This window comes from Prolixibacter sp. DSM 2831 (assembly GCF_056493735.1).
Map to the genome: position 1 here is coordinate 4,910,415 of NZ_CM151379.1, position 88,935 is coordinate 4,999,349.

Consider the following 88,935-nt stretch of genomic DNA (forward strand, 5'->3'; position numbering starts at 1 on the left):
CGACAAGTCTTTTTTCTCGCTTAAAAACTGAGACCATGTATCCAAATTTAATGAAATAGTTTATTATTTTTTGATGACCACTAGTTAGCTGCTGACTCAGGTTCGGCTCCTTTAATAACCTGCTTCTTCCCCAAACATTCCCTCCCTATTGAGTGTTAAAAAATTACTGGCTGGCGCGCACCGTGTGTCAGCCGCCGATTCATCCGACCGAGCCAAACATCGAATTTCACACCATAAAAACCTGTTAGTATGAAGTCTGAATCACCATATCGATTCGAAAAAGAATTGAAAACCGCCAAAGGCTCCTTCCGGTATTTCAGTTTGCCCGAACTGGAAGCCAAAGGACACAGCATTTCTCACCTGCCGTTTTCCATCCGCATTTTGCTGGAAAACGCCCTCCGTAATTACGACGATTTTGCCGTTACCGGCGAGCACATCGAAACGCTGCTCAACTGGAAGCCGGAACCGTCCGACAAAGACATTCCGTACAAGCCGGCCCGCGTGCTGATGCAGGATTTCACCGGTGTTCCGGCCGTAGTCGACATTGCTTCGCTGCGTGCCGAACTGGCCCGGAAAGGCAAAAACCCGGACAAGTTGAACCCACAAATTCCGGTCGACCTGGTCATCGACCACTCGGTGCAGGTCGACTATTTCGGTACCGAATATGCCTACCGGCGAAACGTGGAAGTGGAGTACGAACGCAACGGCGAGCGCTACCAGTTCCTGAAATGGGCGCAAAAGGCGTTCAAAAATTTCAGCGTGGTGCCACCCGGCATGGGCATTTGCCACCAGGTGAACCTGGAATACCTCGCCCGGGGCGTCATCGAGCGCGATGGAACGGTTTTCCCCGACACGCTGGTGGGTACCGACAGCCACACCCCGATGGTGAACGGAATCGGCGTGGTAGGATGGGGCGTCGGTGGTATCGAAGCCGAAGCGGCGCTGCTGGGTCAACCCATTTATTTCATCATGCCGGAAGTGATCGGACTGAAACTGACCGGCCAGTTACCGCCCGGAACGACGGCGACCGATATGGTACTGACCATCACACAGCTGCTGCGTAACTACGGTGTTGTAGGCAAATTCGTCGAAGTCTTCGGTCCCGGCCTCGACCATCTGACGGTTCCCGACCGGGCGACCATCAGCAACATGTCGCCGGAGTTTGGCTGTACCGTCAGCTACTTCCCCATCGACGATCAAACGCTTGATTACATGCGGAAGACCGGTCGTCCGGAAGAGCAGATCCAACTGGTGAAAGATTACTGCCAAGCCAATAACCTGTGGCGAACCGGTAAAGAAGAAATCACCTACACCGATGTGCTGGAACTCGACCTCTCGACGGTGGAACCAACGGTTGCAGGTCCGAAACGTCCGCAGGACAAGATTTTACTGCGCGAATTCAAGCCGAAGTTTGTCGACCTGTTGCAGGAAAGCTTTGGCCGCAAATACATCGAGCCGGATGACCGCGAAATCGTGCGCTGGTCAGCCGAAGGAGGCAGCCAGCCGGTACACACCTATGCCGGTGGTCAGCGCGAAGTGGAAGTGGAAAGCCAGAACGACAAAGGCCTGAAGATGGTACAGGTAACGCTGGGGCAGGAAAAATTCCAGCTCTCGGATGGTTCGGTGGTCATTGCTGCCATCACCTCGTGCACCAATACCTCCAACCCTTCGGTGATGATTGGCGCTGGACTGGTTGCCCGCAAAGCCCGCAGGCTGGGACTAACTTCCCGTCCGTGGGTGAAAACATCGCTGGCGCCGGGCTCCAAAGTGGTTACCGATTATCTCGAAAAAGCCGGCCTGCTCACCGACCTCGAAGCGCTCCGGTTCCATCTGGTAGGTTACGGCTGTACTTCGTGTATCGGGAACTCCGGTCCGCTCCCTCCACACATCGCACAGGCAGTCGATGACAACGAACTGATTGTTTCTTCGGTCCTTTCGGGAAACCGGAATTTCGAGGCCCGCGTTCACCCGCAGGTAAAAATGAATTTCCTGATGTCGCCCATGCTGGTGGTTGCCTTTGCCATAGCCGGCCGCGTGGACATCGACCTGAATAACGAGCCGGTGGGTTTCGACACCAATCAGCAACCGGTTTACCTGAAAGATATCTGGCCGACGCCGGAAGAGATATACGAAACCATGCAGAACGTGCTGTCGACGGACGATTTCCGCAAGGACTACAGCACGATTACCGATGGAAATGAAATCTGGCAAAACCTGCAGGCACCCGACGAACAGCTTTATTCGTGGGAAGAAGCGTCTACCTACATCAAGGAAGCGCCGTTCTTCACTGAACTTCCGGAAGAACCGGAAAAACTGCAGGAGATTGAAGGTGCCCGGGTACTGCTCTCGCTGGGCGACAGCGTAACCACCGACCACATTTCACCGGCGGGTTCGTTCAAAGTCGATTCTCCTGCCGGAAAATACCTGACCGAACGGGATGTGAAGCAGAAGAACTTCAACTCATACGGTTCGCGTCGTGGAAACGATGAGGTGATGGTACGCGGAACGTTTGCCAATGTGCGAATCAAAAACAAGCTGGCTGAGCAGGAAGGTGGTTTTACAACTTATCTGCCTTCCGGCGAAGAGATGCCGGTTTACGACGCCGCCATGAAATACCACGACGACGGAACGCCTTTGCTGGTGCTGGCCGGGAAAGAGTACGGAAGCGGTTCCTCGCGTGACTGGGCCGCCAAGGGAACTTCTCTGCTCGGCATCAAAGCGGTGCTGGCCGAAAGCTACGAGCGCATTCACCGCAGCAACCTGATTGGCATGGGCGTGCTGCCGCTGCAGTTCAAAGAGGGTGAAAACAGTGAATCGCTGGGCCTGACGGGAAAAGAAACTTTCAGTGTGAAAGGCATCAGCGACGAGATGAAACCGCTGCAGGAGCTGGATGTGGAAGCGCAAAAGGAAAACGGCGAAACCGTTCAGTTCAAAGCTGTCGCCCGTCTCGACTCGCAAATCGAAATCGAGTATTACCGCCACGGCGGCATTTTGCAATACGTGCTGCGGCAATACCTCAACGAAGCATAATCATTTTACTTATAAATACTGACGGAACGGAGCATTCGGGAAACCGGTGCTCCGTTTTTCTTTTCCGGGCTAACCGGGTAAAACAACCGTGAAGGTGGTTCCCATTCCGGGAATGGAATGGAAAGAGAGGGTTCCGCTGTGGCGGTGCACAATCTGCCGCGAGAGGGCCAATCCGATGCCACTTCCCCCTTGCCGGGTAGTGAAAAACGGAACGAAAACCTGGTCGGCATATTCTTCCGGAATGCCCACGCCGTTATCGGCCACCACAATGCGGGTTTCCTGCTCGCCTTTTTGAACGCTCAGGTTGATCTCGGCATGCTCCACTTCCGACACCGCTTCCACGGCATTTTTCAGCAGGTTAATCACGACCTGCGAAATCAGTTTGTCGTCGGCCGTAAATTCCGTGATTCCATTCGATACGTTAACGTTGAACTGAATATTCCGCTGCTGCATTTCCTGATGGTACAATATCCGGAAACGCGACAACCAGTCCTCGATGGCGATGGGTTTCAACACCGGTTCGGGAATCTTATACAATTTCCGGTAGCGCTCAACGAACGACATCATCAAATCGCCCTGCTCCTCGATGGCGCCGGCGCTGTTCCGGATGCGCTCGATATCGATGCCGGACTGGGTACAGATTTCGGAAACTTCCGCGGGCAACGAACGCCCAATCGACTGGGCCAGTGAAGTAATCGGAGCAATGGAATTCATAATTTCGTGCGACATGATGCGGAAGAGCTTTTGCCACGATTCCACTTCGCGCTCTTCCAGCTCCGCCTTGATATTTTGCAGTGCCAGCAAATGATAATGCTTATCGCCGAAAATGAATTCGCTGGCGCGAAGTTGCAACACCACCACCTGCCCGTTGACCGTGAATTTATAGAGCAAAGGCTTGCCCGGCTTCAGTCGCTGCAGTTTCTGATAGAATTCTGGTATGCGATGTTCCAGCGTCTTCACGGAAGTGAGATGATGTAATTCGAGCAATTCCAGCAAGGCCGGATTGGCGATGATCACTTTTCCCTGCTCGTCGTAAGCCAGCAAACCGGTTCCTGAATGGCCAATCAGCTCTGCATAAAACTGTTCCTGGAATCGGTTGTGCACCCGCTCTTTCCGGATAGCACTGCGCAACCGGAGCAACGACTCTTTCAGTTCATCGAATCCCGGGGGAGCTACTCCTTTTTCCAGGTTCAGGGATGAATCCTCGTTCAGCATTCCCTCGAAAAACAGGCTCAAATCGCGGTTGGTTTTCCCAAGGAAGTGATACAACCTCCCGGCTACTATCAGGAACACAAAGGCCGCAATTCCACTCCACAAATATCCTCCGGCGAACCACAAAAAGGCCGCCAGAATGGCCAGGGCTCCCATCACCAGAATAAAGCCGGCGAGTCTCCGGTTGAATCGGTTAAAGCCCATATTTCTTCACTTTATTGTAGAGCGTTTGTCGTGTAATTCCGAGCCGCGTGGCCGCCGAACTCATGTTGCCGCTGCTCTCTTCGAGCGCCTGCTCAATCATGCTGCGCTCCATTTCCTCCAGCGTCGTGGGCGCCTCTTCCTGCTCGATGACCGGACGAAAATGAAAATCTTCGGGCTGCAACACTTCGCCATCAGCCAAAATAACAGCCTTCTCGATGGCATGCCGCAATTCCCGGACATTTCCCGGCCACGAATAACGGCGGATTTTCTCCCGCGTCATCCCCGAAAGGGTGAGATGCTCCTTGTGGTATTTTTCTCCGTAGAATTCCAGAAAATGTTTAGCCAGCAACACGATGTCTTCCTCGCGTTCCCGCAACGGCGGGGCTTCAATGCGAATGGTATTGATGCGGAAGAGTAAGTCTTCCCGGAATTTTCCTTCTTCCACCATGGCCTCCAGGTTGCAGTTGGTGGCACAAATCAGACGAATGTCGACCGGAACGGGCCGGTTGGCTCCTACCGGGACCACCTGCCGGTTTTCCAGCACAGCCAGCAATTTTGCCTGCAAAGGCAACGAGAGATTCCCGATTTCGTCGAGGAAAAGAGTGCCGTTGTTGGCCATCACAATCTTCCCTTCACGGTCAACACGTGCATCAGTAAAGGCGCCTTTTACATGACCGAACAGCTCGCTTTCGAACAGCGTTTCGCTGATGGCGCCCATGTCCACACTCACTAAGGGTTTATTCGCCCGCTCCGAGTGCCGGTGAATGGACTGTGCAACCAGTTCTTTTCCGGTTCCGTTTTCGCCAGTAATCAGGACGTTGGCTTTCGTAGGTGCCACTTTTTCAATCAACCTGAAAACATATTTCATCGCGCTGGACTGCCCCAGCAATTCCACGTTCTCCTCCTTGTGATCGTTCTGTTCGGCTTTACCGGCCGATTTGCCCAGCTTTTCCTGCGATTGCCGTACCCGGACTGCCGATTTCAATGTTTCGATTAACCGGTTGTTATCCCAGGGTTTCAACACAAAATCCGAAGCTCCCATCTTCAACGCTTTCACGGCCAGGTCGACATCTCCAAAAGCCGTTATCATCACAACCGGAATGTCCGGCTTCATCTTTTTAATTTCATTCAACCAGTAGATTCCTTCATTACCGGTGTTCACCCCCGCCACGAAATTCATGTCCAGCAGAATTACATCCACTGTATTCGTCTGAAGGAAAAAGGGTAAGCGATTGGGATTGGAAAGTGTCGATACCGAACCGAACTCCGGCTGAAGCACCAGCTCCAGGGCACGTAATACCGTTCGGTTATCGTCGACGATTAAGATATTTCCGGAAGTCATAGGCACAATTTGATAATCAAAGATAAGTTGCCAATCCCCGACAATCAAGGGGTTGTAAAAACATTTGTCGAACTTGTCAAGAAACTTGACATTTCAGGCACTCTAAGCAGAGAACAGATACACCTATTCATCTGATTATGTATTCATTGCTTCTGTTGGCACAGAATTGGATAAAGAGGTGTGCGAAGCCGGAAAAGTGTACGCTAAAGCGGACAAACAAGGCTTTTTCGGACGAAAAGTACCAATAACTAAATGCTGATTTATAAACACAAGTCGATAACGACTTTCTAATTTTTTGAATTCTTATGTCTGGAATGGATCGCCAAATAGAGAAAAAGAAAGGGTTGAAGAAGAAGCACTTCTGGATGATCGGTGGTGGCCTTGTTTTTCTCGTTTTTCTGATGTCACTGGTTTTTGGGAATCACGCATCAACCATTCGGGTAGACCGGGATAAAGTTTCCATCAGTCCGGTGACCGAGGGACTTTTTAACGACTACATCCGGGTGATTGGAACCGTGGAGCCCATTCGTTTTATTTACCTCGATGCGACCGAAGGCGGACGTGTGGAGCAGATTATCAACGATGAAGGTGCGATGGTGAAAAAGGGAGATATCATCCTGAAACTATCCAATCCCGATTTAAAACTGAATATACTGACCGCTGAAGCCCGTCTGGCTGAGCAAATCAACTTCCTCCGGAACACCCGCATCCAAATGGAACAGGATAAGCTGACCCTTCAGCGCCAAATCCTGCAAATGGATTACGACATTCTGAAAAAGAAGCGGAAGTTTACTCAGAACCAGCGCTTCTACAAAAAAGACATGATTTCGGAAGATGATTATCTCGCTTCTAAAGAAGACTACGAATATGCCATAAAAACCCGCCATATTCTGGGTGAACGGCAAAAAACCGATTCTGCTTTCCGGGCTGTTCAGGTGAAACAAATGGAATACAACCTCGACCGGATGAAAACGAACCTGGATTTGGTAAAAGAGCGCATGGATAATCTGGACGTAAAAGCGCCTATCGACGGTCAAATCGGTCTGCTCGACGCTGAAATCGGACAGTCGATTCCGCAAGGCAGCCGCATTGGCCAGGTGAACGACCTGAGCGCTTTCAAAGTAACAGCACAGATTGATGAGCATTACATCGACCGGGTCCGCAAAGGACTTAAGGCATCATTTACCCGGCAGGACAAAAGCTATGATATGACCGTGAAGAAAGTATATCCCGAAGTTCGCAACGGGACTTTCAAAATCGACATGGTTTTCGATAACGAGGTGCCCAAAAATATTCGCTCGGGACAAACTTATCACGTGGAACTGCAATTGGGGCAAGCGCAAAAATCTGTACTGATTCCTCGTGGAGGCTTCTTTCAATCAACCGGCGGACAGTGGATTTTCGTCCTCAACAAGGATGGCAGCGAAGCGACCCGTCGTAACATCCGGATTGGCCGGCAGAACCCGCAGTACTACGAGGTACTGGAAGGACTGAAACCGGGCGAACAGGTGATTACTTCCGGGTACGACACCTTTGGCGACAACGAGCGAGTGGTTTTTAAATAAACCGGCAGAGAGAGAGAAAGTAAATCACATTTCAAAAACGAGATACCTGAACAACGATGATATTCAAAGGACTTAAAATTGCATTGAAAAGCCTCATGAAGCAGAAGCTGACGACGCTGCTCAACATTCTGGGCCTGACACTGGCTTTCTTCGGTTTCCTGCTCATCATGATTTACCTGCAACATGAATTGAGCTACGACAAATTCAACAAAAATTACGACCGCCTTTACCTGCTAACCGCTAAAATGGATCAGGGAAAGCCGCAGGCCACTCTTCCGGCGGTACTGAAAAAACAAATTGGAAATTCCATCCCGGAAGTAGATGACGTGGTCGTGTTTCATCAAATCCCTCGCCTGGAGAATATTCACCGCGTTGATAAGCCCGGAGATGACTACAATGCGACACCCCTCTATGCCAGCAAAGAGGTTTTCAGTGCCTTCACATTCCCGTTAATTCAGGGAAATCCGGCAACAGCACTGAGCAAACCTTTTACCGCGGTGATTTCCCAGTCACTGGCACACAAAATATTCGGCGACCAAAATCCGGTTGGAAAGCAAATTTTGTATCAAAGAGGAAAGAGCCCGTTCACCATTACCGGGGTGATGAAGGACATTCCATCCAACTCATCCATCAAAACGGATTGTTTCTTATCGTTTGCCACCGAATCGGAAGACCCAAACAACGCGGCCAACCAACGATCAGAGTATAATTTCATTCTCGCGTTTTTGCTAAAACCGGGAGCCAATCCCGATCAAACCGCCCAGAAAATTGAGGCCAATTCGGGTAGTATGAAAGAGGATTTCGAGGGTTTTAAGAAAGCTTTTCACGCCGATCGCGTCCTCTATCTGAAACCGTTCAAAGAGGTTCACTTTACCAGCGATGGCAGCATGGACTATTTGCATCCGGTCAATCCGTTGTTTCTGAAAATATTTGCTTCTGTAGCGCTGCTTATTCTTTTGATGGCCTTTGTGAATTACATCAACCTGATTTCGGTACAAGCCGGAAAACGGATTCATCAGCTGGGAATTCAGCGGGCGTTGGGGGCCACCCGGTTCCAGGTACAACTGCAAATCATTTTCGAAGCCATTGCGCTCGCACTAATCGCATTCTTGCTGGCTACCGTAGTGGTTGAACTTCTGGGAACCGACATGAACGGAGTTCTTCCGTACCAGGATTTACCGATGATGAACCAACTGGATCTGTTGCTTCTTCCAACCGGCCTGGCGATTCTGTTCGGCTTTTTCGCCGGATTGTATCCTGCCTACCTGCTATCGTCCGCCGAGCCGACCAAGATTCTGCATGGCGAGGTTCACTTTTCTGGAAACGGAAAATTCCTCCGGGCTACGTTGACTACATTGCAGCTGGTCATCTCTACGGCACTTATCATCGGGGCTTTCACCATTCATCGCCAGTTGAATTACTGGAAAAATTTCGATACCGGCTTGTCGCCCAACAACGTGATATACCTGCAAACCGATGGGTCTATCACTCAGCATAGTCGCGCTTTTGCTGAGGAATTACTGAAGAATCAACAGATTACCAATTATACGTACACAGGCTTTGTTCCCGGACAGGTGCAAATGTCGTGGGGACGTGATGTCAACGAACAACGTATCAAAGTATGGGCCTGGCCGGTTGATGAGCGGTTCCTTGATTTCTTTCATATTCAGATTGATCAGGGCCGTGCCTTCTCTCAAAACATGGAGGCAGACCGGAATGACCTAATCATCAACGAAAAGGCCGTTCAAAATTTTGGGTGGAAAAATCCGCTGGATGTTACTTTCCCGGCACTGGGCGGAGATGGCCATGTGATTGGTGTAGCGAAAAATGTTACCTACTCGTCGTTGCGTGAACAACTGCAACCCATGGTCTTCTGGCTGACTGACAACCCAGTCTGGCAGCGTTACATTCTGCTGAAAGTACAACCCGGCAACCTGACGCAAACAACTCAGTACATCAAAAATACCTGGGCGAAATTCTCATCGGCTCCGGCACCGTCGATTGGGTTCCTCGATCAGAAATATGCATCGTTGTATAGCCGCGAAAACAAACTGGCCAACTTTATCCAGTTCGGTACATTGATGTCGCTGTTGATTGCCCTGATTGGGATCATCGGTCTGGTAACTTATCTAACGCAGAAACGTTCGAAAGAGATTGCCTTACGCAAAACCAACGGCGCTTCGACCATGCAGATACTGGCGCTGTTGAATCAAAGCTTTATCCGCTGGATTGGAATCGCCGTGGTCATCGCTGTGCCGGTTGCCTGGTATTTCATGCACCAGTGGCTGCAAAACTTTGCTTACCGGACCAATCTTCCCTGGTGGATATTCATTAGTGCCGGACTTATTGTGCTTTCTGTCTGCTTGTTAGTGATTAACTATTTCAGCTACAAGGCCGCCAATACCAACCCGGTTGACAGTTTACGAAACGAATAATTCTGATTAAATTTTCACAAAATATATCGACTACAAAATTTTCACATCATGATACAAACTGAAAATCTGACAAAAGTTTTCCAAACCGAAGAGGTGGAAACAACTGCCCTGAATGAGGTCAACTTCAACGTAAAAAAAGGTGAATTCGTGGCCATTATGGGACCGTCGGGTTGCGGAAAATCGACCCTGCTGAACATCGTTGGGCTGCTCGATAATCCATCGTCGGGTTCCTATATGTTCGACGGTGTTGATGTTTCGCGCATGCGGGAAAAAGACCGGACCCAGTTGCGTAAAGGAAACATCGGCTTTGTCTTCCAGAGTTTTAACCTGATTGACGAGCTGACTGTTTTCGAAAACGTCGAAATGCCGCTCATCTACCTGAAGATGAAAGCATCGGAACGCAAAGAACGCGTCGAGAAAATTTTGGAACGAATGAAAATCAGTCACCGCCGGAAACACTTCCCGCGACAGCTTTCAGGAGGTCAGCAGCAGCGCGTAGCCATTGCGCGGGCCGTGGCAGCCAATCCGGGCCTCATCCTCGCCGATGAGCCCACCGGTAACCTCGACTCCAACAACGGTCTGGAAGTGATGAATTTGCTATCGGAACTGAATGAAGAGGGAACCACCATTGTGATGGTAACTCACTCGCAGCACGACGCCGATTTTGCGCACCGCATCATCAACCTGTTCGACGGTCAGATTATTACAGAAAAGCATAACAGATAGGTTCTTTTTCATCCATAAGACAAACTAGCAGGGATGGTGCAATTTCCGTTTGGATTTTGCCCATCCTCTTTCCCATTTTATCAATTAGCTTACAGTGAACAGCATGTGCTGACAGGAATCGTGAAGAAGGAAAGCTGAACACAAAACCTTGTCCCATGAAGCAACTTCGTTACACCTTCCGCATATTGAAACGGAATCCGTTGCTGGTTTTCGTTACCCTTCCCGGCCTGGCATTCGGACTGGCGGCTTTTCTATTGCTCTCGGTTTATGTTCGCCATGAATTAAGTTACGACCAGCAATTCCCAACCAAAGACCGCGTTGTCAGATTGTATAACTCTATAACACAGCAAAATTCTACTGAATCCTCTCCTCTTTCGCTCCGCAGTGCATACACAGAAATTCCTGCGAAAGTTCCCGGAATCGATGCGGCGGTACAAATCTATCGCGGCTGGAATGTGAATGTGGAAAGGAAAAACAAACGATTTGAGAAGAACAAATTGCTGTATGCCGATCCCGGCTTTTTCGATGTGTTTGGGTTGAATTTGCTGGCCGGAAACAAGAAAACCGCTTTGCGGGATTTGAATTCCGTAGTATTGACTGTACCAGCGGCTAAAAAGTTTTTCGGTACCACGAATTGTGTCGGAAAAACCCTCACCATTTCCGACCAGCCGTTTACCGTAACGGGCGTTATAAAACAGCTGCCCACAACCACCCATTTTCATTTCGATTTGCTGGCCAGTATGTCATCGGTTCACCCGGAAAAATTTGGTGGATTTGAATTCTTCACCTACTTCCTGCTAAACAAAAATGACAACCGGAAGCAGACAGAAGCGAAGATCAATGCGCTGAATGACCAGCTGATGAAGCCGCTGGCCGACATGTTCAATTTGAAAGCAAACTCGGGAATAGAACCGCTAACCCGTATTCATCTGTACACCAAAGCTGATTTCGATTTATCGGAAAAAGGAAGTCTGAGCAGTATCTATCTCATTGCCGGCCTCGCCTTTTTCATCCTGCTCATCGCCATGATCAACTATATTAACCTCTATGTCCTTCACGGTGAAAAAAGAATAAAAGAAATCGCGTCACGAAAGGCACTGGGAGCTGATAAGTGGGCATTGGCCAAGCTGTTTTATAACGAAACGGGAATCATTAGTTTCTTTGCCTTGTTCCTCGCTTTCTGGATTACGGAACTGGCCCGTCCGTGGTTTGCTCACCTGATGCAGCGCTCGCTTCCGGCTTCCGACTTGTTTTCTCCTGCCGGGCTTCTCATCGTCGTAGCTTTTCTCATTTTGCTCATCTTCGTCAGTGGAGCCTATCCTTCATTTCATCTGTCCCGAATCAATCTGGTAACCGGACTGAAAGGTCAACGGGAAAAGCAACGCAAGAAAAGCCCGTTGTCCATCGCTTCGGTGATTGTTCAGTTTTCAGTGGCGGTATTCCTGATTACTTCCTTAATCGTTATCCATTCCCAAATTTCCTACCTGAAAGATATTCCGTTAGGTTTCAATGTTTCCCATGTCATCGAAATCTCTGGCATCAACAAGGATACCAAAGCGCACGCTCATGCCATAAAAGAAGAACTCTGCAAATTTCCATTTGTGGAAAGTGCTGCAGCTTCCATACATCACATGGGAGGAGGCTTCAGTGGTCAGGGCTTAAAACTGTATGCAGATGCATCGGGCAACCTCAAACCGATTAATGAACTCCGAATTCACCCAGGATTCGGGAAAACAATGCAATTGCAGCTCCTTCATGGCCGTTTCTTCGATGACCGGGAAACTGATCGCATGGGCGTTATCCTCAACGAAGCCGCTGTAAAAATGCTCGGCTTGAAAAATCCTGTCGGAAAACTGGTCACCATGTACAAAGACCCGATGAAGATTATCGGAGTCGTTAACAATTTTTACTATGACTACGGCAGCAGCAAAAAAATTGCACCGCTGATGCTGACTAACTATAGCGATAATGTGAACTGCTTTTATCTCAGGGTTCCGGAGAAATTTACCAAAGCCGAGCAAAAGCAGGTGGCCTCCATCTTTCAGCAATACGATCCCAACTTTATCTTCAACACTTACGAAATAACGAGTCGCTACAATGCTAAATTTGCCAATGAAGAGCGGGTGATGCGGTTGGTTTCAGCCGGAACCATGCTCGCCATCATCATCAGTTTCATGGGTATCATGGCGCTGTCGATTTTCACCACAGCTCGCCGGACTAAGGAAATTGGCGTACGCAAAGTGATGGGAAGTTCGGTGCAGGAAATTCTGCGGCTGCTGCTTTTTGATATGCTCATTTGGGTAGTAGCTGCCATGCTGATAGCTTTTGCTGCCGACTATTTTGCATTGAATCATTGGCTCAGCAACTATGCGAACCGGGTTTCGCTGCATCCCGGTTATTTTATCGTTAGCGGATTGTTCGCCCTGCTTGTCGCCACTGCCGCTGTTGGTTGGCAAAGCTGGAAAGCCGCTACCCGCAATCCTGTTGACGCCCTTCGATATGAATAAACATTAATGCATTAAACATACATCATCATGATCAACCTGAAGAAAATCTACAAGTATTACGACAACAAATACGAACGGACATACATCCTGAAAAACGTGAACCTCGATGTAGCGGAAGGCGATTTTGTGTCGGTGATGGGGCCCAGCGGTGCCGGAAAATCGACCTTGCTCAACATCATTGGACTGCTCGATGATCCAAACGAAGGAGAATACTTTTTCCTTGAACAACCGGCTCATCAATTAAATGAAAAGAAGAAAGTCGACTTTCATCGCCATCATGTGGGCTTTATCTTCCAGGCTTTTCACCTGATTGAGGAGATGACCGTTTACGAAAACATTGAAACTCCGCTCTTTTACAAGGGAATGAAAAAGAAAGAGCGCCAGGCAGTAATCGCCGATTTGCTCGACCGCTTCAATATGGTGGCAAAAAAGGATTTATTCCCGCAGCAACTGTCGGGTGGGCAGCAGCAACTGGTTGGCATTGCCCGCGCCATCGCCGGTAAACCCAAACTTCTGTTGGCCGACGAACCTACCGGAAACCTTCATCACGACCAGGGAAAAATGATCATGGACTTGCTGAAAAAACTGAACGAAGAAGGTATGACCATCATTCAGGTAACGCACAACCAGGAATTTGCCAACTATGGGAAACGTATCATTCGACTGACCGACGGAGAAATCGCGGAAGAAATCGCCAACAGTTAAAGTCAGGCGTTCTTGCTATTTTTACTGATATACCAAACTAAACCGACACGAAACCATGCTACGAAACTACCTGTTGGCAGCGATTCGCCATCTACTGAAGAACAAAATGTTCACGGCCATCAATGTCCTTGGACTGGCCATCGGGATGGCGGTTTCGTTGCTGATACTGAACTACGTGAATTTCGAGTTCAGCTATGATAATATGCACCACCTGGCCAATCGCATTTACCGGGTGGAGTCGCGTTTCTATGAAGGCAATACCCTGACCGATGACTGGCCGACTAGCTCGTTTGGTTATGCCCCGGCCATGATGCAACATATTTCCGGAATCGAAGATGCTGTTCGTGTCGATATTCACGAAACAGAACAGATTGTTAGTTACCACGATAAGCGTTTCCGCGAAAGCGATGTCACCGTAACCGAGCCTTCGTTTTTCCGGATTTTCGATTTCCCATTACTGGAAGGCGATCCAAAAACAGCACTGGAAGGCCCTAACAAAGTGGTGATTACCCAAACAGCTGCACACCGTTACTTTGGCGACGAAAATCCTATCGGTAAAATATTGAAGTTCAGCACAACCGGCTCGATTAAAAATTGCGAGGTCACCGGCGTTCTGGCTGATCTGCCGCCCAATTCCCATTTTCATTTCGACTTTTTCATTTCGTGGGAAACACTACCCGAATGGATGAAGAACTTCTGGTACCTGCACGAAGTGTACACGTATGTTTTGCTGCAACCAAATGTGTCGCCGACCAGTATCGAAAATGCCTTCCCCAAAATGGCCGAGCAGTACAAAACCCTGCCGGCACTGAAGAATAAAACCTGGGCTATTCACCTCAACCCGCTGCGGAATATTCATCTCACTCCACAGAAACAATACGAGCGCGAAGCCAAAGGGAACCGAAATGCCGTGAATGCTTTGATGCTGGTGGCACTGGCTATCCTGGTGATTGCCTGGTTCAACTACATCAACCTGACAACCGCCCGGGCTTTGGACCGTGCCCGGGAAGTCAGTGTCCGCAAGGTCTCCGGCGCATCAAAAAGGCATATCGTCATTCAATTCCTGATGGAATCGTTGCTGGTGAACGGCGTAGCTTTGTTGCTCGCCATCGGAGTCATGTTGGTTTCGGTGGGCTGGTTCAATCAACTGACCGGCAAAAATATTCCTTTCCAGCTCTGGGCCGATCCCACTTTCTGGATTCCGATTGTAATCGTTTTCCTGGCCGGAATCTTTATTTCCGGATTCTACCCGGCATCCATACTCGCTTCCATTAAGCCGATTTCCATCCTTCGCGGGAAAAGCAAACAGTCAAAAGGCACCGGCACCATGCGAAAAGGACTCGTCATTGTTCAATTCGTGGCCTCATTCGTTTTAATATTCAGTACGATTGTGGTTTACCACCAGTTGGATTATATGATGAACCAACCCACCGGCGTGGATATCAACCGCGTGATGGCTATTAAATTTCCAGCACAAACCGATGATTTACAGCAGAAAGTGTTGAGCTTCCGCAAGGAAGTAAAAAACTTCACTGCCGTGAAAAATGCCACGATTTCCAGTGCCGTACCCGGAATGGAAGTAGCGTTTTTCGCTTCGAACCACCGGGCCGACGACCCTAATATGCAAAACCGGTTGTACGAAATGCTGGGTGCAGACGACAACTTCACCTCAACTTTTGGGATGAATATCATTGCCGGGCGCGGCTTTTCGGAAGATTTTGGCGACGACCGGAATAAATTGGTGGTGAACGAAGAAGCATTGAAACTACTCGATCTTCCGGATAACGAAGAATCCATCGGCCGTCGGGTAAGCATAGAAGGCGAAGAAGAGCCGTTCGAAATTATCGGTATCATGAAGAATTATCATCAGCAATCGCTGGTGAAGGCTTACACGCCGATTATGATGCTTCGCTACGACCGCATTCCATGGATTCCTCCTCGCTTTATTTCTGTAAAAATGACGGGAAATCCATCGGCGAAAACCATGGCTGACATCCGGAATTTGTGGGAGCGCTTCTTCCCACAATCCACGTTCGATTATTTTTTCGTCGACCGGTTTTACGAACAACAATACCAGTCTGACCAACGCTTTGGTTCCGTATTCGGCTTTTTCTCGGCATTGGCGGTATTCATTGCCTGCCTGGGATTGTGGGCGCTGGCCATGTACTCGGGCGTTATTCGCCGGAAGGAAATTGGCGTTCGCAAAGTAAACGGCGCTTCGGTTGGTTCTATCATGACCATGCTCAACGGCGACATCCTGAAATGGGTGATTTCGGCCTTTATTGTAGGCATTCCCCTTTCATGGTACCTCATGCATAAATGGCTTGAAAATTTCGCCTGGAAAACTGCTTTAAGCTGGTGGATTTTTGCTTCAGCAGCTATGTTCACCCTCGTAATAGCCATAGCTGCTGTAAGCTGGCAAAGCTACAAGGCTGCTAACCGCAACCCGGTGGAGGTTTTAAAAGAAGAATAAAACAAAAAGGGAGGAAATCGAATTCCTCCCTTTTCTTTTGTCGTATCCTGAATAACTATTCCTTTAACAGGAAGTTGAAATTATCTTCATTGCTTAGCTCCAATGGCTTTTGATCCTTTTTGAAAATTCTTGCCGTGAGTTTTCCAATCAGCGAAAGCTTCCCATCGTCGTATTTCAGCATGGTTCCTTCGCGTAAGCCGACCACATATGTATCCGGATTAATTTCCAGAAATTCTTCGATGCGCTGCTCGCGGGTTTCACCGGCATGTCCATCCGGATTCTTATCCTGGTAATGAGGATTGATCTGGAACGGAACCAACTTCAGGCAGTCAAATCCCAGTGGATCAATAATGGGCATATCGTTGGTGGTGCGTAGTGTGGGACAAGCCACATTCGAGCCGGCACTCCAACCAATGTAAGGCATTCCGTTGGCCACTCGTTTGGCAATCGGCTTCATCAGGTTGTTATCGTGCAGCATGCGTACCAACTGCCAGGTGTTTCCACCACCTACAACAATAGCTTCGGCCTCTTCCACGGCTTTTACCGGATCGTCGTAATGATGAATTCCACGCACGTGGTGCCCTATTTCAGCAAAACGCTGCTCTACTTTCGCTTCGTAATCATCGAACGAAAACGTAACCGCCGCGTAAGGAATGAAGAGTGCTTTTAAGGGTTTATCGCCAAGGAATTTCTTGATTTCATGTTTGGGGTAATCGAGGTATGGCTCTCCGGCCATCGTCGAGTTACTGATGAGTAAAAGTTGCATAGCTTTATTGATTCGATTTATTTTTTCCGAAACGCAATTAAGTCAAATTCAGGGAATGAAAAAAGAAGGAATCACAGGATTATGGTCGAATTATTCAGGTAAACCGAACTAAAAACTAACCAGGGTGATGCCCGCCGTAAACGGATAGAGCACCGGGCCGTGACCTTCTTTGAAAAACGGAACCGGTGAATACTCTGCAAACACGTTGAACCATTTATATCCCATCCGAACGGTGTAACTATAACGGTACTCGTTCAGGTACAATTCGTCGCGGAACTTCACCTTTTCACTGATACCTGCCTGATGGTACTTGATTTTCGTGTGACTTCCCAGTTTGTAGCCGAAAACCACACCTCCTGATATGAAAAACCGTCGCTGGAAATGTCCTACGGGAATCTGAAACTCGAGCAGCAGCGGAATCCGGCCATAAAACGTACTGAGTTTGGATTTCCGCATCTCCTCATAATCGGGATAGATAGGCTGAATTACCCCGTTGGCATCCGCTTCGATGGTCACCTCCGGATTGAAACGATAATCGTCGAAACACAACCCCAGGCCGGTCACCAAACCGATAGCATCGTGATAGCGCTGCAAACTGATACTCTTCTGCCAAAAGTTAACCTGGTAGGAAAACGAACGCCAGATTTTCAAATTCATAAATCCATCCTGTGAGGGAGGATACGCTGAATAATCCTTTTGCAGGAATGAGTTAATCCCCAGGTGAAAACCACTCCAGTGACCGGAAAAATTACGATCCCAGAAGCTTTTGTACTCATCCTGGTTTCCCAGAAAATCGTTAATGGAAACAGCGTGGCGAGGCTTGGCCGGTACAATCGTGATCGTATCGTTTTGTTGCGCAAAAACGACCGGCGAAAACAACAATGCTGTTATTGTGACTATCAGGTATTTTCTTGTCATGGACCGAGGTTTGTACAAATTTAACTCAAAAAGCAGCAGAAAAAAAATGGGCCGGAAGCAATCCGGCCCAGAGTCTAAGATGTTTCGATGTCTTTCATTACCAGTTTACCAGCCCCAAACCAATGGTGAAGGGATACATTTCCGGTCCACGTCCACTTTCGTAGAAAGGCGTAAAGTAGTATGTGGCAAACAGGTTAATTCCCTTGTAACCAATTCGGGTTGTTGCCCCGTAACGGAAGGGTGAAATGTTGAAATCATCCCGGTTTTTATCCTTGGTGCCGCCATGCTTTACCTTGGTATGCGAGCCCAGTCTCAATCCACCAATGACTCCTCCGGAAAGGTAAATCCGCTTATAAGATTTGTTCACAGGAATCTGGAATTCCAGCATCAAGGGCGCTTGCAAATACAATGTATTGAGCTTGGTTTTCTGCAGGTTGTCATAGGTCAGATAAACAGGCGCTGTAGTACCGTTGTCATTTACTACGGTGTTTTTGTTGGAAAACCGGTAGTCATTCCAGTTCAGGCCCAGACCGGTGACCAATCCAATGGTGTTTCGCTCCTTTTGTAAACCAATGCTGTACCGCAGGAAGTTAATGTTTACTTCGTACGATTTGTTGTGGTTCAAATCCATCCAGTTGGCATCCGGGAAACCGGCATACGTAACGTTGGCAAATGAATTCACACCCATCTCGAAGAAAGCCCAATGCCCTTTGAATTTAGGGCGGTGTCCGGTCCACTTTTCAAATTCATCGTCGTCCAGGGTATCGAAATCGACATAGGAGCCGCTCCAACCGTCAACAAAAACAATTGTCCTTCGCCCCAGTCGAATTTTCACCGTGTCGTTGTCGAAAGAATTCACATCAACCGAATTATCGCCGACCTGGACGTTGGTTTTACCCATTCCGTCTACCACGGTTACGGCGTTTTTCCCAAGCACTTTAACCCGAACGGTATCCTGTGCCATCATATACTGAGTGCTGAACATGAGCAGCATGAAGCTCAGAAGTATTCTACCAAACATAGCTTTTTGTTTTCGTTTTGTGGGTAGGACGAACCGCTGCCGGATTTTGTTACAGCTTAGCGGTTTTTATTCACCGGAAGGGAGAAAGAAAGCAAACGACTGTGAAAAGAGATAGCCTTTATTTCGCCGTCATTGTCCCGTTTTCCGACCAGCCGATCGCCCGATGCCCTAGCTATCAACTGGAGTCCGCCCAGCGCAATGTTATCGGGCGAAAGCAGTTCCCGGTCGTCACTATGCAACGAGCGTTGGAGTTTCCTGTCGAGCAGGTCTTCCACCGGAATTTCATCCGCCAGTGCTTTTTCAGTGTCCTGATAATCGAGCACCATTACCACTTTTTCGGGCTGCACATCAAACCGGATGACCTTTGCTTTCATGGGTTCCGGGATGTTCATGGCTATCCGAACGGGTTCGGGATGCTCTTTTTTTTGAGGTATCGGTTTCGCTTTCGCAGGAAGAATTTCTACGACCTGCACCGGTTTTTCCCTGACGATCTTTTCTTCGGGTGAATGACCCGGTTTATCAGAAGCATTCACTTTTTCCTTATCGGGAACTGATTTCGCAGGAGTATCCGGAACCAAAGTTTCCGCGACTTGCGGAGTCATTTGCTGCTGAACAGGTGCGTCTTTTTCGGGATAGAAAAGAAAAATGCCCAGTACCAACACGGCAGCGGCAGCAACACTCCACCAGACTGGCAGTACGCGGGTTTTTCTCTTCAGTTTTGTCTTACCGGGAAAAACAATTGCGGAATCCGGTTGCAGTTTCAGCCGGCCAAACTCGTTGACCGTTTCTTCTGCTTCGGGGTGACTTTTTAGCCAGGTTTGAAAAGCTGCTGTTTCTTCTTTGGAGAGGTCACTTTCCGAAAGCGCTATGGCCGCGGTTTCCAGTCCTTCCGGTGTATCGAACAGAGATTTATGCAACGATTTTTTTCCCGACATGGAAAGTTCTTCCGGCTGAAGTACAAACGAAGAAATTCCTTCCTCGTCAGGAGCCAAACGGGGATGCTCCGCGAAGAAAGCTTCCAGCTCCTTCCGCGTTTCCGGATCCAGGTTTCCTTCCAGGTAATCCAGAACAAATTCCTCGTAATTTTCAGTCGTTATCTTCATTACACCACCACATCAATGCTACCGATGTACTTCTTCAAAAAAACACGGGCCCGGTAAATATACACCTTGACCTGTGCTTCGGTTAAACCGGAAATGTCGGCAATTTCCCGGTAGGAATAGCCTTCATAATCACGTAGCAAAACCACGCTGCGTTGTTTTTCCGGTAAACGGGATATTGCTTCATGAAGCACCTCCTGCAAATCGGAAAAACCGTTTCGTTCGTAGCGGATGGCATGTTCCGACGGGTCGCCAATTACCTCGCGGTTGCTTTTCCGTATCCGGTCAATCATGGTATGATAAGCCGTGGTAAAAAGGTAGGTTTTCACCTTCGTTCCGTCAATATTGTTACGATGCCGCCACATCTTTTCGTAACTGTCCTGTACAACGTCCCTTGCGCCGTCTTCGTCGTGCATGCTTTTCACGACAAAGCGGTACACTCTGTCAGCCCATTCATCTACTGCGCTGTTGTATTCATCAAGGGTCATCCGGTCAGGCTACAATTACTTTTTCGGGGTAAGACGATTGTTTCCTGTTAAAGTTACAGCTATGGTCTGTTTTTTTCAATTTCCTTATTCGGAGAAAACAAAAAAGGTTGCCCTGACTAGAGCAACCTTTCTGTATCTGTCTGTTATTGCCATTCCTTAATCCGGCATTTTATTTGATTCAATTACGCTAATAGCCTTTTGTAAGGTGGTATCAATCTCTTTGATGATGGGATAGAAACCTTCTTCACCCAAAATATTCCGGGCTATGTAAGCGTTGAGTTGTGTCTTGATTATTGTTCCTGAAATCTTCAGCCCTTTGCTGTCACGCGGAACACCGTTTTTCGCAGCAAACCGGATGAATTTTGCAAATACATCCTGTTTATTCAGGTAAGCCTCCATCGCTTTCGCATCTTTCATTTTCGAAAGCAACTCGCGATGGGCATCGGCATAATCGAAGGCATAACGGTAAACCAGGCCTTTCGATGTAATCTTTCCATAATAGTCGGAAAAACCGGTTGTATCAGCCGGAACAAACACATCGGGCATGATTCCGCCTCCGCCGTATACTACTCTTCCGAGGCGGGTATGATACTTCAACGAATCATTGAAGTGAATACTATCTCTTTGCTCGAACTCACCGTGCTTAAACCGGCGTGCAATATCCTGGTAGTAGGCTTTGTTACCTTCGTCATACGGTTTCTGGATACATCTGCCGGAAGGCGTGTAATAGCGGGCTACCGTTAATCGCATAGCGGAACCATCGCTGAACGGAATCTGTTCCTGCACCAGTCCTTTTCCGAAGGAACGGCGACCAACAATTAATCCGCGGTCGTTGTCCTGAATGGCTCCGGAGAAAATCTCGCTGGCTGAGGCCGAAAACTCGTCAATCAGCACCACCACTTTTTTGCCCAGCATGCTGCCTTTACCGTCAGCGCGGAACATCTTTTTCGGTTGGTGCAATCCTTTAGTGTACACAATCAATTCTCCCTTATCGAGGAACTCACTCACCATCTTGATGACCGCCGCCAGATAACCGCCCGGGTTACCACGCAGGTCGATGATGACATTCTGAACACTGTCCTGGTTCAATTTGTCAAGCGCCTTCATGAATTCAGCATACGTATTTTCGGCAAACCGACCTACCTTCACATAACCAGTATTTTTATCGATCATGTACGAAACATCGACGCTGTAAAGCGGAATATCGCCACGGGTAATATCGAAGTCGATCAAATTGGGAATCCCCCGGCGGGCAATGGAGACCTTTACGTGTGTTCCTTTTTTGCCGCGCAGTTTCTTGATGACTTTATCGTTGGTAATTCCCACTCCGGCAATGGTGGAATCGTTCACCATCACGATGCGGTCGCCGGCCTGGATACCCAGCTTCTGGGAAGGTCCGCCGGAAATCACATCTACCACGGTAACGGTATCGTTCTGAATGGAAAACTGAACACCGATTCCACCGAAATTACCCGACATTTCCTCGTTCACTTCCTTCATGTCCTTCTTGGGAATGTAGGTTGTATGCGGATCGAGTTGTTTGAGTATATCGGGGATGGCGTTGTTCACCAGTTGTTTTTCGTTCACAGAGTCGACGTAATAGTCGTTGACCAGATTCAAGATGAGATCGATCTTACTATTGCCCGGCGACTTAACGTGGTCGAAAGCAGATTGCTGCCGACGTTGCAGGACGATCCCGATAAAAATTCCAACTATGATGGCAAACGCCAGTAATACCGGGGTCCATGTAATTAACCTTCTGTTCTTCTTATCCATTTTGTTCTATCTGTCTGTTTGATTCCAAATCTATCTGTACAATTTCTATCGAAGCCCTTTTCAACAATTCAATGCCATCGTTCAGCCGGTACGAATCGGAGAAAACCACCCGGCTGATGCCCGCCTGGATAATCAGTTTCGAGCATTCGAGACAAGGTGACGAGGTGACGTACAATGTGGCACGTTCGCTGCTGTTGTTCGACTTGGCCACTTTGGTAATGGCGTTGGCCTCAGCATGCAACACGTACGGTTTGGTTTTGTTCTCCTCGTCCTCGCAGTTGTTTTCAAAGCCTGATGGGGTACCATTGTAACCATCCGAGATGATCATCTTGTCTTTCACCAGCAAAGCTCCTACCTGCCGGCGCTTACAATACGAATTTTCGGCCCAGATTCGAGCCATACGCAGATAGCGATAATCCAGTAACGCTTGTTTGCGACTATTCGTTTTATCCATTCAATGCATTAATTTACTTAATAACTGCACTTAGGTTAGGTCGTCGTAGAAAAAGCACATGAAAAAAAACCGCCTTGAACGAGGCGGTGTACATGGTATCAGTCGTTCAGAGGAAATTCTTTACTTTATCCAGAATATCTTTTGATTTGATGGGTTTGGCCCAGAAGTCGTCACACCCACTCTCTTTAGCCATCTCAACATCTTCGGGCATCACAAATGCGGTTTGGGCAATAACCGGCAGGTCGGGCCGGATTTCCTTAATTTTCCGGGTAGCATCAAACCCATTCATGATAGGCATCTGTAAATCCATCAATACCAGATTTACTGCCGGATTGTTTTTAACCGTTTCAACCGCTTCCTGTCCATTCTTAACCCAAATCATTTCCGCATCAATCTTACGCAATACGGCTTTCAGATACAGATAGTTAGATTCGGCATCTTCAACAACAAGAATAACGGATTTCTTCTCTGGGTTTTCCACGTATGTTCAGCTTTTGGGTCCTGTGAATTTCAAATATATACAAAAATATTTTAGTTAAGCAGCGTAACCTGAAAAATGCACTGAAAGTAAATCAATCCGTTTGCTGACAAATGACTAACAATTCATCGGTTATCCTGACATTTAATTGAACCAATAGGTCATCTTGAAAACCAGCGCCCTGTTCCTTGCCTCCATGTTGCCCGGGAAATAATTATCGGTGTACACCAGGTAAATGTCAGACACAGGTTGATAACGCCACTGCAACCGGGCATTCACATTGATGTTGTCAATCTGTTCGTTGTACTGCACATAAGTGGTGAAGAAAATTTTGTCAGTAAAGGTTACGTCCAGTTTGGGGCCTACCAGCCAGTAATCGACGTTGCCCCAGGGCTGCGGCAACATCAGGTTGTTGTAGCTGAACACCAAAGAAATGTACCCAAACGGCTGAAAGCGATAGTTCAGCAAGCCTTCGGCGTGCCAGCGGTCTCCGTTGTAAAAGCCTCCGTAACCGGAAGATAGCTCGTACTTAAACGTTTTTCGGTTGTCCGACTGATAAATTAGTATCGCATCAAACCAGTTGTAATCGGTTCCTGCCGACAGGAAATGATCTCCCTGGTTGGTGGGATCAAATTCGTTCCGCAGTTTGATGTACCAGAAATTGTTTTTCAGTTCCAGGCGGCTCCGGTTATGAAACTGGAAAAAGTAATCGAGACTCACTTCGCGATCCGTAAGATTCATGTCTTCCGGACGAAAGTATGTGTCCAGCTCGGTAAAGAAACCGTGATATTCAATCCCGCTATTTTCAGGGTAAAACCGGACGGTCGCCCGAGGATTCAGTCGTAAGTAATCGACTCTGGGAACATAACCGGTTTCGGCATTGAAATTTTTCCCTACGTAATATTCAATCATCGACAACTCATACTGCTTCCGCGAATAACTAAGTTCCGCTCCCTGAGAGAACTGCTTTCCGGAATTCAGGCCCGGGGTAAACGAACGTAACCCGAAAAATTCACCGGTCCAGTAATTATTCGAACTGGCCAGGTTGTACTCCAAACCCGCTACCCGGTTGGATTCATTCCCGGTAAAACCGGAAGGAACATTCATGTTTTGCTTATTCACAAAGATGGCCCCGATATTCGAGCGGGAAAAAACCTTCTTCTGGACCGAAGCCACAAAAAAGTTCCGCGCCAGTAAATCGTTGTGTTTTTCCGTCTGCATGTCCATCACCCCAATCCGCCAGTCGTTACCAATTTTGCCACTCAACCGGGCTCCAGCCAAAACTGGCGCGTCGAGTCCGATGCGACGCGAGAAAAACGGACGAATCTGATCCGAACCATAATTGGCAAACAAATCGCTGTTCTCAAGAAAGAACTGTCGCTTTTCAGGATAATACAACTCAAACCGATCGAGATTCGTCACCTGGTCGTCCACTTCTGCCTGCGAAAAATCGGGATTGTAAGTCAAATCCAGATTCAGCGACGACGATAGTCCGAGCTTGGCATCCATCCCAAAATCTTTTCGGTAACGGGTATCGGTGCCCGCTTCAAAGTCGCGCGAAGCACTCCCGAAAATGTACGGAATCAGCGAAAATTGCAGTCCGGATTTGGGCGGCGGCGTTTCCCATTCTAATACTCCGGCATAAGCCAATGAGGCCGTTGGAAATTGACGTGGTACCGGTGCCCAGGCCGATTTTTCGTTCATCTTCAAATCCAAACGAGAGAACTGCACATTCCAATGATCCACACCACTTTGGTAGCGGATGGATTTAAAGGGAATCCGCATCTCTGTCACCCAACGGTCTTTGTAATTTTTGGTCTTCGACTGCCACTTGCAATCCCAAATCAGATTCACATTGTGACCGTCACTCATCGTGCCGTCCCACTTGGCGCCGGCCGCATTGGCTCCGAACGAATAGCCCGTGGTCTGGTCGTTGTAGGTATCGAGAAATAACAGGAAATTATCGTTGTTACCAAAGACAAAATCGCGCCGCAACGATTCTACCGGTCGTTTTCCGGGAATGGTATCGTAAAAAACAATGGCCAGGTAAAAAGCTTTGTCGCCGTAAGTCATCATCACTTCCGATTTCGCAGCAGAATAACCGGTATCGTAAGGCAAAACCATGTAAAAATCGGTTGCTTTCTGTGCCCGCTTCCAGTCCTCCTCATTCAGCACGCCATCGAGTTTGATGGGCCCTGTCCGCTTTTTTACATGCAGAACATAGTCGCTGTTGATGGTATTAATGGTAACGGTGGAATCCTTCCGTGAAAACGAAAAAGTTGAATGAGCCGGGGCATCATTTCCGGAAGCATATACTACTCCAGGCACGAAAACCAGCCCAATGGCCAGCATCGACAAAGCTTTGGTAAGTTTCATAGTTAGTTAGTATGCAGTAATTTGGACACCGTAAGATAAAAAAATCAATCTTACAGTCAAAACAACAATATCACAACCATTTTTCTCAGGAATCGGATGAACCAAAAGGATGGGTACACTCCGAAAAGAAATTATTTAGTATCTTGAATATGAACTAACTTAAACCTCAGTGGAAAATACATTTATTAGTTGCCTGATGCATGTGGTATTTGGAACGATGGGACAGCGAAGTTACCTGTTGCCCGACATACGTTCTCAATTGGTTTCGTACCTTTCGGTCATTGCCAAATCGAGGGGAACCCGGTTGATTACACTGGGCGGAACCGAAAATCATGTGCATTTGTTACTAGCCATTCCTGCAAGACTTTCCATTGAGTCAGCTGTACTTCCACTTAAAGAGGCATCGCAAACCTGGCTGCGCCAACATTTCGACAATTGTAAAGGGTTTACCTGGCAAAAGGGATTCGCTGCGTACTCCATCAGCCGCTCACAACTGGAGAGTACCATGCGCTTCATTCAGAATCATCAGCAACATCATCTGCACAAATCCTTCCGCGAAGAGTACATCGAGTTTCTTCGCTATCACCATATTCCTTTCCGGGAAGAAAAATTATTCGGGGATTAAATCGAAAACCGGGGCATAAAAAAAGCCTTCTCCCTTTTCGGAAGAAGGCTTCAGTACCCGGAGTGGGAATCGAACCCACACTCTGTTGCCAGAACTGGATTTTGAATCCAGCGCGTCTACCAATTCCGCCATCCGGGCAGGTAGACAACCGGTTTTTTCCGGCGCGGCACAAATATAGATCAAAAATTCACTTTCGAAAAATATTTTTCACGGAAAAAACTTAGATTTCCTTTACTTGGCGGGCATCAATGGCTGCCGTCACTTTTCCGTAAATCACCAGCGAGATAGCCGAGACAATCGCGATGCCTACAAACACAAACCAGATGTAGTGCGCATGATCGTATGCATGAAGCTTTTCGGCATCTGTTAAAGTCAGCGGATCGGGACAATATTTTCCAAGCAGGTAGCCTGACAAGCCAAACCCAACCAGCGACGAGATGAAGGAATGAAGGTGACTGAATCCAAGATAAAGTCCCTCCTCACCTCTTGGCGCCTGCAACGAAAAGTATTCGAGGAAGCGGGGTGAAATGAACGATTCGGCAACTCCCTGAAAAACGATTCCGACCACCATCATAAATGCTACGGGGTGCATACCCAGAATCGGTTCCTGAGCAATCATGTTGCCGGACGCCATCGCTAATGCGGAAAACGGCATGATGAACATTCCCACAGTCATGGAAGTAACCGCCTTCTTTTTGCGCATCAGCTGTGTGACCAAACCAACCGTCAGTACCACGACCAATGGATTGACGTTGGCATACCACGACGGGGAAGCTCCTTCACCGGCCATACGTAACACGTATTTCGGCATAGTGGCATACAACTGGTGCTGCACCATCCAAAATCCGGTGATGATCAGAATCAGAACAATCAACCGTACATTGGAAACCACGCGGATAAGTGCCTGCCAGATTTCCTTCAACGATTTTCCCTGCCCTTCGTGATGTGACGATTTAAACAGGAAGAAAACGACGATAAACCCAAGCAAGGTTGCTCCGGCCGAAAAGTAATTCAGGGTAATCAAACCTTCGTTTCCCAACGCTTCCCGCAAGGGCTTTACAATAGTTTTTCCCGAAAAAGCGCCAATATTCACCATGGCATAAAATATCGAAAAGCCGCGGGCCCGGTTCTGCTCGGTGGTCTCTTTGGATACGGTTCCGGAAATCACCGATTTGATGAAGGAACCACCAATGATGATGAGTGCCATTACCGGCAGAATACCCCACTTGGCTGCACTTTCGCGCAAGCCGTTGAACTCAGTCATGTGCCCGTAATGCACCAAACCGGCTGATTGAAGGGTGGTTGGTAAAAGTGCCAGTCCAAGGTAACCGATGGAAAGCAAGCCGAAAGCCAGCAATAGACCGCTGCGAAATCCAATTTTATCGGCAATTGCGCCACTGAACGTTGGCAAAAAGTAGAGCAAGGCAGAAAAGGTTCCGGAAATGAATCCGGCCTGAACATCTGAAAAGCCTAATATTCTTGAAAGGTAAAGGGTAATAACAATGAAAACTCCGTAATAGGCCGCCCGTTCCAGCAGTTCAACGGTATTGGCCACCCAAAACGCGCGCGAAAAACGCCAGGTACTTTCTCTCTCCGTCATGTCAAATGTCAAATTAGTAGTTTGGTATATTTTCCGAAAAGCCTCAAAGATAAAAATTTGCAGGAAAGTTTCTGTACCCCTAATTCGTCATAACCTGGACACCATCTCCTTTCCAATAATTTTACCGTTGCTCATTGATTGTGCCTCTTTTTCATTAAATTAAAGCATCAATTAAAAATTATGCCTCTTAACATAAGGGTCTTTTGATGATGAACTGTCATTATACTATTATATTGATGGGGCGATGCAAAAATCTCAAATGATACAAGACGAGGACAACAGAAGACTTCTGGCTATCCGCGAAGGCGATAAACAAGCTTTTGAAGCGCTCTTTCATGAGTGTTATCGCCCAATGGTAGCTTATGCTTTCCGGTTTCTGGGCGAAATGGAGCCGTCGGAAAGTGTTGTGCAGGATGTCTTTCTCAAATTCTGGCAAAAGCGAAAGGAACTGATGATTACCTCTTCCCTTCGCAGTTATTTGTTTCGGGCTGTCCGGAATCTCAGCCTCAACTATCTCGAGCACCGGAAAATCATGTCGGGTTATGCCAACATGGTCATGGAACGGGAATCAGACCGCCACGACTACAGCGATTTTTATGTGGAGGTAGGTTTGAGAGAGAAAATCGATGCGGCTGTTTCGGCTTTGCCGGAAAAACGACAGGAAATTTTTCGACTGGCACGTGAAGAAGGTTTGAAGTACCGGGAAATTGCCGAGCAATTAAACATCTCGGTGAAAACGGTTGAAACACAAATGACACTGGCCTTAAAACAATTACGAACACTGTTGAAAGATTACCGCCACCTCGTACTCTTCTTCCTGGGAACAGGGAAAAACAAAACGAAAGAAAAATTACCATATCGTTCCATTTCCGTTAAGGGTAAAAAGCTGATTAACTGTCTTCCATACAGATTATGAAAAGCCAGAAGAACATATCGAAACTGACGCCGGAAGAATGGACTGCTTTCCTGAACGGTGAAAGAGGTGCGGAGACGTTTTCGGGAGAGGAAACCTCTGAGATGAGAGAGATGAGAGAAGCATGGGAAATGAGTGGTACGGTTTTCAGCCATTCGGCTGCTGACCCGGACAAAGCCTGGGCTAAATTAAATAAACAACTGGATAAAACTCCTCAACCGGCAGAACAACCAACCCGTCGCCTGTTCCGGCGCGTTATGCAATATGCCGCTACCATACTGGTACTTGTCGCACTTGGCGTTACCGGTTATTGGCTCACCCGGCCTGAGCAGCCCGTCACATCGCAATGGGTTGTTCAACAAACTGTGTTGCAACCGGCAGTCATCAAAGAGGTGACCTTGCCCGATGGAACTCTAGTGAGCCTGAACGCCAACTCCCGTATTGAGTATCCGGAAAGTTTTACCGGCAAGAAAAGAACTGTAAAACTGGTTGGTGAAGCCTTTTTCGATGTTCACCACGATGCACTTCACCCGTTTATCATCGAAACCGAAGGAGCGCAAATTGAAGTGCTGGGAACTTCGTTCAATGTATCGGCTTATCCCGGTAAGGAGAAAGTGGAAGTGAATGTACGCACCGGTACTGTCCGTCTGGTTTCGACGCTCAAAAAAGGCAAGCAAGCCGAAGAAATCCTTCCGGCCGGACAGCGGGGATGGGTGAATTTAAGCGATGGTTCTACCTCCAGCCAACTGGGAGTGGCTCCCAATTACCTTTCGTGGGTGAACAAAGACATCCGGTTTAAGAATACGCCTCTTTCGGAAGTATTCAGCGTACTCGAAAATACGTACCACATTAAAGTGGAAGGGGCCAACGCGCACATCGATACTCTGCGATATACCGCCGACTTTGAAAAACAGAATCTTGATTTCATCGTCGATGTGATTGGTCGCACTCTGAATCTGAAAGTATCGAAAACAGACGACGGTATTGTGTTTGCCATGAAGAAATAACCACAGGAAAGGAGGCCGTTACATGAAACGGCAAAAAGGAAAACGTATCATTGTTGCTTTCAGCCTGATGCTGATTTTCCTTTTTACACTTCCCTGCCCGCATACAAAAGCACAGGAAGCTATCCTGCAACAGAAAATATCGCTCCGGGCAAAGGAGCAACCGCTCATTGACATTATTCATCACATAAGTGATACCCTTGGGTTGCAATTAACCTATAATGCCAATGCAGATGCGAATCAGCTGGTCAGTTTCAGGTGTGAGAACCAGGCGGCGGGAGATGTGCTAAAGGAATTACTGAATCGTTACCGGCTTGACTTCATGGTATCGAACAGGCATCTCATTGTCCACGATCTGTTTAACAATGACCTGAACAGTCAGTTCCAAACGGAATCCACCGGAACATCATCCCACCGATCGTTTGTCTTCAACCGTCCCGAACGGAAATTCGTTGCCATCCCTTTCATTGATGCCAGTAATCTTATCATTGTCCCGGTGCGCATCAATAGCTCACAAAGCCTGAATTTTATTCTCGATACGGGAGTAAAAGTACCTACTATTACCGAACTCCCCGATTCCAGTCAACTCAATCTGAAATTTTTGCACCCACTCAAACTTACCGGACTCGGCGAACTGAAAAAAGTAAACGCTTACGCTTCGTTCAATAACAAAATCGAATTTCCGGGACTAACCGGGTATAACCAAACCATCCATGTGTTAGATAACCCCGACTTCAGGATATCACCTTTAATCGGCATACCGGTCCACGGAGTAATCGGATTTAACCTGTTTAAAGATTATGTCGTAAAAATCGATTATGCCCGAAAGATAATTTACCTTTATCAACCGGAGCGTTTCAACATGAAACGGGCTTTGCGGAAATCGGAAACGGTCAGTCTCGAGCTCACCGCCTCCAAACCGCTGATGAAAGCCACTGTAACCATGGAAAATGATGAAATCGTTCCGGTAAAACTGATGGTCGACTTGGGATTCAGTGATGCCGTTTGGTTATCTCCGGTTTCTGATAGCCGGCTTCAGCCGCCAGGAAACAGTATCCAAACGTTCCTAGGACGAGGAATGGCAGGTAACCTCTACGGGAAGAAAGGCCGGATACAGGCTATCCGGATTGGCAATATAGAATTTGCCGAACCGATAGCTTCGTTCCCAGATACCAGCCACATTGGAGGAACGCTCGGAAAAGACCGAAACGGAAGTGTTGGAGGCGAGATTTTGCGACGTTTTACGGTTGTTATCGATTATCAAAATCAACGGATGCTGTTGCAACCGGGACGACATATTCACGAACCGTTCAATGATAACATGAGCGGAATCGATATTGTGAATCCGATGCCGGGCTTGCCGTATTACAAAATCATCAACGTCCGGGAGGGATCTCCCGGCGATTTGGCAGGATTGTTGCCCAATGATGTAATAGTATACATTAACCATACAGCGGCCAAAGACATTTCGTTGAGCGAGATCAACCAACTCCTGATGAGTCGGGAGAACCGAAATATAAAAATGCTGGTGAAAAGAGACGGACAGTTGATAAGAGCCGATTTTCGCCTGCAAAAAGTTTTCTAAACCTATGTTTAAAAAGTATGGAATTCTATTGTGGCTGGTGTGCCTTCTTGTGCCCGGAGTATATGCTCAGGAGGCTATTTCCGTACTACAACGTCCTATCACAATTTCCATCGACAGTTCTTCGGTTGAGGATATCATCGACCAATTAGTGCTCGAAAACGACCTCTACTTTTCTTACAATCCGCAGATTCTGCCCCAGGGGCTTTATTCCTGTCATACCGATAAAAAGCCGTTGAATAGTGTTTTGCGTCAGCTTCTTCCGGTTGTCGACTACCAGATTGAGGTTATCGATAATCAAATCATTATCAAACGCATCGAAAAGGCGCCATTGCGTGTTTCGGCCCAAATTATCGATCGCGACAATCATGAACCGGTTCCTTACGCATCTGTCACCATCGACGGTCAGAGCATTGGTACCATCACCAACTCCGACGGCCGCTTTGATTTGGTTATCCCGCAACGATTGCTCGATCATGATGTCCTTATCGGCTGCCTGGGCTACGTAGAATATCGCATTACTCCCGATAGCCTGAAAAACGTCAGTCAAATCGATCTTAAGCCTGTTTCGTACCGCTTGCGCGAAGTGAGGGTCAAACCGGTTGAACCGGAAGAAATTATTGCCCGGTTTAGATCGCATATTGTCGACAATTACACCCTGACTCCCCAGCTCATGACCACATTCTACCGCGAAACCGTCAGACAAGACGGCAAATACATGGGGATGTGGGAAGCCGTGATGGAGATGCTAAAAAGTCCGTACAGAGGAGTTGGAAGTGATAAGGTCCGGTTTATCAAAGGTCGAAAAAGTGAATTTAACCGCTCCTATAAAGACGTGAAGCTGAAAATTCAGGGAGGCCCCTACTACATCACCAAACTCGATGTGGTGAAAAACCTCGAAAGTTTTCTCGACCCACAATACGAACAGATTTACCGCTACAAATTCGAACAACCGATTGTATATAACGGCCGGGTGGCCTGGGTTATCCGCTTTTCGCGAAAGGAGCGGGTGGATTATCCGTGTTTCAACGGTTACTTCCTTATCGATGCCGAGTCGTATGCCCTTATTATGGCCGATTTTTCACTTGACAACAAGAGCTTAAAAATTCTGGGCGAATCGTTTATCAAGAAACAGCCCCATAACGTTAAAACACAGCCCATCAGGGCCGAATATAAAATCACCTACCGGGAATTAAACGGAAAGTGGAGTTTCTACATGGCGCGTACCGATGTTCAATTCCGGGTACGCAATAAAGAAAACCATCAGCGCTCTATTTTCCGGAGTGTTTCCGACATGGTGGTGACCCAGCAATACCGGTTCCCGCGAAGGGCCAGATTTGGTCCCTCAGGAATTTTCCGGTCGAACGACATTTTCACCGACTTTATCGGTGACTATGATCCGCAATTCTGGGAAAACTACAACGTGATTAAACCAGATGAAGATCTGCGTAATGCGTTAAAACAAAATGTCGATTCTACTGAAAATAAAAATCAATAATAACACCATTGCTATGAAATCAATTGTCCGCCTTGTTCTTTCGGGGATTTTCCTGTTCGCCGGATGGCTGCACGCCCAGGATACAGAAAAGCCTCATCTGATTGATCAACTGACCAATCAATTAAATAATTACCGCTTGCAAACTGTAAATCAGGAAGTGTATGTTTCAACCGACAAGTCACTTTACCGGCCCGGTGAAAGTCTTTGGTTTAAAGGCTATGTAACCGATGTGCTCACACATCTTCCGTCGTTGAAAAGCCTGGAGTTGGATGTCAGGTTGGTTAGCAACAACGGTGATGAAATCAGAAGCGACCGATTCAAGCTTCAAAACGGGATTACCAACGGTGATTTCAAGATTCCGGAATCTGTGAAGCAGGGCAACTATTACCTGATCGCCTACACTCCGGAAATGACTTTCAGACCCGTGAACCAGGTTTTTTACAAACGCATTATCATTAAAAGCCCCGAACAGCACAATCTGCACTACAACATGGTGTTCGACAAACCAAATTATCAGGCGGGCGAAACGGTGACAGCCAAACTATTTGTTACGGATCTTAGCCGGAAACCGGAATCGAACGTGCGGGTAAAATACACGGTACAATCGGGCGACAACACTTTTGCTTCGGGCAAAGTAAAAACCGAAAAGAACGGCAGTGCTTTCATCACGTTCAACGCTCCCAATCAACAATTGAAAAAGCCCTTGATGCTGGATGTCAATTTCAATGAAAATAAAGAAGACTATCGTTTCAGCAACCATGTGCCGCTTGCCAATGAACCGCTGACCATTCACTTTTTCCCGGAAGGAGGAAACCTGGTACCGGCAACAGCCCAAATGGTGGCATTCCGTGCTTCCGATGCATTCGGCAATCCAATTGTAGTCAATGGTAATGTAGTGGATCACAACGGCAAACTGCTGGCCAAAGCAGGAACCATTGCTCCCGGTTTAGGAATTTTTAGTCTGGTATCGCAGAATGACAGCCAGTTGAAGCTGGTCGTCACCAGTGAGCCCGGTAAAGGCCAGGAATTTCCGCTGCCAAAACCCGATGCACAGGCTGTTTCCATTAACTCCAACCAGAGTAATGCCGATACGCTTTGGATCACGTTAAAAAGACCGGCCGGCAGTGAAAAAAATAAATACTCCATGCTGGCTGTCAACCGTGGTGAAGTAGTCTGGGCTTCGGAATTCCAAATCGGGGCAGCCGGTAAAATTCCGGTTAACCTGAGCAGTTTTCGTCAGGGTGTTACGCTCTTCTCCGTTTTCGACGATATGGGAAAACTTCGGGCACAGAGCCTTATCAATATCAACAAAGAAAAATCAGTCGCTGTAAAAACGCAATTCCCTGAATCGATGGGCACGGATCAGGCTGGGAAAATCCATATAAAACTAACCGACGAGAACGGAAAACCGGTAAAAGGAGAAGTGGCCGTGTCGGTAACAGATGTGCGGGCAGATATTCCGAAAGCCAGTGGAATCGCCCAATTGAACTGCGGCACTTCCCTGCCCATTCCTCTCTCGAACCCGGAAGCGCAGAAAAACGCTACATCGTTTAAATTTTACTTGATGGCCAACCATCTGCAGAATTTTGATTGGGACGAAGTCCGCACATATAAAGACTCAACCACTGAGGCACCTGAACAACTAGATATCGGCCTCTCCGGAATGGTTTTCAACCGCAAGGATGAGCCCGTAGCCAATGCAAAAATCAACATCGTTAACTCCAGTATGCAGATGTTCAACACCACCAGCGACGAGAATGGGCACTTTTCCATCGATTCGCCGCTCCTTTCGAACCCCGGCAACCTGACCATTACCGCTACCGACGATTCCGGCAAGAAAGATCTCACGGTAAAACTAGACAAAAGCTTTGCGGAAAAAGTGGTTGATTACATCAACAGCAAACCGGTAGCCGATCCGTGGAAATCAGAAATGGGACTCCTCCAGGCATCGTATTTTGACAACAATCCCGATCTGTTCGCTTCTGTTCCTGATAAGGTAATCGAGCCCAACAAAAGAAAAGACGATTTCTGGAAAGCATACCTCGATCAATCGACTAATCTGCTCGATATCATCAACATGATTAAACCCTTTGATTTGATGGGGGAACGAATTGTTTTCAAAGGTTCTCACAACAGTTTGATGAACCAGGGCGGTGCGTTAATCGTGGTTGACGGACAGCAATTGGGAACCTCCGCATCGACACTGAGTGCGATTCCGCCGCTGACCGTGGAAGATATCAACGTGTCAACCAAACTTTCGGATGTAGCGAAGTACACCGGTTTAAATTCGGTCGGTGTTATCGAAATTACCACCAAGAAGGGGGAACGCATACAACCGAAAAAAGAAACGGGTCCGGAATACGAGAAAGGTTTGCGAGTGTCAAGAAATTTTTCACCTCAGCCTTTTGGGAAAGCCAAGTATAATTTACAATCGACATTGCTGTGGGCTCCGGTCGTTTTTATCAGAGACAATGGAGAGATTGTTCTCAACTTCAAAACCAGTAAGCTTAAGTCGACTTACAACGTACATGTGGAAGGAATCAACCTCGACGGCACCTGGTTCAGCAAGGATGCCGAGTTAAAAGTTAAATAGAGCAAATATTTTGACAGATCATAAAAAGCCCCGGTAGTTTCATACTTTCCGGGGCCTTGTCTAATATTTTAACGCTCGAACAGATTGTCCAGAATGGAGCTATCGCCTTTTCCCTGATTTTTACCTGCCGGGGCTAATGCCTTAATCAGTTTACTAACCGGCATCGACTGCAGCCATACTTTTCCTGTTCCCCGTAAAGTTGCCAGAAAAATTCCTTCACCGCCAAAAATCATAGAACGCAAGCCTCCTGCCGATTCAATTGAGAAATCGATGGATGGCTCAAATGCGACAATACAACCGGTGTCTACCCGCAATGTTTCATTGTTCAGTTGCCGCTCCACAACTGTTCCACCGGCATGAACAAATACTTTACCATCACCGTCGAAACGCTGAAGAATAAAACCTTCGCCACCAAAAAATCCGGCGCCCAGCTTTCTGTTCAACGCCACTCCCACTTTTGTCCCGTAGGCGGCACACAAAAAGGCGTCTTTCTGAGCCAAAATAGAACCTCCGTGGTTGGGCAGGTCAATCGGAAGAATTGTTCCCGGATAAGGTGCCGCAAAAGCCACGTGTCCTTTTCCCAATCCCCGGTGGGTAAAATGGGTCAGAAAAAGTGACTCGCCGGTAAGCAACCGACCTCCGGCTGATAATAATTTTCCCAATATACTCTGGTTGGCTTCGGAACCATCCCCCATTCGGGTTTCAAAACTCACCGAATCTTCCATGTACATCATCGCTCCGGCTTCCGCAATTACGGTCTCTCCTGGATCGAGTTCCACCTCCACAAACTGAAGGTCTCCGCCAACAATACGATAATCAATTTCATGTGAACGCATAAGCAAATATTTACAATGGATAAATGAATTCGCGATAGGTAAAACCAATCACCTATTCTTTTGTTAATGATGGAAAACCCTCTAAAGTTAGCGGATTTCATTTAAGAGCACAATGCATGCTTTTTCGAACCTCTTTCATGTGATATACAACATATTTATTTATTCATATTTTTCAATACTTTAGAGGCTTATTTATCAGGGAAATTTTACATAAAAACACCCTGTTAGCTCATTGAACGACTGTAAAAATTTTATTCAAATAGTTAGTTAAAAACTCTAACAACCAGCATTAAATGAAAATTCACGAATACCAGGCAAAGCAGATATTTGCCGATTATGAGATCCCTGTCTCGGATGAGATTCTCTGTCACTCAGTTGAAGACGTGGAAAAAGCCGCTGACAAACTGGGATTGCCCGTTGTGGTAAAAGCCCAGGTTCTCGCCGGAGGACGCGGTAAAGCCGGAGGTGTAAAACTCGCTAAAACCAAAGAAGAACTGGTCGATGCAGCCAATCAGATCCTCGGCATGGACATTAAAGGTTACACTGTCGAGAAAGTATTGGCCGCCAAAGCCATTTCGTTTACCGACGAATTCTACGTAGGTCTGACCATCGACCGGAACACCAAGTCGGTTGTGTTTATGGCCAGCGCTGAAGGTGGTGTCGAAATTGAAGAGGTTGCCAAGGACAACCCCGATGCCATTCACAAGTTCGTCATTGACGCCGAAATCGGGTTGATGCCTTTCCAGGCACGGCAGATTGCTTTTAAACTTTTCGACGACATCAAGCTGGTTCGCCAGGGGGCCGATTTGTTCGAAAAACTCTATCGTGTGTTCATGGATACCGATGCTTCACTGGCCGAAATCAATCCGCTGGTGATTACTGCTGACGGTAACCTGATGGCACTCGACGGTAAGATGAACTTCGATGACAACGCCCTGTTCCGTCAAGCGGAAATTCTGGAAATGCGTGAGCCTACCGAAGACGAGAAGACAGAGATCGAAGCAAAGGAAAAAGGATTAAGTTTCATCAAACTCGATGGTAACATTGGTTGTATGGTGAACGGCGCCGGCTTGGCCATGGCAACCATGGACATTATCAAGATTTACGGTGGCGAACCCGCCAACTTCCTCGATATTGGTGGTAGCTCGAACCCGCAGAAGGTAATTGACGCCATGAACCTGCTGCTGGCCGACAAAAACGTGAAAGCCGTGATGATTAATATCTTCGGTGGTATCACTCGTTGCGATGATGTAGCCAAAGGTATTATCAGCGCACTGGACCAGATGAATATCAACATCCCGATTGTGGTTCGCCTGTCGGGTACCAATGCCGCTGAAGGTTTGGAGATTTTGAAGAAAACCAACCTGGTAACAGTTGCTTCCATGGGCGAAGCTGCTGAAAAAGCCATCGAAATGGCCAGCCAGACTGTTTAATTCACGTTTTCTGAAATTAATTAACTGATTTACCCTTTGTTTCAATTTTTAATTCAAATCAAATGAGCATTCTAATCAACTCAGATACCCGCCTCATTGTACAGGGAATTACCGGTCGTGACGGTAGTTTCCACGCACAAAAAATGAAAGAATACGGAACCAACGTGGTTGGCGGGGTTTCACCGGGTAAAGCCGGACAAAAAGTCGGTGATATTCCGGTTTTCAATACGGTTAAAGACGCCGTAGCAGCAACCAAGGCCAATGCATCCATCATTTTTGTTCCACCGAAATTTGCCGCTGATGCTGTTTATGAAGCATCTGAAGCAGGCGTAGAGCTGGTGATTACCATCACCGAAGGTCTTCCCACACTGGATATGGTGAAACTAATGCCCTACCTGAAAAAGAACGGCACCAAACTGATTGGTCCCAACTGTCCGGGACTGGTTACTCCCGGCGAAGCGCTGGTTGGTATCCTTCCGGGAAGCATTTTCAAAAAAGGAAATGTAGGTTTGATGAGCCGGAGTGGTACGCTTACCTACGAGATGGTGAACCAGTTGACCACAAACGGTCTCGGACAAAGTACCTGCGTAGGAATTGGTGGTGACCCGGTTGCCGGACTCTACTATGAAGAATTGCTGGAAATGTTCCAGAACGACCCGCAAACCGAAGCCATTGTCTTGATTGGTGAAATTGGTGGTGATGCCGAAGAGCGCGCCGCCCAATACATCAAAGAAAAGGTGACCAAACCAGTTGTTGCTTTTATCGCCGGACAAACCGCACCTCCCGGAAAACGGATGGGACACGCCGGTGCCATTATTTCCAGCGGAAGCGGTACAGCTGCAGAAAAAATTAAAGCGTTCGAGGAAGCCGGAGTTCCGGTTGCCCGTAAGCCAGCCGAAATCCCGGTGCTTATTCAGGAACGCTTAGGAAAGTAAATGTTTTTCAAGTCCATACAATGTTCAAAAGTGGCGATGCCTTCGGGTGTCGCCACTTTTTTCCTTAAAACTCAATCATTACACCGATGGTAGGAAGTACAGTGCCGCTTTCCGGACTGATGGTTTTCAACTCATAACGACTCGGGTCATTCGGGTCGATAACCGGATTTCCGTTGGCATCCTCCACCAAAACCAGGTCGGCCGGTTGATCGGCCTTGAAGTTGTAAGCATTTTGCACATCCACATAAAGCATCAGCGACCACTTCTTGAAATAATACGATTTATCCACCCGGAAATCGAGCTGATGAAAAGCTTTCAGCCGGAGTTGGTTATACCGGCTGTAATCGAGGTAACCACGCCCCTGTGCATCCCAGGCGGTTCGAAGCGAGGATGTTTTCATATCCCACGGGGTGTATGGAGCGCCGCCTACGTAGCGCCACTTGAAACCAACGTCCCAGTTTTTCTTCAGGCTTCTGCTGGCCGTAATGTTGAAAATATGCCGGTTGTCCCAGGACGCCGGAATGTATTTCCCATCGCCTTCGCGGAATTCGCTTCGAACATAGGTGTAAGAAAACACCGTGTTGAAGCCCAGAATATCCTTGTCGCGCCCCAGAATTTCGAAACCGTAGGCCCGTCCGTTACTGATGGGCAAAACTTCTTCATCGCCGTAAACTCCGTAATCGGCTCCTTTGCTGGCCAGCGAAACCGAATCGGCAACCGAAAACGGATAATCGTTGTAGCCTTTGTAAAAGCCTTCTACCGAGAATTGCCGATCAGGCTGCGGCTGCCAGGTTATTCCGGCTACGTAATGATTCACCGAGATGTATTTCAATCCATTTTGCCGGTTGACCAAAGAGCCCGAATTGTTGCGGTAGCCCATGGTAGTGTATGACGGCAGCTGATAATACCGGCCCGTATTCATACTGACCGAAAAAGACGGAGTGAAGTTATAGCTGGCCGAAAAACGGGGCGAAAGCTGCTGTAACAGGTTATTCATTTGTGCTGAATAATTGTTGGCATCAGCGCGCAATCCCAATGATAATACCAGCCTTTCGTCTAAAAAGTGCTGGCTCGCCTGTCCAAAGAAAGAATACTTCCAGAACGACAAATCCGTCCGGTAGTTCAGGTCGGTTAATTGCCCGTTGATGAAATTCTTCCGGTAGGTACGGTTAAAATATTCGGCATATTGCATGCCTGAGCCGTAATTCAGCCGGAATCCGTTGGATGATGTGTAGTTATGCTCATAGCGGAATCTTGTCTCCCGCTCATACGAATCGTAATCGAGTAGCAGGTTTTCCGGCTTTTCGATGTTGTCCTGGTATTTGTACTGAATGTTGTTGAGCCGGTTCTGACTCAGCACCCAGGTGTCGTACCCTTTTTCACGGTAGTGTTTGTATACAACACCGCCCGCATAACTCCACTGTTTATTCACCGGCAAATAGCCCAGAATGTAACGCTGCTCTTCGGTATTATTCGCATCGGTATTCAGTTTGAACTGATCGAGGGCGCCAATTCCTGTAAAGTACACCTCGTTTTTGTCGTCAATTTTGGTGCGAACCTTAAACTGGAAATCGTTGTAGGTGGGCAGAAAAGGCAATCCCAGCGCACTAAATAAAAACTGGAGGTACGAACGCCGGGCCGAGAAAATCGCTGTCGTTTTCTTTGACAAAGGCCCGTCGAGGGTAAGCGCCAAATCGGAAGCGCCCAGTGTGGCCCGGTATTTCATCTTATCGCTGTTTCCATTCTTCTGTTTGAACTCGAGCACCGAACTCAGAGCATTTCCCCGGTCGGCCGGAAAAGCACCGGAATAGAAATCCACATTGCGAATAAAATCGACATTGATTATCCCAACCGGACCTCCCGAAGCACCTTGCGTGGCAAAGTGGTTGAGGTTTGGAATTTCCACGTCGTCAAGAAAGAAGCGGTTCTCCGAAGGACCACCGCCCCGGACAATCACATCATTCCGGTAGGCAGGCGTGGACGATACGCCCGGATAACTCTGAATAACTTTGGAAATATCGCGGTTGCCGCCCGGATTCTTTTCGATTTCATCGATGCCAATGCTCCGCAACGAAACCGGACTTTCTTCCCGTTTCCGGAATTGGGAAGGTTTCACGGTGACGGCATCCAGATTGACCGTCGATTCCTCCATCGGAATATTAATCTCGGCTACGCTGGCGTTGGTCACCCGGAAGGATTCAGTGATATTTATCTGAAAACCGACTGATGAAACCTGCAACTTGATAAAGCCCGGCGTCAATCCGGTTAGCTTAAAGTTTCCGTTGATGTCGGCGATCGTTCCGGTATTGGTGCCAAATACCACCACATTGGCAAAGGGAACCGGCTGGTTATTGCTGGCATTGAAAACGCGCCCCTTCACCACGCCGTTATTCTCCTGCTGGCTGAACACGGGGCACGAAATAAGTAAGGTTACAATCAGGAATAGTATTTTCTTCATTTTGTTGGTTTTGTCTGAAATAAAACACCAAGATAAATATTTTTGTTTAATATTTTCACCTAATGATTAAACATCTTGATTTTAACTTCAATATGAGGGAGAAAAGAGGGCATAATCCCAAAATTGAATCATAACAACGAAATTATAATCATACATTTTCATATCTACATAAAATGATGTTTTGAAACATTTGATTTATCATAACTCAAACGGATAAAATGCTTCCAATTCGCCTGCTGAAAAAGAAGAAATGTGTTAATTTGCACGGATGAACCAGACCCAGCTTTACCATTTCTCCAACAGTCGTAAATTGTCCTATTCCCTTTCGGGAGAAGGTGAGTTACTGGTTTTGCTTCACGGGTACCTGGAATCATCGGATATTTTCGATGACCTTCTGCCGGAACTTTCCCGGCATTTTCAGATTCTGACAGTCGATTTCCCCGGTCACGGCCATTCCGAGCTTCCGCCGGAAGGCTATACTTTTATCGATTTTGCGAAAGAATTGCACAGTCTTCTGGAAGAAATCGGCCATACAGGTCAATTGACACTGGCAGGACATTCGATGGGAGGATATAATGCACTGGCTTTTGCCGGCCTCTTCCCCAAAAGGGTAAAACGGTTGGCTTTGTTACATGCATCAGCCGACAAAGCATCGGAAAGTCATCTGAACCTGCGACGCCGCGAAATGGGTTTGATTGAGAAAGGACGGCTGGAGTTGATTATTCGCAATTCGTTGCACAACAACTTTGCGCCTTGTAACCTCAATCGATTCCCGGAGTTGCATGACCGGTTGCGCGAAATGGCTTCCCGGGTATCGCCGGAAGCGGCCGTTCGGGCAATCCGAGCCATTATGGGAAGGCCGTCGTACCTCGAATTTCTGAACACTGCTTTTTTTCCGGTACTGATAATTGCCGGAGAAGAAGACAAGATACTGGCAGCTGCCAAACAATGGAACGAAGCGCATCACATCCGAAATGCAACTTTTGTCGGATTGGAAAAATGCGGACATGTGGGCTTCATCGAAGAGAAAAGTTTATTTTTAGAGAAATTTTTGAATTTTTCGGTTGAACAGCCGGAAAATAGTAGGATTGATGGCCAAAACAGATAATTTCTGCGGAATAATAGAAACAGTATAAATTATTTGGTTTACCTCTGGTTATGTTGTTTAGCATATGGTCATCGTCTACATTTGTGATGATTTTTTTGCAACACAAATCATACATGGAATAATTTACTTAAAACAAGGACTTATGAGCAGTTTCATGAAAGCCTCGATTGGGCGGAAGTTTTTTATGAGCTTAACAGGACTTTTTCTGATTGTTTTCCTGTTTGTTCACCTTACACTGAACCTGCTCCTGACGTTTGACGACTCGGGAGTTTTGTTCAATGAGGCCGCGCATTTCATGGCTACAAATCCAATTATTAAAATAATGGAACCGATCCTGGCACTTGGTTTCATTATCCACATTATTTGGTCGGGATGGATTACCCTCGAAAACATGAAGGCGAGACCGAAGGGATATCAGGCCGGCGACAACTTATTGAAATGGTATGCACCGGCAAAGAACATGTTTATTCTGGGAGGCATGGTTCTTATCTTCCTGATCATCCACCTTTTCAATTTTTACGTAAAGATGCGTTTCACCGGCGACCCGCTGCTGAATCAACCGGGACCGGGACTGGAAGACGGCGTTCATAACTCATACGCACTCGTAGCCAACCTATTTATTCATTATCCGGTTTACGACATCATTTACATCCTGGGAGGTATTCTGGTCGGACTCCACATTTCTCACGGTTTCTGGAGCGCTTTCCAAACCATTGGCCTGAATAACAGCAAATGGATGATTCGTCTGAAGTTTCTGGCTCACCTGGTGGCTTTCCTCATCGGTGCCGGATTTGCTTACATCCCGCTGTATTTCCTCATTAAGTTTTAATTGAACCTTAAAGACATTTAAGACATGAGCAACATAGATTCCAAAATACCTGAAGGCCCGTTGGCCGAAAAGTGGTCTCGTCATAAAGCTGCTATCCGCGTAGTAAGTCCTGCCAATAAACGAAAACTTGATATCATCGTTGTGGGAACCGGACTGGCCGGAGCTTCGGCTGCCGCATCGCTGGGCGAACTGGGATACAATGTGAAAGCATTCTGTTACCAGGATAGTCCGCGCCGCGCCCACTCCATTGCCGCACAGGGCGGTATTAACGCTGCAAAAAACTACCAGAACGATAATGACTCGGTTTATCGTCTGTTTTACGATACAATTAAAGGAGGTGACTATCGTGCCCGCGAAGCGAACACTTATCGTTTGGCCGAAGTTTCTCCCAACATTATTGACCAGTGTGTTGCACAAGGTGTTCCGTTTGCCCGTGAATACGGAGGAACGCTGGCCAACCGCTCATTCGGTGGTGTACTGGTCAGCCGTACATTTTACGCTCGCGGACAGACCGGACAGCAGTTATTGCTGGGTGCTTACTCTGCCCTCAACCGCCAGATTGATGCCGGCAGCGTAGAAATGTACGCCCGTCACGAAATGCTCGACGTTGTACTTGTCGACGGAAAAGCCCGCGGAATTATTGTCCGCGACCTGACAAACGGCGAAATCAAACGTTTTGGTGCGCACGCTGTGGTAATGGCAACCGGAGGTTACGGAAACGTATTCTTCCTGTCGACCAACGCGATGGGTTCTAACGGTTCTGCCGCATGGCAGGCCTACAAAAAGGGCGCTTACTTCTCCAATCCTTGTTATGTACAGATTCACCCAACCTGTATTCCCGTTCACGGTTCACAACAGTCGAAACTGACGTTGATGTCCGAATCGCTGCGTAACGACGGACGGGTTTGGGTGCCGAAGAAAAAAGAAGATGCTGAACGTCTTCGCAAAGGCGAAATCAGTGCTGTCGATATCAAAGATGAGGACCGTGACTTTTACCTCGAACGTCGTTATCCGTCATACGGTAACCTCGTTCCCCGCGACGTTGCATCACGTGCCGCCAAAGAGCGCTGCGATGCAGGTTTCGGTGTAAATGCTGAAGGTAAAGCGGTATTCCTCGATTTCAAATACGCCATTGAGCGTCTGGGTCGCGATACGATTGAAAAACGCTATGGTAACCTTTTCCAGATGTACGAAAAGATTACCGATGTTGATCCGTACACGCACCCGATGCAGATTTATCCGGCTATCCACTATGCTATGGGTGGTACATGGGTTGATTACAACCTGATGACTTCGATTCCCGGATTGTATGCCATTGGCGAAGCTAACTTCTCTGATCACGGTGCCAACCGCCTCGGAGCTTCTGCATTGATGCAGGGTCTGGCCGACGGTTATTTCATCCTGCCTTACACCATTGGTGATTACCTGGCTGGCGAAATCATGGTACCAAAGATTGACACCAATACACCCGAATTTGATGAGGCTGAAAAGAATGTAACCGGACGGTTGGAAAAACTCTACAACATCAAAGGAGATCAGCCGGTGGATTACTTCCACAAAAAACTGGGTCACATCATGTGGGAATATGTGGGTATGTCGCGTAACGAAGAGGGCCTGAAAAAAGCCATCGAAGAGATTGCCGAACTGAAGAAAGAGTTTTGGAGCAATGTACGCGTTCCCGGTGAAATGAATAACATCAATCCGGAGCTTGAAAAAGCCGGCCGTTTGGCTGACTTCCTCGACATTGGTGACCTGATGGCCCGCGACGCGCTGAACCGCAACGAATCGTGCGGTGGCCACTTCCGTGAAGAATCAGTTACCGAAGACGGTGAAGCCAAACGTAACGACGAAATTGGTTGTTATGCTTCTGCCTGGGAATTCCAGGGCGAAGACAAAGAACCTGTGATGCACCGCGAAGAGCTGGTATTCGAGAACGTGAAACTCACCCAGAGAAGTTATAAATAAGAGTTAAGTACCGTATCCGGAAAAAGAAATCCGGGTACAATTACTTAAATCTAAACAATTAAGAAAATGGCTGATAAAATCTTAAAGAAAATATACGTCAAGGTTTGGAGGCAAAACAATCCCTCCGAGAAAGGTCGGTTTGAAACTTACGAGGTGGAAAATGTTTCACAGGGTAGTTCGTTCCTCGAAATGATCGACATCCTGAACGACCAGCTTATTCGCGAAGGCAAAGACCCGATTGCTTTCGACCACGACTGCCGCGAAGGTATCTGCGGTATGTGTTCCATGTATATCAACGGTCATGCGCACGGACCAGACAGCGAAATTACCACGTGCCAGCTGCACATGCGTCGGTTCGAAGATGGCGAAACCATTACGGTTGAACCTTGGCGCGCAGGTGCTTTCCCGGTTATTAAGGATCTGATTGTTGACCGTACGGCTTTTGATAAAATCCAACAAGCTGGTGGTTATGTATCGGTTAATACCGGTGGTGTACCCGATGGAAATACGATCCCTATTTCGCAGGTCGATGCTGAAGAAGCAATGGACGCAGCTGCCTGTATCGGTTGTGGTGCCTGTGTAGCTACCTGTAAAAACTCTTCGGCTATGCTGTTTGTAGCGGCCAAAGTTTCTCAGTTTGCCAAGCTTCCGCAAGGAAAAGTAGAGGCCAAACGTCGTGCAAAAGCGATGGTAGCGAAAATGGATGAGCTCGGATTCGGAGGTTGTACCAATACCGGTGCCTGCGAACTGGCCTGTCCGAAAAATATTTCTATTTCACATATCGCCCGTTTGAACCGGGAATATTTGAAAGCGAAATTCTCTGATTAATAATCAGCTTTCAAGCAAGCAATAGATGAAAGGCTCTCTGTTTCGGGGAGCCTTTTTTCATGTTCACACCTTCCGGTTTCTAAAGTTATTGTTAAACTCTTTGGCGAATATTGATTTCCATATCATTTTTTATAACTTCGCTCTCGTCCCACAATAATTCAATCAAAACAATAGCTTGCTCATGCCTTATCGCAGATTACCCAACACTGACCAGGCCCGCCTGCGGGCTTTAAAGGCTGCAACCGACATCGCCCTCCAGAAGTCGATTGATGACCTGGCTTTTTCGACAGCCACGTTAACCAAAGCACGAGCCTTTTTTCCGGGCTTCGAAAGTGCTATCCTACAGCTTAAACAAGCCAAACGGCAACAATCGGCCAATAGCCGTAAATACAACGAGGTGGTGAAGAAAGCCCGCCTCTACGTCTCACACTTTATTCAGGTACTCAATTTTTGTATCCTTAGAGGCGAAATAAAGCCCGAAGTGAGAGAATTCTATGGGATGGATACCCAAACCCATAAACTGCCCTCATTAGTCCTCGAATCGGATTTACTTGAGTGGGGAAAGAAAATTATCGACGGAGAGCAGCAGCGTAGTATGCACGGCGGAAGTCCGATTTACAATCCAAGTATTGCCGTTGTAAAAGTGAAATACGACCAATTTGCCGATGCCTACCATTTTCAGAAGACACTTCAGAGCAACACAGCGCGCTGGTCGGAAAAAGTAGCCGAAATGCGCAAAGAGGCCGACGAATTAATTCTGAATATCTGGAATGAGGTAGAACTGCACTATGGCCACTTTTCAGACGAAGAAAAACGGCAAAAAGCACAGGAATACGGTATCGTCTACTTCTTCCGCCCCAGCGAGAAAAAGAAAATCGAAGCAGGCAGAATGCAGACGAACCTTTCGTTTTAATCAACCGGTGGGTTCGGCTCTTTAGTAGTAGTCCATAATTCTCCTGCACCACGCACCTGCACGTAGAACGATCTCAGCAGTACCATCACGAAAATCAGACTGAGGATGGCGAGGTACGTTCCCTGCCCGTCCGATGTTCCGACTTTCTCCACACTGGAGCTGACCACTCCCTTTTCTATCAAATAGGAAATAATCACAGCAGAACCATTGTTTACGAAGTGCCCAATCATCGGAATCCAGAGAGAACCACTCCATTCGAGCAGATAGCCGAACAGTGCTCCCAGCATCATTCTTGGCAAAAATCCGAAAAACTGCATGTGCAAAGCACTGAACAGCGCCGCACTGAGCCAGATCGCTGCATGCGCATTTTTCGTCCAGTCCTTCAGAATCCGTTGCACAATACCTCTGAAAAGCAGCTCCTCTCCGATGGCCGGCAATAATCCGATCATGAAAAGATTGAAAAACATGCCTCCCAAACCATCGACGTGCAGAAAGGCTTTGGTAATCTGGTCAGCCTGATCTTCCGAAGCTTTCATCCAGTCCTGAACACCGGAAAGCCAGTCAGGAAGCTGTAATCCCGAATTGAATTCAGCCATCCAGTTAATCATCGGGTTGGCAAAATACACCAACACCATTACCAGGATGATGCTTTTGAGTGTCGTGATTTTATCGAGATGCAAATAGCTAATCGGACGTTCGCTCAACACCCAGGCGATAATGAACGGCGGGATGACGAAAATTCCGATGGCCTGAACCGTCTGGAAGTATTTCATCAAGACAACTCCTTGCGGCGACGAAAAATTGGTCATGGCGGCGCCCATGTCGCCGATACTCAAGTGAAATATCGGCATAGCCAGCAAAAAGCCAACGAACAAAGCCACGACGGCCAATATCAAAACCACCAGTGTGGCAAACATCAACTGCGTGAACGGACCTGAGGTGCGTAGTATTCGGAATCTCACTTGTATCTGTTTAAGAAATGATTATCAACATTCAATGAATTCATGGCAAAGTTAACATTCGAAAGCAAAGCTCACGCTGAATTCAAGTTAATGAAACTGAATTTCGGCCATTATTGTTCCGGATTTTCGGCGACTAAATAATTTTTATATTTGCACGCAAATTTTAAAAAACTGGTATTGTGAAGATTGGGGAACTCGAACTGGGCAAAATGCCATTGTTTTTATCACCGATGGAAGACGTGACTTACAAGTCGTTCCGGTACATCTGTAAGAAATACGGAGCGGACGTCATGTCAACCGAATTCATCTCTTCCGAAGCGCTCATCCGCGATGTGAATAAAACCAAGCGGAAAATGACGCTTTTTGAGTTCGACCGCCCCATTGCCATCCAGATTTACGGCGCCAATATCGATTCGATGGTGGAAGCCGCCAAAGTAGCCGAAACCTTCCAGCCCAACTACATCGATATCAACTTCGGTTGCCCGATGAAAAAAATTGCCGGCAAAGGCGCTGGCTCCGGTTTGCTGCGCGATATTCCCAAAATGATCGAGATGGCCAGCCAAATCGTGAAAGCGGTCAATCTTCCGGTAACGGCCAAAACCCGCGTGGGCTGGGACGACAACGACAAACCCATAGTGGAAGTCTCTGAACGATTGCAGGACGTGGGCATTCAGATGCTCGCTCTTCACGGACGTACCCGCCAGCAGCTGTACACTGGCGAGGCCGACTGGGAAATGATTGGAAAAGTGAAAAGCAACCCGCGGCTTAAAATTCCCCTTATCGGGAATGGCGATATCAATGGTCCGGAAAAAGCGAAAGAAGCACGGGACATTTCAGGTGTTGACGGGATGATGATTGGTCGCGGAGCCATCGGCCGCCCCTGGATTTTCCGCGAAATCAAGCACTATTTCCAAACCGGCGAAATGTTACCACCTCCTACTGTTCCCGAAATTGTTGAGGTCATCAGAGAACAAATGGAACAATCACTTTCGTGGAAAGAGTACGAGAAGCAAGCCATTTGGGAGATGCGTCGGCATTTTGCCCGCTATTTTCCGGGTGTCCCCGATTTCCGCGAGTTGCGGATTGCGCTCCTTCGGGCGGAAGAGCATGCCCAGGTGCTGGAAATCCTCGACCGAATTGTCGACAAATACCGGGATACCCGTGTCGATTACACCAACATGAGTCTGAAATAGAATTGTTTGGCATTCCCGATGATTTACCTATATTCGTTTCATGCGACTGCATGACTTTACGAAATATTATTCTCCGTCCTCCTTTCGGGAAAAGCTGAAAATATATGGAGGAAAAGCGGGTGTAAAAGTCGTCTACCCGGCTTTACTGCTGTATTACATGCTGAATGACCCGGACGTTTCGCTGAAAAACAAACTTTACCTGGCCGGCGCGTTAGGCTATTTTATTTTTCCGGCCGATGCGATCCCTGATTTTGTCCCGCTGATTGGCTTCACCGACGACGTTAGCGTCCTTTTTCTGGCTCTTTCGTTGCTGAAAGAGAACATCAAAGATAAACACCGGGAGTTGGCACGCGAAAAGTTAAAGGAATGGTTTAAAAATTATTCAGAAAAAGAGTTGAAGGCGATTGAAACCAGCTTCTAACATCCACTAATCTAAATACTACAAAATATTTATTTTTAGCTATTTAATTAAAATCATATCTATGAATAGATTAAATAGAGTCTTCTCAGTCTAATTGAAAATAATATTATTCCCAATTATTCAAATATTTGGTCTTTTGTCTTACGAAATCCCCTGATTTTGATAGGTTCCTCGTCGTTTAACTCAACAATCGCGTAATTGTTATTCTCCGGTCCGTTACCATCTACTACCGCTTTCAGGGTATAGTAAAAAATGCCGTTGATTTGAGAGAAACTTCCAGCATGATAATGTCCCTGGAAAACCGCTCTCACCTTTCCCGAATCTTCTAAAATCTGTCGCACCTCGGCAGCATTTACCGGACAATGTCTATCATCCGGAACCTTCGCCGAATCGAGCTGGTGGTGAATAAAAACGATAACCGGCTTACCGGTTAAAGCCAGATCGGTTTTCAACCACTCCAGTTGCTGGTGTGGAACAAAAGCTTTTGTCCAATCAAAATCTCCGCGGTCGTAATCCGAACCATCCGGTGAGTAGTTCGCGTCCAGCACAACGAAATGATAACCGTGATCGGAAAACGAGTAGTAATTCAGCGAATCGTACTGTCCATGATTGGTGATATGGTCGAGAAACTGGATTTTGGAAAGACTGTCCATGTCATGGTTTCCGAGCACATGAAAAACCGGTCCGTCGAAATCCTGCAACTCCGACTCAACGGCTGCCAGATAAGAAAGCGTTTCACTTTCGTCAGGTGGATCGCCCTGGTCCTTCAGGTCGCCAATCTCAATCAGAAAATCCACTTTCTCCCGGTTCATCACCTCAACGCATTCCCGCACCTTCTGCAACGACTGACGATAGTAGCGGTTGCTTTCCAGGTTAGGCGCGCGATTGGCATAATGAATGTCGGTCAGAATACCGAAACGAAGCGTTCTCCTCTTTCTTCTGCCAAAGGCAAAAGAAGGAAATGAAATTCCGGCCAGGACTGATAATGTGGTTGCCATAAAACGTCGGCGATTAATGGTACGATTCATCTGAATAAACTCTATGATAACGTTCTAAAATTACAAAACCCCCGAATTAATCTTAATTTTGAGCTGAATTTAAATCCCATTTATGTTTAGCTTGCTTGATTCCTTTCACCTTACTCCGGTTCATTGGATTTTAATTGCTTTAAGCGGAATGCTGATTGGTATGTCGAAAACGGGCGTTCCCGGAGTTTCCATGGTGGTCGTTCCAATCCTCGCATCTATTTTCGGAGGAAAGCAGTCGACCGGTGTGTTGCTACCCATTCTCATCATGGCCGATGTATTTGCCGTAAGTTATTACCACCGACATGCCAACTGGAAACACTTGCTTCGGGCTTTGCCGTGGGCATTAGCGGGCGTGCTAATTGCCTTGTGGGTTGGTGAGAAAGTGAATGACCTGCAGTTCAAGCGTCTGATTGCGATTACCATTTTTGTTTCGGTAGGAATCATGCTTTGGCGTGATCGCGTAGCGAAAAAAGAGTCTGTCCCCGATTCTCCCTGGTTCGCTGCTTTGATGGGATTGGCCGGAGGTTTTGCCACCATGATTGGCAACGTGGCCGGACCCATATTTGCCGTTTACCTGTTGGCCTTGCACCTTCCGAAGAAAGTATTTATCGGTACCACGGCATGGTTCTTTTTCATTGTCAATCTGTCGAAGTTCCCACTGCATGTCTTTGTTTGGAAAACAATTCATTGGTCAACCCTTCTGGTCGATATACTTATTCTTCCGGCCATAGCAGCCGGCGCCTTCCTTGGGATTACAGTCGTGAAAAAAATACCGGAATCGACCTATCGTTGGTTCGTTATCATCATCACGATAGCTTCCGCACTGTTAATTTTTACATAATGCTACTCTTCAACACTTTAAATGCATACAATTGAAGTCTTAAATAAGATAATTACTCGGATAAGATTTCCCGAAAAGGAATCGGATTTCACTACCTACATTAACAGTTAAAATAAAACAAACTAATATATTTTAAAATAATAATTTAACTATTTAAATCATCAGCCAAAACTACGGTTCTTTTGTGGAAAATAGAGAGGAAAAACCGGAATACAATCTTCCAACTAGTCAGCCAGGCAATTCTCGCATCGTTTTTCTGATTTTTTAGAATTTCCCCGGCAAGAAAAGGAGCCACTGTTTCTACCCTATCTGCCAGAATATTGAATATACGGATGCTTTGTTGATGGGCTTCCGGATTCTTTTTTGCTGAATCGAGCAGCAAATCGGTGACCACCATTCCCGGACTCAATGTTCCTATCAAGACACTATCCCCTTCCATTTCCTTAGCAAAACTGCGCGTAAAATACCGAAGAGCCCGTTTGGTCGTTCCGTACAATGTCATCCCGGGCATCATCCTTCCGCCGCTGCCAAAACCTTCCATGTTATAGATCGCTCCGTGGCCCTGTTGTTTCATGTGCAAATAAGCAACGCGGGTTCCGTTCATCACGCCCATCAGGTTGGTTTGAATCACACCGTTGATTTCTTCCGGATGGATATGATGAAACAACTCATCCGACTGCCCCATGCCTGCATTGTTGATCCAGATATCAACCGGCTGCCAGAGCGAGGCCTTCAGCCAAAGCTGATCGAGACTACGGGGCATCGTCACGTCGACTACAAAACCGGCCACTTTTTCGGAGCCAAATTCCTCTTGCAATTTTCGGGCAACCGCATTCACCGATTCCCTGTCCCTTCCGGAAATAGAAACAAAGTGCCCCATGGAAAGAAAAGCCCGGGCCATTCCCAGACCAATTCCGCGTGTAGAGCCGGTAATGACAATATGTTTGGGATTCATGGTAATGAATTCTTGATAAACAAAATGTAAAGAAACAAAAAAGGCCGGCTTCTTCAGAAACCGGCCTTCAATAGCTTTACACTTTCTTATCTCTTATTTACATCACCACCACTGGAACTGTGCGTGTTGATAGATGTAGGTGTGCCTTTGTAATAAATATCAGCACCACTGCTCGCGTGTGCTTCAAAATTTCCGTTCACGGTCAAACGGATATCAGAGCCACTGGAAGCTTCTGCGGTGCAATCCTCAGCAGCCAGGTCATAGGCGTTAATGTCGGAGCCACTGGAAGAATCGGCATGGAAATTCTTTGCCTTGCCACGTAACGTTAAATCACTGCCGCTACTGGTTCCCCCGGACAGTTGATCAGCATAGACCTCCATCTTCACATCCGAACCACTGGAAACGCCAATCTCCAGCGAACTAACCGTCAAGCCGGTTTGGGTCCTAACATCGGAACCGGCAGAAGCTTTCAGCTCCTTCAGGTCTTTCACGGTTACGTGAACCTTCATCGCCTTTGCATTCCGGATGGATTTATCGACATATAACTTCAACCGGCTACCATCGACTTTGGTCATGATGATATCCTGTAAATTTTCATCAGCCTCAACGACCACGGACTCATTATCTCCCTGTGAGATATACAAATCGAGACCGCTGCTAACGGAAATTTCATCGAATCCGGTCAGGTGACGATCGACTTTCACGACATTTCCATTTCCCTTCACTCCCCCAAAGTTCCACCAGGATTGAGCAGAAAGTGAGAGGGAAATGAACATCAGCGAAAGCGTAAAAACGGAAAAGAGAACTTTGTTTTTCATGCTTTATAAGATTTGGTATGGTTTATTCTTGAACAAAAAAATATTCATATTAGAAAGACGACTTCATTTAGCGAAGGTTGCATCCAATTTTCGTTCAGAGCTTTTTATTAAATCTTTTCTCCCGACATACAGGACGACAAGCATCACGATTGATAAATAGAGTATGAAAAACCAAAAGGGCTTCATGCTGCCGGTAAACTCAGGCAAAAGCATCAGGTAATTGAAAGCGAGGTTCGCGCTGATATGCGCCAGTATAGATGTCAATACACTTCTTGTGTAATAATAAATCCAACCGATAAAAAGGGAGCCCAAAACAACCCACAACAAAAAAACCAGGAAGTTCATCTGTAAAGGGACTCCTGTTCCAATCAGATATGCAGGGAAATGCCAGAAACCCCATACGAACCCGAGTATTATTGCTGAAGAGAATAAACTGAATCGATTCATCAATCGTGGTAGTAAGAATCCTCTCCAGCCATATTCCTCCCCCAATGCGATTAATATGATGACAACCACTTGGGGCATCAGCTGAGAAGTTCTCAAACTAAACTTCGAAAGCTCAAAATTCAGTGATGTAAGCACAGCCAACGAGGCCAAAAGGGGAATTCCAAGCAGAGAAATAAGCAGCCATTTGAATTTCGTTTTCCTAACCGTCTGTTTTATAAATAATTCACCAACTCCATTCCTCCCTTTATTGATGGCAGTATAAACAAGAGCAAGAACGGAAGGAGTGAAAACAGATAATATGGATAGATTGGGATTGCCTGTTTTGTAAGCAACAAAACAAATTAACGAACTCAGGATTATCGCCGTTATGGAGAATACAATAATCTCTTGTCTTTCCTGTCTACTCATACTTCAATTGATTTCTAATTAGGCGAAATCACCTGTTGTTTTCAGTGACCAGGTTGTCAACAACTTCTTTACGATTTGATTTACCCATCACATTATTGTGATATGACGCTTAAACCTCTATCTTGGTTACACGGCATGTAAATTTTAGTCGATAGCTCCATGTTGAGCTCCAACCGATATTCAGGACAAATTGTCATAGAACGGGGCATTTTGTCCGCGCTCAATCCGGATGCGGTAATTGTTTAATTTACTGTATTTTATTCCACAGAAAAGAATTGACGACAAGCATTCCAACGTTCATTGGTTCTCTACAAAGATTGATTGGTTCGGCTTTTGATCGATGAATAACCGGAAAGACTATTTCTGTCAACAACGCTCACATAGGAAGAATACATTATGAATGATCAGGAGATAACGCAAAAGTTCAACGAGATTTGTCAATTACTGGCTTCGCGGAAGCTGAAACCCGCATTCGATCTGCTGGAACAGCTAATTACTGAAACCGGCTCCGGCGATTTCCGCGATGAATACCACGATCTTGAGCAGACCTACAAATACATGTTGCAGTACACGGTCGAAGGCATTAACGATCCCGAAAGACAGAAAGTGTACCGCCATTTGCTGGTCTCGACTTTCGAGTTGGCAGACAAGGTGACCGAAAACCTGAGAATGCGTTTTTCCAACCTGTTTTCTTACCAGAAGAAAAGAGGCTTTTCGGGACTGTACGTCGAAAATCTTTCGGAAACACTTCAGGAAATTGAAGAGTTTCACGTGCACAACGAGTTGCAGTCGTTGATTGATGAATCGATTTCGGCGCAACCGGGAAAAGAGGAGGCAGCGCGCGCTCACCTGGAAAAGCTGAATTACATATTCTACCATCTCTGGTTCCGGGATTTACTAAATGACGACGAAATGAACTTTGCCCGTAGCTTCCTTTCCGGCGAAAGCATTCCGGTTCACGAAAAGGCTTTGTTGGTTACAGCACTCACTTTCAGTCTGTCCCGTTATTTCGACGAACATAAATTCAATTTGCTGTTTGAAGCTTACGATACCACCGATGAGTTGGTGCGTCAGCGAGCGTTGGTTGGCCTGATGCTTACCTTGTACCAGTATGATTTGCGTCTTCCCTTCTTTACCCAGATTACCGGCCGGCTGGCTATTCTGAACGAAGACCCGGAGTTCAAGCGTTTGTTCGAAAAAGTGATTCTACAGTTTATCCGGAGCAAAGAAACCGAGGAGTTACAACGCCGTTTACAGGACGAAATTCTTCCGGAAATGATGCGATTGAGTCCGAACCTCCGGAACAAACTGAACATGGACAACCTGATGGGCGAAGGCATGATGGACGACAAAAACCCCGACTGGCAGGACATTTTCAGTGAATCGCCCGGCTTGATGGACAAGCTGGAAGAGTTGTCGGAGCTGCAGATGGAAGGCGCCGATGTATTTATGAGTTCTTTTTCGATGCTGAAGAATTTCCCGTTTTTCAGTGAATTTGTAAACTGGTTCATGCCGTTTTTCCCGCAACATCCCGAAATCAGCAGCGTGACCGGGGACAAAAGCGACGAAGCGACCAACACCTTCATGGAAGCCATCGTGAAATCGCCCATGCTTTGTAACTCCGATAAATACTCGTTCTGCCTGAGTTTGCAGAATATTCCGAATGAATACAAGGAGATGATGTCCGGTTCGCTCAAGGCGGAAATGGACCAGATGGAGGAATTGCAACAGGATGAGTTGGCCATTTCGCCCAACAAAGCCGCCGAAGTAGCTTCCAATCAATACATCCAGGATTTGTACCGTTTCTTTAAGTTGCATCCGAATCACACCGATTTTGAAGATGTGTTCGCCTGGCGGTTAGATTTTCACAATAAAAGCACGTTCCGTCCTCTTTTACAGGAAGATTTGGGAATCCTCCGGAACATGGCCGAATTCTATTTTGCCAAAAACTACTTTGAAGAAGCGTCGGAAATTTACCTCATGCTTTTGCAGGAAAACGAAGATGGCGAGCTTCTCCAAAAAGTGGCTTTTTGTTACCAGAAAACCGGCAATTACGAGGACGCGCTTAAGTATTATCTGAAAGCTGATCTATTCGATGTCAATAAAATCTGGAATCATAAAAAGATTGCACTTTGCTACCGTAACCTGAAAGAGCCGGAAAAAGCGCTGGAATATTACAAACAGGCCGAAATCCTGGAACCCGATAATCTGAGCACACACATCTCTGTCGGCCATTGCTACATGGAGCTAAAAAAGTACGAGGATGCATTAAAGTATTATTTCAAGGTAGAGTACTTATCGCCCGGAAACAAAAACGTTTGGCGCCCGATTGCCTGGTCATCGTTGCTGGTTGGAAAACTGGAACAATCGGAAAATTACTACCGAAAGTTAACCGGAGGTTCGCCCAACAAATACGACCTGATGAACATGGGCCACGTACAGTGGTGTCTCGGGAACCGGAAAGAAGCATTGGAATGGTACCGAAAAAGCATTCGGGACAAAGAAAACTCAGAAGCTGAATTCATGGATGCCTTTGAGGAAGATTTGGAACATCTACTTCGGCAGGGTGTAGATCAGGAAGACGTTCCGATTATGCTCGACCAATTGCGCTATTCACTTGAATCGTAAAATACTTTGCCGGCCGTTAAAGCCGGCTTTCTTATACCGTTACACAATCGCTAATCAGGCGCAAACCTTCGAGTGTAAGCTGCTGATCGACAACCCGAATGTATCTCGAAATGGGTGCCAACACGTTCGCCAAACCGCCGGTGGCAATTACTTCCGGTGAATTTCCCAACTCGTTCCGGAGCAGATCAATCAGGTGATCAACTAAACCTGAATAGCCCAACACAACACCCGACTGCAAAGCGTGAACGGTATTTTCTCCCAACACTGAAGGCGGCGGAGTTAAATGCACAGGAGGCAACTGAGCCGTATTTCCGGTCAACGATTTGATTGCTGTTTTCAATCCCGGCGCAATGGAAACCCCCAGGATTTCTCCATCATCCGAAATCGTCGTCAACGTCAAAGCAGTTCCAAAATCGACTACTGTACACAGCGAACCAAACCGTTTGTAGGCAGCCATCGAGTTCGCAATCAAATCGGTCCCGATTTCGTAGGGATTGAGCACTTTCAGCGGAAGCATGGGATAAATTTCCGGTCCGACAATCAATGGCTTGACTGTAAACAACGAATCCAGCATTTCGGTAAAGGCACGCAAAAGCTGGGGAACCACGCTACTTACCACAATGCGGTCGACTTTCTCCACGTAATCGACCGTATTGGTCAGCAACGACCGGAAAATCACTTCATATTCGTCAGCAGTTTTATCCGGCACCGTCAGGATTCGCCATTCATGCACCCATTTTTCACTATCGTGAATACCGAAAACGATGTTCGAGTTACCAATATCGATTGCCAGCAGCATTTCTTTCGTTTTTAAATGTTCTTGACGAAACTACACCATCTCACCGTTTTTTGAAACTTTTCGTGCCATATAATACGCGATTGTACAGGAAATAACGCTGGCTTCATCTTCCGGTAAACCGAATACACTTTCTTTGCAAAAAGAATAGAAAAGCTATGGATGGTAAAAAACGTTCGAATATAAAGCCCGGATTGCATGTATCTATTGTGCTGAAGAAAGATCAGCGAACCGGCAAACGCACCGAAGGAATTGTAAAAGACATCCTGACCAATTCGCCCACGCATCCGCACGGCATTAAGGTGCGGTTAACTTCGGGTGATGTGGGTCGTGTACAGGAGATTTTGCCGAATTAAATGAGACAAAATGTTTAACGAAGCAATAGAAAAATATCTTCAACAGGAACAACTGAATCGTTTTGATTTAAAGGCTGTTTTCTTCGACATGGACGGCGTGTTGTACGATTCGATGGGACATCATGCCGCCTCGTGGACCAAAGCTTTTACTGAAGCCGGTATTCATTTTCACGAAGAGCTGGCTTACCTGAACGAGGGAAGAACCGGTGCTTCAACGGTTTTAACAGCAGTAAAAGAAGCGCAAAACCGCACGGCAACCGATGATGAAATTCAGAAGATTTACCGGCGAAAGACTGAAATACTGCACACCATGTCGCGTGCACTTCCCGTTGACGGAATGAAAAATATGCTGGAGCAGGTGAAAAATGCCGGGCTGGAAATCTGGATTGTCACCGGTTCGTCGCATATGCGTTTCATCGACAACCTGAAGGTCGATTTCCCCGGTTTAATTGATCCGACGCATGTCGTAACCGGAAAAGACGTCAAACATGGTAAACCGCACCCTGAACCTTACCTAATGGCCCTGGAAAAGTCTCATCTGGAAAAGCAGCAGGCGATAGTTATCGAAAATGCACCGCTGGGAATTCAGTCAGCGAAAGCTGCAGGATTGTTCACAGTGGCTATTAATACAGGCATTCTGGATGACGAAATTTTGACAGATAACGGTTGTGACCTGCTTTTTGATGACGGAATAGAGTTGGCGAAAAACTGGAAAAAATTACTTCATGGCCTTCAAATAATTAGCCAGTAATCTGATTATTTGGGGGATGTTTTGCTAAGACGGAATTTAAAATTTGAAATATTTTAACTTTCTTGGTAATAAATAATCTTAAAACCACGTTGTAGTAGAGAATTAGATATTCAAGATGGTAATCATAAAAAATTATTATCTTCACTCTATTTCTGAAAACAACAATTTGATAGTTATTACACAGCGTTTCATCATCGCAATTGCGACTAAATCAAAATCAGGCAGACATGCAAAATCTTAAGGATCCCTTAATTTTCGTTGTTGAAGACAATCAGGTTTACAACAAACTTGTTGTTAGTTATCTACGCTCTAAAAAATTCAATCGGGTAGAAACTTATACCAGTGGTGAAGATTGTCTGAACGCCCTGGATAAAAAACCAGATATCATTATTCAGGACTATCTGTTGGAGGGAATGAACGGTATAGACGTACTGAAAGCCGCAAAAAAAGTACATCCCGAAATAGAATTCATTTTCCTTTCGGGACAAGACAGCATTGATGTCGCTATTAATACCATGAAATACGGTGCCTACGACTACATTGTGAAAGACCAGATGGCACTGAAAAAAATCGTCAATAAGATCACCAAGATTATCTCGGTACAACAACTGGTTAAAAGCAACAAACGTTACAAGATGGGAGTAACGCTTTTCTTTGTTGCGCTGGTGGTCATTATCATACTCATTTTAAGTCTTACCGTATTCTTCCCAACGGAATTTGAGTGGTAAGATCCTATTTGCATGTATGTGATATCCCGCTGATCTTCGTTACTCTGACGATTTTCAGCGGGATATTTTTATGCGAAAATTTCCGGATTGACAATCGAAATATCTTTTCTTCCTGAAAAGAAACCGATAATGTTTTGCGAAGCTTCGCGGGCTGTTTCAATCCGTGTTTCGATGGTTCCGGTTGCGTTGTGCGGTGTGAGAACCACATTTTCCATCTCAAAAAGCTCTTTTGTAATCTTCGGTTCTTCTTCAAACACGTCCAGGCCAGCACCGGCAATCTTTCCGTTCTGAAGGTATTTAACCAGCATTTTTTCGTCGATCACCGGTCCTCTCGCGGTATTGACCACAAAAACGCCGTTCTTCATTTTTTGCATCTCATTTTCGCTTAAAAGATGATGCGTTTCCCCGGTCAATGGCGTATTCACCGAAATCACGTCTGAGCGCTTCAGCAATTCGTCCATCGAGACGTAGGTCGCATTGAGTGGCTTTTCCAGCGACTCATCCAGGCGATTTCGATTGTTGTAGATAATTTCCATTCCTGAAGCTACCGCCCGCCGGGCCAATGCTCTTCCGATTCTTCCCATGCCAATAATTCCCAATGTTTTTCCGGTTAAACCGAAGCCCAGGTTACGCATCATTCCCCACTGAAAATCGGGATTCGTACGCAAGTTACGGTCGGTCTCAGCGATGCGGCGCATTACAGCGAGCACCAATCCCAGAGCCATTTCCGCTGTTGGTTCGGTTACTGCGTTAGGTGTGTTACAAACCGCAATTCCACGACGGGTTGCCTCCGCCACATCGATGTTGTTGTACCCCACCCCGAAATTGGCTATGATTTTCAACTTCGGTGCACTTGCTATCAATTCGGCATTTATCGGGCGAATAAAGACCGACAAAACAGCATCGCAATCAACGATTAGTTCTTCGATGTCAGCAGGAGAAAATTCTTCTTTTTCAGGATAAACGACATCAAATTTCTCTTCCAGCTCCCGGATACCTTCCTTCGGAATCCGGTACGTAATTAAAATCTTAGGTTTCATATTCGGTTAATTGAAAAGTTATTTCCTGCAAAGAAAAAATGCCCGACAAGCGGGCATTTCCTATTCTTAAAATTAACAAATTATTTCATTGCACTGATTACATTATCCGGTGCCAGTAACGCTTTGTACTTAGCAGGATTATGTAAGAGTTTAATTGCTGCTTCAATATCCTTGTCATCTCTCATGGATGTCTGAATAGCGCCACTCTGATAATAGTACCGCGATACAATCTCGTCGCGCAGTAAATCTTTGATGTCGCCGCTGAAACGGGTCAAATCCTGATCGATATTATGCGACAGATCGGCATGTAACGTTTTGAAAGCGTCTGCAGCTCCGTCGTAATATTTCTCCTTCTTCGCTGTTTCAATCAGATCCTGCAAAGCCTGTTCACTTTTCGATTCGTACGTAAAGTGATGTTCTTTGACGTAGTCCTTGAACTGATTGTAAATATCATCGGTGATGGTGAATTCGTCAGCAGGAGCAATCTTGGAATGCGTATTGGCAAAATGCGTGGCAAAATCGAAAATCATAAACTTCTGTACCAACTGCACGACCATGTTGCTCAGTTGATCCTGATTGATTTTCACGTCAGGTGAAATGCCTCCGCCATCAAATACGGTACGTCCGTGCTTGGTGCTGAATTTCGAAATCAATGAATCCGGAATCGTTCCCACACTTCCGTCAGGATTGCGGTGTGCATAGTCTAATGCCTGAATACAACGACCACTGGGAATGTAGTACTTAGCCGTGGTTACTTTCAGTTTTGAGTTATAACTCAAATCGCGGGTGGTTTGTACCAAACCCTTTCCGAAGGTCCGCGTTCCCATCACCACTGCCCGGTCCAAATCCTGCATCGAACCGGTGACAATTTCGGAAGCCGAAGCAGAACCGCGGTTCACCAGGATAACCAATGGCATAATGGTGTCGACCGGTTCTTCGGTTGCCCGGTACGTTTTATCCCACTGAGCTACTTTTCCACGCGTACTGACAATTTCCTGCCCCTGGTTAACAAACAGATTGGCAATCTTCACTGCTTCCACCAGCAAACCGCCTGGGTTTCCGCGCAAGTCGAGTACCAGTTTTTTTGCGTGTTTGTTGTTGCGCAGATCGAGCAGCGCATTTTTCACATCATCGCCGCAATTTGCAGTGAAGCTGTGAAGCCGGATATAACCGATGCTGTCATCCAGCATTCCGTAATAAGGAACCGGATTGATTTGTATTTTCTGACGAACAATGCTCACTTCGTACGGCTTTTTCTCGCCGGGACGCTGCATTGTCAAACGAATAGGCTTATTTGCCGGGCCTTTCAGCAATTCCGAAACATCGGATACTTTCATGTCGGCTGTCTTTTTTCCGTCTACTTCAACGAAAACATCGCCAGCTTTCAGGCCAGCTTTCTGCGCCGGAAATCCTTTGTACGGCTCAGCAACTACAATCTGATCGCCATGTTTGCTGATAAGCGCACCGATACCGGCATACTCACCGGTGGTCATGAAATTGAAGTCTTCCATTTCCGATTCCGGAATGTAGACAGTATAAGGATCAAGTGAGGAAAGCATGTCGTCAATACTCTCTTTGACCAGTTTTCCGGGGTCAATTGGATCCACGTAGAATAGATTCAATTCCCTGAACAGCGTATAGTAGATATCCAGGTTTTTAGCAATCTGGAAATTCTTCTGATCGCGGTTAAATCCCCAGAAGGAAAAGGCCAATACCAGTACCAGTAAGGACGCCAGGCCCGTTTTCAGAAATCGTCTTTTTTTCATGTGTTCTTTTTTTCTTTTCAGGGGTCAGATAGTCCCGGATAACTCCGGGTACGCCATACTCTCAGCAACCTTTCGTGAACGTTGGTTGCTTTTGGCCCGTCCCACTCGCAATATTTGTTTTTATTTTTAACGCCTATATACGATATCCCATCCGTTTATTGGTCTGCAACGGAGCATTAGTCAAATTACCAATTTGCCCGTAAAAGTTCGAATGGATTATCAATCTGTAATTTACTCCTCATAAAAATTGGAATCAAGCAAAGGTAATAAAACCAAAATTACCAATCGTCAATTTTCCTGTTAAGAGATGTTATCAGGCCCAACCCCATGTTAACAAAGGCTTACCCTGAATGAAAAAGCCTCTGTTGTCCTGTCAACTTCCTGATAACGCTATTTTTCATTTACTTTGAAACGGTTTTAGACATCAACTTGTTTTATCCGATAAATTACAAGAGTTTGGAAAAAGGACTGGTCATACGCTCAACAGGCAGTTGGTATTCCGTGAAAACGGAAAGCGGAGAGATAATCGATTGCCGGATTAAAGGTAAATTCCGCATGAAAGGAATTCGTACCACCAATCCGGTAGCCGTTGGGGACCGCGTGACCTATCGGGTCGAAGAAAACGAATCACACAACACAATCGGGGTAATCACCGACATTGAGGAACGCCGTAATTACATTATCCGGAAAGCCTCCAACCTATCGAAAGAGAGCCAGATTATTGCCGCCAACATCGACCAGGCTTTCCTCATCATCACTATCAAAGACCCGGTTACCCTACCGGGATTTATTGACCGCTTCCTGGTTACGGCCGAAGCATACCGGATTCCGGCCAGCCTGGTGATTAACAAACTCGACATCTACAACGAGAAAGATTACCAGAAACTGGAAGAATACCTGTGGACTTACGAAGAAATCGGTTACAAATGCTACCAGGTGTCGGCTGAAAAGAACTTTAATATCGATACGCTTCGCGATGACATGCGCGGGAAAATCAATGTTCTGTCCGGCCACTCCGGCGTAGGAAAATCGAGCATCATCAACCGTCTCGATCCGGAACTGGATTTGAAAACAGCACAAATTTCCGATTATCACCGCCAAGGAAAACATACCACGACTTTTTCCGAAATGTTTGAAATGCATGGTGGTGGCTACCTCATCGATACGCCCGGAATCCGCGGTTTTGGCGTGATCGATATGGAAAAGGAAGAAATCTCACACTTCTTTCCCGAGATTTTTAAATTGCTGAAAGATTGTCGTTACCACAACTGCACACACATACATGAACCGGGTTGTGCCGTGAAAGCCGCTCTCGAAGCCGGAGAAATCCCGGTGACACGCTACGAGTCGTATCTTTCGCTGGTGCTCGGAGAAGACACCAAGTATCGTCCCGACATCTGGAAATAAAACGTTGTTAAGTTACCTTAGTGTTAAAATCATCACAAATTTTCATTCCGAAAGGAAAATGCATTTGTTTTTTTAGATTTTTAAGTTTTACTTTGACACCAAGAGAAAAAACAAAGCGATGAATCAATTTCAGAACAATAGCTTTTATTACTGGTTTTATTATTTCGGCCTCAAAGCGGGGATCGACCGGTAAAGTATTGTCTGAAACGAAACGATATGAAACAGAAAGGTCCCCAAGATGATTGGGGACCTTTTTTTATGTCTAACTTCTAGCAAATAACGAATTTAAGATATTGCCACTATGAATGTAACGATTATCGGACTTGGATTAATTGGCGGCTCCATTGCCAAAGACCTGAAACGAACCGGCTTTGCCACGGAAATTGTGGGTGTCGACAGCAATCCCGAACACGGGAAGAAGGCTGTTGAACTGGGAATTGCCGACCGTTATGAGGAGTTGGAAGCCGCTGTTCAACAAACCGACCTCGTGATTATCGCCATTCCGGTGGATAAAATCAAAATCGTTCTTCCGAAAGTACTGGATTTGATTCCGGAAAATACAACCGTCACCGATGTAGGTTCGACCAAACGAGAAATTGTCAGTCTGGTTGAAAATCATCCGAGGCGAGGTAATTACGTGCCCTCCCACCCGATGTCGGGAACAGAAAACAGCGGTCCGGTTGCTGCTATCGAGAATTTGTTCGAAGAAAAAATCTGCATCATTTGCGACCAGGAAAAATCCCGTCCGCAACATGTGGCGCTGATTGAAAAAATGTATCAATCCATCGGGATGTCAACCGCTTACATGAGCAGTGACGAACAAGACCACAACACGGCGTTTGTTTCGCATTTGCCACACGTTACTGCTTTTGCCCTGGCTAACGCCGTATTGGCCAAAGAAGACCGGAGTATCATTTTCGACCTGGCCTCCGGTGGATTTCGTTCCACTGTGCGTCTGGCCAAAAGTTCGCCGGAAATGTGGGGCCCTATTTTCCATCAAAACCGCGATTACATGGTGGAGGCCATCGGTGAGTACCAAAAGCACCTGGAAGCCTTTAAAAAGAGCATTCAAAACGAAGATGCCGGCGAAATGATGGAGCTCATCAAACACGCCAATGGAATTCGCAGCGTGCTCGACGGCGGAAATCAATCAATGACAAAAAAAGAAAAAACAATAATTCAATTATTTACTCCTAAAAATTGACCCAATGGTTGCTGAATTGGATATCATGCCCATAAGCCACTGGCTGCCTAACATCGACAATCCCCTGCTGGTTGCCGGTCCTTGCAGCCTCGAAACAGAAGAACAGGCACTGGCGACTGCCCGTGAACTGGCTAAAGACAAACGCGTATTTGTCTATCGCGGCGGAATCTGGAAACCCCGTACCCGTCCTGGCTCTTTCGAAGGTGTTGGTTCTATCGGGCTTGAGTGGATGAAACGGATCAAAGAAGAGACCGGTTTACCGGTCGGAACGGAAGTGGCCAACGCTCAACATGTGGAAGAGTGCCTGAAAGCCGGTATCGATGTGATGTGGATTGGCGCCCGTTCGACCGCTTCCCCCTTCACCGTGCAGGAAATTGCCGATGTACTCAAAGGGACTGACCAGACTGTAATGGTAAAGAATCCGGTGAACCCGGATGTTCAACTCTGGGTAGGTGCGTTGGAACGCCTGAATCAGGCCGGAATTAAAAACCTGGTGGCTATTCACCGTGGTTTTACTCCCTTCCGGGAATCGAAATATCGAAACTACCCCGGTTGGAAAACGGTTATCGAACTGAAACGATTGCTGCCCAATCTCCCGATTATCGGTGATCCGAGCCACATTGCCGGAAAACGTGAATATTTGCTGGAGATCTCGCAAAAAGTATTCGATATGGGACTGGATGGCCTGATGCTTGAATCCCACATCGATCCCTCCTGCGCGTTGAGTGACAAAGCACAACAGGTTACTCCCGCCGATCTGGGTAAAATACTGGATGAACTGGTAATTAAATATGCCAGCTCGGACGATCCGAACTTCGAAAATAAACTCGAAGAGTTGCGTGGGCGTATCGACCAGATTGACCACGAAATGATGGAAATTCTCGCTTCACGGATGGAATTGGTGAAACAAATCGGTGAGTATAAGAAGCAGAATAAAGTAACGGCACTTCAGATTAACCGGTGGGCTCAGATGATGGACGACCGCACCAATCTGGCCGGCAAATTACACCTCGACGAAACATTTATCAAGATTCTGTTCCAGCTGATTCACGAAGATTCGGTACGTCAGCAAACTGAATTGATTGAGAAGAAATAACCTATTCACCAGTCAGATAACACGGGCCCCAAAGCACCAAACACGCTTTTGCCCGTGTTTTTTTATGCCTTTTTTTCAGCACCGGAACTCTTGGTCAGTTCCTTTTTCAAACGGTTGATAGCTTTTTGTACGCTACCTTCAATCTTGCGATAGCTTAACGGCTCTTTTCCCACGTAAATAAACATCACTGCCAGTTGCTGCTCTGTGGTCTCGAGGTACTCGTACAACTCATGCTTTCGCAAACGATACGCCTCACGTATCCTGCGCTTTAAAAGATTCCGTTTTACGGCACGTTTAAAATTTTTCTTTGGAACCGTAAATCCTGCCTGCACCGGAAAATCTCCCTCCCAGCCCTCCGGAGTATAGTAGACAACCTTCAGCGGATAGCAAAGAAACGACCGACCGGACTCAAACAACGTTCCGATAAGCTTCCGGCTGCAAAGCCGTTCTTCTTTATGAAAAGTATAACGTGCCATACGTTTTTTTCGGTACAAAAAAGGGGGAATAACCATCCCCCTTTCTCTCCGAAGCTATTTGAAAGCTTTGATTTATTTCTTGTTGTTAAAATCCTTCACATATTTCTCCAATGCCATGGTCATGGAAGGCGCGTCAGGGACCGGAGCTTCGATATCCAGTCTCAGGCCGGCTTCGCGAACTGCCTTGGCAGTGGATGGACCAAAGGTAGCAATCTTGGTATCATTCTGCTCAAAATCAGGAAAGTTCTGCAGCAATGACTTAATACCGGACGGACTGAAGAATACGAGAATGTCGTAATTCACATCTTTCAAATCCGAAAGGTCGCTACTGACCGTGCGATACATGATCGCCTTGGTGTACTTCAGCTTTGCTTTATCCAGTAATTCAGGGATTTCCGCCTTATGGATATCGGAAAGCGGGATGATGTATTTTTCATCCTTATGTTTCTTAAGGATGTCAACCAAATCGGCAAATCTTCCATTGCCGTAAAAAATCTTTCTCTTCCGGTAAACGATGTATTTCTGAAGGTAGAAGGCGGTCGCTTCCGAAATACAGAAATACTTCATGGAATCGGGAACGGTAATGCGCAGTTCCTGAGCAATACGGAAGAAATGGTCGATAGCGGTTCTACTGGTGAAGATAACCGCTGTGTGATCCAGAATCTGTATGCGCTCTTTTCTAAAATCTTTTGAAGATATTCCTTCTACCTGAATAAACGGGCGAAAATCAATCTTCAAATGGTTTTTTTCAGCAAGATCTTTGTAGGGAGATCGAGCTGAAGTAGGTTCTGGTTGCGATACTAAAATGCTCTTGATCTTCAATTTTTCAAGATTTTTTGGGTGAAAAACGTTTGCGTGTTGATTTATACCTGCCCGAAAATGAGCTTATAAACCAAAAGCAACGGAAAAATTTCAAGGATACAAAGGTACAAAATCAAATAGAATATAGAAATACCATTTCTGAGAGCGACCAGTGCTCCCCGGATCAGCGATGCCGCATAGAGTACAACGGTAATCGATATTCCAGCTACAAACATAATTTTTGACCACTCGGGAGCCAAAGACGTCACAATTATGATGGGTAGCAGAAAAATTCCTAAAGCTTTGGTATATATTCCGTAGTTAAAAAACACTTCCGAAACCACTGCTCCCCGCATAAACAGAGCACCGCTCAAATGATATAAAATCATCTTTCCGATACCGTAAGCCCCCAACAAAACAAAGTAGCTGATCAATAGCTTGTAGCCTCCCAGTCCAAGCCAGGAAAAACTTCCGTCGTGATTGGAAATTTGATAAACGAAAACCGACGTCACAACAAGTGACATCACATCCAAACGGAAAGAACCATGGGAAATTTTGTAACCGCGTTCGCGGAAAAGCCGGCTGGCTGTAGAATAGTTAATCAAACTGGTAAACAGGTGATTGAGGTATTTACCAAAAACCAACCGGACCGATGCAAAAAGAATCAATGCCAACAAAATAACTCCCAATAACCAGTCCTGCCGAACGGAAGCGAATTCCTTTCCTTCCTTACCTACCGGGATCATGGGCAATTCCGTCGTCAGAGTATCCTGGTGCAGCGTATCCTGAACCGCAGTAAGCGAATCGACCTGAAGTGAGTCCTGGTGGACCATCAGCGTATCGCTTGCCTGGGCTTGTTGTGCCGCCTGAATCGAGTCTTGTTTTTGCTGTGCCTTGATTCGCGCTTGTCGCACCGCGCGGGCTTTTCGCCTGGCAGCCTGCTCGGCCTGCGCTTTCGCGATTGAATCCCGGATGGCCATCTGCCGGAATATCCGGGCAGCTGAGGTATCGACAGTCGTCTGGCTCTGAACTTTCAGAACCGGCTTGGCTGTGTCCTGGTGCGTCTCGGTTTGAATCGGCTGCACCAGCGAGTCCACTCGCAGAGAATCACTTTGCTGACTTTGTAATAAAGGGGAAATCACCATAAAATAAGGCACTTTTCAGGCTCTGCAAAGATATAAAATATTGGATAATGCAATACAGGCTCACATTTTTCAATTCGTGTGACCACCGACCGGGAATCCTCTTTATTTTTGCAGGAATGAAAGCAGAAAAGAATCCCATTCCAATCTACCTCGCGCCGTTGCAGGAATATACCGATGCCGTTTACCGAAACGCACATTTCCGGTTGTTCGGCGGAGTGGACAAATATTTTGCTCCCTACCTCGTCCTCCAAAACGATGGTTCGGTGAAGAAATCAACCTGGCGGGATATTCTGCCGGAAAACAACCCGGATGTTTTACCGGTTCCGCAAATTCTGGCCGGCACAATCGACGAATTTGTTTTGCTGGCCAATAAAATCAAGGAGTTGGGTTACCGCGAAATGAACTGGAACCTGGGTTGTCCTTACCCGATGGTAACGCGTCGTGGACGGGGGGCCGGACTTCTGCCTCATCCTGAGAAAATCAGAGAAATACTCGACAAAGCATTTGCCATTCCTGAAATTACCCTTTCGGTGAAACTGCGGGCGGGCCTGGAGTCGAGAGAGGAACTCTTCCCTGTTCTGCAAGTGCTCAACGATTTCCCGGTAACCGAAGTCATCCTGCATCCCCGCATTGCCAAAGATTTGTACAAAGGCGAAGCCGACCGGAAATTATTCGCAGAAGCCAAAGAAATTTGCCAGCGTCCGCTGATTTACAACGGAGATGTAGTGACTGCCGACGACGCCAGGGATTTTACCTTCCGGGAAAATATTTCCACGCTCATGATTGGCCGTGGAATTCTGCAGAATCCTTTTCTGGCTTCGGAAATAAATGATACTTCCGCTGTAGCGGAAAAAAAGAAAATTCAGCTTCTCCGGGAATTTCATGCTGAAATTTATTCCGCTTACGCTGAGAAACTAAGCGGATTTAGCCACCAACATATGCGTATGATTAAGTTTTGGAGCTATTTCAGCGAAAGCTTTCCGGAGCCGCGAAAGGCATTCAAGAAAGTGAAGAAAGCCACGTCCGAAGCAAAATATGATGAAGCAGTGAGCCAGGCTCTTCGTCAGTTTGAATGGTAAAAAGAGAGAATGATGAAAAAAACCAACGCAGCCCGCATCCTCGACCGCCAGAAAATCAGCTACCAACTGGCTGAATATACGGTAGATGAAAATGATTTGAGTGCCGAACATCTGGCTGAAGTTTCCGGATTTCCGGTAGAAAAAGTCTACAAAACGCTGGTGGCTCGCGGCGATCGAAACGGGATTTTTGTGTGCGTGATTCCGGGCGCGGGTTCCCTCGATTTGAAAAAAGCAGCCAAAGCCAGCGGAAACAAAAAGGTGGCAATGGTTTTAATGAAGGAATTGGAGCCGCTTACCGGCTACATTCGGGGCGGTTGTTCCCCGTTAGGAATGAAAAAGAATTACCCGGTTTTCATCGACGAATCGGCATTCGAACTGGAGGAGATTTTCATTAGCGCTGGACAGCGCGGGTTGCAACTTCGTCTCGCTCCCGCCGATTTGCAAAAAGTAACCGGGGCACAAGTGGTATCGCTCACCTGACGCCCCGGCAGAAATCTTATCAGTGAGCCTCGAGCCAGTTGGCGGCCGACTGCATATCAACCGTCAGCGGTACGTTCAGCTCTACGGCGTGTTCCATTTCGTGTTTGACCAGCTTTTTCAACACTTCCAGTTCGTCTTTCAGCGCATCAAAGTTCAATTCATCATGCACCTGCAGCATCATCTTCGATTTTAGTCCTTTCTCCTGCATTTTCCTGTGAATGTTGATCATCGCCACTTTGATGACGTCAGCTGCTGAACCCTGAATTGGCGCGTTGATGGCGTTCCGTTCGGCAACCCCGCGCACCACCGCATTGCCCGAATTAATATCGGGTAGATAGCGCTTCCGTCCCATTAACGTTTCCACGTAGCCTTTTTCACGGGCATTATGAATTTGCTCATCCATGAACTGCTTCACGCGACTGAAGTTCTCAAAATAGCCGTCAATAAGCTGTTTTGCTTCCGTTCTCGGAATATTCAACCTTTGCGATAAGCCGAAGGCTGAAATTCCGTAAATGATGCCGAAATTGGCCGTTTTGGCCTTCCGACGCATGTCGGATGTGACCTCATTCAACGGGACGCCATAAATCTTCGCAGCAGTTGTCGCGTGAATGTCCTCACCGTTTCGGAAAGCTTCCATCATGGCTTTGTCGCCTGAAATGGCAGCCATGATGCGCAATTCAATTTGAGAATAGTCGGCTGAAAGGTAAACATGCTCGTCATCTGAGGGAACAAATGCTTTCCGGATTTCCCGACCATTTTCATCCCGAATGGGAATATTCTGCAGGTTGGGATTGTTCGAGCTCAAACGCCCGGTTGCCGCAATGGCCTGGTTGAACGATGTGTGAATTTTTCCGGTTCGTGCATTGATCAGCTTAGGCAGCGCTTCCACGTACGTGCTCAATAATTTCTTCAAGCCACGATAATCAAGCACCTTTCCCACAATCTCATGCTTGTCCTGCAACTTGACCAGCGTCTCCTCGTTGGTCGAATATTGCTTGGTCTTTGTCTTCTTGGCTTTGCTGTCCAGCTTCAGCTTTTCGAAGAGAATTACGCCCAACTGTTTCGGCGATGATACATTGAAATCCTCGCCGGCCAATTGATGAATGTCTTTTTCCAATGTGATGATTTGCTCACGGAGTTCTTCTGCGTAAGCGTCCAATGCTTCCTTATCGATTTTCACACCGGCCTGCTCCATGGCGACCAGCACGGTCAGCAGAGGCATTTCCACCTCACGGAACAGTTTTTCCACGCCGGCTTTTTCCAGTTCACGGGCCAGGATAGGTTTCAGCTGCCAGGTAATGTCCGCATCTTCGCCGGCATATTCTTTTATCTTGGAAACAGCCACATCGCGCATCGAACGCTGGTTCTTTCCTTTCTTTCCAATCAGCTCTTCAGTCGCCACTTTTTTGTAGCCAAGGAACAACTCGCTCAGGTAATCGAGGTTGTGGCGCAATTCGGGCTGAACCAGGTAATGAGCAATCATCGTGTCGAAAATTTCGCCTTTCACCTCGATGCCGTAATTTCCCATCACCAGGATATCGTACTTGATATTCTGACCAATTTTCATGATGCGCTCATCGGCAAAAATGGAGCGGAATTCGTCCACCAACGCCTGCGCTTCTTCCTGGTCGGCTGGAACCGGCACATAAAAAGCTTCGTGGTCTTTCCACGAAAAAGACATTCCGACCAGTTGTGCCGTGTGCGGATCGATATCGGTGGTTTCGGTATCGAAACAGAACTCTTTCAGCACACACAAATCCGCCCGTAAGTCGGCACGCAATTCCGGCGTATCCATCAGAAAATACTCGTGATCCGTTGAGTTAATATCCGAAATATTTTCTGGTGCCATTTCCGGTTCCTGAGGCGATTCGGGTGCACCAAACAGCGTTCCCTGCTGAAAATTATTTTCTTGTTGCACCGGAATCTCTTCGTTCAAAATACGTTTCGCGAGTGTTTTGAATTCCAGTTCACTGAACAAATCGCGCAACACAGTTTTGTCCGGTTCGGTACGCACCAAACCATCCGGCGTCGCATCCAGCGGAACATCCAAAATAATTTTCGCCAGTTTCCTGGAAATCCGGACCTGTTCTTCGTTTTCCACCAGGCGCTCTTTTTGTTTACCTTTCAGTTTATCGATATTCTGATAGACTCCATCCACGCTGGCAAAATCCGAAATCAGCTTCATGGCCGTTTTGGGGCCAATTCCGGGACAACCGGGAATGTTATCTGCGGTATCGCCCATCAATCCGAGAATATCGATCACCTGTTCGGGCTTTTCAACCTGGAAATTTTCGCTCACTTCTTTCAGTCCCCACACTTCCAAATCGTTTCCGCTACGCTTCGGCTTGTACATGAAAATGTTCTCCGAAACCAGCTGCGCGTAGTCCTTATCGGGAGTCACCATGAAAACTTCATAGCCTTCTTTTTCGGCTGATTTGGCCAATGTTCCGATGACATCATCCGCTTCGAAACCTTCGCGTTCGACAATCGGAATATGATAGGCTTCAATCAGCTGACGGATGTAGGGAATGGATTTCCGCAAATCTTCCGGCATCTCTTCGCGGTTGGCTTTGTAAGGCTCGTACATTTCATGACGAAACGTGGGTGCTTTCAAATCAAAAGCCACTGCAATGTGACTGGGATCTTCCTGTTTCAGAATTTGCTCCAGGGTATTCAAAAATCCCATAATGGCCGAAGTATTTAAGCCTTTGGAGTTGTAGCGCGGATTTTTGATGAATGCAAAGTAAGAGCGGTAAATCAGTGCATATGCATCGAGCAGAAACAGTCGTTTCGGATTTTTTTCGGCCATTGTCTTGATTTTCTTGAGTTATCGGAATGAAGTTACAGCAAAGCGCCTGCTTTGTCAAGTATTTCACAGGGCTCAGATGGCCAAATCTACGGAAAGTAAAGGCAAAAAAAAACCGCCCCGGTAAGCAGGGCGGCGGTTATCGCAATTCGTTGTTTATTCACTGCAGGTACACTGGCCAATACAATCAACCAGTTTACTCAGGCTTTCGTGCTTCAGAAAGTAGAAGGTATTTTTTCCATCGCGCTGCGAGCAAAGAACACCTTTATCTTTTAAAATTCCGAGATGGTGCGAGGTAGTGGACTGCTCTATTCCGAGTCGTTCGTGAATTTCTGTTACGGTAAGTTTTGTGTCCCCCTCCAAAAAGCTGAGTATGGCAATGCGCATCGGGTGCGCAATTGCTTTCAACATATTGGCAGCTTTTTCCAGTTTTTCGCTTTCAAGTTCAGTTATATTCATCTAAAAAGCATTTTAACAAGTTATCATTCAGGTTACGTAATATATATCATCAAGAAATGCAAATATATAAATATATTGTACTGGTATCACCTTCTTGACGCCTGAGCAACTGTGCAATTACATTCCCTATTATGAAAAATATGTTATAAAACATTGAATATCAAAGCTTAACATTTATTTATAAAAACATTCTATTTTATTGCTAATCAGTAATTTAGAAAGTTTCAAAACAAGTTAACATTCGCAGATCAAATTAATTCTTACCTTTGGACGTTGCGGATTATAAGGATAGTACGATAAAGATGCCAACTATTTCCATTGATCAAATAAAGAATCCAATAGCTGAAGAGCTTAAAGGTTTCGAACCGTTTTTTCGTAAGTCTACGAAAACGGATATTCCCCTGCTTAACTCGATTATTAATTATATTCTCAGGCGCAAGGGTAAGCAAATGCGCCCGATGCTGGTTTTTCTGACCGCCAAGCTCAACGGGACCTTCAATACACGGACTTATCATGCGGCGTTAACCATCGAGTTACTTCACACGGCAACACTGGTGCACGACGACGTAGTGGACGAGTCTTATCAGCGTCGCGGATTTTTCTCGGTAAACGCCATCTGGCGGAATAAGCTGGCTGTTCTGGTTGGTGATTTCATTCTGGCAAAAGGCATGCTTTGGTCCATCGACCACGAAGACTACGATTTCCTTCAATTGATTTCGAAAGCCGTGGGCGACATGAGTGAAGGTGAGATTCTTCAGATTGAAAAAGCCCGAAAACAAGACATAACTGAAGAGGTTTATTTCGAAATTATCCGGAAGAAAACTGCTTCATTACTGGCTACCAGCGCTGCTGTTGGCGCCAGTTCGGTGACAACCAATAAAGATGTTATTTCGCGGATGCGGGAACTGGGCGAATTAGCCGGAGTTGCTTTTCAGATTAAAGATGATCTATTCGATTACGAGAAAACTAACATGGTGGGGAAACCTACCGGGAATGACATCCGCGAGAAGAAGATGACGCTGCCACTCATTCATGCATTGAATCAATCGGAAAACGGTGAGCGAAAGAAAATTCTGAAAATCGTGAAAAAACGAATCAAATCAGCGGAAGATATTGAGCAGGTTGTCACGTTTGTGAAATCGAAAGGCGGAATTGAGTATGCACACCAGGTGATGCTCGACTACCGCGACAAAGCGTTGAATATTCTGGCTGATTACCCTGATTCGGACGTAAAAACGTCTCTTCAGCAGTACATCTACTATATTACCGACCGAAACAAATAAACCCCGTAAAAAGCGCCGAAATGACGTTTTACGGGGCTGTTGTATTTTCGTCAGAAATCAGAAGTATTTAACCTCTTCTCCTACCATTTCCGTTAATAAGTTATTTGCCAGTCGACTGGCACCAATACGGAAGAGTTTGTTATTCATCCACTCCTCACCTAACACTTCTTTTACAACCGTCAAATACTGCAATGCTTCATCGGCTGTTGAAATTCCGCCGGCAGGCTTAAATCCAACTTTGCGGCCGGTTTCTTCATGGTAATGCTTAATGGCTGTCGTCATGACCCAAGCTGCTTCCAATGTGGCCGCCGGATCCATTTTTCCAGTAGAGGTTTTGATGAAATCAGCTCCGGCATGCATCGCAATCAACGAAGCTTTCCAGATGGCTTCCGGTGTTTTCAATGCTCCTGTTTCCAGGATAACTTTCAAGTGTGCTTTTCCGCAAGCTTCTCTCAATTGCTTGATTTCGTCAAAAACAAATTCGTAGTTTCCGGCCAGAAAATCGCCAATGGAAATGACAATGTCAATTTCGTCAGCGCCCACTTCTACGGTTTTCTTTGTTTCCATCACCTTCACATCGGCAAACGTCATCGATGAAGGAAAACCAGCTGAAACCGCAGCGATATTCACTCCTTCTGCTTTCAGGTTTTTCCGGACTACCTGAACCAGTTTCGGATAAACGCAAATAGCGCCTACGTTCGCCAATCCGGGAAACTGCTCCTTGAAATTGGAAACATTGTCGGCGAACTGCTTTCCGCGTTCCTCGGTATCTGTCGAGTTTAACGTGGTCAGGTCAATACACGAGAAAGCCAGTTCCAGCGTTTCGTCATTCCGGTTACCGGCATATTTATTCAGCACATTTTCAATGGCTTGTTTTACTTCTTCGTCCGCAAATTTGCGATCGAAACCGTTGATGGATTTCATTGTAGAAACTTTATGTTTATAATTTTTGATTATTCTTATGTCGCTCGCTATCGCGATTGGTTTTCTTTTCCAGGTTCTTCCGGAATGCCGATGTAATGTCTACTCCGGTTTGATTGGCCAGACAAAGCAGCACCCAAAGCACGTCGGCCATTTCGTCGGCTAATTTACTGCCATCTTCGCCTTTTTTGAATGACTGATCGCCATATTTCCGCGAAATAATGCGGGCCAGCTCTCCCACTTCTTCCGTCAGGATAGCCATATTGGTCAACTCACTAAAATAGCGGACTCCGTACTTTTTAATCCAGTCGTCCACCATCGTTTGCGCTTCCTGCAGCGTCACCTGTTCTTCCATTTATTCCTTGTTTTTGGTATCGATGAGAATTGTAACCGGCCCGTCGTTCACCAACTCTACGTCCATATGCGCGCCAAACTCTCCTGTCTGTACCTCTTTACCCAAATCCTTCGATAATTGTTCTATGAAAGCTTCGTACATCGGCACGGAAATTTCCGGTTTGGCGGCTGTGATATAGGATGGCCTGTTTCCTTTCTTCGTTTTCGCGTGAAGCGTAAACTGACTAACAACAAGCAGTTCTCCATCAACATCTTTAACTGAAAGATTCATGACATCATTGTCATCATTAAATACTCTTAATTGAGTAATTTTATTACTCAACCATTGAATGTCTTCTTTTCCGTCAGCATCTTCGACTCCCAATAATACAAGCAAGCCTTTATTAATGAACGATTTAACGTTTCCATCAATAGTTACTGAAGCCCGGCTAACCCGTTGAATCACTACACGCATAGTACCTCCAAATTTTGGAGCACTAATTTAACGATTTACGGCCGTATGAAGCAAGATTAAGCGCAAAACCCTATTTTTGCCAGCATATTGACAAACATTGAGCTATGTATTACCTGGTTTCATCGTCGAACGACCCGTATTTCAATATTGCATCGGAAGAATATTTGCTGAAAAACTTCACTGATGAGTTCTTCCTTCTCTACATCAACGAGCCCTCAATCATTGTAGGTAAACACCAAAATACGCTGTCAGAAATCAATCTCGACTATGTTGAAACCAATGGAATTAAAGTGGTTAGGCGATTGTCTGGCGGGGGTACGGTTTTTCATGATTCAGGAAACCTTAACTTCTGTTTCATCCGGAATATCGCCGCCAACGAAGATATTTCATTCAAACGTTTTACACAACCGATAGTCAACGCTCTCGCGATCATTGGAATTGCAGCTACTTTTTCGGGCCGGCACGATTTGCTGGTGAAAAGCAAAAAAATCTCAGGTAATGCGATGCATGTTTACAAAAAGCGCGTTTTATCGCACGGGACGCTGCTTTATAATTCCCAAATCGGGAAGCTTTCAAGTGCTTTGAAATCGAATCCTTCGTTTTTCCAGGATAAAGCAGTCAAATCAAACCGCTCCCGGGTTGCCAATATTTCCTCATTCCTTTCCTCTCCTCCTTCAATTGAAGAGTTCACACAGCAAATTTTGGGACATATCCGCGAAGTCAATCCGGATGCAGAAGCCTATACTTTTTCGAAAGAAGATTTAGCGGCGATCGAACAATTGCAAAAAGAAAAATTCGGAACATGGGAATGGAACTACGGCTATTCGCCCAAATATGTATTCCGGAAAGACGGAGTGATTTCAGGAAAAACTGCTTCGTTAAGCCTGAAAATAGAGAAAGGAAGAATAAAATCGGTGGAATTGACGAGTGAGATTCTATCGCCTGAATTGATAGATGCTCTTTCTGATAAATTGATGGACACCTTCCATGAACGAAAGGACATAAAAGAAAAATTACAGCAGTTTTTGGAGGAAAATGAACTGAAAAGTATAAATGCAGCAGAATTTTTGAACCTTTTCCTTTAGTTTAGCTATTAAAAATCCAGGTAACATTTACTTACCAATTGATTTACTGATACTTGATTTCATATAAGAAATTACCTTTTCAGCTTTTGACTGCCCAATTACTCCGGCTATCTCTTCCACCGAACGGCTTTTTATCTGTTCCAGCGACTTAAATTCCTTCAAAAGTGCTTCAACTGTTTTAGGACCAACGCCGGGGATATTATCCAATTCCGATTTAATAAAACCAGCAGAACGTTTATTGCGGTGAAAGGTAATTCCGAACCGATGCGCTTCGTCACGCAGGTGCTGAATGATCTTTAAAGTCTCTGAATTTTTATCGAGATAAATGGGAACGCTGTCACCCGGAAAAAAGATCTCTTCCAGTCTTTTGGCAATTCCAATTATGCTGATTTTTCCCCTCAAACCAAGTTTTTCCAACGAATTTAAAGCAGCGCCCAACTGTCCTTTTCCTCCATCAATGACGATTAACTGCGGCAACTCCTTCTCCTCATCCAACAACCGACGGTAGCGACGGAATATAATCTCCTCCATTGAGGCAAAGTCATTGGGACCTTCTACTGTTTTAATATTGAAGTGCCGATAATCCCTTTTGGCCGGTTTTCCATTTCGAAAAACAACGCATGATGCCACTGGATAATTTCCCTGGATATTCGAGTTATCAAAACATTCAATGTGAACTGGCTCTTCTTTTAACCGTAGATCGGTTTTCATGGTCTCCATAACCCGATCAACTTTATTCTGCGGATTACGAAGCGACTGCTGTTTTCGTTTTTCAAGTTTGTAAAAACGGGCATTTTTCTGCGAAAGCTCTAATAACTTCTTCTTGTCTCCGCGCTGTGGAATCGTAAAATTGATTTGGTCGAAATCAGTATCCGGATGAAAAGGAACCACAATTTCCCGCGCATTGGAAAATACTTTTTGCCGAATTTCGACAATTCCAAGTGCCAACAATTCCTCTTTTGATTCATCCAAACGCTTCCTCATTTCGATGGTGTGTGACTGAATAATGGCCCCATCAACGACCTTCAGGAAATTGACGTAACCAAATTTTTCATCTTCATCGAACGAAAAAACATCCAGATTAGTAATGGATGAGCCAACAATCGTCGATTTGCTCCGGTACTTTTCGAGAATATCGAGCTTCGATTTTATTTCTGCTGCTTTTTCGAATTCATACGAAGAAGCATACTCATCCATGACTGTTTTGAGATGTGATGTGACTGAATTCAGATTTCCTTTCAGAATATTTTTAATCTGATCAATCATCTCGTTGTACTCACCTTCTTCCTGAAGTCCCTCACATGGCCCTTTGCAATTTCCTAAATGGTATTCCAGGCAAACTTTGTATTTGCCTTTCGCAATATTTTCCTGCGCCAGATTATAGCCACAGGTCCGAATGGTGTAAAGCTGTTTGATTACATCCAGAATAGTGCGAACCATTCCAACCGAAGTGTAAGGTCCGAAATAGAGAGAACCGTCACGAATCACTCGTCGGGTAGAAAAAACTCTTGGGAAAGGTTCGTTTTTTATACAAATCCAGGGAAAGGACTTATCGTCCTTGAGAAGGACGTTGTAGCGCGGCTGGTATTTTTTTATGAGATTATTTTCGAGGAGAAGTGCATCTTCTTCTGTCTCGACCACCACATGTTGAATATCGGCAATCTTCCGAACCAGAATTTCAGTCTTCCGGTTATCGTGGCGTTTGGTAAAATAGGAGGAAACCCGCTTTTTGAGGTTTTTGGCTTTACCTACATAAATGATTTTTCCATCGGAGTTGAAATACTGATAAACCCCGGGAGATTCGGGAAGGACCCGAACCAATTCTTTTAATCGTTCGTTCCGCAGGTTTTCCTCACTCATATTCTCTGCTTAAAAATGAATCAATGACCAAACAGGTACTTGCTCATCGATTTTCTCCCGTCCTTTCAGAAAATCCAACTCCACAAAAAAGTTGACGAAAATCTTCTTCACTCCAAATTTGCGGACCAGATCGATTGTTGCACCAACAGTTCCTCCGGTAGCCAACAAATCGTCATGAATTAAAACAACATCTTCAGACGAAAGTGCGTCGGTGTGCATTTCCAGTGTGTCTGTCCCGTATTCTAATTCGTAAGATTGTTTGTAGGTTTCGGCTGGTAATTTCCCCGGCTTACGAACAGGCACAAAACCGGCATTTAATTCATACGCCAGTGCGGTTCCCAAAATAAAACCGCGAGACTCCACTCCTACAATTCGGGTAATACCCAAATCGCGATAATGATTCGCCGTTTCCTTTACAATAAACTGCATAAGCTCGGGCTGCTTAAATGCAGTGGTTACATCTTTAAATTGAATTCCCGGCTTCGGAAAGTCGGGAATATTCCTGATAGATGCTTGTACAACATCCAAATTAATTTTTGCCATTTTAGCTGTTTAAATATAGGAAAATCAATAAGTCTACAACTTTTACGCTTATGTTCCACGTGGAACATTACCGTCCCAGAAGCACCAAAAGTACATTTATATCACTCGGCGAAACACCGGAAATCCGACTCGCTTGTCCAATGGTGTCCGGCTGAATTCTATCCAATTTTTGACGGGCTTCAGTGGACAATGATTCTAAGGATAGATAATCAAACTTACCAGTGATATTGATATTCTCGAGCCGATTCAATTTGTCAGCAATTCCTTTCTCCCTTTCAATGTATCCGGAATATTTCATCAGAATTTCGGCTGATTCAAAAATTTCATTTCTCCTCTCCCCAGGAAGTGAATCATACAATTTCTTCAGTCCGCGAACCGCACCCAATAAATCAAAAATCCTTAGCTGAGGCCGAAGAACCAAATTAAACAATTTCGTTCCCTGTTTAAGTGGTGCGGTATTCTTTTCTTCCAAAAGATCATTAATGTACTGCGGCTTCACCGAATACTCCTTACAGAAATCAATCACTTTATCGCGTAAGGATATTTTCTCTTGCAACAAAGCATAACGCTCCTCGTCTACCAAACCGAGTTGATACCCTTTTTCGGTAAGTCGAATGTCGGCATCGTCCTGCCGCAATAGAATCCGATATTCCGCTCGGCTGGTAAACATCCGGTAAGGTTCGTCTACTCCCTTAGTCACTAAATCATCGATCAGCACACCGATGTACGATTCATTACGCCCGAGCGTGAACGGTTCTTTCCCGTTTATCTTGAGGTGTGCATTAATTCCTGCGATGATACCCTGGGCAGCTGCTTCTTCATATCCTGTTGTTCCATTTATCTGCCCGGCAAAATACAGATTTGAAACCATTTTTGTTTCCAACGTATGATGAAGCTGTGTCGGATCAAAATAATCATACTCGATGGCGTAACCAGGTCGAAGTACGCGCGCGTTCTCCAACCCTTCCACTTTATGGATAGCTTTGATCTGAACATCCCAGGGAAGAGATGAAGAAAACCCATTCAGATAATATTCAATCGTACTCTCTCCTTCCGGCTCCAGAAACAACTGATGTTTTTCCTTGTCAGCAAAGGTCACCAACTTAGTTTCGATACTTGGACAATACCGCGGACCAAGTCCTTCAATACTACCATCAAACAACGGTGAAAACTCAAAGCCGGTAGAAAGCTCTTCATGAACTTCCTTATTCGTATAGGTAATAAAACAACTTTTTTGTTTCAATGCCTGATTATCGGAACTGGGCAAATAACTGAACTTTCCGTACGATTCATCTCCGGCTTGTTCCTGCAATTTCGAAAAATCAATCGAACGACCATCAATTCGTACTGGCGTCCCCGTTTTCATCCGCCCCACTTTGAACCCAAAATCAAACAGCTGGGCCGACATCCCTTTTGAGGAAGGTTCTGATATGCGTCCGCCTTCAATTTGCGTTTTTCCAAAATGCATTAAGCCATTTAAAAAAGTGCCATTCGTTAAAACAACAGCTTTTCCAAAAAACTCAACACCTAATTCAGTCCTTACTCCGCACACACGATCTCCTTCGAAAATGAGGTCTTTTACCATTCCTTGCCAGAAATCGACGTTCGGAATGCCCTCTAAAACGGATCTCCAATTCTCTGAGAATCGCATTCTGTCGCACTGAGCCCTTGGACTCCACATTGCAGGCCCTTTAGAACGGTTTAACATTCTGAACTGAATTGTACTCCGATCAGTAACAATTCCCATGTAGCCACCAAGAGCATCTATCTCTCTCACAATCTGCCCCTTGGCAATACCACCAACGGCTGGATTACAGCTCATTTGTGCAATCTTATTCAGGTCCATAGTCACTAATAAAACCTTCGAACCCAAATTTGCTGCTGCTGCTGCAGCCTCACTACCGGAATGACCGGCTCCTACTACTATCACATCATATTTTGGCAGCATATTCTCTTTTCTTTATTTTTCAATATTATGATAATCTAAAATAGACGCGTTTTCTTGCTGCGTCATTTCCTCCTGGTCATTCTCATTTTTATCATTAAATCCTATCAAATGCAAAATACCATGAGCGAGAACCCGAAGCAATTCTTCATCATAAGAAACATTAAACTCAATAGCATTATCGGCAACTCTTTCGGTACTGATGAACACATCACCTGACACGGTGTCACCCTCGGTATAATCGAACGTAATAATATCAGTCAGGTAATCGTGACTTAAGTATTGTCGATTCACCTCCAACAAATACGAATCGCTGCAGAAAATGTAACTGAGCTCACCTATTTCTTTCTTATGCTTATTAGCAACAAAAACAAGCCATTTTTTAACGCGTTCAGTATCGAGATGGGGAAATTCCACATCCTCATTGTAAAACTCAATATTCACTACTAAATACGGATTAATAATTTGACGACATTCCCTTTACCGATAACCTCAAACCCATCGCAAAGGTTTTTAATAAAAAATATTCCCCTGCCATTTTCCTTGGTTACATTATCGCCACAGGTAGGATTAACAACACATTCCGGGTCAAAACCATTTCCTTCATCTTCTATACGAACCTGAATTGCAGATTCATCTACCTCCAAATCGATCTTGACTTTCTTACTCTCATCAGACTTATTCCCATGAATAATCGCATTTTGAACAGCTTCAAGCAATGAAGTCTGAAAAGAAAAGTAGGTCTCACAATCAAGCGACAACGAATCACGCATCTCGTGACACACCTTAAGGCACGTTTTCAACTCTTCGATGCGAGAGTGAATTTCCAATTGCCGTCTGATTATATTACCGACCATTAATATTTTTTAGATAAGAATTAAACTTTTCACGGTAAAAATAGTTCATTCTCCAGTATGACCTCGAAATTATGTCAAGCTCATCTTCCTTTTTCGCTTCCTTCTCAAAATACTTTTTAGGATGACTTACCAGCTGATTTTTAGCCGATTCAGACTCTCTTTCGTTGTCTGAATTACGCTGCATTTTGGCATTTTGTGCATCCAATAAATGTTCAAATATAAGATTTTGTCGCTTAACTGTCTGTTGGGTAACGTTTTTACTTACCAAATCATTTCGATTTTGATTGAGTAACCTTTGCGCTTCCTTCAGCTGCTTCTCTACATCCGGACCTAAATTACCCCTTAAAACCTGCCCCCTGATGGCTTGCTCAATAATCTCCTGCTGCATCAACATCTTACCAAGTTGATCATTTCCGGGCTGTTGCCCATTCTTCAGATCATTCAACATACTCTGCATTTGCTCCTTCAACTTTTTCTGAAGCGCTGCCAAGCTGGGAATTGAATTGTTTTTACCGCCAGGCTTATTGCAGGTGCCGTCACCGGGCTGTGCGTTCTTCATCATATCCATGATTTGCTGCAATGCCTCTGAAAGATACAACGCCAGGTTGTTAGCAGACGTCATGGAAAACTGTTGATTTACCCTTCCTTTCTGATACTGACTTTCTTCTAAACCGGAAAGTGCTTTATCGGTATAATATTTCCAATTGAGCGACTCCTTGCCTATTTGCATATTAATCTGTGGCGCTTGTTTCGACAACAGGTACAGCGTATCGCGCAACTGTTCCTCAAACTGCACCAGATTCTTTTGCTTGTCGAGATAGCTTGTCAACGCGGGATCCAAAGCTGAAACTCCGCGCATCTCATCCATCAAATTCTCTTGCTGAAAAGAATAAGTCAGAATATTATCCGCGAGGTATTGAATCCGCCGAACCTGTTCCCAATCAATTTCCATCTGTGAAGACAACATACTCTTATTCAAATTATCGGCTACCTTCTTCAGGGAACGACTAATCCGGTCAGAAATATCACTGCGCTTATTCCTGCTTCCCTTCTTTTCAGAAAGCGATTGCATATCATCGTTTATGTCTTTCTGGAGCGAACCCGACTTGTTAATCGAATAAGGCTTTTCCAACTCATCGTTCTGCTCCATTACAGAATCGATTGCTGAAAAGGCTGCTTTAATATCTTCATCTTGCTTAGCCAACAACGAATCCTCTTTGAAACGACCGCCTTTTTTCATCAAGTCGGACAAAGCATTTTGCTGTTTTGCCAGCTCCTGTAAATTGTTTTCAATGTCATGAATGGACTTTTCCACCTGCATTTTCTTCAACAAAGCGATGTTTCTGTCCAACTGCTTACTCAAATCATCCAACCGATAATTGATATCTTTGGTCAATTCGTTGAATTTCTTTTGGTCAAACTGGTTCATGAGGGTGTTCAACTCATCGAACAACTTTTTCAAGTCATCGGAATAAAGCTGATCCATCAACTTCTCCACTTGCTTTTGCTTCTCCAACAAAGCAGGCGACAGCTGTGAGAAATTTTTGGACAGATTATTCAGCTTCTGATTCTCCTTACTCACATTATCCATCAACTGATGAAGCTGGCTGTTCTGTTGCTTAATTCCTTCCGATATTTGCTTCTTTTCCCAATCGGTGAGTTGACCACTTAACATCTTATCCCGCATCTTCCCAAAATCCTGTTGTATCTTCCGGGCCACTTCCTTCCCTTCATTCAATTTGTCTTCAAGCCGCTGATAGCCTTTCTTATTTTCCGCTTCCACTTGGTGAAACCCGGGAAAGCGAAACGTAAACACCTCACTTTGTTTCTTCTTAAAGTGATGAAGCTTGTCATTATCGGCCACCGTAAACCAATATCGATAAACGCCGGGCTTTAACCCCTTGAAACTATATCCGTAGAAAAAATCCTGTGGGTTTTGGTTCGGATGAACAGAAACATTTAATGTGGAATCAAGCTGATCACCAACGACGTGAAATTTCACAGCATTGATGCCATAATCGTCTGATATTCTTCCGTGAAAATAAAAAGCTGTAAGATTTACGGAATCCTGAATCTGCTTCACCGCGATGGAAGGGTATTCATCTTTCAAAACTTTTAAGTTATATACCAATCCATCATCCGTGAAATTTGAATTCTTTACCCTAAAAAAATATTCGGTGTTGCCTTTTATCGTCGAGTCTAAACGAAAACTCCCATCATCCTGTCTGACCATTTGTTCGGCATGTGAACCTGAACAAACAAAAACAGAATCAGCATCAACGGCGTTTAGCGTCCACCTCACCCTACTTCCTGCAGGAACTTCGGCGTCACCCTGGTTCTCCAGCGTTCGGGAAGCCATAGACGTATATTTGGGTGGGCTAACATTGACTGTAAATGCCCTGATAACAGGAACCGCCAAACACTTGATATCATAAACACCGGAGTAATATGTCCCGCCATTCAACTGAAACTGTAAATCGTGATACACATTTCCAATGGTGTAACTGTAAGAACCATCCCCGATAGGTTGCATGGCAAATTGATTTCCATTCATCACCACGTTCAAGCGTGCCGGAAAATTATTTCCTTGCAAACGAACACGAATCTTAAATGAATCTCCTTTCTTCACAGAAAGTGAATCATTTAAAAGCACAAATGAGAAATCGGCAGCGGGAGAGAACTCCTGATTGTAATGGACGTATTGGTTATATCCTTTTACCAGAAAGCCAGGAGTAAAGAGACAAACAGAAACGAAAAGCGCAACTGCCATTCCTAAAGTCCACTTTTCAATTTGTGGCAAACGAAACCGGAAAGCTTCCTTCAGCGGATACTTCTGAACAATTTCAAGCTTTTGCTTAATACTTGCATTTACTAGATCATTTCCACCATTCTCGTCATAAACAGATTTCAGCTCCAGCATGTTCTGAAACCGATCTTCTAAACCAGAAAAACGGGCCCTCAAAATCTTACTAATCTCTTTCGGTGCAAAACCTGGAAGCCAATGGAACAATCTAAAAAAAGGCAAACCAACAAAAAAAATGAAGAGACTAATTATCAGGAAAATGAAGAAGTAAAAAAGAACTGTCCTAACGTCAGAACCAAAATAGTAGACTTGCTGTAAACCAATAAGTACAAACGACAATCCGACAACAACAAGCGCAAACCGAATAACTCCCAGCAGGACTTTATTACGGTAATACAGTCGGCGTAATGCTTTGTACAGTATGTCTATTTCCTTCCACTCTTTCATCAGTCTTTCTCTTCCGGAATACAACTAAATTACAAAATCAGGCATAAAAGAAATCTTCCATAATGCGATCGGAAACAAAAATTCCTTTTTCTGTTAATCTGAGAATGTCATTCTCTACAAAAACCAAGTCAGTCCCCCGATATTTAGCAAGTGATTTATGAAAATGCCTTCCAAGCTCACTATTCCACTCCGTTTCAATCTTCCGTATATCGATGCCCCAGATCGTCCGAAGCGAAGTGATGATGTAGTCATTATACCGATCAACTTCGCTCAGCTCTTCAATACCGAAAAACTTCTGATTATCATTGACCAACTTAACATACTGCGGGTTACTGCGGATGTTCCACTGTCTCGATAGGCCGTCGTAGCTGTGAGCAGAAGGGCCAATGCCTAGATATTTCTTTTCTTTCCAGTAAGCAGAGTTGTGACGGGAATAATAACCTGGTTTGGCAAAATTACTTACTTCGTAATGTTCGTAACCGGCATTTTTCAAAGCCGATACCAAATACTCGTATTGCTCCAAGCTTACTTCATCGGGAACTTCGCTGAGTTTGCCATCCTGCAAACGCTGATATAAAACGGTGCCTTCGTGATAAGTGAGGTGGTAAGCCGAAACATGTTCCACATCCAGATTAACAACTGTATCAACTGACCGTTCCCAGGCTTCTTTGCTTAATCCCGGGATACCGTAAATTAAGTCAGCAGATATATTCTGAAAACCAGCTTCTCTTGCCAGAAGCACCGAACGAACCGATTGTTGCGCATTATGGCGCCGATTCAGGTATTTCAGTATCTCTTCGTCGAAGCTTTGTGTCCCTATGCTTAACCGGTTAAAACCTGATTTTTGAAGATCGTACAAATATTTCTGCTCTAAATCATCGGGATTAGCCTCAATAGTCCATTCTGCTTCATTGCTGACTTTGAACAATGAGTGCACTGATTCTTGTATCTTTTTCAGGTATTCCAATCGCAAAAGGGAAGGGGTTCCTCCCCCCAGATAGATGGTGTCAACAATCTCATCACCGAGATAATTCCTTCTCAGCGAAAGTTCTTTGAACTCTGCCTCCATGACACCTGGCAGGTCAGCAAGACGGCAACTCGTGTGGAAGTCGCAGTAATGACAATGCGTTTTACAGAAAGGTATGTGGAAGTATATGCCGGCCATTTTTGTATATTCGCAATTCAATGTAAATCAAAATGCAAAAGTACATTAAAATTATTGGCTGGTTTATCGTTATTCTCTATTTAACCTTAACACCGGCAGGCGACATTCCAAAACTGTCTTTGTTGTCAATTCCTTACTTCGATAAAGTAGTTCATTTCACGATGTATTTCGTTATGTCAATGCTACTTGCCGGATATTTTCATCAATTCAAAAAATATTCCAACCAGAAAATTCTGTTGATAAATGCCCTGTTGTTAATCTTTATAGGCGGCTTACTCGAGATTCTTCAATATGAGTTACCTATCAACCGTGATTGTAGTTGGGGTGATTTTGCAGCAAATACAACAGGAGCTATCACCGGTACATTAATTTACTTGTACTGGCTCAAAAATACTTTTGTAGGAAAATGGCTGAGTTAAAATTTCATTTTTCCAGGGAAACTGTCAGCTTCCGTTAGCAAGTCCGCAATCATTTTGTCCTTGAAGGTACTTATCAACTGTTTGCGAATATCAGAATAACTATCGTGTAACGCACATACATGAGACGCTTCCCTGCGGCCGTCGCAAGTATCATCAGAAAGAGCACAACTCTCAAACAGCTCCTTACCATCGATAATTTCTACCACTTTATATAATGAAATCTGATCCGGAGGCGCAGCCAGCGCAAAACCGCCATTGGGTCCTTTATTGGAAATCAAAACATTAAACCGGGCAAGCTTTTGCAGAATTTTACTTAAGAAAGGAGCCGGAATTTTCAATTCTTCGGCCAGTACTTTTATTCCACATTTTTGATTTTCATTATAGTTGGCTGCCATATAAATGACAGCACGAACAGCGTATTTACAAGTTTTTGATAACATCATCCGTTTTTACTTTTTATTTTCCACTGCCGCGAAAAGGAGAGCTCTTCAAAAGTCGGCATCGATTTATTTTTTCCCATTAAGTTTTTAGCGGTTAGCGAAACAGCCGAATTCTTCAAACTACCCTGTGTCACATCCATCCGTTTTCGGTTAGAGCTAATGTATTCAAAAAATTTCATTCCTGTGTCCCATCGCCAATCATTCCCTCCATTTTCGTTAGTTAGTTTTCGGTTTAAAAGTAATAATCTGGGCAATGGAATCATAACGGGACAAACTTCTTCACATTTTCCACATTGCGTACAGGCTGTACTTAGGTGACCAAACTCGGCAAAATTCTTCATAAAAGGAGTAATTACCGATCCAATTGGCCCACTGTAAACTGTATTATAGGTATATCCGCCAACCACTTTATAGATAGGACAAGCATTCAAACAAGCGCCACACCGGATGCACTTTAAAGCTTGCCATTGTTCGTTGGTATCCAGCATCGACGAACGTTCGTTATCGATAAGAATAATAAATTGCTTTTCGGGGCCATCCTCTTCGCTTTTTCTCTTAGGTCCGGTAAAAACGGTGTTATAAGCAGATATTTTTTGCCCCGTACCATGCCCGGCCAACAACGGCCAGATAAATCCTAAATCCTTCATCGAAGGAATTATCTTCTCAATTCCCGCAATAACGATATGTGTTTTCGGAAAAGACGTACTCATTACCCCGTTCCCTTCATTTTCAGTTAACGCAACATTTCCGTTTTCAGCAATCAAAAAGTTAGCTCCTGTAATTCCTGCGCCGGCTTCCTGGTACTGAATTCTCAATTTCTCGCGAACAAAGTTGGTCAACTCAACAGGCGTTGACTGGGTAGGTGTGTTAAAATGTTCGTGAAAAAGTTCAGCTACATCCTCCTTTGATTTGTGCATAGCCGGCGTGACAATATGAAAAGGTGGTTCGCCAGCAGTTTGCACAATGAATTCACCTAAATCAGTTTCCTGGCTAACTATTCCCAACTTTTCCAACTCTTCATTCAAGTGAATTTCCTCACTGAGCATAGATTTGCTTTTCACCACAAGTTCAACTTCTTCATTCAACAAGATGTCGGTTACCAATTCGATTGCTTCATCCTTATCCCTGGCCCATAATACCTGACTACCGTTTGCTTCAGCATTCTCCTCAAACTCCATCAGGTATTCGTCCAGCTGAGAAACGACCTTATCCTTTAAATCAGAAGCTCTTTTTCTGAGCGCATCGTGATCAGAAAAACGATTAAGTCCAGCCTGAAATGCATTATCATATTGACGAATATTGTACTTCAACTTCTGCCTTAAATCAACATTCACAGCAGCAATTTCTGAATCAATAACAAAGCGCTTCTTATTCTTCATTGTAACATATTATGTAATAATCAGTAGCTCTATTTCTCACTCTAAAAACTTAAAACGGAATCCGACCTTACGAAAACGGGAAATTATTGTGTATCCCGCGTTTTCAACAGAAATCAACAACGTTAACAACCTCCCAAAATGCTGTTTATCATCACATTTTTCTGTATGAAAAGCGTATTTCCTATTTCCATGT

Annotated in this window: 73 protein-coding genes, 1 tRNA gene and 1 pseudogene; 35 read left to right on the plus strand and 40 right to left on the minus strand. The window is 45.7% G+C overall.

Annotated features, from left to right (window positions below; translation table 11 throughout):
• Positions 1-249 precede the first annotated feature (249 nt).
• A complete protein-coding gene (gene acnA / locus AC060N_RS20315; protein ID WP_479525306.1) occupies positions 250-3,030 on the plus strand; it encodes an aconitate hydratase AcnA in 2,781 nt (926 codons plus the stop codon).
• A gap of 69 nt (positions 3,031-3,099) precedes the next feature.
• Here acnA and AC060N_RS20320 read toward each other — a convergent pair whose 3' ends face one another.
• Together AC060N_RS20320 and AC060N_RS20325 are read right to left on the minus strand one after the other, a co-directional pair.
• Positions 3,100-4,446 (minus strand): sensor histidine kinase, encoded by a 1,347-nt coding sequence (locus tag AC060N_RS20320; protein WP_479525307.1) that lies wholly within the window; start codon positions 4,444-4,446, stop codon positions 3,100-3,102.
• On the minus strand, positions 4,436-5,788 hold the full coding sequence (locus AC060N_RS20325) for a sigma-54-dependent transcriptional regulator (protein WP_479525308.1): 1,353 nt from the start codon (positions 5,786-5,788) through the stop codon (positions 4,436-4,438). The genes AC060N_RS20320 and AC060N_RS20325 overlap by 11 nt, the downstream gene beginning before the upstream one ends.
• A gap of 314 nt (positions 5,789-6,102) precedes the next feature.
• On the opposite strand from AC060N_RS20325, the gene AC060N_RS20330 reads away from it, so the two are divergent.
• The 6 genes and pseudogenes from AC060N_RS20330 to AC060N_RS20355 all read left to right on the plus strand — a co-directional run bounded on the left by AC060N_RS20330 (position 6,103) and on the right by AC060N_RS20355 (position 16,199).
• Positions 6,103-7,353, plus strand: a complete 1,251-nt coding sequence (locus AC060N_RS20330; protein ID WP_479525309.1) for an efflux RND transporter periplasmic adaptor subunit — start codon at positions 6,103-6,105, stop codon at positions 7,351-7,353.
• A gap of 95 nt (positions 7,354-7,448) precedes the next feature.
• Positions 7,449-9,752, plus strand: a pseudogene (locus AC060N_RS20335) (ABC transporter permease); the annotation flags it as partial.
• An 84-nt stretch (positions 9,753-9,836) separates the two neighbouring features.
• Entirely contained in the window at positions 9,837-10,514 is a 678-nt protein-coding gene (locus AC060N_RS20340) for an ABC transporter ATP-binding protein (RefSeq protein WP_106540916.1), read from the plus strand.
• A 155-nt stretch (positions 10,515-10,669) separates the two neighbouring features.
• Positions 10,670-13,021 (plus strand): ABC transporter permease, encoded by a 2,352-nt coding sequence (locus AC060N_RS20345; RefSeq protein WP_479525310.1) that lies wholly within the window; start codon positions 10,670-10,672, stop codon positions 13,019-13,021.
• 27 nt (positions 13,022-13,048) lie between these two features.
• Positions 13,049-13,726: an ABC transporter ATP-binding protein gene (locus AC060N_RS20350; RefSeq protein ID WP_479525311.1), complete on the plus strand. Its 678-nt coding sequence runs from the start codon at positions 13,049-13,051 to the stop codon at positions 13,724-13,726.
• Positions 13,727-13,781: 55 nt separating this feature from the next.
• Positions 13,782-16,199 (plus strand): ABC transporter permease, encoded by a 2,418-nt coding sequence (locus tag AC060N_RS20355; RefSeq protein WP_479525312.1) that lies wholly within the window; start codon positions 13,782-13,784, stop codon positions 16,197-16,199.
• 55 nt (positions 16,200-16,254) lie between these two features.
• Here the strand turns inward: AC060N_RS20355 and pepE are convergent, their stop codons facing one another.
• The 9 genes from pepE to AC060N_RS20400 form a co-directional block, all read right to left on the minus strand.
• Positions 16,255-16,965 carry a dipeptidase PepE gene (gene pepE, locus AC060N_RS20360; RefSeq protein ID WP_479525313.1) on the minus strand — a complete coding sequence of 237 codons (711 nt, stop codon included), beginning with the start codon at positions 16,963-16,965 and terminating at the stop codon, positions 16,255-16,257.
• 108 nt (positions 16,966-17,073) lie between these two features.
• Positions 17,074-17,883, minus strand: coding sequence for a hypothetical protein (locus AC060N_RS20365; protein ID WP_479525314.1), 810 nt, complete (start codon positions 17,881-17,883; stop codon positions 17,074-17,076).
• Positions 17,884-17,980: 97 nt separating this feature from the next.
• Positions 17,981-18,904: an outer membrane beta-barrel protein gene (locus tag AC060N_RS20370; RefSeq protein WP_479525315.1), complete on the minus strand. Its 924-nt coding sequence runs from the start codon at positions 18,902-18,904 to the stop codon at positions 17,981-17,983.
• 56 nt (positions 18,905-18,960) lie between these two features.
• Positions 18,961-20,007, minus strand: coding sequence for a hypothetical protein (locus AC060N_RS20375; RefSeq protein ID WP_479525316.1), 1,047 nt, complete (start codon positions 20,005-20,007; stop codon positions 18,961-18,963).
• A complete protein-coding gene (locus tag AC060N_RS20380; protein ID WP_479525317.1) occupies positions 20,007-20,492 on the minus strand; it encodes an RNA polymerase sigma factor in 486 nt (161 codons plus the stop codon). The genes AC060N_RS20375 and AC060N_RS20380 overlap by 1 nt, the downstream gene beginning before the upstream one ends.
• A 156-nt stretch (positions 20,493-20,648) precedes the next feature.
• The gene (locus AC060N_RS20385) at positions 20,649-22,268 is read right to left on the minus strand and encodes a S41 family peptidase (protein WP_479525318.1); all 1,620 of its coding nucleotides are present in this window, start codon (positions 22,266-22,268) and stop codon (positions 20,649-20,651) included.
• Entirely contained in the window at positions 22,261-22,722 is a 462-nt protein-coding gene (locus tag AC060N_RS20390; RefSeq protein ID WP_479525319.1) for a dCMP deaminase family protein, read from the minus strand. The genes AC060N_RS20385 and AC060N_RS20390 overlap by 8 nt, the downstream gene beginning before the upstream one ends.
• Positions 22,723-22,828: 106 nt before the next feature.
• Positions 22,829-23,203, minus strand: a complete 375-nt coding sequence (locus AC060N_RS20395) for a response regulator (RefSeq protein WP_153640745.1) — start codon at positions 23,201-23,203, stop codon at positions 22,829-22,831.
• Between the two features lie 141 nt (positions 23,204-23,344).
• Positions 23,345-25,576: a carbohydrate binding family 9 domain-containing protein gene (locus AC060N_RS20400; protein ID WP_479525320.1), complete on the minus strand. Its 2,232-nt coding sequence runs from the start codon at positions 25,574-25,576 to the stop codon at positions 23,345-23,347.
• A 169-nt stretch (positions 25,577-25,745) separates the two neighbouring features.
• Between AC060N_RS20400 and AC060N_RS20405 the strand changes: the two genes are divergently transcribed.
• Positions 25,746-26,201 carry an IS200/IS605 family transposase gene (locus AC060N_RS20405; protein ID WP_479525321.1) on the plus strand — a complete coding sequence of 152 codons (456 nt, stop codon included), beginning with the start codon at positions 25,746-25,748 and terminating at the stop codon, positions 26,199-26,201.
• Positions 26,202-26,255: 54 nt separating this feature from the next.
• On the opposite strand, the gene AC060N_RS20410 is transcribed toward AC060N_RS20405, so the two are convergent.
• Both AC060N_RS20410 and AC060N_RS20415 read right to left on the minus strand, forming a co-directional pair.
• A tRNA-Leu gene (locus AC060N_RS20410) sits at positions 26,256-26,339 on the minus strand.
• 82 nt (positions 26,340-26,421) lie between these two features.
• A complete protein-coding gene (locus tag AC060N_RS20415; protein WP_479525322.1) occupies positions 26,422-27,801 on the minus strand; it encodes an MFS transporter in 1,380 nt (459 codons plus the stop codon).
• A gap of 259 nt (positions 27,802-28,060) precedes the next feature.
• Here AC060N_RS20415 and AC060N_RS20420 point away from each other — a divergent pair, with 259 nt between their 5' ends.
• Genes AC060N_RS20420 through AC060N_RS20440 form a run of 5 tightly spaced genes read left to right on the plus strand, consistent with a single transcriptional unit; the run spans position 28,061 to position 35,391 of the window.
• The gene (locus AC060N_RS20420) at positions 28,061-28,717 is read left to right on the plus strand and encodes an RNA polymerase sigma-70 factor (protein ID WP_479525323.1); all 657 of its coding nucleotides are present in this window, start codon (positions 28,061-28,063) and stop codon (positions 28,715-28,717) included.
• Positions 28,714-29,721 (plus strand): FecR family protein, encoded by a 1,008-nt coding sequence (locus AC060N_RS20425; RefSeq protein WP_479525324.1) that lies wholly within the window; start codon positions 28,714-28,716, stop codon positions 29,719-29,721. The genes AC060N_RS20420 and AC060N_RS20425 overlap by 4 nt, the downstream gene beginning before the upstream one ends.
• 22 nt (positions 29,722-29,743) lie before the next feature.
• Entirely contained in the window at positions 29,744-31,303 is a 1,560-nt protein-coding gene (locus AC060N_RS20430; RefSeq protein ID WP_479525325.1) for a PDZ domain-containing protein, read from the plus strand.
• Positions 31,304-31,307: 4 nt separating this feature from the next.
• A complete protein-coding gene (locus AC060N_RS20435) occupies positions 31,308-32,798 on the plus strand; it encodes a carboxypeptidase-like regulatory domain-containing protein (protein ID WP_479525326.1) in 1,491 nt (496 codons plus the stop codon).
• 13 nt (positions 32,799-32,811) lie between these two features.
• Entirely contained in the window at positions 32,812-35,391 is a 2,580-nt protein-coding gene (locus AC060N_RS20440; protein ID WP_479525327.1) for a carboxypeptidase-like regulatory domain-containing protein, read from the plus strand.
• 68 nt (positions 35,392-35,459) lie between these two features.
• Here AC060N_RS20440 and AC060N_RS20445 read toward each other — a convergent pair whose 3' ends face one another.
• Positions 35,460-36,227 carry a TIGR00266 family protein gene (locus AC060N_RS20445; RefSeq protein ID WP_106540935.1) on the minus strand — a complete coding sequence of 256 codons (768 nt, stop codon included), beginning with the start codon at positions 36,225-36,227 and terminating at the stop codon, positions 35,460-35,462.
• A gap of 293 nt (positions 36,228-36,520) precedes the next feature.
• Between AC060N_RS20445 and sucC the strand changes: the two genes are divergently transcribed.
• Together sucC and sucD are read left to right on the plus strand one after the other, a co-directional pair.
• Positions 36,521-37,660 (plus strand): ADP-forming succinate--CoA ligase subunit beta, encoded by a 1,140-nt coding sequence (sucC, locus tag AC060N_RS20450; protein WP_479525328.1) that lies wholly within the window; start codon positions 36,521-36,523, stop codon positions 37,658-37,660.
• A gap of 62 nt (positions 37,661-37,722) precedes the next feature.
• Positions 37,723-38,595 (plus strand): succinate--CoA ligase subunit alpha, encoded by an 873-nt coding sequence (sucD, locus tag AC060N_RS20455; protein WP_479525329.1) that lies wholly within the window; start codon positions 37,723-37,725, stop codon positions 38,593-38,595.
• Positions 38,596-38,659: 64 nt separating this feature from the next.
• Here the strand turns inward: sucD and AC060N_RS20460 are convergent, their stop codons facing one another.
• Positions 38,660-41,053: a TonB-dependent receptor gene (locus AC060N_RS20460; RefSeq protein WP_479525330.1), complete on the minus strand. Its 2,394-nt coding sequence runs from the start codon at positions 41,051-41,053 to the stop codon at positions 38,660-38,662.
• A 268-nt stretch (positions 41,054-41,321) separates the two neighbouring features.
• Here AC060N_RS20460 and AC060N_RS20465 point away from each other — a divergent pair, with 268 nt between their 5' ends.
• The 5 genes from AC060N_RS20465 to AC060N_RS20485 all read left to right on the plus strand — a co-directional run bounded on the left by AC060N_RS20465 (position 41,322) and on the right by AC060N_RS20485 (position 46,696).
• Positions 41,322-42,161: an alpha/beta fold hydrolase gene (locus tag AC060N_RS20465; RefSeq protein WP_479525331.1), complete on the plus strand. Its 840-nt coding sequence runs from the start codon at positions 41,322-41,324 to the stop codon at positions 42,159-42,161.
• Positions 42,162-42,303: 142 nt separating this feature from the next.
• Positions 42,304-42,990 carry a succinate dehydrogenase cytochrome b subunit gene (locus AC060N_RS20470; RefSeq protein WP_463229572.1) on the plus strand — a complete coding sequence of 229 codons (687 nt, stop codon included), beginning with the start codon at positions 42,304-42,306 and terminating at the stop codon, positions 42,988-42,990.
• 24 nt (positions 42,991-43,014) lie between these two features.
• Positions 43,015-44,955 carry a fumarate reductase/succinate dehydrogenase flavoprotein subunit gene (locus AC060N_RS20475; protein WP_479525332.1) on the plus strand — a complete coding sequence of 647 codons (1,941 nt, stop codon included), beginning with the start codon at positions 43,015-43,017 and terminating at the stop codon, positions 44,953-44,955.
• A gap of 66 nt (positions 44,956-45,021) precedes the next feature.
• Positions 45,022-45,783, plus strand: a complete 762-nt coding sequence (locus AC060N_RS20480; RefSeq protein WP_106540942.1) for a succinate dehydrogenase/fumarate reductase iron-sulfur subunit — start codon at positions 45,022-45,024, stop codon at positions 45,781-45,783.
• 181 nt (positions 45,784-45,964) lie between these two features.
• Positions 45,965-46,696, plus strand: a complete 732-nt coding sequence (locus AC060N_RS20485; RefSeq protein ID WP_479525333.1) for a hypothetical protein — start codon at positions 45,965-45,967, stop codon at positions 46,694-46,696.
• On the opposite strand, the gene AC060N_RS20490 is transcribed toward AC060N_RS20485, so the two are convergent.
• On the minus strand, positions 46,693-47,658 hold the full coding sequence (locus AC060N_RS20490) for a lysostaphin resistance A-like protein (protein ID WP_479525334.1): 966 nt from the start codon (positions 47,656-47,658) through the stop codon (positions 46,693-46,695). The two genes, AC060N_RS20485 and AC060N_RS20490, sit on opposite strands and share 4 nt — an antisense overlap.
• A gap of 179 nt (positions 47,659-47,837) precedes the next feature.
• On the opposite strand from AC060N_RS20490, the gene dusB reads away from it, so the two are divergent.
• Both dusB and AC060N_RS20500 read left to right on the plus strand, forming a co-directional pair.
• Positions 47,838-48,851, plus strand: a complete 1,014-nt coding sequence (gene dusB / locus AC060N_RS20495) for a tRNA dihydrouridine synthase DusB (protein ID WP_479525335.1) — start codon at positions 47,838-47,840, stop codon at positions 48,849-48,851.
• 40 nt (positions 48,852-48,891) lie between these two features.
• A complete protein-coding gene (locus AC060N_RS20500; RefSeq protein ID WP_479525336.1) occupies positions 48,892-49,272 on the plus strand; it encodes a YkvA family protein in 381 nt (126 codons plus the stop codon).
• Positions 49,273-49,388: 116 nt separating this feature from the next.
• Here AC060N_RS20500 and AC060N_RS20505 read toward each other — a convergent pair whose 3' ends face one another.
• Positions 49,389-50,270: a metallophosphoesterase gene (locus AC060N_RS20505; RefSeq protein ID WP_479525337.1), complete on the minus strand. Its 882-nt coding sequence runs from the start codon at positions 50,268-50,270 to the stop codon at positions 49,389-49,391.
• A 112-nt stretch (positions 50,271-50,382) separates the two neighbouring features.
• Here AC060N_RS20505 and AC060N_RS20510 point away from each other — a divergent pair, with 112 nt between their 5' ends.
• Positions 50,383-51,141, plus strand: a complete 759-nt coding sequence (locus AC060N_RS20510) for a sulfite exporter TauE/SafE family protein (protein ID WP_479525338.1) — start codon at positions 50,383-50,385, stop codon at positions 51,139-51,141.
• Between the two features lie 145 nt (positions 51,142-51,286).
• Here AC060N_RS20510 and AC060N_RS20515 read toward each other — a convergent pair whose 3' ends face one another.
• From AC060N_RS20515 to AC060N_RS20525, 3 genes are all read right to left on the minus strand, one after another.
• The gene (locus AC060N_RS20515) at positions 51,287-52,096 is read right to left on the minus strand and encodes an SDR family NAD(P)-dependent oxidoreductase (RefSeq protein WP_479525339.1); all 810 of its coding nucleotides are present in this window, start codon (positions 52,094-52,096) and stop codon (positions 51,287-51,289) included.
• An 86-nt stretch (positions 52,097-52,182) separates the two neighbouring features.
• Positions 52,183-52,914, minus strand: coding sequence for a head GIN domain-containing protein (locus AC060N_RS20520; protein ID WP_479525340.1), 732 nt, complete (start codon positions 52,912-52,914; stop codon positions 52,183-52,185).
• A gap of 63 nt (positions 52,915-52,977) precedes the next feature.
• Positions 52,978-53,769, minus strand: a complete 792-nt coding sequence (locus AC060N_RS20525; protein WP_479525341.1) for a CPBP family intramembrane glutamic endopeptidase — start codon at positions 53,767-53,769, stop codon at positions 52,978-52,980.
• A gap of 396 nt (positions 53,770-54,165) precedes the next feature.
• On the opposite strand from AC060N_RS20525, the gene AC060N_RS20530 reads away from it, so the two are divergent.
• Positions 54,166-56,397, plus strand: a complete 2,232-nt coding sequence (locus AC060N_RS20530; RefSeq protein ID WP_479525342.1) for a tetratricopeptide repeat protein — start codon at positions 54,166-54,168, stop codon at positions 56,395-56,397.
• Positions 56,398-56,428: 31 nt separating this feature from the next.
• Here the strand turns inward: AC060N_RS20530 and AC060N_RS20535 are convergent, their stop codons facing one another.
• Positions 56,429-57,196 (minus strand): type III pantothenate kinase, encoded by a 768-nt coding sequence (locus AC060N_RS20535; RefSeq protein ID WP_479525343.1) that lies wholly within the window; start codon positions 57,194-57,196, stop codon positions 56,429-56,431.
• A gap of 155 nt (positions 57,197-57,351) precedes the next feature.
• Between AC060N_RS20535 and AC060N_RS20540 the strand changes: the two genes are divergently transcribed.
• The 3 genes from AC060N_RS20540 to AC060N_RS20550 all read left to right on the plus strand — a co-directional run bounded on the left by AC060N_RS20540 (position 57,352) and on the right by AC060N_RS20550 (position 59,028).
• The gene (locus AC060N_RS20540; RefSeq protein ID WP_479525344.1) at positions 57,352-57,549 is read left to right on the plus strand and encodes a YwbE family protein; all 198 of its coding nucleotides are present in this window, start codon (positions 57,352-57,354) and stop codon (positions 57,547-57,549) included.
• A gap of 10 nt (positions 57,550-57,559) precedes the next feature.
• Positions 57,560-58,300 carry an inorganic diphosphatase gene (locus tag AC060N_RS20545; RefSeq protein WP_479525345.1) on the plus strand — a complete coding sequence of 247 codons (741 nt, stop codon included), beginning with the start codon at positions 57,560-57,562 and terminating at the stop codon, positions 58,298-58,300.
• A gap of 227 nt (positions 58,301-58,527) precedes the next feature.
• Complete coding sequence (locus tag AC060N_RS20550) at positions 58,528-59,028, plus strand: response regulator (protein ID WP_106540956.1); 501 nt, start codon at positions 58,528-58,530, stop codon at positions 59,026-59,028.
• A 68-nt stretch (positions 59,029-59,096) separates the two neighbouring features.
• Here the strand turns inward: AC060N_RS20550 and AC060N_RS20555 are convergent, their stop codons facing one another.
• Together AC060N_RS20555 and AC060N_RS20560 are read right to left on the minus strand one after the other, a co-directional pair.
• Positions 59,097-60,068: an NAD(P)-dependent oxidoreductase gene (locus AC060N_RS20555; protein WP_479525346.1), complete on the minus strand. Its 972-nt coding sequence runs from the start codon at positions 60,066-60,068 to the stop codon at positions 59,097-59,099.
• Between the two features lie 80 nt (positions 60,069-60,148).
• Positions 60,149-61,834: a S41 family peptidase gene (locus AC060N_RS20560; protein WP_479525347.1), complete on the minus strand. Its 1,686-nt coding sequence runs from the start codon at positions 61,832-61,834 to the stop codon at positions 60,149-60,151.
• Positions 61,835-62,290: 456 nt separating this feature from the next.
• On the opposite strand from AC060N_RS20560, the gene rsgA reads away from it, so the two are divergent.
• The 3 genes from rsgA to AC060N_RS20575 all read left to right on the plus strand — a co-directional run bounded on the left by rsgA (position 62,291) and on the right by AC060N_RS20575 (position 65,541).
• Complete coding sequence (gene rsgA, locus AC060N_RS20565; protein ID WP_106540959.1) at positions 62,291-63,241, plus strand: ribosome small subunit-dependent GTPase A; 951 nt, start codon at positions 62,291-62,293, stop codon at positions 63,239-63,241.
• A 301-nt stretch (positions 63,242-63,542) separates the two neighbouring features.
• Positions 63,543-64,445 carry a prephenate dehydrogenase gene (locus AC060N_RS20570; protein WP_479525348.1) on the plus strand — a complete coding sequence of 301 codons (903 nt, stop codon included), beginning with the start codon at positions 63,543-63,545 and terminating at the stop codon, positions 64,443-64,445.
• Between the two features lie 4 nt (positions 64,446-64,449).
• The gene (locus tag AC060N_RS20575; protein WP_463229598.1) at positions 64,450-65,541 is read left to right on the plus strand and encodes a chorismate mutase; all 1,092 of its coding nucleotides are present in this window, start codon (positions 64,450-64,452) and stop codon (positions 65,539-65,541) included.
• A 62-nt stretch (positions 65,542-65,603) separates the two neighbouring features.
• On the opposite strand, the gene AC060N_RS20580 is transcribed toward AC060N_RS20575, so the two are convergent.
• The 3 genes from AC060N_RS20580 to AC060N_RS20590 form a co-directional block, all read right to left on the minus strand.
• On the minus strand, positions 65,604-66,017 hold the full coding sequence (locus tag AC060N_RS20580; RefSeq protein ID WP_479525349.1) for a ribonuclease P protein component: 414 nt from the start codon (positions 66,015-66,017) through the stop codon (positions 65,604-65,606).
• Positions 66,018-66,089: 72 nt separating this feature from the next.
• Positions 66,090-66,839: a uroporphyrinogen-III synthase gene (locus AC060N_RS20585; RefSeq protein WP_479525350.1), complete on the minus strand. Its 750-nt coding sequence runs from the start codon at positions 66,837-66,839 to the stop codon at positions 66,090-66,092.
• Positions 66,840-66,880: 41 nt separating this feature from the next.
• On the minus strand, positions 66,881-67,963 hold the full coding sequence (locus AC060N_RS20590) for a DUF4271 domain-containing protein (RefSeq protein ID WP_479525351.1): 1,083 nt from the start codon (positions 67,961-67,963) through the stop codon (positions 66,881-66,883).
• 116 nt (positions 67,964-68,079) lie between these two features.
• Here AC060N_RS20590 and AC060N_RS20595 point away from each other — a divergent pair, with 116 nt between their 5' ends.
• Together AC060N_RS20595 and ybaK are read left to right on the plus strand one after the other, a co-directional pair.
• Positions 68,080-69,042, plus strand: a complete 963-nt coding sequence (locus AC060N_RS20595) for a tRNA dihydrouridine synthase (protein ID WP_479525352.1) — start codon at positions 68,080-68,082, stop codon at positions 69,040-69,042.
• A 9-nt stretch (positions 69,043-69,051) separates the two neighbouring features.
• Complete coding sequence (gene ybaK / locus AC060N_RS20600) at positions 69,052-69,522, plus strand: Cys-tRNA(Pro) deacylase (protein ID WP_479525353.1); 471 nt, start codon at positions 69,052-69,054, stop codon at positions 69,520-69,522.
• A gap of 19 nt (positions 69,523-69,541) precedes the next feature.
• Here ybaK and polA read toward each other — a convergent pair whose 3' ends face one another.
• Together polA and AC060N_RS20610 are read right to left on the minus strand one after the other, a co-directional pair.
• On the minus strand, positions 69,542-72,331 hold the full coding sequence (polA, locus tag AC060N_RS20605) for a DNA polymerase I (RefSeq protein ID WP_479525354.1): 2,790 nt from the start codon (positions 72,329-72,331) through the stop codon (positions 69,542-69,544).
• Positions 72,332-72,484: 153 nt separating this feature from the next.
• The gene (locus AC060N_RS20610) at positions 72,485-72,787 is read right to left on the minus strand and encodes an ArsR/SmtB family transcription factor (protein ID WP_025862622.1); all 303 of its coding nucleotides are present in this window, start codon (positions 72,785-72,787) and stop codon (positions 72,485-72,487) included.
• 302 nt (positions 72,788-73,089) lie between these two features.
• Between AC060N_RS20610 and AC060N_RS20615 the strand changes: the two genes are divergently transcribed.
• The gene (locus AC060N_RS20615) at positions 73,090-74,070 is read left to right on the plus strand and encodes a polyprenyl synthetase family protein (protein WP_479525355.1); all 981 of its coding nucleotides are present in this window, start codon (positions 73,090-73,092) and stop codon (positions 74,068-74,070) included.
• Positions 74,071-74,127: 57 nt separating this feature from the next.
• On the opposite strand, the gene deoC is transcribed toward AC060N_RS20615, so the two are convergent.
• The 3 genes from deoC to dtd are packed head-to-tail and all read right to left on the minus strand — an operon-like array spanning position 74,128 to position 75,799.
• Complete coding sequence (gene deoC, locus AC060N_RS20620; RefSeq protein WP_479525356.1) at positions 74,128-74,994, minus strand: deoxyribose-phosphate aldolase; 867 nt, start codon at positions 74,992-74,994, stop codon at positions 74,128-74,130.
• 16 nt (positions 74,995-75,010) lie between these two features.
• Positions 75,011-75,346 (minus strand): nucleotide pyrophosphohydrolase, encoded by a 336-nt coding sequence (locus tag AC060N_RS20625; RefSeq protein ID WP_246187192.1) that lies wholly within the window; start codon positions 75,344-75,346, stop codon positions 75,011-75,013.
• A complete protein-coding gene (dtd, locus tag AC060N_RS20630) occupies positions 75,347-75,799 on the minus strand; it encodes a D-aminoacyl-tRNA deacylase (protein ID WP_479525357.1) in 453 nt (150 codons plus the stop codon).
• Between the two features lie 104 nt (positions 75,800-75,903).
• On the opposite strand from dtd, the gene AC060N_RS20635 reads away from it, so the two are divergent.
• Positions 75,904-76,884 carry a lipoate--protein ligase gene (locus AC060N_RS20635; protein WP_479525358.1) on the plus strand — a complete coding sequence of 327 codons (981 nt, stop codon included), beginning with the start codon at positions 75,904-75,906 and terminating at the stop codon, positions 76,882-76,884.
• A 27-nt stretch (positions 76,885-76,911) separates the two neighbouring features.
• Here the strand turns inward: AC060N_RS20635 and uvrC are convergent, their stop codons facing one another.
• From uvrC to hemW, 7 genes are all read right to left on the minus strand, one after another.
• The gene (gene uvrC, locus AC060N_RS20640) at positions 76,912-78,744 is read right to left on the minus strand and encodes an excinuclease ABC subunit UvrC (RefSeq protein WP_479525359.1); all 1,833 of its coding nucleotides are present in this window, start codon (positions 78,742-78,744) and stop codon (positions 76,912-76,914) included.
• A gap of 9 nt (positions 78,745-78,753) precedes the next feature.
• Positions 78,754-79,287 carry an adenine phosphoribosyltransferase gene (locus tag AC060N_RS20645; protein WP_479525360.1) on the minus strand — a complete coding sequence of 178 codons (534 nt, stop codon included), beginning with the start codon at positions 79,285-79,287 and terminating at the stop codon, positions 78,754-78,756.
• Positions 79,288-79,354: 67 nt separating this feature from the next.
• Positions 79,355-81,235, minus strand: a complete 1,881-nt coding sequence (gene mnmG, locus AC060N_RS20650) for a tRNA uridine-5-carboxymethylaminomethyl(34) synthesis enzyme MnmG (RefSeq protein WP_479525361.1) — start codon at positions 81,233-81,235, stop codon at positions 79,355-79,357.
• Positions 81,236-81,247: 12 nt separating this feature from the next.
• Entirely contained in the window at positions 81,248-81,676 is a 429-nt protein-coding gene (gene ybeY / locus AC060N_RS20655; protein ID WP_479525362.1) for an rRNA maturation RNase YbeY, read from the minus strand.
• Between the two features lie 2 nt (positions 81,677-81,678).
• Complete coding sequence (locus AC060N_RS20660) at positions 81,679-82,089, minus strand: ATP-binding protein (RefSeq protein WP_479525363.1); 411 nt, start codon at positions 82,087-82,089, stop codon at positions 81,679-81,681.
• Entirely contained in the window at positions 82,079-85,339 is a 3,261-nt protein-coding gene (locus AC060N_RS20665; RefSeq protein WP_479525364.1) for a hypothetical protein, read from the minus strand. The genes AC060N_RS20660 and AC060N_RS20665 overlap by 11 nt, the downstream gene beginning before the upstream one ends.
• Positions 85,340-85,376: 37 nt before the next feature.
• A complete protein-coding gene (gene hemW / locus AC060N_RS20670) occupies positions 85,377-86,504 on the minus strand; it encodes a radical SAM family heme chaperone HemW (protein WP_479525365.1) in 1,128 nt (375 codons plus the stop codon).
• Between the two features lie 32 nt (positions 86,505-86,536).
• On the opposite strand from hemW, the gene AC060N_RS20675 reads away from it, so the two are divergent.
• The gene (locus tag AC060N_RS20675) at positions 86,537-86,923 is read left to right on the plus strand and encodes a VanZ family protein (protein ID WP_106540978.1); all 387 of its coding nucleotides are present in this window, start codon (positions 86,537-86,539) and stop codon (positions 86,921-86,923) included.
• Here the strand turns inward: AC060N_RS20675 and AC060N_RS20680 are convergent.
• Positions 86,920-87,366 carry an RrF2 family transcriptional regulator gene (locus AC060N_RS20680; protein WP_153640795.1) on the minus strand — a complete coding sequence of 149 codons (447 nt, stop codon included), beginning with the start codon at positions 87,364-87,366 and terminating at the stop codon, positions 86,920-86,922. The two genes, AC060N_RS20675 and AC060N_RS20680, sit on opposite strands and share 4 nt — an antisense overlap.
• Positions 87,363-88,742 (minus strand): lactate utilization protein B, encoded by a 1,380-nt coding sequence (locus AC060N_RS20685; RefSeq protein WP_479525366.1) that lies wholly within the window; start codon positions 88,740-88,742, stop codon positions 87,363-87,365. The genes AC060N_RS20680 and AC060N_RS20685 overlap by 4 nt, the downstream gene beginning before the upstream one ends.
• Between the last annotated feature and the right edge of the window lie 193 nt (positions 88,743-88,935).

Bases quoted from the DNA above. Each gene is read 5' to 3' on its own strand.
- AC060N_RS20460 (WP_479525330.1), bottom strand. From the start codon at position 41,053: ATGAAGAAAATACTATTCCTGATTGTAACCTTACTTATTTCGTGCCCC.
- AC060N_RS20345 (WP_479525310.1), top strand. From the start codon at position 10,670: ATGAAGCAACTTCGTTACACCTTCCGCATATTGAAACGGAATCCGTTG.
- sucD (WP_479525329.1), top strand. From the start codon at position 37,723: ATGAGCATTCTAATCAACTCAGATACCCGCCTCATTGTACAGGGAATT.
- AC060N_RS20425 (WP_479525324.1), top strand. From the start codon at position 28,714: ATGAAAAGCCAGAAGAACATATCGAAACTGACGCCGGAAGAATGGACT.
- hemW (WP_479525365.1), bottom strand. From the start codon at position 86,504: ATGGCCGGCATATACTTCCACATACCTTTCTGTAAAACGCATTGTCAT.
- AC060N_RS20325 (WP_479525308.1), bottom strand. From the start codon at position 5,788: ATGACTTCCGGAAATATCTTAATCGTCGACGATAACCGAACGGTATTA.
- AC060N_RS20555 (WP_479525346.1), bottom strand. From the start codon at position 60,068: ATGAAACCTAAGATTTTAATTACGTACCGGATTCCGAAGGAAGGTATC.
- AC060N_RS20615 (WP_479525355.1), top strand. From the start codon at position 73,090: ATGCCAACTATTTCCATTGATCAAATAAAGAATCCAATAGCTGAAGAG.
- AC060N_RS20665 (WP_479525364.1), bottom strand. From the start codon at position 85,339: ATGAAAGAGTGGAAGGAAATAGACATACTGTACAAAGCATTACGCCGA.
- AC060N_RS20510 (WP_479525338.1), top strand. From the start codon at position 50,383: ATGTTTAGCTTGCTTGATTCCTTTCACCTTACTCCGGTTCATTGGATT.
- AC060N_RS20485 (WP_479525333.1), top strand. From the start codon at position 45,965: ATGCCTTATCGCAGATTACCCAACACTGACCAGGCCCGCCTGCGGGCT.
- AC060N_RS20525 (WP_479525341.1), bottom strand. From the start codon at position 53,769: ATGAGTAGACAGGAAAGACAAGAGATTATTGTATTCTCCATAACGGCG.
- AC060N_RS20420 (WP_479525323.1), top strand. From the start codon at position 28,061: ATGATACAAGACGAGGACAACAGAAGACTTCTGGCTATCCGCGAAGGC.
- AC060N_RS20575 (WP_463229598.1), top strand. From the start codon at position 64,450: ATGGTTGCTGAATTGGATATCATGCCCATAAGCCACTGGCTGCCTAAC.
- AC060N_RS20365 (WP_479525314.1), bottom strand. From the start codon at position 17,883: ATGACAAGAAAATACCTGATAGTCACAATAACAGCATTGTTGTTTTCG.
- AC060N_RS20635 (WP_479525358.1), top strand. From the start codon at position 75,904: ATGTATTACCTGGTTTCATCGTCGAACGACCCGTATTTCAATATTGCA.
- AC060N_RS20430 (WP_479525325.1), top strand. From the start codon at position 29,744: ATGAAACGGCAAAAAGGAAAACGTATCATTGTTGCTTTCAGCCTGATG.
- AC060N_RS20350 (WP_479525311.1), top strand. From the start codon at position 13,049: ATGATCAACCTGAAGAAAATCTACAAGTATTACGACAACAAATACGAA.
- AC060N_RS20480 (WP_106540942.1), top strand. From the start codon at position 45,022: ATGGCTGATAAAATCTTAAAGAAAATATACGTCAAGGTTTGGAGGCAA.
- AC060N_RS20685 (WP_479525366.1), bottom strand. From the start codon at position 88,742: ATGAAGAATAAGAAGCGCTTTGTTATTGATTCAGAAATTGCTGCTGTG.
- AC060N_RS20570 (WP_479525348.1), top strand. From the start codon at position 63,543: ATGAATGTAACGATTATCGGACTTGGATTAATTGGCGGCTCCATTGCC.
- AC060N_RS20580 (WP_479525349.1), bottom strand. From the start codon at position 66,017: ATGGCACGTTATACTTTTCATAAAGAAGAACGGCTTTGCAGCCGGAAG.
- AC060N_RS20445 (WP_106540935.1), bottom strand. From the start codon at position 36,227: ATGCGTTCACATGAAATTGATTATCGTATTGTTGGCGGAGACCTTCAG.
- deoC (WP_479525356.1), bottom strand. From the start codon at position 74,994: ATGAAATCCATCAACGGTTTCGATCGCAAATTTGCGGACGAAGAAGTA.
- AC060N_RS20680 (WP_153640795.1), bottom strand. From the start codon at position 87,366: ATGATGTTATCAAAAACTTGTAAATACGCTGTTCGTGCTGTCATTTAT.
- AC060N_RS20675 (WP_106540978.1), top strand. From the start codon at position 86,537: ATGCAAAAGTACATTAAAATTATTGGCTGGTTTATCGTTATTCTCTAT.
- ybaK (WP_479525353.1), top strand. From the start codon at position 69,052: ATGATGAAAAAAACCAACGCAGCCCGCATCCTCGACCGCCAGAAAATC.
- AC060N_RS20400 (WP_479525320.1), bottom strand. From the start codon at position 25,576: ATGAAACTTACCAAAGCTTTGTCGATGCTGGCCATTGGGCTGGTTTTC.
- dtd (WP_479525357.1), bottom strand. From the start codon at position 75,799: ATGCGTGTAGTGATTCAACGGGTTAGCCGGGCTTCAGTAACTATTGAT.
- AC060N_RS20390 (WP_479525319.1), bottom strand. From the start codon at position 22,722: ATGGATAAAACGAATAGTCGCAAACAAGCGTTACTGGATTATCGCTAT.
- AC060N_RS20515 (WP_479525339.1), bottom strand. From the start codon at position 52,096: ATGAATCCCAAACATATTGTCATTACCGGCTCTACACGCGGAATTGGT.
- AC060N_RS20380 (WP_479525317.1), bottom strand. From the start codon at position 20,492: ATGACCCTTGATGAATACAACAGCGCAGTAGATGAATGGGCTGACAGA.
- AC060N_RS20645 (WP_479525360.1), bottom strand. From the start codon at position 79,287: ATGGCAAAAATTAATTTGGATGTTGTACAAGCATCTATCAGGAATATT.
- AC060N_RS20330 (WP_479525309.1), top strand. From the start codon at position 6,103: ATGGATCGCCAAATAGAGAAAAAGAAAGGGTTGAAGAAGAAGCACTTC.
- AC060N_RS20530 (WP_479525342.1), top strand. From the start codon at position 54,166: ATGAATGATCAGGAGATAACGCAAAAGTTCAACGAGATTTGTCAATTA.
- AC060N_RS20385 (WP_479525318.1), bottom strand. From the start codon at position 22,268: ATGGATAAGAAGAACAGAAGGTTAATTACATGGACCCCGGTATTACTG.
- uvrC (WP_479525359.1), bottom strand. From the start codon at position 78,744: ATGAGTGAGGAAAACCTGCGGAACGAACGATTAAAAGAATTGGTTCGG.
- AC060N_RS20660 (WP_479525363.1), bottom strand. From the start codon at position 82,089: ATGGTCGGTAATATAATCAGACGGCAATTGGAAATTCACTCTCGCATC.
- AC060N_RS20340 (WP_106540916.1), top strand. From the start codon at position 9,837: ATGATACAAACTGAAAATCTGACAAAAGTTTTCCAAACCGAAGAGGTG.
- AC060N_RS20550 (WP_106540956.1), top strand. From the start codon at position 58,528: ATGCAAAATCTTAAGGATCCCTTAATTTTCGTTGTTGAAGACAATCAG.
- AC060N_RS20560 (WP_479525347.1), bottom strand. From the start codon at position 61,834: ATGAAAAAAAGACGATTTCTGAAAACGGGCCTGGCGTCCTTACTGGTA.
- AC060N_RS20595 (WP_479525352.1), top strand. From the start codon at position 68,080: ATGAAAGCAGAAAAGAATCCCATTCCAATCTACCTCGCGCCGTTGCAG.
- pepE (WP_479525313.1), bottom strand. From the start codon at position 16,965: ATGCAACTTTTACTCATCAGTAACTCGACGATGGCCGGAGAGCCATAC.
- AC060N_RS20505 (WP_479525337.1), bottom strand. From the start codon at position 50,270: ATGGCAACCACATTATCAGTCCTGGCCGGAATTTCATTTCCTTCTTTT.
- AC060N_RS20470 (WP_463229572.1), top strand. From the start codon at position 42,304: ATGAGCAGTTTCATGAAAGCCTCGATTGGGCGGAAGTTTTTTATGAGC.
- AC060N_RS20475 (WP_479525332.1), top strand. From the start codon at position 43,015: ATGAGCAACATAGATTCCAAAATACCTGAAGGCCCGTTGGCCGAAAAG.
- AC060N_RS20500 (WP_479525336.1), top strand. From the start codon at position 48,892: ATGCGACTGCATGACTTTACGAAATATTATTCTCCGTCCTCCTTTCGG.
- AC060N_RS20375 (WP_479525316.1), bottom strand. From the start codon at position 20,007: ATGAAGATAACGACTGAAAATTACGAGGAATTTGTTCTGGATTACCTG.
- AC060N_RS20355 (WP_479525312.1), top strand. From the start codon at position 13,782: ATGCTACGAAACTACCTGTTGGCAGCGATTCGCCATCTACTGAAGAAC.
- polA (WP_479525354.1), bottom strand. From the start codon at position 72,331: ATGGCCGAAAAAAATCCGAAACGACTGTTTCTGCTCGATGCATATGCA.
- AC060N_RS20545 (WP_479525345.1), top strand. From the start codon at position 57,560: ATGTTTAACGAAGCAATAGAAAAATATCTTCAACAGGAACAACTGAAT.
- sucC (WP_479525328.1), top strand. From the start codon at position 36,521: ATGAAAATTCACGAATACCAGGCAAAGCAGATATTTGCCGATTATGAG.
- AC060N_RS20440 (WP_479525327.1), top strand. From the start codon at position 32,812: ATGAAATCAATTGTCCGCCTTGTTCTTTCGGGGATTTTCCTGTTCGCC.
- AC060N_RS20435 (WP_479525326.1), top strand. From the start codon at position 31,308: ATGTTTAAAAAGTATGGAATTCTATTGTGGCTGGTGTGCCTTCTTGTG.
- AC060N_RS20465 (WP_479525331.1), top strand. From the start codon at position 41,322: ATGAACCAGACCCAGCTTTACCATTTCTCCAACAGTCGTAAATTGTCC.
- AC060N_RS20535 (WP_479525343.1), bottom strand. From the start codon at position 57,196: ATGCTGCTGGCAATCGATATTGGTAACTCGAACATCGTTTTCGGTATT.
- AC060N_RS20540 (WP_479525344.1), top strand. From the start codon at position 57,352: ATGGATGGTAAAAAACGTTCGAATATAAAGCCCGGATTGCATGTATCT.
- AC060N_RS20370 (WP_479525315.1), bottom strand. From the start codon at position 18,904: ATGTTTGGTAGAATACTTCTGAGCTTCATGCTGCTCATGTTCAGCACT.
- AC060N_RS20625 (WP_246187192.1), bottom strand. From the start codon at position 75,346: ATGGAAGAACAGGTGACGCTGCAGGAAGCGCAAACGATGGTGGACGAC.
- AC060N_RS20590 (WP_479525351.1), bottom strand. From the start codon at position 67,963: ATGGTGATTTCCCCTTTATTACAAAGTCAGCAAAGTGATTCTCTGCGA.
- AC060N_RS20610 (WP_025862622.1), bottom strand. From the start codon at position 72,787: ATGAATATAACTGAACTTGAAAGCGAAAAACTGGAAAAAGCTGCCAAT.
- mnmG (WP_479525361.1), bottom strand. From the start codon at position 81,235: ATGCTGCCAAAATATGATGTGATAGTAGTAGGAGCCGGTCATTCCGGT.
- AC060N_RS20520 (WP_479525340.1), bottom strand. From the start codon at position 52,914: ATGAAAAACAAAGTTCTCTTTTCCGTTTTTACGCTTTCGCTGATGTTC.
- AC060N_RS20320 (WP_479525307.1), bottom strand. From the start codon at position 4,446: ATGGGCTTTAACCGATTCAACCGGAGACTCGCCGGCTTTATTCTGGTG.
- AC060N_RS20415 (WP_479525322.1), bottom strand. From the start codon at position 27,801: ATGACGGAGAGAGAAAGTACCTGGCGTTTTTCGCGCGCGTTTTGGGTG.
- acnA (WP_479525306.1), top strand. From the start codon at position 250: ATGAAGTCTGAATCACCATATCGATTCGAAAAAGAATTGAAAACCGCC.